Source organism: Marinomonas alcarazii (assembly GCF_003208215.1).
Lineage (GTDB): Bacteria > Pseudomonadota > Gammaproteobacteria > Pseudomonadales > Marinomonadaceae > Marinomonas > Marinomonas alcarazii.
On record NZ_QKLW01000002.1, the window covers coordinates 1 to 115,343 of the forward strand.

General features: G+C 43.1%; 109 protein-coding genes, 1 tRNA gene and 1 riboswitch (1 of these 111 running past the window's edge). Of the genes, 48 read left to right on the forward strand and 62 right to left on the reverse strand.

Annotated elements, in window-relative coordinates; genetic code table 11:
* Positions 1-274: 274 nt before the first annotated feature.
* The 3 genes from DFP75_RS04885 to DFP75_RS04895 form a co-directional block, all read right to left on the reverse strand.
* Positions 275-1,792, reverse strand: coding sequence for a fumarate hydratase (locus DFP75_RS04885; protein WP_110572865.1), 1,518 nt, complete (start codon positions 1,790-1,792; stop codon positions 275-277).
* A gap of 151 nt (positions 1,793-1,943) precedes the next feature.
* The gene (locus DFP75_RS04890; RefSeq protein WP_110572867.1) at positions 1,944-3,590 is read right to left on the reverse strand and encodes a DUF2786 domain-containing protein; all 1,647 of its coding nucleotides are present in this window, start codon (positions 3,588-3,590) and stop codon (positions 1,944-1,946) included.
* Positions 3,591-3,646: 56 nt separating this feature from the next.
* On the reverse strand, positions 3,647-4,090 hold the full coding sequence (locus DFP75_RS04895; RefSeq protein WP_110572869.1) for an HIT domain-containing protein: 444 nt from the start codon (positions 4,088-4,090) through the stop codon (positions 3,647-3,649).
* Between the two features lie 86 nt (positions 4,091-4,176).
* On the opposite strand from DFP75_RS04895, the gene DFP75_RS04900 reads away from it, so the two are divergent.
* From DFP75_RS04900 to wrbA, 4 genes are all read left to right on the forward strand, one after another.
* Positions 4,177-5,046, forward strand: coding sequence for an SMP-30/gluconolactonase/LRE family protein (locus DFP75_RS04900; protein WP_110572871.1), 870 nt, complete (start codon positions 4,177-4,179; stop codon positions 5,044-5,046).
* Positions 5,047-5,101: 55 nt separating this feature from the next.
* Entirely contained in the window at positions 5,102-6,826 is a 1,725-nt protein-coding gene (locus DFP75_RS04905) for a proline--tRNA ligase (RefSeq protein ID WP_110572873.1), read from the forward strand.
* Positions 6,827-6,898: 72 nt separating this feature from the next.
* Entirely contained in the window at positions 6,899-7,243 is a 345-nt protein-coding gene (arsC, locus tag DFP75_RS04910) for an arsenate reductase (glutaredoxin) (protein ID WP_110572875.1), read from the forward strand.
* Positions 7,244-7,271: 28 nt separating this feature from the next.
* Positions 7,272-7,874, forward strand: coding sequence for an NAD(P)H:quinone oxidoreductase (gene wrbA, locus DFP75_RS04915; RefSeq protein ID WP_110572877.1), 603 nt, complete (start codon positions 7,272-7,274; stop codon positions 7,872-7,874).
* 82 nt (positions 7,875-7,956) lie between these two features.
* Here wrbA and cysB read toward each other — a convergent pair whose 3' ends face one another.
* Entirely contained in the window at positions 7,957-8,931 is a 975-nt protein-coding gene (cysB, locus tag DFP75_RS04920) for an HTH-type transcriptional regulator CysB (protein ID WP_110572879.1), read from the reverse strand.
* A 108-nt stretch (positions 8,932-9,039) separates the two neighbouring features.
* Here cysB and DFP75_RS04925 point away from each other — a divergent pair, with 108 nt between their 5' ends.
* Both DFP75_RS04925 and DFP75_RS04930 read left to right on the forward strand, forming a co-directional pair.
* Entirely contained in the window at positions 9,040-9,801 is a 762-nt protein-coding gene (locus DFP75_RS04925) for a sulfite exporter TauE/SafE family protein (RefSeq protein WP_110572881.1), read from the forward strand.
* 97 nt (positions 9,802-9,898) lie between these two features.
* Positions 9,899-10,975: a 3-deoxy-7-phosphoheptulonate synthase gene (locus tag DFP75_RS04930; RefSeq protein WP_110572883.1), complete on the forward strand. Its 1,077-nt coding sequence runs from the start codon at positions 9,899-9,901 to the stop codon at positions 10,973-10,975.
* Positions 10,976-11,094: 119 nt separating this feature from the next.
* On the opposite strand, the gene nfuA is transcribed toward DFP75_RS04930, so the two are convergent.
* The gene (gene nfuA, locus DFP75_RS04935; protein ID WP_110572885.1) at positions 11,095-11,676 is read right to left on the reverse strand and encodes a Fe-S biogenesis protein NfuA; all 582 of its coding nucleotides are present in this window, start codon (positions 11,674-11,676) and stop codon (positions 11,095-11,097) included.
* Between the two features lie 260 nt (positions 11,677-11,936).
* Between nfuA and DFP75_RS04940 the strand changes: the two genes are divergently transcribed.
* From DFP75_RS04940 to fusA, 5 genes are all read left to right on the forward strand, one after another.
* The gene (locus DFP75_RS04940) at positions 11,937-13,598 is read left to right on the forward strand and encodes a nitrite/sulfite reductase (RefSeq protein ID WP_110572887.1); all 1,662 of its coding nucleotides are present in this window, start codon (positions 11,937-11,939) and stop codon (positions 13,596-13,598) included.
* Positions 13,582-14,058: a DUF934 domain-containing protein gene (locus DFP75_RS04945; protein ID WP_110572889.1), complete on the forward strand. Its 477-nt coding sequence runs from the start codon at positions 13,582-13,584 to the stop codon at positions 14,056-14,058. The genes DFP75_RS04940 and DFP75_RS04945 overlap by 17 nt, the downstream gene beginning before the upstream one ends.
* 123 nt (positions 14,059-14,181) lie before the next feature.
* Positions 14,182-14,847 carry a TIGR04211 family SH3 domain-containing protein gene (locus DFP75_RS04950; RefSeq protein WP_110572891.1) on the forward strand — a complete coding sequence of 222 codons (666 nt, stop codon included), beginning with the start codon at positions 14,182-14,184 and terminating at the stop codon, positions 14,845-14,847.
* A gap of 16 nt (positions 14,848-14,863) precedes the next feature.
* On the forward strand, positions 14,864-16,033 hold the full coding sequence (locus DFP75_RS04955; protein WP_110572893.1) for a cation:proton antiporter domain-containing protein: 1,170 nt from the start codon (positions 14,864-14,866) through the stop codon (positions 16,031-16,033).
* 183 nt (positions 16,034-16,216) lie between these two features.
* Positions 16,217-18,307, forward strand: coding sequence for an elongation factor G (gene fusA, locus DFP75_RS04960; RefSeq protein WP_110572894.1), 2,091 nt, complete (start codon positions 16,217-16,219; stop codon positions 18,305-18,307).
* A gap of 134 nt (positions 18,308-18,441) precedes the next feature.
* Here fusA and DFP75_RS04965 read toward each other — a convergent pair whose 3' ends face one another.
* The 10 genes from DFP75_RS04965 to gorA all read right to left on the reverse strand — a co-directional run bounded on the left by DFP75_RS04965 (position 18,442) and on the right by gorA (position 31,741).
* Positions 18,442-19,494 (reverse strand): aldo/keto reductase, encoded by a 1,053-nt coding sequence (locus DFP75_RS04965; protein ID WP_110572895.1) that lies wholly within the window; start codon positions 19,492-19,494, stop codon positions 18,442-18,444.
* Between the two features lie 216 nt (positions 19,495-19,710).
* On the reverse strand, positions 19,711-19,968 hold the full coding sequence (gene minE, locus DFP75_RS04970; RefSeq protein WP_110572897.1) for a cell division topological specificity factor MinE: 258 nt from the start codon (positions 19,966-19,968) through the stop codon (positions 19,711-19,713).
* Position 19,969: 1 nt separating this feature from the next.
* Positions 19,970-20,779, reverse strand: coding sequence for a septum site-determining protein MinD (minD, locus tag DFP75_RS04975; RefSeq protein ID WP_110574412.1), 810 nt, complete (start codon positions 20,777-20,779; stop codon positions 19,970-19,972).
* Positions 20,780-20,839: 60 nt separating this feature from the next.
* On the reverse strand, positions 20,840-21,565 hold the full coding sequence (gene minC, locus DFP75_RS04980) for a septum site-determining protein MinC (RefSeq protein ID WP_110572899.1): 726 nt from the start codon (positions 21,563-21,565) through the stop codon (positions 20,840-20,842).
* A gap of 316 nt (positions 21,566-21,881) precedes the next feature.
* Entirely contained in the window at positions 21,882-25,625 is a 3,744-nt protein-coding gene (locus DFP75_RS04985) for an AAA family ATPase (RefSeq protein ID WP_110572901.1), read from the reverse strand.
* A complete protein-coding gene (gene sbcD, locus DFP75_RS04990; RefSeq protein ID WP_110572903.1) occupies positions 25,622-26,899 on the reverse strand; it encodes an exonuclease subunit SbcD in 1,278 nt (425 codons plus the stop codon). The genes DFP75_RS04985 and sbcD overlap by 4 nt, the downstream gene beginning before the upstream one ends.
* Positions 26,900-26,967: 68 nt before the next feature.
* Positions 26,968-27,837, reverse strand: a complete 870-nt coding sequence (locus tag DFP75_RS04995) for a 2Fe-2S iron-sulfur cluster-binding protein (protein ID WP_110572905.1) — start codon at positions 27,835-27,837, stop codon at positions 26,968-26,970.
* 283 nt (positions 27,838-28,120) lie between these two features.
* Positions 28,121-28,441 carry a cupin domain-containing protein gene (locus tag DFP75_RS05000; RefSeq protein ID WP_110572907.1) on the reverse strand — a complete coding sequence of 107 codons (321 nt, stop codon included), beginning with the start codon at positions 28,439-28,441 and terminating at the stop codon, positions 28,121-28,123.
* A gap of 262 nt (positions 28,442-28,703) precedes the next feature.
* On the reverse strand, positions 28,704-30,176 hold the full coding sequence (locus tag DFP75_RS05005; protein ID WP_110572909.1) for an aminoacyl-histidine dipeptidase: 1,473 nt from the start codon (positions 30,174-30,176) through the stop codon (positions 28,704-28,706).
* A 191-nt stretch (positions 30,177-30,367) separates the two neighbouring features.
* Positions 30,368-31,741: a glutathione-disulfide reductase gene (gene gorA / locus DFP75_RS05010; RefSeq protein WP_110572911.1), complete on the reverse strand. Its 1,374-nt coding sequence runs from the start codon at positions 31,739-31,741 to the stop codon at positions 30,368-30,370.
* 229 nt (positions 31,742-31,970) lie between these two features.
* On the opposite strand from gorA, the gene DFP75_RS05015 reads away from it, so the two are divergent.
* From DFP75_RS05015 to DFP75_RS05025, 4 genes are all read left to right on the forward strand, one after another.
* Positions 31,971-32,621 (forward strand): hypothetical protein, encoded by a 651-nt coding sequence (locus tag DFP75_RS05015; protein ID WP_110572913.1) that lies wholly within the window; start codon positions 31,971-31,973, stop codon positions 32,619-32,621.
* 139 nt (positions 32,622-32,760) lie between these two features.
* The gene (gene xthA / locus DFP75_RS05020) at positions 32,761-33,576 is read left to right on the forward strand and encodes an exodeoxyribonuclease III (RefSeq protein WP_110574414.1); all 816 of its coding nucleotides are present in this window, start codon (positions 32,761-32,763) and stop codon (positions 33,574-33,576) included.
* Positions 33,577-33,598: 22 nt separating this feature from the next.
* On the forward strand, positions 33,599-33,730 hold the full coding sequence (locus DFP75_RS18670; protein WP_281270046.1) for a hypothetical protein: 132 nt from the start codon (positions 33,599-33,601) through the stop codon (positions 33,728-33,730).
* 19 nt (positions 33,731-33,749) lie between these two features.
* Positions 33,750-34,064: an ArsR/SmtB family transcription factor gene (locus tag DFP75_RS05025; RefSeq protein WP_175404924.1), complete on the forward strand. Its 315-nt coding sequence runs from the start codon at positions 33,750-33,752 to the stop codon at positions 34,062-34,064.
* A gap of 23 nt (positions 34,065-34,087) precedes the next feature.
* On the opposite strand, the gene DFP75_RS05030 is transcribed toward DFP75_RS05025, so the two are convergent.
* The 5 genes from DFP75_RS05030 to DFP75_RS05050 all read right to left on the reverse strand — a co-directional run bounded on the left by DFP75_RS05030 (position 34,088) and on the right by DFP75_RS05050 (position 39,376).
* Positions 34,088-34,777 carry an alpha/beta fold hydrolase gene (locus DFP75_RS05030; protein ID WP_245926982.1) on the reverse strand — a complete coding sequence of 230 codons (690 nt, stop codon included), beginning with the start codon at positions 34,775-34,777 and terminating at the stop codon, positions 34,088-34,090.
* A 25-nt stretch (positions 34,778-34,802) separates the two neighbouring features.
* Entirely contained in the window at positions 34,803-35,642 is an 840-nt protein-coding gene (locus tag DFP75_RS05035; protein ID WP_110572917.1) for a DNA ligase, read from the reverse strand.
* A 167-nt stretch (positions 35,643-35,809) separates the two neighbouring features.
* Entirely contained in the window at positions 35,810-37,738 is a 1,929-nt protein-coding gene (gene htpG, locus DFP75_RS05040) for a molecular chaperone HtpG (protein WP_110572919.1), read from the reverse strand.
* Positions 37,739-37,950: 212 nt separating this feature from the next.
* On the reverse strand, positions 37,951-38,655 hold the full coding sequence (locus DFP75_RS05045) for an O-methyltransferase (RefSeq protein WP_110572921.1): 705 nt from the start codon (positions 38,653-38,655) through the stop codon (positions 37,951-37,953).
* Complete coding sequence (locus tag DFP75_RS05050) at positions 38,645-39,376, reverse strand: DUF599 domain-containing protein (RefSeq protein ID WP_110572923.1); 732 nt, start codon at positions 39,374-39,376, stop codon at positions 38,645-38,647. The genes DFP75_RS05045 and DFP75_RS05050 overlap by 11 nt, the downstream gene beginning before the upstream one ends.
* 183 nt (positions 39,377-39,559) lie before the next feature.
* Here DFP75_RS05050 and DFP75_RS05055 point away from each other — a divergent pair.
* Positions 39,560-39,644: transfer RNA gene (locus DFP75_RS05055), tRNA-Leu, on the forward strand.
* A 156-nt stretch (positions 39,645-39,800) separates the two neighbouring features.
* On the opposite strand, the gene pyrC is transcribed toward DFP75_RS05055, so the two are convergent.
* The 5 genes from pyrC to sbcB all read right to left on the reverse strand — a co-directional run bounded on the left by pyrC (position 39,801) and on the right by sbcB (position 47,409).
* Positions 39,801-40,832, reverse strand: coding sequence for a dihydroorotase (pyrC, locus tag DFP75_RS05060; RefSeq protein WP_110572925.1), 1,032 nt, complete (start codon positions 40,830-40,832; stop codon positions 39,801-39,803).
* 7 nt (positions 40,833-40,839) lie between these two features.
* A complete protein-coding gene (locus DFP75_RS05065) occupies positions 40,840-42,789 on the reverse strand; it encodes an LTA synthase family protein (RefSeq protein WP_110572926.1) in 1,950 nt (649 codons plus the stop codon).
* Between the two features lie 104 nt (positions 42,790-42,893).
* On the reverse strand, positions 42,894-44,747 hold the full coding sequence (locus DFP75_RS05070; protein WP_110572928.1) for a DEAD/DEAH box helicase: 1,854 nt from the start codon (positions 44,745-44,747) through the stop codon (positions 42,894-42,896).
* A gap of 163 nt (positions 44,748-44,910) precedes the next feature.
* Entirely contained in the window at positions 44,911-45,945 is a 1,035-nt protein-coding gene (locus DFP75_RS05075) for an AI-2E family transporter (RefSeq protein ID WP_110572930.1), read from the reverse strand.
* A gap of 9 nt (positions 45,946-45,954) precedes the next feature.
* Complete coding sequence (gene sbcB, locus DFP75_RS05080) at positions 45,955-47,409, reverse strand: exodeoxyribonuclease I (RefSeq protein WP_110572932.1); 1,455 nt, start codon at positions 47,407-47,409, stop codon at positions 45,955-45,957.
* A 93-nt stretch (positions 47,410-47,502) separates the two neighbouring features.
* On the opposite strand from sbcB, the gene DFP75_RS05085 reads away from it, so the two are divergent.
* Positions 47,503-48,012, forward strand: a complete 510-nt coding sequence (locus DFP75_RS05085) for a YchJ family protein (protein ID WP_110572933.1) — start codon at positions 47,503-47,505, stop codon at positions 48,010-48,012.
* On the opposite strand, the gene DFP75_RS05090 is transcribed toward DFP75_RS05085, so the two are convergent.
* The 4 genes from DFP75_RS05090 to DFP75_RS05105 all read right to left on the reverse strand — a co-directional run bounded on the left by DFP75_RS05090 (position 48,009) and on the right by DFP75_RS05105 (position 53,104).
* Positions 48,009-49,052 (reverse strand): HD-GYP domain-containing protein, encoded by a 1,044-nt coding sequence (locus tag DFP75_RS05090; protein WP_181416996.1) that lies wholly within the window; start codon positions 49,050-49,052, stop codon positions 48,009-48,011. The genes DFP75_RS05085 and DFP75_RS05090 overlap by 4 nt on opposite strands.
* A gap of 1 nt (position 49,053) precedes the next feature.
* On the reverse strand, positions 49,054-51,462 hold the full coding sequence (locus DFP75_RS05095) for an ATP-binding protein (protein WP_110572937.1): 2,409 nt from the start codon (positions 51,460-51,462) through the stop codon (positions 49,054-49,056).
* A gap of 7 nt (positions 51,463-51,469) precedes the next feature.
* The gene (locus DFP75_RS05100; protein WP_110572939.1) at positions 51,470-51,982 is read right to left on the reverse strand and encodes a putative pterin-binding protein; all 513 of its coding nucleotides are present in this window, start codon (positions 51,980-51,982) and stop codon (positions 51,470-51,472) included.
* Positions 51,983-52,204: 222 nt separating this feature from the next.
* Positions 52,205-53,104 carry an aldo/keto reductase gene (locus tag DFP75_RS05105; RefSeq protein WP_110572941.1) on the reverse strand — a complete coding sequence of 300 codons (900 nt, stop codon included), beginning with the start codon at positions 53,102-53,104 and terminating at the stop codon, positions 52,205-52,207.
* A 292-nt stretch (positions 53,105-53,396) separates the two neighbouring features.
* Between DFP75_RS05105 and aroA the strand changes: the two genes are divergently transcribed.
* Positions 53,397-54,674 carry a 3-phosphoshikimate 1-carboxyvinyltransferase gene (aroA, locus tag DFP75_RS05110; RefSeq protein WP_110572943.1) on the forward strand — a complete coding sequence of 426 codons (1,278 nt, stop codon included), beginning with the start codon at positions 53,397-53,399 and terminating at the stop codon, positions 54,672-54,674.
* 182 nt (positions 54,675-54,856) lie between these two features.
* Here the strand turns inward: aroA and DFP75_RS05115 are convergent, their stop codons facing one another.
* The 7 genes from DFP75_RS05115 to rsmI form a co-directional block, all read right to left on the reverse strand.
* The gene (locus DFP75_RS05115) at positions 54,857-55,339 is read right to left on the reverse strand and encodes a Spy/CpxP family protein refolding chaperone (protein WP_110572945.1); all 483 of its coding nucleotides are present in this window, start codon (positions 55,337-55,339) and stop codon (positions 54,857-54,859) included.
* 208 nt (positions 55,340-55,547) lie between these two features.
* Positions 55,548-56,720, reverse strand: coding sequence for a 2-iminoacetate synthase ThiH (gene thiH, locus DFP75_RS05120; protein WP_110572947.1), 1,173 nt, complete (start codon positions 56,718-56,720; stop codon positions 55,548-55,550).
* Positions 56,717-57,493 carry a thiazole synthase gene (locus DFP75_RS05125; RefSeq protein WP_110572949.1) on the reverse strand — a complete coding sequence of 259 codons (777 nt, stop codon included), beginning with the start codon at positions 57,491-57,493 and terminating at the stop codon, positions 56,717-56,719. The genes thiH and DFP75_RS05125 overlap by 4 nt, the downstream gene beginning before the upstream one ends.
* A gap of 1 nt (position 57,494) precedes the next feature.
* Positions 57,495-57,692 carry a sulfur carrier protein ThiS gene (gene thiS, locus DFP75_RS05130; protein ID WP_110572951.1) on the reverse strand — a complete coding sequence of 66 codons (198 nt, stop codon included), beginning with the start codon at positions 57,690-57,692 and terminating at the stop codon, positions 57,495-57,497.
* Positions 57,689-59,203, reverse strand: coding sequence for a thiamine phosphate synthase (gene thiE / locus DFP75_RS05135; RefSeq protein ID WP_110572953.1), 1,515 nt, complete (start codon positions 59,201-59,203; stop codon positions 57,689-57,691). The genes thiS and thiE overlap by 4 nt, the downstream gene beginning before the upstream one ends.
* A gap of 15 nt (positions 59,204-59,218) precedes the next feature.
* The gene (thiC, locus tag DFP75_RS05140) at positions 59,219-61,240 is read right to left on the reverse strand and encodes a phosphomethylpyrimidine synthase ThiC (RefSeq protein WP_110572956.1); all 2,022 of its coding nucleotides are present in this window, start codon (positions 61,238-61,240) and stop codon (positions 59,219-59,221) included.
* A 181-nt stretch (positions 61,241-61,421) separates the two neighbouring features.
* Positions 61,422-61,526, reverse strand: a riboswitch (TPP riboswitch).
* Between the two features lie 77 nt (positions 61,527-61,603).
* Positions 61,604-62,464 (reverse strand): 16S rRNA (cytidine(1402)-2'-O)-methyltransferase, encoded by an 861-nt coding sequence (rsmI, locus tag DFP75_RS05145; RefSeq protein WP_181416997.1) that lies wholly within the window; start codon positions 62,462-62,464, stop codon positions 61,604-61,606.
* 101 nt (positions 62,465-62,565) lie between these two features.
* Between rsmI and DFP75_RS05150 the strand changes: the two genes are divergently transcribed.
* Genes DFP75_RS05150 through DFP75_RS05160 form a run of 3 tightly spaced genes read left to right on the forward strand, consistent with a single transcriptional unit; the run spans position 62,566 to position 65,283 of the window.
* Positions 62,566-64,350, forward strand: a complete 1,785-nt coding sequence (locus tag DFP75_RS05150; protein ID WP_245926983.1) for a penicillin-binding protein activator — start codon at positions 62,566-62,568, stop codon at positions 64,348-64,350.
* Entirely contained in the window at positions 64,301-64,684 is a 384-nt protein-coding gene (locus tag DFP75_RS05155; RefSeq protein ID WP_110572962.1) for a YraN family protein, read from the forward strand. Before DFP75_RS05150 ends, DFP75_RS05155 begins: the two co-directional genes overlap by 50 nt.
* A gap of 5 nt (positions 64,685-64,689) precedes the next feature.
* Positions 64,690-65,283, forward strand: coding sequence for an SIS domain-containing protein (locus DFP75_RS05160; RefSeq protein ID WP_110572964.1), 594 nt, complete (start codon positions 64,690-64,692; stop codon positions 65,281-65,283).
* An 88-nt stretch (positions 65,284-65,371) separates the two neighbouring features.
* Here the strand turns inward: DFP75_RS05160 and DFP75_RS05165 are convergent, their stop codons facing one another.
* The 5 genes from DFP75_RS05165 to zapE form a co-directional block, all read right to left on the reverse strand.
* Positions 65,372-65,752 (reverse strand): ClpXP protease specificity-enhancing factor, encoded by a 381-nt coding sequence (locus DFP75_RS05165; protein ID WP_110572966.1) that lies wholly within the window; start codon positions 65,750-65,752, stop codon positions 65,372-65,374.
* Between the two features lie 93 nt (positions 65,753-65,845).
* Positions 65,846-66,478, reverse strand: a complete 633-nt coding sequence (locus DFP75_RS05170) for a glutathione S-transferase N-terminal domain-containing protein (RefSeq protein WP_110572968.1) — start codon at positions 66,476-66,478, stop codon at positions 65,846-65,848.
* 325 nt (positions 66,479-66,803) lie between these two features.
* Positions 66,804-67,196, reverse strand: a complete 393-nt coding sequence (gene rpsI, locus DFP75_RS05175; protein ID WP_036159384.1) for a 30S ribosomal protein S9 — start codon at positions 67,194-67,196, stop codon at positions 66,804-66,806.
* Between the two features lie 14 nt (positions 67,197-67,210).
* The gene (rplM, locus tag DFP75_RS05180) at positions 67,211-67,639 is read right to left on the reverse strand and encodes a 50S ribosomal protein L13 (RefSeq protein ID WP_012070101.1); all 429 of its coding nucleotides are present in this window, start codon (positions 67,637-67,639) and stop codon (positions 67,211-67,213) included.
* 152 nt (positions 67,640-67,791) lie between these two features.
* Positions 67,792-68,892 (reverse strand): cell division protein ZapE, encoded by a 1,101-nt coding sequence (gene zapE / locus DFP75_RS05185; RefSeq protein WP_110572971.1) that lies wholly within the window; start codon positions 68,890-68,892, stop codon positions 67,792-67,794.
* 130 nt (positions 68,893-69,022) lie between these two features.
* Between zapE and DFP75_RS05190 the strand changes: the two genes are divergently transcribed.
* Positions 69,023-69,478 carry a ZapG family protein gene (locus DFP75_RS05190; RefSeq protein ID WP_110572972.1) on the forward strand — a complete coding sequence of 152 codons (456 nt, stop codon included), beginning with the start codon at positions 69,023-69,025 and terminating at the stop codon, positions 69,476-69,478.
* A gap of 46 nt (positions 69,479-69,524) precedes the next feature.
* Here DFP75_RS05190 and DFP75_RS05195 read toward each other — a convergent pair whose 3' ends face one another.
* Positions 69,525-70,286 carry a Nif3-like dinuclear metal center hexameric protein gene (locus DFP75_RS05195; RefSeq protein WP_110572974.1) on the reverse strand — a complete coding sequence of 254 codons (762 nt, stop codon included), beginning with the start codon at positions 70,284-70,286 and terminating at the stop codon, positions 69,525-69,527.
* A gap of 17 nt (positions 70,287-70,303) precedes the next feature.
* On the opposite strand from DFP75_RS05195, the gene DFP75_RS05200 reads away from it, so the two are divergent.
* Positions 70,304-71,356, forward strand: coding sequence for a S1C family serine protease (locus DFP75_RS05200; RefSeq protein WP_110572976.1), 1,053 nt, complete (start codon positions 70,304-70,306; stop codon positions 71,354-71,356).
* A 1-nt stretch (position 71,357) separates the two neighbouring features.
* On the opposite strand, the gene DFP75_RS05205 is transcribed toward DFP75_RS05200, so the two are convergent.
* The 9 genes from DFP75_RS05205 to DFP75_RS05245 form a co-directional block, all read right to left on the reverse strand.
* Positions 71,358-71,906, reverse strand: a complete 549-nt coding sequence (locus DFP75_RS05205; RefSeq protein WP_245926984.1) for an SRPBCC family protein — start codon at positions 71,904-71,906, stop codon at positions 71,358-71,360.
* A complete protein-coding gene (hisD, locus tag DFP75_RS05210; RefSeq protein ID WP_110572980.1) occupies positions 71,899-73,218 on the reverse strand; it encodes a histidinol dehydrogenase in 1,320 nt (439 codons plus the stop codon). The genes DFP75_RS05205 and hisD overlap by 8 nt, the downstream gene beginning before the upstream one ends.
* Positions 73,219-73,863 carry an ATP phosphoribosyltransferase gene (hisG, locus tag DFP75_RS05215; RefSeq protein ID WP_110572982.1) on the reverse strand — a complete coding sequence of 215 codons (645 nt, stop codon included), beginning with the start codon at positions 73,861-73,863 and terminating at the stop codon, positions 73,219-73,221.
* Position 73,864: 1 nt separating this feature from the next.
* Positions 73,865-75,127 carry a UDP-N-acetylglucosamine 1-carboxyvinyltransferase gene (murA, locus tag DFP75_RS05220; RefSeq protein ID WP_110572985.1) on the reverse strand — a complete coding sequence of 421 codons (1,263 nt, stop codon included), beginning with the start codon at positions 75,125-75,127 and terminating at the stop codon, positions 73,865-73,867.
* A gap of 26 nt (positions 75,128-75,153) precedes the next feature.
* Complete coding sequence (locus DFP75_RS05225; protein WP_110572987.1) at positions 75,154-75,390, reverse strand: BolA family protein; 237 nt, start codon at positions 75,388-75,390, stop codon at positions 75,154-75,156.
* Between the two features lie 201 nt (positions 75,391-75,591).
* A complete protein-coding gene (locus DFP75_RS05230) occupies positions 75,592-76,209 on the reverse strand; it encodes an MlaC/ttg2D family ABC transporter substrate-binding protein (RefSeq protein WP_110572989.1) in 618 nt (205 codons plus the stop codon).
* Positions 76,210-76,213: 4 nt separating this feature from the next.
* On the reverse strand, positions 76,214-76,675 hold the full coding sequence (gene mlaD, locus DFP75_RS05235) for an outer membrane lipid asymmetry maintenance protein MlaD (RefSeq protein ID WP_110572991.1): 462 nt from the start codon (positions 76,673-76,675) through the stop codon (positions 76,214-76,216).
* A 1-nt stretch (position 76,676) separates the two neighbouring features.
* The gene (gene mlaE / locus DFP75_RS05240; RefSeq protein ID WP_110572993.1) at positions 76,677-77,459 is read right to left on the reverse strand and encodes a lipid asymmetry maintenance ABC transporter permease subunit MlaE; all 783 of its coding nucleotides are present in this window, start codon (positions 77,457-77,459) and stop codon (positions 76,677-76,679) included.
* Positions 77,456-78,253, reverse strand: coding sequence for an ABC transporter ATP-binding protein (locus DFP75_RS05245; protein WP_110572995.1), 798 nt, complete (start codon positions 78,251-78,253; stop codon positions 77,456-77,458). Before DFP75_RS05245 ends, mlaE begins: the two co-directional genes overlap by 4 nt.
* A 171-nt stretch (positions 78,254-78,424) precedes the next feature.
* Between DFP75_RS05245 and DFP75_RS05250 the strand changes: the two genes are divergently transcribed.
* From DFP75_RS05250 to yjgA, 9 genes are all read left to right on the forward strand, one after another.
* The gene (locus DFP75_RS05250; RefSeq protein ID WP_110572997.1) at positions 78,425-79,387 is read left to right on the forward strand and encodes a calcium/sodium antiporter; all 963 of its coding nucleotides are present in this window, start codon (positions 78,425-78,427) and stop codon (positions 79,385-79,387) included.
* 2 nt (positions 79,388-79,389) lie between these two features.
* Complete coding sequence (lptC, locus tag DFP75_RS05255; RefSeq protein WP_110572999.1) at positions 79,390-79,965, forward strand: LPS export ABC transporter periplasmic protein LptC; 576 nt, start codon at positions 79,390-79,392, stop codon at positions 79,963-79,965.
* The gene (lptA, locus tag DFP75_RS05260) at positions 79,949-80,455 is read left to right on the forward strand and encodes a lipopolysaccharide transport periplasmic protein LptA (protein WP_110573001.1); all 507 of its coding nucleotides are present in this window, start codon (positions 79,949-79,951) and stop codon (positions 80,453-80,455) included. The genes lptC and lptA overlap by 17 nt, the downstream gene beginning before the upstream one ends.
* A 3-nt stretch (positions 80,456-80,458) precedes the next feature.
* Entirely contained in the window at positions 80,459-81,184 is a 726-nt protein-coding gene (gene lptB, locus DFP75_RS05265; protein ID WP_110573003.1) for an LPS export ABC transporter ATP-binding protein, read from the forward strand.
* Between the two features lie 75 nt (positions 81,185-81,259).
* Positions 81,260-82,729, forward strand: coding sequence for an RNA polymerase factor sigma-54 (locus DFP75_RS05270; RefSeq protein WP_110573005.1), 1,470 nt, complete (start codon positions 81,260-81,262; stop codon positions 82,727-82,729).
* Between the two features lie 17 nt (positions 82,730-82,746).
* Positions 82,747-83,196 carry a PTS IIA-like nitrogen regulatory protein PtsN gene (gene ptsN / locus DFP75_RS05275; RefSeq protein WP_110573007.1) on the forward strand — a complete coding sequence of 150 codons (450 nt, stop codon included), beginning with the start codon at positions 82,747-82,749 and terminating at the stop codon, positions 83,194-83,196.
* Between the two features lie 9 nt (positions 83,197-83,205).
* Entirely contained in the window at positions 83,206-83,475 is a 270-nt protein-coding gene (locus DFP75_RS05280) for an HPr family phosphocarrier protein (protein ID WP_110573009.1), read from the forward strand.
* An 8-nt stretch (positions 83,476-83,483) separates the two neighbouring features.
* Positions 83,484-84,836: a magnesium transporter gene (gene mgtE / locus DFP75_RS05285; protein ID WP_110573011.1), complete on the forward strand. Its 1,353-nt coding sequence runs from the start codon at positions 83,484-83,486 to the stop codon at positions 84,834-84,836.
* 6 nt (positions 84,837-84,842) lie between these two features.
* A complete protein-coding gene (gene yjgA, locus DFP75_RS05290; protein ID WP_110573013.1) occupies positions 84,843-85,379 on the forward strand; it encodes a ribosome biogenesis factor YjgA in 537 nt (178 codons plus the stop codon).
* Between the two features lie 72 nt (positions 85,380-85,451).
* On the opposite strand, the gene DFP75_RS05295 is transcribed toward yjgA, so the two are convergent.
* From DFP75_RS05295 to DFP75_RS05325, 7 genes are all read right to left on the reverse strand, one after another.
* The gene (locus tag DFP75_RS05295) at positions 85,452-86,291 is read right to left on the reverse strand and encodes a carbon-nitrogen hydrolase family protein (RefSeq protein WP_110573015.1); all 840 of its coding nucleotides are present in this window, start codon (positions 86,289-86,291) and stop codon (positions 85,452-85,454) included.
* Positions 86,281-90,099, reverse strand: coding sequence for a YhdP family protein (locus DFP75_RS05300; RefSeq protein ID WP_110573017.1), 3,819 nt, complete (start codon positions 90,097-90,099; stop codon positions 86,281-86,283). The genes DFP75_RS05295 and DFP75_RS05300 overlap by 11 nt, the downstream gene beginning before the upstream one ends.
* 16 nt (positions 90,100-90,115) lie before the next feature.
* Complete coding sequence (rng, locus tag DFP75_RS05305; protein WP_110573019.1) at positions 90,116-91,570, reverse strand: ribonuclease G; 1,455 nt, start codon at positions 91,568-91,570, stop codon at positions 90,116-90,118.
* Positions 91,563-92,174, reverse strand: a complete 612-nt coding sequence (locus tag DFP75_RS05310) for a Maf family protein (protein WP_110573021.1) — start codon at positions 92,172-92,174, stop codon at positions 91,563-91,565. Before DFP75_RS05310 ends, rng begins: the two co-directional genes overlap by 8 nt.
* Before the next feature lie 20 nt (positions 92,175-92,194).
* Positions 92,195-92,668 carry a rod shape-determining protein MreD gene (gene mreD, locus DFP75_RS05315; protein ID WP_110573023.1) on the reverse strand — a complete coding sequence of 158 codons (474 nt, stop codon included), beginning with the start codon at positions 92,666-92,668 and terminating at the stop codon, positions 92,195-92,197.
* Positions 92,665-93,450 carry a rod shape-determining protein MreC gene (gene mreC, locus DFP75_RS05320; protein ID WP_245926985.1) on the reverse strand — a complete coding sequence of 262 codons (786 nt, stop codon included), beginning with the start codon at positions 93,448-93,450 and terminating at the stop codon, positions 92,665-92,667. The genes mreD and mreC overlap by 4 nt, the downstream gene beginning before the upstream one ends.
* Before the next feature lie 67 nt (positions 93,451-93,517).
* A complete protein-coding gene (locus DFP75_RS05325) occupies positions 93,518-94,561 on the reverse strand; it encodes a rod shape-determining protein (RefSeq protein ID WP_110573027.1) in 1,044 nt (347 codons plus the stop codon).
* A 236-nt stretch (positions 94,562-94,797) separates the two neighbouring features.
* On the opposite strand from DFP75_RS05325, the gene gatC reads away from it, so the two are divergent.
* From gatC to gatB, 3 genes are read left to right on the forward strand one after another with little or no spacing between them, the layout of a single operon-like run.
* Positions 94,798-95,085, forward strand: a complete 288-nt coding sequence (gene gatC, locus DFP75_RS05330) for an Asp-tRNA(Asn)/Glu-tRNA(Gln) amidotransferase subunit GatC (RefSeq protein WP_110573030.1) — start codon at positions 94,798-94,800, stop codon at positions 95,083-95,085.
* Positions 95,086-95,096: 11 nt separating this feature from the next.
* Positions 95,097-96,557 (forward strand): Asp-tRNA(Asn)/Glu-tRNA(Gln) amidotransferase subunit GatA, encoded by a 1,461-nt coding sequence (gene gatA, locus DFP75_RS05335; RefSeq protein WP_110573032.1) that lies wholly within the window; start codon positions 95,097-95,099, stop codon positions 96,555-96,557.
* Positions 96,558-96,559: 2 nt separating this feature from the next.
* Positions 96,560-98,005, forward strand: coding sequence for an Asp-tRNA(Asn)/Glu-tRNA(Gln) amidotransferase subunit GatB (gene gatB, locus DFP75_RS05340; protein ID WP_110573034.1), 1,446 nt, complete (start codon positions 96,560-96,562; stop codon positions 98,003-98,005).
* 77 nt (positions 98,006-98,082) lie between these two features.
* Here gatB and DFP75_RS05345 read toward each other — a convergent pair whose 3' ends face one another.
* Positions 98,083-99,321 (reverse strand): response regulator, encoded by a 1,239-nt coding sequence (locus DFP75_RS05345; protein ID WP_110573036.1) that lies wholly within the window; start codon positions 99,319-99,321, stop codon positions 98,083-98,085.
* A gap of 171 nt (positions 99,322-99,492) precedes the next feature.
* On the opposite strand from DFP75_RS05345, the gene DFP75_RS18565 reads away from it, so the two are divergent.
* Both DFP75_RS18565 and DFP75_RS05350 read left to right on the forward strand, forming a co-directional pair.
* On the forward strand, positions 99,493-99,780 hold the full coding sequence (locus DFP75_RS18565) for a YkgJ family cysteine cluster protein (protein WP_245926986.1): 288 nt from the start codon (positions 99,493-99,495) through the stop codon (positions 99,778-99,780).
* Positions 99,777-101,447, forward strand: a complete 1,671-nt coding sequence (locus DFP75_RS05350) for a L,D-transpeptidase family protein (RefSeq protein ID WP_110573038.1) — start codon at positions 99,777-99,779, stop codon at positions 101,445-101,447. Before DFP75_RS18565 ends, DFP75_RS05350 begins: the two co-directional genes overlap by 4 nt.
* Positions 101,448-101,549: 102 nt before the next feature.
* On the opposite strand, the gene rlmM is transcribed toward DFP75_RS05350, so the two are convergent.
* From rlmM to DFP75_RS05365, 3 genes are all read right to left on the reverse strand, one after another.
* Positions 101,550-102,602, reverse strand: a complete 1,053-nt coding sequence (rlmM, locus tag DFP75_RS05355; RefSeq protein ID WP_110573040.1) for a 23S rRNA (cytidine(2498)-2'-O)-methyltransferase RlmM — start codon at positions 102,600-102,602, stop codon at positions 101,550-101,552.
* A 45-nt stretch (positions 102,603-102,647) separates the two neighbouring features.
* Positions 102,648-103,319 (reverse strand): TIGR01621 family pseudouridine synthase, encoded by a 672-nt coding sequence (locus tag DFP75_RS05360; RefSeq protein WP_110573042.1) that lies wholly within the window; start codon positions 103,317-103,319, stop codon positions 102,648-102,650.
* A gap of 104 nt (positions 103,320-103,423) precedes the next feature.
* Positions 103,424-104,521, reverse strand: coding sequence for a GGDEF domain-containing protein (locus tag DFP75_RS05365; protein ID WP_110573044.1), 1,098 nt, complete (start codon positions 104,519-104,521; stop codon positions 103,424-103,426).
* Positions 104,522-104,988: 467 nt separating this feature from the next.
* Between DFP75_RS05365 and DFP75_RS05370 the strand changes: the two genes are divergently transcribed.
* From DFP75_RS05370 to DFP75_RS05415, 11 genes are all read left to right on the forward strand, one after another.
* Entirely contained in the window at positions 104,989-106,545 is a 1,557-nt protein-coding gene (locus DFP75_RS05370) for an ABC transporter ATP-binding protein (protein ID WP_110573046.1), read from the forward strand.
* Entirely contained in the window at positions 106,542-107,609 is a 1,068-nt protein-coding gene (locus tag DFP75_RS05375) for an ABC transporter permease (protein ID WP_110573048.1), read from the forward strand. The genes DFP75_RS05370 and DFP75_RS05375 overlap by 4 nt, the downstream gene beginning before the upstream one ends.
* Positions 107,610-107,618: 9 nt before the next feature.
* Entirely contained in the window at positions 107,619-108,551 is a 933-nt protein-coding gene (locus tag DFP75_RS05380; protein WP_110573050.1) for an ABC transporter permease, read from the forward strand.
* Between the two features lie 55 nt (positions 108,552-108,606).
* A complete protein-coding gene (locus DFP75_RS05385; protein WP_110573051.1) occupies positions 108,607-109,674 on the forward strand; it encodes a BMP family ABC transporter substrate-binding protein in 1,068 nt (355 codons plus the stop codon).
* Positions 109,675-109,827: 153 nt separating this feature from the next.
* Entirely contained in the window at positions 109,828-110,835 is a 1,008-nt protein-coding gene (locus DFP75_RS05390; protein ID WP_110573053.1) for an adenosine deaminase, read from the forward strand.
* Between the two features lie 106 nt (positions 110,836-110,941).
* Entirely contained in the window at positions 110,942-111,310 is a 369-nt protein-coding gene (locus DFP75_RS05395; RefSeq protein WP_110573055.1) for a DUF2750 domain-containing protein, read from the forward strand.
* A 108-nt stretch (positions 111,311-111,418) separates the two neighbouring features.
* Positions 111,419-111,832, forward strand: a complete 414-nt coding sequence (locus DFP75_RS18775) for a DUF2946 domain-containing protein (RefSeq protein ID WP_368073958.1) — start codon at positions 111,419-111,421, stop codon at positions 111,830-111,832.
* A gap of 143 nt (positions 111,833-111,975) precedes the next feature.
* A complete protein-coding gene (locus DFP75_RS05405) occupies positions 111,976-113,367 on the forward strand; it encodes a PepSY-associated TM helix domain-containing protein (RefSeq protein ID WP_110573059.1) in 1,392 nt (463 codons plus the stop codon).
* 155 nt (positions 113,368-113,522) lie between these two features.
* Positions 113,523-114,479 carry a class I SAM-dependent methyltransferase gene (locus tag DFP75_RS05410; protein WP_110573061.1) on the forward strand — a complete coding sequence of 319 codons (957 nt, stop codon included), beginning with the start codon at positions 113,523-113,525 and terminating at the stop codon, positions 114,477-114,479.
* Positions 114,480-114,489: 10 nt separating this feature from the next.
* Positions 114,490-114,660 carry a hypothetical protein gene (locus tag DFP75_RS18375; protein WP_181416998.1) on the forward strand — a complete coding sequence of 57 codons (171 nt, stop codon included), beginning with the start codon at positions 114,490-114,492 and terminating at the stop codon, positions 114,658-114,660.
* A 323-nt stretch (positions 114,661-114,983) separates the two neighbouring features.
* On the forward strand, positions 114,984-115,343 hold the beginning of the coding sequence (locus DFP75_RS05415) for an alanine/glycine:cation symporter family protein (protein ID WP_110573063.1). 1,158 nt of this gene lie beyond the right edge of the window; 360 of the gene's 1,518 nt are visible here — the first part of the coding sequence; it begins with the start codon at positions 114,984-114,986; the stop codon falls past the right edge of the window.

Below are 115,343 nucleotides of genomic sequence, written 5' to 3' on the forward strand. Positions count from 1 at the left end.
CCTAAAAACAATAAGCCAACATAAAGCGAATTGACGTGTTAGACGTTTCGCAAGACTTCAATTTTTTTGATCCTAAAAGGATCTTCTGAAGCCTCTAGCGAGCGCCCACACAAATTATCTGATTATCTATTTTAAAGAGCGTAGCCACACTCTCTGTGGCTGAGGACGTGTATAATACAGATAATTCTAACCTATGCAACCACTTTTAAATAAAAAAGCCACTACATGATAAATGTAGTGGCTTATAAACTTAGTGAGAAGAACTACTCAAGTACTATTTTATTTCAAGAGCCTGAGCTTCTATTCTCGCTTTCCATTCAGCCGGCCCTGTAATATGGACAGACGTGCCTGATGAATCGACAGCAACAGTTACCGGCATATCGACAACATCAAATTCATAGATAGCTTCCATACCTAACTCAGGAAAGGCAATAACCCCAGCCTTCTTGATTGCTTTCGATACAAGGTATGCAGCACCGCCTACCGCCATTAGATACACAGCGCCAAACTCTTTAATAGCATCAATCGCAACTGGGCCACGCTCAGACTTACCAATCATGCCAAGCAAACCGGTTTTATCAAGAATAGTACGAGTAAACTTATCCATTCTTGTTGCCGTTGTTGGACCAGCAGGACCAACTGCTTCATCCCTTACTGGATCAACAGGCCCTACGTAGTAGATAAAGCGTCCCTTAAGATCCACTGGAAGCTCTTCACCATTGGCCATCATTTCGACCATTTTCTTGTGAGCAGCATCACGACCGGTTAACATTTTCCCGTTCAAGAGGATTGTTTCGCCAGGCTTCCAGTCTTTTACTTGCTCAGGAGTAATAGTATTCAAGTCAACTCGACGGACACTTTCACCTACTTCCCAAGTAATTTCTGGCCAATCATCTAAAGATGGTGGAACCAAATCCGCTGGACCTGAACCATCAAGCACAAAATGTGCGTGACGCGTAGCGGCACAATTTGGGATCATAGCAACTGGCAACGATGCGGCATGTGTTGGGTAATCCATGATTTTGACATCAAGAACCGTTGTCAAGCCACCAAGCCCCTGAGCACCAATACCGAGATTATTTACTTCTTCAAAGATTGCAAGGCGAAGCTCTTCAATGCGGTTTTGAGGGCCGCGAGCTTTCAACTCGTGAATATCGATTGGCTCCATCAAGGATTCTTTAGCCATAACCATGGCTTTTTCTGCAGTACCACCGATACCTATGCCCAACATACCTGGTGGACACCAACCAGCCCCCATGGTTGGAACCGTTTTCTTAACCCACTCAACAATATCATCAGAAGGATTAAGCATGGCTAACTTTGACTTATTCTCAGAGCCGCCACCTTTGGCAGCAACATGCACTTCAACCGTATCCCCAGGAACAACTTCCATGTGAATTACTGCAGGCGTATTGTCTTTAGTATTTTTACGTGCACCAGCAGGGTCAGCAAGAATAGAGGCGCGCAATACATTGTCTGGATGAAGATAAGCACGGCGCACGCCTTCGTTTATCATATCCGTAACGCTTTTCGCGCCTTCCCACTGAACATTCATGCCAATTTTCACAAACACAGTAACAATACCTGTATCTTGACAAATTGGGCGTTTACCTTCAGCACACATACGAGAGTTAATAAGAATCTGCGCCATGGAATCTTTTGCAGCTTTACTCTCTTCTCGCTCGTACGCTTCATGTACCGCTTTTACGAAATCCAAAGGGTGATAATAAGAGATAAACTGCAGCGCATCAGCAACGCTATCAATCAGATCATCTTCTTTAATAATACTCATGCTTCTCTCCTGCTGAGAATTACGATTCAATTAAAGATGAAATGGTAAAAGATGCGGACCCGCAAAGAAAGCGTTAAGGTGGATTTAAAGCGAATATAACCTCCATCAATTAAATGAATGAAGGCTATTTGTTTGAAAAACAACAAACTGATTAACGATTAGCCTTCTGCCCTCTATCCGTATTTGGCTTCTGTACAGAATGCTGAATATACTCTTCGAGTATTTGAGCAGTGAACTTCTCGCGCTCAGGCAAGGATGTAATTCGCTCAGCCTCCCAGTTAATTAGACGAATAAAAACCGAATACTTTTTGATAAAGCCATAGCCAATATCCCTAACCCCAACATCGTTGGCATCCATCAAATAAATCACCTGTTCAAGATTTTTTTGCGTCTCAAATTGCCCACCCTCATTTGCAGCCACCAGCAAACGCTGAATATGCTGAATCGGGTTTTCCGATGAGCGAGATTCTTTTTTAGTCGAACTGGACGTTAAAAATTTATCTAACATTTCTTCCGTGTGAGCCTCTCTTTCATGCACATCAGAAATCAGTGCAGACTCACGTTCTAACAGACGAATAAACAAGCTCTTATTCTTAATATCTGAGAATTCTAAATCTTTAAGGGAAAGACCGTTACTGGCCATAATTTCAATGACTTTTTCATAAGAAGCCGTTGCATCTTCACCAACGGAAACAGCCAATGCAAGATGAGTGCGTAACTCGTGCATAATTTTAGCCGCTCTATAATCTTCCTTACGCTGCAAATGCTGCTTGAAAGATTCTTTGTGCTTAACTAATGTATCACTAATCGCATCGTAACCCTGAACAGCCTCTTGCTCATCCCTTAATCGAGCCATTCTAATTTTAGTGCAACGCTCCTCCCAAGCTTCATAAGACTTAGCTCTAGCCTGAAAAGCACGCTCAATAGCTTCCTCAAAACTTTGCTCTATACGAGCTCGCTCAGCACGTTCTTGAACTTCACGCTGCTCTTGCTCATATCTTTCTTTCTTTTTGGCTTGCAAACTTTCTTCCGCTAAAGAAAGCTGTTTATCCAACATTTCAATCTGCGCTTGAACCTGGGCTTCATCAAAATCCGCCAACTTCTCGTACACTTTTGACCAATAAGCGTCCTCATCAAATGGCACAGCTGGATCGCTTGTTGCGTACTGATTTTTTAGAGTTTCGGTGAATTCATTACCACTTGGCCGAAAAGCGTTAGTGGCATTGATCACATTATCTGTTGATGTATAAGAAAACGACTCTTCGCTATGAACTACTTCAGCATCCTCTGCCGCTTCAGCATCACTCAAAACTTCATCTACGACCATATCGCTCTCATCCACAAAATCACAATCCAACTCGTCATCATTCTCAGCAACACAATCTTCAAAGCCTGACTCAGCAGCTGATGCGTTCTGGCTACTAAAAGAACCACTTTCAGCACCTTGAAAAGCAGTAAATTCAAGGTCATCAAGAATCGTTCTAGCTGATTCATAAGCCCTACTTGGGTCATTGGCTTTTTCGCTAAATCGACGCTGATAAACCGAACTTTCAGGCGGCGCTTTTGCAACAGGCTCTTTAACATACCTTGGTGCTGCACCACCCCAACTGACGCGATAAAGCATAGAACGGTCACACAGCTGCAAAATAGGTAGCTCTCGTTGAGCAATCTCGTATTGCCTAATTAACGATTCTGCATGACGTAAAGCCACTGTCGATTCGCTTGAATTAGTAGACGTCGCTAAATTAAGTAACTTAACAACCTTCTGTATGACCTTCTTCCTTTTTCGTATGCTCATAAAACACGCTTTCCAAAGTTGGCTTATCACTCAATTATTATGAATTTTGGACTCGTTCAATAGTAAAGCTCAGCTCCATCGCTCGGTAACGTTAATTCATCGCTCAATAATGACCGTACTTTCTGCAAGATTTCAGCCAACTTTTCTTCAGTATATGGTACAGCCTTGAATTTCCCCCAAATTGGGTCTGGCCAGCAAGGATCTGTTTTATAACGAACAATGTGATGGACGTGTAATTGCGGCACTTGATTGCCAAGCGCGGCAATGTTTAGCTTGGTTGCAGAAAAGGCATCATGCAAAACCTCAGCTAATACACAACTTTCCAAAAGTAACTGCTGTCGATCCTCCTCAACCAATTGATAGATTTCGCCAATATCATTTCGTTGAGGTACAAGAATAAACCAAGGGAATTGAGCGTCATTGATAATACGAAGCTGACATAAGGAAAAATGCCCTACCAGAATAGAGTCACGACCTAACACCGGATTTAACTCAAACATCTTTACCTCTCCCTATTTACAAAAATGGCTTTAATAAGCACTATAGCACCCTATTTTTAAAAAACCCTCAAAGACTTGGAGCCCGCATGACTGATATGCAATGTGCCGTGGATGCACAAGCAAAATTAGCCGAATGTCCTCGTTGGGACGAACGCACTCAAACGCTCTATTTTGTCGATATAGATTCCTTCATACTATACGCTTATAGCACAGAATCAAAGAGCCTTACACACCGTAAGTTTAACGAAGAGATTGGCTGTTTTTCGCTAGCCGAAAACGGCGGCTTCATTGCTGCGTTCCGTTCTGGTGTATATACATTTGAAGATTTTAACGCGGACTTACAACCCTACTGGCTCGCTGACTACGATAAAGAAACAACACGATTTAATGATGGTCGCTGTGACGCCAAAGGCCGCTTCTTGGCTGGCACTATGTACTCTCCAAAAGATGCATTCAAAGGCGCACTGCACCAATTCAGCAAAGGTCAAGAAAAGCTTATCGATCAAGCCGCATGGACATCTAACGGCTTAGCTTTTTCCCCTGACAATACCATCATGTATTATTCTGATACTCCTAACCATGTGGTCTATCAGTTCGATTACGATATTGAAACAGGTACTGCGACAAACAAACGCGTGTTCATTGAGTTTCCTCATGGCAATGGCCGACCTGATGGTGCCGCGGTGGACAGTGAAGGCAATTACTGGTCCGCCCTTTATCAAGGACAACGCATCGTTAAGATTAGCCCTGCAGGTAAAATTCTAGAAGAGATTCCGGTTCCAGCAACCTACCCAACCATGGTGGCTTTTGGTGGACCCGAAATGAAAACGCTCTTTATCAGTACTTGTCGTGGTGCACAAACAGACGACGAACTTAAAGAATTTCCGCAAGCTGGCGGAATATTTTCAATTGAAACCGATGTAAAAGGCCAGACAGAACCAAGGTTCGCTGGCTAAAACTCTGTTTTATAATTTAACTTTAATCATTCAACTTTAAAGTAACTATATTATTATGCGCGCAAGCAACTATTTATTTTCTACCCTACGCGACACACCAACAGACGCTGTCGTTACAAGCCATCAGCTAATGATTCGCGCTGGCATGATTCGCCAAATTTCAAAAGGACTATACACTTGGCTACCGACAGGCCTAAAAGTTTTTCGCAAAGTCGAAAATATAGTTCGCGATGAAATGGAAAAAGCAGGGTCTCTTGAGATCGTGATGCCAGGCGTTCAGCCAGCAGAATTATGGCAAGAAACAGGACGCTGGCAAAAATATGGGCCTGAACTTCTTCGCCTTCAGGATCGTCATGGCCGCGACTACTGCCTTGGCCCAACCCATGAAGAAGTTATCACAGACCTTGCGCGGAACGAACTAACCAGCTACAAGCAGCTGCCAATGAATTTCTTTCAGATTCAAACTAAATTCCGCGATGAAGTGCGCCCTCGCTTTGGTGTAATGCGCTCACGTGAATTTTGCATGAAAGACGCCTATTCATTCCACGTTGGTGCCGAGTCTCTGCAAGAAACATACGACATCATGCACAAAGCATACTGCAACGTATTTGATCGTATTGGTCTAGATTATCGTCCAGTGCGCGCTGATACAGGCAGTATTGGTGGCGCCTATTCACATGAATTTCACGTATTGGCAGATTCTGGTGAAGACGATATAGCGTTCAGCGATTCCTCCGACTTTGCCGCGAACATCGAGCTTGCTGAAGCAGTATGCTTAAAAGAAAAAGCGGATGCACCAACTCAAGACATCGTCGAAGTGTTCACACCAGACTGCAAAACAATCGCCAAGGTAGCAGAGTTTTTGAAGCTAGATGTCACTAGCACAGTTAAAACCATGCTAATCAAAGCCATTGATGAAAACGAACAACCAACAATCGTAGCGCTAGTGTTACGTGGTGATCACAACATCAACGAAATCAAAGTCGAAAAACTGTCTGGTGTAGTTACCCCATTTGAGTTTGCCGATGAAGCCGATATCGTGGCGAAAACTGGCTGTGCGCCTGGCTCTATCGGACCGAAAGGTCTAGCGGAAAAAGGGATACGCGTAATCGTTGACCGTTCAGCAGCCGTCATGTCTGACTTCTGCGCGGGTGCAAATAAAGACGACTACCACTTTACAGGCTTAAACTGGGAGCGTGACTGCCCTGAATTTGAAGTCGCCGATATTCGTAATGTTGTTGAAGGCGACCCATCTCCAGATGGACAGGGCACCATCATCATTAAACGCGGCATCGAAGTGGGTCATATTTTCCAACTTGGCCAACAATATGCTGAAGCACTAAAAGCCACAGTTTTAGATGAGAACGGTAAAGCTCAGGTCATGCACATGGGCTGTTACGGCATTGGTGTTTCTCGTATTGTTGCTGCTGCGATTGAGCAAAACTTCGACGACAAAGGCATCTTATGGCCGGAAAGCATTGCGCCTTTCGACGTCGCTATCGTTGCAATGAACTACGACAAATCAGAAGCGGTAAGAACCGAGTGTGATCGACTATACAACGAACTTAAAGCAAAAGGCTTAGACGTATTACTAGATGACCGCAAAGAACGCCCAGGCGTTAAATTTGCCGATTGTGAATTACTAGGCATTCCTCACCGCTTAGTTGTTGGCGATAAAGGGCTCGAAAAAGGCACGCTGGAATACAAATACCGCAAAGCAGGCGAAAACGAAGACATCGCCATTGCTGATGCTGTCGATTTCATCTTAAGCAAGAAATAATCCCACCAAGCCTAACGGAAGCCCTCACTTCCGTTAGGTTTTTTTATGCAAATCGTAAACAGGAGTGCGTACATGACCACCATCTACCACAACCCTCGCTGCTCAAAATCACGACAGACTCTACAACTTCTAAAAGAAAACAACATTCATCCTGAGATCCGCTTATATTTACAAGATGCACCTAGCATTGAAGAAATTAAAACACTGCTTAGCCAACTCTCTATTACACCACTTGCGCTTATGCGCACCAAAGAAGCCATTTATAAAGAGCTTGGCTTGAACAAAGACTCAACAGATGAAGAACGCCTGCAAGCAATGCATGCAAATCCAAGCTTAATTGAGCGCCCTATTGTCATTCATAATGACAAGGCAAAAATTGGTCGCCCTCCAGAAGATGTCTTGGCCTTATTTGAATAAATAAGTCCAACTGTATAGGAATACCCCAATGCCCCAAACACCTTACGTACTTGTTTTATTCTACAGCCGACACGGCTCCGTTTCTGAAATGGCAAAGCACATTGCGCGGGGCATCAATAAAATAGGAAACGTGGAAGCTAAGATACGTCAAGTACCTGATGTATCAGATACAACCAAGGTCGCTTCTCCAGCTCTGCCTGAAGATGGCGCACCATACTGCACATTAGAAGAACTGGCTGATTGCTCTGGACTTGCCATTGGCTCACCCTCTTATTTTGGCAGTATGGCAGCACCACTCAAACACTTTATTGACCAAACTTCGACACTTTGGCTAACAGGTCAGTTGATTGACAAGCCTGCATGTGGTTTTACCAGTGCAAGCACTATGCACGGCGGTCAAGAGCAATGCCTTCATAGCATGATGACACCATTACTGCATCACGGAATGATTTGGCTTGGCTTACCATACAAGAATAAAGAGCTTATTAGCACCACAGCAGGCGGAACACCTTACGGCGCAAGCCACCTCGCAAACAGCACAAGCGAATCATCACTTACTGAAGATGAAAAGGCACTTTGTGAAGCACAAGGAAAACGCATTGCTGAAATGGTCGTGAAACTGAAAAAATAACCAAAAAGAACAGTCAAAAAAAAAGCCGTAACATAATGAGCTGGCCTCACATGCTACGGCTTTTTAATTGATCTCGAAAAGATTAATGCCTAGGTAGCTCAATATCCTTAAACAATAGCTCAACATCCTGTCGATTTCCGGCTTCCATTGCAGCCATTACTACATCTTTTGTTAGATGTGGCGCAAAAGACTCTATAAATTTGTACATATAACCACGAATAAATGTATTACTGCGGATGCCGATTTTCGTACAGCTATCCTCAAATAAGTGCGATGCATCCAACGCAACCAAATCCATGTCTTGCAATTCATCATAAGCCATTGAAGCCACAATCCCTACCCCCAAACCTAAACGAACATAGGTTTTAATGACATCAGAATCTGCCGCTGTAAACACCACGTTAGGCTCTAACTCAGCGTCCTGAAACGCTTGATCCAATTGTGACCGCCCAGTAAAGCCAAACACATAGGTAACAATAGGATAGTCCGCCAATGCCTGCAGAGTAAGTTTATCCACCTTAGCCAATGGGTGGTCTTTAGGCACAACGACCGACCGGTTCCAAGTGTAACAAGGCAACATCACCAAATTACCAAACAACTCCAATGCCTCTGTAGCAATGGCAAAATCCACAACACCGTCATTCGCCATTTCAGCAATTTGCATTGGCGTCCCTTGATGCATATGCAGAGTCACTTCGGGATAACCATCAATAAATTGGTTAATTACTTTAGGCAAAGCATATCGGGCCTGCGTATGCGTAGTAGCAATATCAAGAGACCCTTTTCGCTCATCACTGAACTCTTTCGCAACACGCTTAATATTTAAAGTCTGATTGAGCACTTCCCCTGCCAAGGCAATAATTTTCTCGCCAGCAGGCGTCACGTGCGTTAGATGCTTGCCGCTGCGCGCAAACACCTCTACGCCTAACTCATCTTCTAAGAGACGAATCTGCTTACTGACGCCTGGCTGTGACGTATACAAACTTTGTGCGGTCGCAGAAACATTTAAGTCGTGACGCGCCACTTCCCATATATACCTAAGCTGCTGTAACTTCATCGTCGCCCTTATTCGAAAAAGAGTTAAAAACATAATAAAATATTACTTTATAGAATAGTAAAAAAGCTCTAGTGTTGCCAGCTTAAATCAACTTAATATGGCTTTCTAATGGATTTTATTTGGTACATTTGTGCTGGCGCAGCAGTTGGCTTAGCTGTAGGAATAACCGGCGTCGGTGGCGGATCTCTTATGACGCCTCTTTTATTAATGTTTGGTTTCCCGCCTCACATAGCCATTGGCACAGACTTAATGTACGCAGGTATTGCCAAAAGTACTGGCGTAGTAATGCACGCTAAAAGAGGCCATGTAAATTGGAAGATCGTTTTTGCGATGGCTGCAGGCAGCATTCCCGCCTCATTTATCACGGTATGGGCATTATCACGTTTTGACAAACCTGACCATTACCAAGAAATCCTTACTAGCACACTGGGGATCATGCTAGTCCTCACAGCGGCTGTGATTGTGTTCCGAGCCAAACTAACCAATAAGTTGAATTTCAATTTATCCGAACAGCAAAGCACAAAAATTGTGTTTTTATGCGGTTTTGCTCTTGGTGTCCTTGTTACCCTTACTTCTGTAGGCGCTGGCGCTCTAGGCACGGCCATCATGATGATTTTATTTCCTGCAATGAGAGCGAAAAACATAGTAGGAACAGACCTAGCGCACGCAGTTCCCCTCACCCTTGTTGCCGGCACGGGACACATTTTTTTGGGGAATGTTGACTACACACTCCTCGCAGCGCTTTTGATCGGTTCCATCCCAACAATATATCTTGGAACACGCATCGCTAGTCATGTACCTAACCATGTATTACAGCCCGTTTTAGCTACCGCCTTGCTGTCATTTGGCGTGAAGTATCTTTTCTTTTAAAAAACCAAAAAATGATGGCGCAGCGGTTCATTCACAACGAAAAACACGATATTGTAAGCAGCTATAACCAAAAGCAAAAAAAGCAGGAAACCCCGCAATGAGTAACAAGCGTCTTGAAGACTTAAATATTGCCTCTTTTACCTCTTTGGTAACACCGAGCCAATTGAAAAAAGAGCTGCCAGTAAGCGAAAGCATTAGCAGCCATGTAGCGGAATCCCGCGACACCATTAAAAACATCATGGATGGCAAAGACCATCGTCTTGCGATCGTAATCGGTCCTTGCTCCATTCACGATCCACAAGCCGCACTAGATTATGCCGCTCGATTAAAAGCACTGGCTGAAAAACTAGACGACACTCTGTATATCATTATGCGCGCCTATTTTGAAAAGCCACGCACAACTGTAGGCTGGAAAGGACTAATTAACGACCCGAATCTAGACGGTACATTCGACATCAATAAAGGTCTACGTATTGGTCGAAAATTACTAATTGACCTTGCAGAACTTGGCTTACCACTTGCCACTGAAGCACTGGACCCTATTTCACCACAATATATTCAAGATCTTATTAGCTGGTCGGCAATTGGGGCGCGCACAACAGAGTCACAAACTCACCGTGAAATGGCATCAGGCCTATCTGGCCCAGTTGGTTTCAAAAACGGTACAGATGGCGGCTTAACAGTCGCTGTCAACGCCATGCAATCTGTGTCTCATCCACATTCTTTCTTGGGCATCAACGAAGAAGGCCAAGTGACTGTGGTAAACACCAAAGGCAACGATTACGGTCACGTAGTTCTCCGTGGCGGCGGCGGCAAACCAAACTATGAAGCAGAATTTGTCACAGAAGCCGAGCAAGAACTCACTAAAGCCAAGCTTAAATTGAACATTATGATCGACACATCTCACGAAAACTCAAGTAAAAAGCCTGAGCGACAAGTGACTGTAGCTGAAAGCGCGACTCAGCAAATTCTAGATGGCAATCAATCTATCATGGGCCTAATGATCGAAAGTAACATTGGCTGGGGCAATCAAAAAGTACCAACCGATATTAGTGAATTAGAATACGGTGTATCCATCACTGATGCCTGCATTGATTGGGAAACAACAGAAAAAGCACTGACAGAAATGGCGGACGCATTGCGCGATGCACTACCAAAGCGTCAACGCGGTTAAGCAACGCTGGATGCACTACCAAAGCGTCAACGCGGTTAAGCAACGCTGATTGTAGCGCCAAAAAAAGGGAGTCTCTATTTAGCGACTCCCTTTTTTATTCTGATGGTTGTAAGACCAGATTACATGAAAGCGTTATCTGTCACACTATGGTCAGTTGAATCTCTGACTGCCGTTAATGTAGGCACTTTCTCTATCAAGGTTTTTTCAACACCTTCTTTTAGTGTTAAGTCGACAGCACTGCATCCTTGGCAACCACCACCAAATTTCAACACTGCAATCGTTCCATCAACAACCTCAAGCAAGCTTACTTCACCACCATGGGCGGCTAGACCTGGATTGATATCCGAATAAAGCACGTAGTTAATTTGATCTTCGATAGGACTGTCTGCCGTTACTTTAGGCATTTTAGCGTTCGGCGCTTTAATTGTTAACTGGCCACCCATTTTTTCAGTAGCGTAATCAACAAAAGCCTCATCCAAAAAGTTTACCGAATTCTTTTCGATATACACTTTTAGTTTAGGTAGATTTAAAATTTCGTCGGTCTCATTTACTTCGTCTGGACGACAGTAAGCGAGACAAGTCTCAGCATAAGGCGTACCTGGTTGCTGGATAAAAATTCGCACAGCAATACCTTCAACCCCTTGTTTTTCAAGCAAAGAAGCAAGATATTCTTGGGCACCATCCGTAATTGTAATATTCATAAAAACCCTTTCTAAATCTATACAACGATCAATACTCGCCATATTACAGCAGATAACGCCCAAAGCCAAAGACCAAGTAAAAAAGTAGGGTATTTTTCCTTTATATTCTACTGAATTCTAAAGAGCCTCTTGCCTCAACGAATTCTAATAAGCCTTATTAGCAAAACCGCTAAAGATATAGATAAATATTCATTTTTAGAATAAAGGATCTTTGCTAACATGATCCAAACTAAAACTTATTAACCATGGTTCACTTCACTATGTATCAATACGACGCCATTGACCAACAGCTTGTTGAAGAACGCGTAGCACAATTTCGCGACCAAACACGCCGCTATTTAAATAAAGAGCTAAGCGAACAAGAATTCCTACCTTTACGCTTACAAAACGGCCTTTATGTTCAGCGCTATGCGCCTATGCTACGCATCGCAATTCCATACGGAATGCTTTCTAGTCCTCAATTACGTAAATTAGCTGATATTAGTTGCCGTTATGACAGATCATATGGGCACTTCAGTACTCGCCAGAACCTACAATTGAACTGGCCAAAAATTGAAGATGTGCCAGATATTTTGGCTGAGCTAGCAGAAGTTCAAATGCACGCTGTGCAAACCAGTGGTAATTGCATTCGCAACACGACAACCGACCAATATGCTGGTGTGATTTCTGACGAGATAGTCGATCCACGCCCGTACTGTGAATTAATTCGCCAATGGTCGACCTTCCACCCTGAATTTGCCTTCTTGCCTCGCAAATTCAAAATTGCCGTAAACGCCACCGAGTCTGCTGATCGTGCAGCAACACAAGTTCACGATATCGGTTTGCATATTAAAAAGAACGAAGCAGGCGAAATTGGTTTCAAAGTCATCGTTGGTGGCGGCCTAGGTCGAACGCCAATGGTTGGCGTGACTATTAGTGAATTTATTCCACGTGCGGACCTATTGACCTACTTAGATGCCATTATCCGCGTCTATAACCAACAAGGCCGTCGCGACAATAAATACAAAGCTCGAATCAAGATACTGGTTAAAGCATTGGGTATCGAAGAGTTTCGCAAGCGTGTTGATAACGAATGGGGTCATTTGAAAGGCAAAGAAAGTACCGTTCCAATGAGCGAATTTGATCGCCTTGCTGGTTTCTTTTCTGCCCCTGCATACGATGACTTGACCGACCAACCAGAAGTACTAACTAGCAAACTCGCAAGCAGTGCAGGATTTGCTCGCTGGTTCGAACGCAATACATTCGAACACAAAATACCAGGTTACCGCATCGTTACCCTAACGTTGAAAAAAGCAGGACAAGCTCCTGGAGACGCAACAGCAGAGCAAATGCAAAAAGCGGCCGATCTAGCTGATCAATTCAGCTTCGGAGAATTACGCGTAAGTCATGAACAAAACTTAGTACTTGCTGATGTTCGCCAAGAGCAATTAGTTGACCTTTGGGAAGCAGCAAAAGAAGCAGGCTTCGCTACACCAACACTCGGCCTATTAACCGATATGATATGCTGCCCAGGCGGTGATTTTTGTGCCTTAGCTAACGCTAAATCCATCCCAATTGCAGCACAAATCCAAGAGACATTTAACGATCTAGACTACCTATATGACCTTGGCAATATTGACTTAAATATATCGGGTTGTATGAATGCCTGCGGACACCACCATGTCGGTAACATCGGCATTCTGGGCGTAGATAAAAAAGGCGAAGAGTTCTACCAGATCTCAATTGGCGGTGCTTCCGGCCACGATGCGAGCATTGGTAAAATTCTTGGCCCTTCATTCGCTCAAGAAGAAATCAGTGGTGTTATACAAAAATTAATGACTGTCTACGTCGAAAACCGTTCTGAAGAAGAACGCTTTATTGATACTTATCGCCGCGTTGGCATCACACCATTCAAAGAGGCCGCTTATGCCAAAGCTAATTAAAAACGGCGAAATCGTCGAAAATATCTACCACTGGCAACAAGGTACAGAGGAAGCAGCGACAACAAATAGCATTGTTCCTGCGCAAAAATGGCTTGCTGAAAAAGAATCCATTGGCAGCGTTGCTGGTATCTGGCTTGAGGCTGGTGATGGTGTTGAATTTCTGCAAGATGTTGATTTAAACCAATTCCAAGTAATTGGTATCAACTTCCCAGCATTTACTGACGGAAGAGGCTTTAGTTACGCACGCCTATTGAAAGAAAGACTGAATTACCAAGGAGAAATTAGAGCCCTTGGCAACTTCATTCCAGATCAACTTGGCTACCTTCTTAGAGTGGGTTTTAATAGTTTCCAGTTCAATGAAGAGGTTGATCTTGAGAAAGCATTAAAACTGCATAAACCTTTCAGTATTGCCTATCAGGGCGATGTTTCAGACCCTAGACCTCTGTTCATGCGTCGCTAAACAAAACATTTTCAATAAAATCACGATAAAAGGCCATTACGATGGCCTTTTCTATTGCGCAATCCTCCACTCATCATTATCGTATAAACAAGATAAAGTAATTGATTGTTAAAGGAACTTAACGTGTCTAAGAAACGCATCATGAGCCTAATTGTTGGTTCACTACTCTCTGCCACTGTGCACTCTGCCACGGTATACATTTCTGACATTCAATTTGTCGCTATCCGAGAAGGGTTAGATAACAGCACAAGAGCGGTTGAAAGAGGGCTAAAAAGCGGTACACCACTAGAAGTTCTTGAACAAAACGATGGCTATACAAAGGTTCGCACACCATCTGGCAATGAAGGCTGGGTTGCCGATTACTTTCTAAGTGAAGACATGGTAAGCCGGGATCAACTCGACAACCTGCAGTCACGACTTGATAGAAGCATTGAAACCCGGACAGAATTAGCAAATGCTTTAAAAGCCAACCAACAAAAGACTCAAAGCCTCATTAACGCCAATTCCGCATTAAAAAATGAAAACCAAGAATTAAAACAACAACTCGAAGACACAGAGGCCTTGTCTGAGAAAGCTCAATCTATCGTTGCTCAAAATGAAGATGTCACTTATCAGATCGAAAGTCTGAAACAACAAACCAACATTGCCGTTGCAAAAGCCGAAGCACTGCAAGACACCACCGAACAAAAGTGGTTCATGATTGGCGGAGCAACATTATTTGGCGGCTTATTACTTGGTATTCTAGCTCCTATGCTAAGACGCAAAAAAACCGGCACAGGTTCTTGGTAAGAACGGAGCCATACATATGGAATCATCGATAGTACACTCCTTCTTTTTAATATTTGCTGGAGCCGCTGTCGTTGCTTCCATTGCCTTGTACACAAGGCAGCCAATGATCATTGCCTACATTGCATTGGGGGTCTTACTAGGCCCTTCTGCACTTTCCCTCATCAATGAACCTAAGTTGATGGATGAGATGAGTCACATTGGCATCATCTTCTTGCTTTTCTTACTTGGCCTCGACATGCAGCCAAGCCACTTGATCAATATGCTAAAAAAAGCATCATGGATTGCCCTACTTAGCTCAGTCGCCTTTGCCCTACTAGGGTTTGGTGTTTCCATTCTCTACGGCTATAGCCAAATTGAAAGCATTATTATCGGCATCGCCATGATGTTTTCGAGCACCATTGTGTGTATAAAACTGCTTCCTACAACAGCCCTACACCATAAGCATACAGGCGAACTCGTAGTCGGTTTATTACTATTACAGGATATGATTGCCATCGCGGTTTTACTCGTGCTTTACAGCACTTCGAGCACAGAAGACAGCACAATCATGCAATACTTAAAGCCTTTAATCGCTCTACCTGTTCTGGTTACAGGTGCTTTCTTATTTGTTAAGTATATTTTATTAAAGCTGATAGCACGATTTGACCGCTTTCATGAATACATATTTTTAGTATCCATTGGCTGGTGTCTATCCATGGCTGTTCTTGCTGAAATAGCGGGTCTGTCTGCTGAAATGGGGGCTTTCATTGCTGGCGTTGCCTTAGCAACCAGTCCAATTTCACAATATATAGCCACCCACTTAAAGCCACTAAGGGATTTTTTCTTAATACTCTTCTTCTTTTCTATTGGTGCAAGCTTTAATCTCGACCTACTAGGTCTGGTTATCTTACCGGCGTTAATTCTCGCTGTTGGCTCAATGCTGATAAAACCTGTCGTCTTCCGCTACCTATTAAAAGGGATAAAAGAAGACGCAAGCACCTCATGGGAGGTCGGCTTTCGACTTGGCCAAGTAAGTGAATTTTCTCTACTGATCGCTTATTTAGCCGCAAATATAGGTCTAATAGGGCAAGAGGCCTCGCACGTCATACAAGCCACCGCTATTTTGAGTTTCGCCATGTCAACGTATATAGTGATACTGAACTACCCTAGCCCAATCGCAATCTCAGATAAATTACGTCGAGATTAACCGTTAAAGCCCATTTTTATTCTCCTTAAGCGGGCTTTAGCCACATTTATAAAATGCTTTCCTATTGCCCCTTTCTTTAATCACATAAAATATAATAGAATAGCGCGAAATACTTGGCTATCAATGCAAAAAGTCTTGTATACTAACGCGCAAATTTCGTCCTCACTTATTTAGAGTAATGTAATGGCTGACTTATCAAAATACAGAAACATCGGTATTTTTGCTCACGTTGATGCGGGTAAAACTACTACTACAGAACGTATTCTTAAACTTACGGGTATGATCCACAAGCTTGGTGAAGTTCACGAAGGTGAATCTACAACAGACTTCATGGAACAAGAAGCTGAGCGCGGTATTACTATCCAGTCAGCGGCTGTAACTTGTTTCTGGAAAGATCACCGTTTTAACGTTATCGACACACCTGGACACGTTGACTTCACTGTAGAAGTATATCGTTCTCTTAAAGTTCTTGACGGTGGTATCGGTGTATTCTGTGGCTCTGGTGGTGTTGAACCACAATCAGAAACTAACTGGCGTTATGCTAACGAATCTGAAGTTGCACGTTTGATCTTCGTAAACAAGCTAGACCGTCTAGGTGCAAGCTTCTACCGTGTAACTGAACAAGTTAAAAAAGTACTAGGTGCAACACCACTAATCATGGTTCTACCTATCGGCACTGAAGATGAGTTCTCTGGTGTTGTTGATCTTCTTTCCCGTAAAGCGTACATCTGGGATGAATCTGGCCAACCAGAAAACTACAGCATTGAAGATGTTCCTGCTGACATGGTTGATCAAGTTGAAGAGTACCGTGAAAAACTAATTGAAACAGCAGTTGAGCAAGACGACGACCTAATGATGGCGTACATGGACGGTGAAGAGCCATCTATCGAAGACATCAAGCGTTGTATCCGTACTGGTACTCGTGACCTTGCGTTCTTCCCAACTTACTGTGGTTCTGCTTTCAAAAACAAAGGCATGCAGCTTCTTCTTGATGCTGTTGTTGATTACCTACCAAGCCCAACTGACGTAATCCCTCAGGATCTTACTGATGAAGAAGGTAATCCAAATGGCGAAAAAGCAATCGTTGATGCTAAAGAGCCATTAAAAGCACTTGCATTCAAAATCATGGATGACCGTTTCGGTGCTCTTACTTTCGTACGTATCTACTCTGGCGTACTTAACAAAGGCGACACTATCCTTAACAGCTTCACGGGCAAAACTGAACGTGTAGGCCGCATGGTAGAAATGCAAGCAGATGACCGTAAAGAAATCAGCTCAGCTCAAGCTGGTGATATCTTAGCGATCGTTGGTATGAAGAACGTACAAACTGGTCACACTCTATGTGATCCTAAGCACCCTTGTACTCTTGAAGCAATGGTATTCCCTGAGCCAGTTATCTCTATCTCTGTTACTCCAAAAGATAAAGGTGGCAACGAGAAAATGGGTATCGCAATCGGTAAAATGGTTGCAGAAGATCCAACATTCCGCGTTGAAACTGACCAAGACTCTGGCGAAACCATCCTTAAAGGTATGGGTGAGCTTCACCTAGATATCAAAGTAGATATATTGAAGCGTACTTACGGCGTTGATCTTATTGTTGGTCAACCACAGGTTGCTTACCGTGAAACAATCACTAAATCGGTTGAAGACACTTACACGCATAAGAAACAATCTGGTGGTTCTGGTCAGTTTGGTAAGATCGATTACCGCATCAAACCAGGTGAAGTAGGTTCTGGCTTCAAGTTCACTTCAACTGTTGTTGGTGGTAACGTACCAAAAGAATTCTTCCCAGCAGTAGAAAAAGGCTTCAAGTCTATGATGGAAGAAGGCGTTCTAGCTGGCTTCCCTGTACTAGACGTTGAGATTGAATTGTTCGACGGTGGTTTCCACGCAGTTGACTCCTCTGCAATTGCCTTCGAAATCGCTGCAAAAGGCGCTTTCCGTCAGTCAATTCCAAAAGCGGGTCCTCAATTGATCGAGCCTATCATGAAAGTTGACGTGTTCACTCCAGATGACCACGTTGGTGACGTTATCGGTGACTTGAACCGTCGTCGCGGCATGATCAAAGACCAAGAGAAAGGTTTGACTGGTGTTCGTATTAAGGCAGACGTACCTCTTTCTGAAATGTTCGGTTACATCAGCTCTCTACGTACAATGACATCTGGTCGTGGTCAGTTCTCTATGGAGTTCTCTCACTACCTACCATGTCCTTCTAACGTTGCTGAAACCGTAATCGCAGCAGTTAAAGAGAAGAAAGAAAAAGAAAAGAACTAATTACTAGTTTTTTCTAATTTCTGTAAAAACCCGATGTATCCTGTACATCGGGTTTTTTATTATCCAAACAAAAGCAGTATCTAGGCAAAAAAAAAAGCGCCCTGAAGGGCGCTTTTAAAAACACGAACCAATGATTAAAACGGCACTGGATACTCTTTATAAACAGCCATAATGTCTTTTAACACCTCCTCTGACAAAGTCATGTCAAAGGCAGCCATATCTTCCTTAAGCTGATCCATAGATGTCGCCCCAATAATTGTGGAGCTAACCCCATCCACTTGATTACACCAAGCCAAAGCAAGCTGTGCAGGAGTAAAACCATGTTTCTTAGCAACCTCCAAATAAGCAGAAACAGCCTTCTCCACCAAAGCGGTATCGCGGAAAATACCATTGCGTTGAGCATACGTCCAACGACTGCCTTCAGGACGGGCCCCACCAAGATACTTACCAGTCAAAGCACCTGCCGCCAAAGCTGACCAAGGTAAATACGCGACATCTTCATGCACACAATTTTCAATCAAGTAAGGCCAATCTTTTGTATGCAGTAGGCTAAATTCATTTTGGATAGATGCCACTCGAGGCAAGCCATGCTTATCACTTAGGCGAATAAATTCATTAATTCCCCAAGTCGTATCATCTGACAAACCAAAATGACGAATTTTACCTGCCTTAATACAAGTCTCTAACCCTTGAAGAATATCAAGCATTTGCGCAGACTGATCAGCACGATCAACATCTGTAAAACTAATTACGCCAGGGAAATGCTTCGCAAAATGAGGGGTTGTTCGGTTCGGCCAATGGAGCTGATAAAGGTCAATATAGTCTGTTTGCAAACGTTTAAGAGAAGCATCAACAGCCTCAATAACCGTTTTACCAGATATATTGCTGCCATCACGAACATATTTAAGTCCAGGCCCAGCAATTTTGGTAGCAAGAATGAACTCTTTACGACGTTCAGGGTGACGAGACAGCCAATCACCAATAATCGTTTCTGTTTTACCGTAAGTCTCCGCTGACGGTGGAACGGAGTACATCTCTGCAGTATCAATAAAATTCACACCATTTTCTAATGCATATTCAATTTGTGCATCAGCATCGGCTTGATTATTTTGAGTCCCCCAAGTCATAGTACCCAAACATACACGTGAAACTTCTAAGCCAGTTCGGCCAAGTGGAACATACTTCATTAGATCTACCCTTAAAATTCAAACAACACATATTAAGTGCGAAAAAGTGACGAAACATTCAATGTAATAAAATTTTGACTTACAGGCCAGTTTTATCAAAGAAAACAATGAGGACTTAAAGCTTTAAACAAAAAAAAAGCGCCAAACAGGACACACATTAGTGATTTTGTTTGGCGCTTTATTTATAACGAAAAATAGCGACTACAATGCTTTACGCTAATTCTGTTCTGGCAAAGTGACATTTAACTCTAATACTGAACAGTCATCCGTATTATCCAGCTGAATCTGAACATCTTCGCTGCCAATGTTCACATACTTACGTATCACATCAATAATCTCTTGCTGCATCTGCGGCAAATAATCAGGTTGATGGCGCTTGCTTCGTTCATGCGCAACAATAATCTGCAAACGATCCTTTGCTACTGACGCCGAGCTAGGAGCACTTTTACTTTTAAAATAATCGAAAATTCCCACTCTAACCCCCTAACAAACGTTTGATGAAGCCTTTCTTCTGAATTTCTAGGAAGCGCAATGGACGCTCTTCACCCATCAAACGATCAACCGCATCCATATAAGCTAAACCAGCCTCAGATTCCGTATCCAAAATCACTGGTGTGCCTTGGTTAGACGCCTTCAATACAGCCTCTGATTCGGGAATGACACCTAATAGTGGAATTGCCAAGATATCTTCAACATCAGACACACTTAACATTTCACCCGATGCAACACGCCCAGGATGATAACGAGTTAAAAGAAGATGCTCCTCAATCGGCGCTTTACTCTCTTCCGCTCGTTTAGACTTACTTTGCAAAATCCCTAAGATACGATCTGAATCTCGTACAGAAGAGACTTCTGGGTTTGTCACCACAATGGCAGCGTCAGCAAAATACAGCGCCATTTGGGCACCCTTTTCAATGCCTGCTGGCGAATCACAAATAATGTACTCAAATTCTTTAGCAAGCTCTTCTAGGACTTCCTGCACACCTTCAATCGTCAGCGCATCTTTATCGCGAGTTTGCGAGGCTGGTAAAATAAACAAGTTCTTCGTACGCTTGTCTTTAATCAGCGCCTGAGATAAGGTCGCTTCTTTGTTGATCACATTCACAAAGTCATAAACGACGCGGCGCTCACAGCCCATAATCAAATCTAGGTTACGTAAACCTACATCAAAATCGATAATAACCGTTTTATGACCCTTTAACGCAATACCAGTCCCAATAGCAGCACTGGATGTTGTTTTACCAACACCACCCTTGCCTGAGGTGACTACTATGATTTTTGCCAATGCAATATCCCCCGATAAATTCACCTGAATTTATCCAAATAATAAAATGAATAATAAACTTTAAAGCGGTACGATTTCTAAACTATCGTCAACTAATAACACTTGCGCGCTGTCTTTCCAAACGATATTTTGCAGCGCATCACTCAACATAAAATTCCCAGCAATTGAAACCAGTTCGGCCTCCATACTTTTACAAAAAATTCGCGCCTCTACATCGCCTTTCACACCGGCTAATGCTCGACCTCTTAAGGCACCATAAACATGAATATTGCCGTCAGCCAGCACTTCAGCACCCGCACTGACTTGCGTTAACACAATCAGATCCCCTTCAGCGTATACCTGCTGACCAGAGCGAATAGGCTTAGTAATCACCTTGGTTGATTGAGGAACAAGACGCTCCTCCACAACGGTTTTCACCACCACATCAGGGCTTGATTCTTCTTTCACGGTCGGTGCAATATTAATTGGGCGCGCTTTGCTTGCTGGCAGCAATGGAATTGTTACAGACGCGCTCCAAACAGGTAAATTATCCGGATCACAACGCCAACCAATCACCCCAAGTCCCAGCGCACTCACAGACTGAATTAATGCCTCAAATTCATCCACAGTAATGCCCCGTTTCATTTTCGATATATCGATAATGATTGGTGCTTGATTAAAAAAATGCGGAACTTGATCAATCTTTTCCTTTAAATGGAAAACAATGCCATCTAATGAAAATGTCTGAATTTCCAGCAAAACCGTCGTAACGACACTTCCTTTGAGTCGGAAGCCTGAGTCTGTCATGCAAACTGTCCTTTTTTAATACCTTAAATGGCTATAAATACTTTCTAGCCGCACTGAAATTTAATCATCAGCTTGTATAGTTCATTCTATCAAGCTGAACAATTAAAGAAAGTCAGCACAACACTGTCTTTACATTAGGGAAAAACACCTAACTGCTCCCTTATAGTGCTAAGGATAACGCAAAATGAACAATAATGAACGCAAGATTAAGCATTTGATTTAATTAATATTTTACAACTTACTTACATACTTGTTCCCATAAAACTGGGGAAAACTTTTGCACCATGAAGGCTCAGCAAATAACCAGACACTTCACTCACTCGTCTATTGTATCAACTGCAAATTCAGCAGAAAGGCGGCTGACGCCCAAACCACTCTGCTTAGTGAGCTTAATTTGCACCGGGATACGCTCTTTCAACGCGCTAATATGACTAATGATTCCAATGGTTTTACCCGAAGAATGCAAGTTATCCAAAGCATCAAGGGCAGACTCCAGCGTCTCGCTGTCCAAAGTTCCAAAGCCTTCATCCAAAAACAAAGAATCAATACTGGTTTTATGAGATACCAGATCAGACAATGCTAAAGCCAAAGCCAGACTCACCAAGAAAGATTCGCCACCCGACAGCGTTTTAGTGTCTCGTGAAGCGTTTGCTTGCCAAGTATCCACCACCAACAAAGATAAAGCGTCTTCATTGCGCACCAATTGATAACGACGATGCAAAATATCCAAATGCTGGTTGGCCAAATAGACCAAATGATCCAAGGTTAAGCTTTGCGCAAAGCGTCGGAACTTCGCACCGTCTGCTGAACCTATCAAATGATTCAAGCGCTCCAGATGTATGAAAGCGTCTCGGCGATCTTGTAAGTCTTGTTTAGACTTCGCCACCTGCTCCCTACGAAGCTCTTCTTCTTTGACCTGCTGAGTTACCACACCCCATTGACGCTGTAAGGCTTGACGCTCTGCATCAAGCTGAGCGCATTGTTCTTCTAGAGCATCAAGAGATACAGTCTCAAATGTTTGTTCTCCAAACTCATTGTCTTCAAAAGCACCTAACTCGTCTTTTTTCTCAAGATGCTTAGCCAAAGATTCTTCCGATTGGTTAAGCAAAGTTTGCAGTTTAGCAACGGCTTCCTGAAGATGCTTAAGTGTTGTTTGGCGCTGCGCTATTTCTTCCGAAGATAAACGTGCTTGCAACCAAGCAGATTCAGTTTCGAAGCCTTTTTCGACCAGTGATTTTTGCCACTTAGCAAACGCAGTCTCATATTCTTCTACTAACACTAGATACGTCTTATTAAGCGCTTCTAACGTTGCCTTGCTTGATGCCAAGGCTTGAGCTAGCTGCTGTCGCTCTGCTTCTACTTTTTCCAGCGCCTGTTGAGCCACTGCAACCTGCGCTTGAGTTTCTTGACGCAGTTCAACAATACTTTTATCACCTAACAACTCATGCAACTGCTTAGAAATATCGGCTAAATGAGCATCAAGCTCCGCGACTTTCTCTTTAGCCTCATCACGTACTTGCTGACTCTCTTTGAGTGTATTTTCTACGCTTTTCGCTTCATAACCAAGCTGTTCACCTTGCTGCACCAAGGCATCATAACCAGTTTTGCTACCTCGCCATTGCTGCATTGCTTCTTGTAACTGGGATATTGCTTCAGACAAAGACAATTCAAAGTAGCTTGCAGGTACACCCGCTTGCTGCATTTCATTGCGTAACTGCTCAATGCTTTGCTTTTGTTCTGCGTTTTTATTGACTAAATTCTGTTGATACGTTTCTAAGGTTTGCCATAACAACTGACATTGCGATTGCTCCTGAGAAACCTGCTGCTGAATAGACTGTTGCTGAACGGTTAAACTCTGCAACTCTGCCTCTAGCGCCAAACGAGACTGATGTAATTCCTCAAGTTGAGATGCTTTGCTTTGCTGAATTTGCCAATCCTGATCAACCATCTGAACAAATGTCGAAACAGAATCTTTATCAGACAAATTAACGTCAGCGAGTTGGGGATTCATATAATGACTTAACGACGCCAACCATTCGTGCAGATCATTTTCTGTTGCCAGTAAACCGTCGACTAATTGCTGTCGTCGAGTTTGACCAGAGGCTAATTCTCTCTGCATGGATTCTAAGTCAGCGGCTAGCTGCATACCTTTGCCTTTGAGACTGTCTAACTCTTTGCCCAAACGAATAAACTCTTCTTGGCTTCCAGAATCCGTCTGATACACAGCATTAGCAAGATTATGCTCTGTGGCACCACATAAAGGACAAGCATCATGTTCACCAAGCTCATTACGTAATTGGCTTAAAGCCAAAATATGGCGTTCCGCCTCAGCGAGTTTCTCGACCGACTTCTGATGACGAAGCTTGTCTTTGTAAGCTTGCCTTTGTTGCTCTAACTGACTTTGCTGATGCTGAATATTACCCGCCGTTGCATGCAAACTCTTATCCAGCTCTGCCAATAGCGATTGCTGATCTTGGTATTGATGAAACTGTTTCCACAGAGATTGCGCATTGTGCTGAGCACGTTCAACTTGGTGATAAACTTTCTGCCAATCGGCATACTCAACTTGCGACGATAGCTGCATGAAAGCATCAATCGTGCCTTGCAATGCTTGCTGACGCTCGCCCAAAGTCGTTTGCCCTTGCTCTAATTTAGCTTGGTTAATGCCATAAACAGAGCGAGCTTCCTCATATTTATTCGTCGTTTGCGTGATATTAGCCTCAAGCTCCGTAATCGCTTGAGCATTCACCGCGATGCCTTGCGCTTGATATTGCCAGCTAGATAACTGATTTTCGATTTTCTCAGGTGACGTCCAACGGTTCAAAATAGCGCTATTTTCTTGGCAAGCTTGATCAATTTCTGCGCGTTTGTCTGTTATGCTTTTTAACTGCGACTGCTGATTGCCAACTTTTTCTACCGCTTGTTTTAAACGATAAGACATGTCTTGGTGCTGTATTTTCACGCTTTCTTGGCGGGACAAGATGGGCTGAATTTCATCGTTGATCTTGTTGTTCAACGCTTCCGATTCAATATGCGTATTCGCTAATGTCGCCTTCGCCTGTTCCAGCGATTCAGTAAGCGTCTGACTTTGTATCAGCTGTGTTTGCTGCGTCTCAGTATGTTGCGCAATATCAGCGTGATTCTGATCCAAGCGAGATTTTAAGCCCTGCTGCTTTTCATAATCGGCTTGAAGAACTTGCGCAGTCAGTGCCTGTTCTAATTGCTGTTGCTGAGGGCCAAAATCCATCAACGCCTGATTCGCATCGGTGACTTGTTGTTGATATTCAGCAACTTGCTCTTGAAGATTTTGCTCTGTACGTCGCCACTCCAAAACCGTTTGATGCTGCTTAAGGGCCTTCGCATTGGCTTTTTCATTAACCTCAAAGCTCGACTCTGTTTGTTTCAGCTCAGCAAAAGCATCATCCGATAACAATTGAGTCTGCTCATTAAACTTTTCTAGAGAAGCAATAGCTTGTTTTTCGAGTTTGTGCTTATCAAACACCCACTTCGACACATCACCGTAAATTTCAGTGCCTGTTAATTCTTCTAACAATTCCGCTCTATCATTAGCGGTTGCATTCAAAAACGCTGAAAATCCACCTTGGGCCAGTAACATAGACTTAGTAAAGCGGGAAAAATCCAACCCCGTGATTTCCGCGATTTTGTCTATTTTTTCACTGATTTTAGTGGTGATAATTGTGCCATCACGTTCGCACAGTTCGCAGGTCATTGGCTGCAATTTGCCATCACTTTGACCACGGGCGCGCCGTTGTCCCCAAAAAGCACGATATCCTTTGCCTTTTATCTCAAATTCTACTTCCGCTAGACATTCAGAAGTATGGCGCGTCATCACATCGTTCTGGCTAGGTGACACTTTTAAACGCGGCGTCTCATGATATAAAGCCAAACAAATCGCATCCAACAAGGTCGATTTACCTGCCCCTGTCGGTCCGACAATGGCAAACACTCCAGCGTCATCAAAAGGCGCTTTGGTAAAATCAATTTCCCACTCGCCTTTTAGGGAATTCAAATTCTTTAGGCGCAGTTTGCAAATTTTCATGATTGCTTCTCCTCGCCTTCTTGTTGATGCTCTTCTAGCTCAAGCAAACAAGTATGAAACAACTCAGTCAACGTTTTGTTTTCTTCTTCATCTAACTCTAAATTCGACGTAAGGCTCTGCTGAAAGACATCTTCCACAGTTAATTCCGACAAGGTTTTGCGAGCTTCAAAGTCTTCATTCTTTTTCTCTACAGCACTGCGACGCATCACTCGAAGTAACTCAATAGGTTTACCCTCAATAACTTCCAATAAGCGTTTGTGAACATCGCTCAAATACTCATCTGCAATGACCGTCACTTCTAGCCAAAGGGTTTTGTCGTCTACTAAATCGAGCGCTGAAATCTGTTTAATCACCTCTTTCAAGCTGCCCTTCAAACTCGCCATAGGTTGAAAATTAGGAATCGTGATTAATTGCACAGGATCCGTTGGCTCGGCAAACAAGTCGTCCACAAACGTATCTTCACCTAGTAAATCGGTATCAAAGATAACGAGGGTTTTGTCACGCCCTAATTCATCGAAACTCAATGGAATCGGCGAGCCACTGTAACGGAATCGGCCACTTTTACTGATCGGCTGAGCACGGTGAATGTGCCCAAGAGCCAAATAATCAAATGCAGGAAATACCGATGTCGGCAAAGCTTCTAACGTGCCCACATAAAGATCTCGTACCGATTCACTCACTTGCCCGCCCACTGCCGTCAAATGACCTGTACCAATAATCGGCACTGGGGTTTTCATTGCTTTATTCTTCTCACAGGCAGCGTCATAAACTTGCTGGTAAAAATCCCCAATCATTTGCAACAAGCTGAGTTTTTTATCTTGCTCAGATTGCCCAGCTATACTTTTCATCACGTCTTTAGGACGCAAATACGGTACAGCACAAACCCAAGCCGCGATCTCTCCGGCTTTGTCTTTAAGAGAAATAACATGAGAATCAATGTCTTCGAGGTTTGCCTGACTCGACACTTGTGTATCCAGATAGGTCAGCAAACTTTTGGATTCATTCAGCATACTAACCGAATCGTGATTACCCGCGACGATGACTAACTGACATTGACGCGCTTTCATATCCAACACAAGTTGATGGTACATTTCACGGGCATAACTTGGTGGCGAGCCTGTGTCAAACACATCACCAGCAATAATCACCGCATCGATAGATTCTTTGTCTACCAGCGCCAATAGCCAATCAATAAAGGCTCTGTGCTCATCACGGCGGGATTTCCCCATGAAATGCTGACCAAGGTGCCAGTCAGAAGTGTGTATGATTTTCATTTATAGATCCAAGCCATAAAAACATAAAAGTAAATATATAAAGATAAAAATATAGATAGATAGTCAAGTTACCGAACAAAATGCAATTGATTGGGATGGATTCTTAATGGGCGTAATAACATAGCCCAATCTTTCGCAGACACGTTTTGCCCATGATAAATGATGTGTAACGGAGCCCCCTCGGAATCTACCAACGCCCCTTGTAGAAAAGTAATTAGCGCATCGTCCGCTAAACTAAGCGTCAGATCATCATTATCAAACAGTATAAAATGCCCAAGAAACCTTGGTGTAAAGTCGCGCACAGCATCACGCCAATACGACTCAAAAATAGTATTATCTGGAGAAGAAATAACCACCACTGGCGCATCGGCAAGATCCATCTCAAATAAGAGACGCCCTTTTCTTATACCTGTCGATAACTGTACTTCCAGCTTGTCATCCGCAGAAAGTGCCAAGGCCCGCAACCAGTCCTCGGTGGAAACATGTTCTTTCTGTAACACCACTTTTAAAGGCCCACCAGCAGAATTTAACGCCATGCATTCATGAAAGTGAGCTTGCCTATCAGATGATTTTTCAGACGGCTCATTAGAGGATAAGGACACAAAAACACGGTCGCCAAAAGAATCGTCGCTTGGGCCTAAAAGCGTCAATTCAATTGAAGCATCATCGAGGGAATTATGGCTTATAATAGAGAAAGAAGAAGATTCAGCAGGCGTATACCGAGTCAAAGACATAGCAGATGTAATTGTCGTCTGACATGAAAGAATTGACTCACAGTTACTGGCATCATAAAGACGACACGCTCCGCAAGCGCCAGCACGACAGCCGTAACGAACATCCGCACCTTGATAAAGCAACGACGACAATAGGTTTTCACCCAAAACTGTCTCAAACTGCTCATCATCCAATTCTATCGTCAGCGTCTGTGAAACCATCATCCAACCTCCTCTTTTGTTTGACTATTATGACATATTCTCACACACAGACCTTGCACCAATCCTAAAAAAGAAAAGGCAAAGCGTAATGGAACCATTACCTTGGGCAAAATATTTAAAATGGAGGCTGTACCTTCACTTGAGGTAGGCGGTAGTTTCGAAGGGGGTGTCACTCGATTCGAGTTATGTGTGCGGAGTCATATTACAAACAGACGCAACCAAAACCTTTGGCAAACGCCATGGCAATGGCGCTACCATTATTAATCTAATTGAACAAGAAGGCAGTTTATAGGAAGTCTTTTCGTACTGGCGTGAAGTTGTCTAGCAAGACGCCCGGCTCTAAACAGCGGCAGCCATGCATAACATTTGGCTCTTTATAAAGCGTATCGCCAGGGCCTACAATTTTAGTTTCATCCCCTATGGTGAACTCAAACCTACCAGACAGCACGTAGGTTAACTGCTCATGTGGGTGATTATGCAGCGGGCCGATGGCATCTTTTTCAAAATGCACTTCTACTGCCATGATGTTATCTGAATAAGCCATAATTTTGCGTGAAACGCCCGCACCAAGATCTTCCAAAGGGACTTCATTATTGTAAACAAACATAGGATAACTCTTTGCATTATTGTTTTAGACTCTCCTACTATAGCAGTGATAAAACATTATTCAATATTTTTTGAAAAGCTGTTTCATTCCAGCGGCGCGTAGGGATTCTGATTAACGAGGATAAGAGTGACATTCACCTGAGGTAGGCGTAGTTTCGAAGAGAATGTCACTCGGTTCGAGTTATGTGTGCGGCTGCAACAAGTTCAAAAAATGAAAGAACCACCCCATCTTCCGTCTTCCCTTTGAAGAAAGGGGAAGAGACTTAAGCCCTCGGTGTGGACGCCAACAACGCAACAAGTAATCGCCAAAAATCCCCAACGGAGTCTATCTCCATGCGCTCGGTCGGTGAATGCGCACCACGGATATTGGGGCCGAATGACACCATTTCCATACCTGGGTATTTCGCGCCGATAATGCCGCATTCTAAGCCCGCATGAATCACTTTAACATTGGCGTCGTGACCCATAACCTCAGTGTGAACCGTTAAGAAATGTTTGAGCAAGCCGGCATTTGGGTCCGGACGCCATCCTGGATAACCATTTTCTAATTTCACGCTAGCTTGAATCAATGAAAATCCTGATTTTGCGACATAAGCCAAGTGTTCCACAGCGGAATCCACAAGAGAACGAACCAACAAGCAAGCGTCAAAAGCCTTTTTGCCATCAGCCGTATTTCGAAGATTAATCACACCAAAATTACAGGAAGTTTCTGTTACACCTTCCAAATCAGCACTCATGCGATGAACACCATGAGGCGCACAGTACATGGCGTTTAACAACGCATCTTTATCGTTTGTTTCCAGTTCCGAGTCCAGTTCGGCGGTTTCTATAGTCACGATAAGATTTGTTTCTGTAGTGCTAAATTCTGCCTTGGTGTTTTTCTCAAACTCTTCAACAAACGCAAACAGTTTAGCTTGGTCTTGGCTACTAACGTTTATCGTCGCTTCTGCATCTCGGGAGATGGCATTTCGAAGCGTGCCCCCTGTGAAGGCACTTAAACCAAAGTCGCAACGCTCTTTCAGTAGATTCAATAAACGCACAATCAGCACATTAGCACTAGCACGCCCTTTATGAATGTCTAAGCCTGAGTGCCCACCACGTAAACCAGACACAGTAATTTTAAAGGCTTTTTTGTCTTTGTCAGTCGTGACTGATGAATAGTGCTTTTCAACATTTATATCCATGCCACCAGCACAACCTATATAAACATCACCGCGATCTTCAGAGTCCAAGTTCAATAAGATCTTGCCCTTTAGAATCCCTTCTTCAAGCTGCAATGCGCCACGTAAGCTGGTTTCTTCTTCAATGGTAAATAATGCTTCTATAGGTCCGTGAGCTAGCTCTGTTGACTCCAAAACCGCCATTGCAGCCGCCACACCAATACCGTTATCAGCCCCAAGAGTGGTTCCTGTTGCATGAACCCAACCATCAATGATTTGCGTAACAATAGGGTCTTTAGTGAAGTCATGATCAATATCGGCATTCTTTTGTGCCACCATGTCCAAGTGACCTTGCAAAACAACGGTTTCTCTGTCCTCCATACCTTTACTTGCCGCTTTGCGAATTAATAGGTTCCCAACTGAATCAACATAGGTCTCATGCCCTAGTTCTGTTGCCCATTTAATTAGATGCTCTCTTAATGCGGCTTCATGGAAGGATGGGCGCGGTGTATTGCATAATGTTTGAAAGTGGCGCCAGATTGCGCTGGGTTGTAACGTCGTGAGTACTTCGTTCATCTTGCTCTCTTGGATTGGTAATGACATGTTGCGAATGTTAGCAACACTAAAGAAGCGCACCAATTGTGGCAATCGAAATAAAGACTACGCTGATAGAGAAAACGTATGTGAATGATGTGCAAATAAAAAAAGACGCGACGATAAAATACCGACGCGTCTTTTTTTATTTGTTGGCTAAGCCGTATCCAAACTTATTTTTTCTTAAGTGATGCCGCCGAGAAGGTCACAAACTCTTCCGCACTGGTTGGGTGAACACCTACCGTGTCGTCAAAGTCCGCTTTGGTAGCGCCAGCTTTAATAGCGATGCCCAAGCCTTGGATAATTTCACCAGAGTAATCACCCACCATATGGGCACCAATCACTTTGTCGTCTGCATTGTTTACCAATAGTTTCATCAAAGAGCGCGAAGTCGCACCACTTAGCGTGTGTTTCATTGGACGGAAGTCGGTTTGATAAACACGGAAGTCTAGGCCCCGCTTTTCCGCTTCTTGCTCGGTTAAGCCAACAGTACCAATGGCTGGCTGACTAAAGACAGCGGTTGGGATGTTGTCGTAGTCAAAGTCCACTTCTTTGCCATCAAACCAGTAAGCAATAAGCGCCATGGCTTCTTTAATGGCTACAGGTGTTAACTGAATATTGTCGGTGACGTCCCCAAGTGCAAAAACGCTTTTTGCGGAGGTAGTGAAGTTCTTATCAATAATCACAGCGCCATTTTTGCCTGTTTTAATACCCGCTTTATCAAGCCCTAAAGAAGCAACATTTGGCACACGACCCGTTGCGTACAGGATGAGACCAAACTCTTCTGAATGACCGTCTTTGAAGTGAACGGTTCGAGCACCATTTGGATTTTCCGCATCGGCAAGTTCAATGCGCTCAACGTCTGTATTCAAGCGCACATCAATGCCAGATTTTTTGTATTCTTCACTTGCGAAATCACGAACATCTTGATCGAAACCGCGCAGCAGCTGATCGCCACGATAAGCAAGGCTAGTTTCAACACCCAAGCCATTTAGAATGCCAGCAAATTCCACTGCGATATAACCGCCACCCACAACAAGGGCTTTTTTCGGCAATTCTTCTAAGAAAAACATTTCATTAGAACTAACTACTAAATCACTGCCTTGGAATTCAGGAATGAAAGGCTTAGCACCAACAGCAATCAAAATGCGTTCTGCTGTATAGGTTTTGCCATCCACCATGACCGTGTGCTCATCAACAAAGCTTGCATAGCCAGTAATAAGTTCAACACCAGCATTACCAAGCAAGTTTCCATAAATGCCGTTTAAACGCTGAATTTCTTTGGTTTTATTATCACGCAATACAGACCAGTTGAATTCCACACCTTGATGAGACCAACCAAAGCCTGCCGCTTCATCAAAACCATGACCAAATTCAGAGCCATAAACAAATAATTTCTTTGGCACACAACCAATGTTAACGCAGGTTCCGCCTAGGGCACTGCCCTCAGCAACCGCTACTTTATAACCTTTGGATGCCGCAACACGGCTAGCACGAACACCACCTGAACCGGCGCCAATAACAAATAAATCGTACTGATAAGACATTCTTAGTCTCCAAAATCATTCATGATGTAATATGAGAAGCAGTTTAACAGCCCCACTCTCTTAGAAGAAGGCTGAACAGAAAATAGCGATGCTGTAGATAGTCATTTCTTAATAGAAATAGGTATAAAGCCTAAAAAAATGTATCGTTAAAGGCTGCTACGATATCATTAAATAGACGATAATCGTTACCAACAAAACCCACAAAAAGATCATAATACAAGGAAGTTACATGCCCGATTTCATCATCCTAGCTTACATTGCCATCATGGCGTTTTATTTTTTTCAAAAAGATGATGGCAAGACATTCTTCATTATCATGGCATTGCCTTTCATTGCGCTTTTTAGTGACGATTATTGGCTTTGGCTACCAGTCAGCGCGGCATTAAGCGTGGTGCTCTTAATTATTGAAGGCTATAAAGCAGGGCCGACCGCTGGCGGTGCTGTGGTTGCTTTTTTCTTTTTCTCAGTCGGTGCTTTTATTGTCAGCGTGATAATCAAAACAGCGTGGGCATTTCTTTCCGACTTCCGTTTTTCGACTTTCCATCTAGACAGCCCACTGAGTTATGAGTGGCCAACCTATGTCATGGTCTTGTATGGGCTGGCTTTTGTTCTTACTCTTATAACTATTTTCCGCAGTAACAAGGAAACGTTAGAGTTAGCACGCATCCACATTACGGCATTTGCCTTTGCAGCTCTTCCGCACTTTTGCGGATCTTTTCTCTACGGCATGGCATTAAGTTTCGGGTTATTTGCTGTATTGTTTTTGCTCGCCATCATCAAAAAAATAAACCGAGAGCAACGTTTCCTTTTTGCCTACACCACATTGAGCCTTATCCCTGGTAGCTTTCTGTTAAAAGGAATCATCATCGCCTTTTTTTAAAGGATTTACATGAGCACGAACGGATCAAAGATTTAATTTTATAAAAGAGCAAATAATCTAAAGCAATGGATCTGTAAATCACTTTATGCGAACAGCGCAACTGGGTATCATTAAGAAAATTCGCTATGGAACCATTTACATGAAATTTGTCTCTTTTAATATCAATGGCTTGCGAGCTCGTCCACATCAAATCGAAGCCCTAGTAGAAAAGCACGCGCCAGATGTCATTGGCTTGCAGGAAATAAAAGTCCACGATGACGCCTTCCCGCACGAGATTCCTCAGTCCGTTGGCTATCACGCTTATTATTATGGACAAAAGTCTCACTACGGAGTGGCCATTTTCAGTAAACAAGAAGCCACCAGCGTGGAATATGGCTTTCCCGGTGACGAGGAAGATGCGCAACGCCGCATGATCATTGCCACATTTGATACGCCACAAGGCCCAATAAAGGTGCTGAATGGCTATTTCCCTCAAGGTGAAAACCGTGACCATGAAACCAAGTTTCCAGCAAAGCGAAAGTTCTACGCTGACTTAATGGCATACCTAGCATCGCACTCACCTGATGAAAAAATCATCGTAATGGGCGATATCAATATTTCCCCTACCGATTTAGACATCGGTATCGGCGAGCAAAATGCAAAACGCTGGTTAAAAACCGGTAAATGCAGCTTCTTGCCAGAAGAAAGAGAGTGGTTTAAAACATTATCAGACTGGGGCTTGAAAGATACTTACCGTCAGCTTAACCCAACTAAGAATGATCGTTTTAGCTGGTTTGATTATCGCTCAAAAGGCTTCGAAGACACGCCAAAACGTGGCTTAAGAATTGATGTGATTATGGCGTCAAATGGACTCGCGCCGTACTTGGAAGATTCTGATGTGGATTATGATTTACGCGCGCTTGAAAAGCCATCCGATCACGCCCCAATTTGGACCAGCTTTAACCTAAACCAATAAGCAATTTAGTTGCGGTCATTGTATGAATAACGTACAAAACTATATAATGACCGCCCTACTTGATAAGAGCCGCTATCAAACAGCAGTACTACCCTATTTATCCACAGACAATGTGGATGAATTTAGTCATATCGCACCAAATCCAATGCGATAACTCTACCGAGAACACGATCATGAACAATGAATCACTCACTATGGCAGACATGGTCAAGCAATCCGCCCAAGCTGCTACTTTTTTGAAAGCGCTGAGCAATGAAAATCGCCTAATGATCTTGTGCCATATTCTTGACCAAGAACTCTCTGTTACGGCATTAAACGAACGCCTTCCCTTGAGCCAATCGGCACTTTCTCAACACCTTGCGGTGTTAAGAAAAGATGGCCTTGTTAGTACTCGTCGCGAATCTCAAACTATTTTCTATAGCATTGGAGACAGCCGAGTCAAAGAACTGATTCTGACATTACATCAACTATTTTGTCCGACTCTCTAAGACCATTCTAGGCAGTGGCAAAGTTAATCTGCCGAATAAAACTCGGTAACCAAATTCGCCAGCCAATCTGGTTGTTCTAAAGGCAACATATGACCACAAGCAGCCATTCGAACCTCAATACCAGCCGTATTTTTAATTTGATCTATCGCTTCTTTTGACACCAGACCATCTTCTTGACCTAAGGCGAAGCACACTGGAAAACGCACCTTATCAAGATTCGACAAGACATCTGGGCGATCTAGGCTACTTTTTAGTTGCTGCACTAATACCGGTTCGCCCAATGCTTTGTCCATGTCCTGAATTAAGCGAACCAATACTTCATTGCTTTGATTGTGGGCACCCAGCATAGCCATTGCCTTTTTTCGAGGGATACCACGATAACCCTGTGTAGAAACCCAATTTAAGGCTACCTCACGCTGTTTGCGCTCACTGTCTAAAAGCCCCGTTGCTGTATTTGAAAAAACCATAAGACGATTGATGCGCTCGGGGTATTTAACCGAAAAACGACTGGCGAGATATCCCCCCATAGAAAAGCCCAAAAGATCTATTGGTTTATCAGGCAATATTTTCGCTAAGGCATCAACCATCGACTCAAGAGTATTCTCCATCGGCAGAACAATATGATGCAATGTAGCAAATCTGCCTAAAGCTTTTTGCGTAAAGCCCCAGAGCCGATGATCACACATAGTGCCCGGTAAACAATAAATTTCCACTAATGCCTCTACTCCAAATCAGAAATTAAAAACCCTTATCGCGGATGCGCATAAAACTGGCAAACCTTGGAACACCACGATCAGTAAAGCCATGATATTTATAAGTGATGACTTGTCCAACCTTTGGTGGGTTTTCACGTTCTTTATCGGTAAAACCTGTACCAATTTTAAAACGCAGTCCGGACGGCATCTCCACAATTAAAGAGCCCATCATGTCTTGGTATTTTCCCGAACCTTTTAATATCCCGACCACCTCTGCCTCGGCATCCATATGTGGCTTCAGCTTCAAGAGATTATCAGTACGCCCGGATTCAAAACGGGCAAGCTTGCGATGTAGCATCAAACCTTCCGCCCCTTTGCCTACATAAGACGTTAGCAAATGATTCAGCTCATCAGTCGTGTTTACCGAAAACTGCTCTACAGGTAAAACATGGGGAAGATTAAGGCTGGTAACTATGGTCGTGTAGCGTTGATAGCGCTCATAAAAAGTAAGTGAGCGCGCCTTATCAGGGGCATCAAACACCATGTAATAAATATTTTGCCATTCGCTGTCTACTGGCACTTGTTTGCTCACAGTCGACATGATGTAAGCAAAATCATTGTGCTTTGACCATAGCTCACCATCCAACCAAACGGGTGGTAAATTTTCGGTAAACCATGCGGGCGCATTAATAATGTTACCTTGGCGGGTTAATAACTCAGTGCCTGTCCAGATTCCACGAATCCCATCGTACTTTTCACTGACTAAGTAATCTTGAATCTGCGTGTCATCCGAGTATACCTTTGCCAACTGAACATCTGGCTGAGCGAACACAAACAGGGGAAATAAAAATAAACAGACTAACCAATTTTTAAATAAATACATGACTCACTCCATTGATAATAAAAGCGCTATTCCTTAGCACTCTTTAACGCTATACGATTTTATTTCTACGCGCAAACTTAAGACTTTCATTCATGCTCAAAGCCCATAAAAAAGCCCATATTTGCGAGCAAATATGGGCTTATATTTTAGCTATTTACAGCGTGATCTTACTTGCTTAGCTGCACGATCAATTTGTTCATACGGCTAACAAACGTCGCAGGGTCTTCCAGCTGGCCACCTTCAGATAGCGTCGCTTGCTCAAACAGCAACCACGCCATATCTGCAAAACGTTCTTCATCCGTTTCAGCATCCATCTTAGCAACGATTGGATGATCAGGGTTAACTTCAAGAGTTGGTTTAGACTCTGGAAGCTTCTGGCCCGCTTGCTCAAGTAAACGACGCATCTGAAGACCCATATCATATTCACCCACTACCAAACACGCAGGAGAGTTAGTCAAGCGATCCGTGGAGTTTACACCAGCGACTTTTTCGTCTAACACCACTTTCATACGATCAAGAAGTGGCTTAATTTGCTCAGCCTTTTCTTCCTTCTCTTTCTTCTCTTCTTCGTTCTCTTGGTCAGCTAAGTCTAACTTGCCTTTGGTAACGTCTTGGAAAGATTTGCCTTCAAACTCTTGTAGAGAAGACATCATCCATTCGTCGATACGATCACTTAATAGCAAGACTTCGAAACCTTTCTTACGCAAGATTTCTAAGTGTGGGCTGTTTTTCGCAGTATTATGGCTTTCGGCATAGATGTAATAAATTTTATCTTGGCCTTCGCTCATACGCTCGATGTAGTCTGCCAAAGACACAGTTTGCGCTGCTGCATCTGTGTGAGTTGAACTGAAACGCAACAAGCTTGCAATCTTGTCTTTATTGCCCATGTCATCAGCTGGACCTTCTTTGATGACGTTACCGAATTCATCCCAGAATTTTTGGTAATCTTCTGGCTCGTTTTTCGCCATCTTAGCTAACATGTCCAATACACGTTTCGTCAACGCGGAACGCATAGAGTCAACCGCATTATCGTTTTGCAGAATTTCACGAGACACGTTCAAAGACAAGTCGTTAGAATCAACTACACCCTTAACGAAGCGCATGTAAGGCGGAAGGAAAGCTTCAGCTTCATCCATAATAAAGACGCGCTGAACATAGAGTTTCAGACCACGTTGCATATCGCGATTCCAAAGGTCATAAGGCGCTTTAGAAGGAATATACAACAAGCTTGTGTATTCTAATTTACCTTCAACCTTGTTGTGTGACCACTTCAAAGGCTCTTGGTAATCATGAGAGATATGCTTGTAAAACTCTTGATATTCTTCGTCCGTCACTTCGTTACGTGGACGAGTCCAAAGCGCTTTAGCTGAGTTAACGGCTTCATATTCTGGCGCTTTGTTTTCATCTACCGGCTTAGGGTTGCCCTCTTCATCCATTTCTGGATAAACAGGCTTTTCCATTTCAACTGGAATAGAAATATGATCGGAGTACTTAGTAACCAAATGACGTAGACGGAAATTGTCGGCGAATTCTTTCTCATCTGCTTTTAGGTGAAGAATAATACGCGTACCACGAGATTCTTTATCAATGTTCTCGATCGTAAATTCACCAGAACCATCCGATACCCAACGAACGCCTTCATTTTGCGCAGCACCTGCACGACGCGATTCCACAGTGACCTTATCCGCCACGATGAAAGCAGAATAAAAGCCGACACCAAATTGACCAATCAATTGGCTGTCTTTCTTCTGGTCACCACTCAATTGCTCTAAGAAAGAGGACGTACCGGATTTTGCAATCGTTCCAAGGTTAGTTATGGCTTCTTCACGAGACATACCAACACCGTTATCATCGATAACAACCGTATTCGCTTCTTTATCAAATTCAATACGAACACGTAGGTTTGGATCTTCTGCCAGAAGGTCTGCGTTAGCGACAGACTCAAAACGTAGCTTATCCACTGCATCAGATGCGTTTGAAATCAGCTCTCGTAGAAAGATCTCTTTGTTGGAGTACAAAGAGTGGATCATCAAATGAAGTAGTTGCTTAACTTCCGTTTGAAACCCTAACGTTTCTTTTTGAGTATCAGTTGCCATGTTATGACTTGCTCCTATTTGAATGAACCCTCGGATAAAACCAAAGGCGTATTACGTTTCACTTGTGACTCATAGATAAAGCCTCTTGAAGCGATTTCAAGAGGCTAACCCACTAAAAGGAGCAAAAAAGTCACAATATATTTATGGATATAAAAAGTGAAAGGGATTCAAAAGGGAATAAAAAAAAGTCCTGTTCATTTTACGAACAGACTTTAGGTGTTTTTTCGAACCAATGTCAGTCCATCGCCAATAGGAATCAGTGACAACTCCACATCCGTATCTTGATGGATAGTTTTATTTAACTCACGAACTATTCTGGTGTCTTTATCGGTAAACTCCTCATCGGCAACATTACCCCACCACAAGGTATTATCTATCACCAAACACCCACCTGGGCGCAGCAATTGTTTGGCTAATTGATAGTAAGCCAGCAGATTTTGCTTATCCGCATCGATAAAGATGAAGTCGAAGGTTTCACGTTCAGCTTGGAGAAAAGACTCCATGACTGGCAAAGCTTTGTCACAATAAGTCGTAACACGATCTATCACGCCCGCTTGCTCTAAATAGCGGGTCGCAATGTCCAACCACATCTGCTTTTTCTCAATCGCCACTAGCTTTGACTCTTTTGGCATTGCCATTGCCATGGATAAGGTGCTGTATCCGGTAAACACACCTATTTCAAGAATCTTTTTAGGTGCTTGCAGCTTGATAAGCAAGGCTAACAACTGACCCACTTCGGGTGATAACTGCATACGCGCCATATGGTATTGAGCTGTCTCACGACGCAAAGCTCTTAATAAGTCGTCTTCACGTACGGAAACATCGACTAAATACTGATAAAGCCTGTCATCCACAGTAACGGTACGATTAACAGGTTTATCATCTTCAGGTAACGGCTTGGGAAAATTAGGAAGCATGGGATTTCATCACGAGTCCACGGCTCAAAGTTTTAAATGTTTTAGAACGAAATTCACGACGGTAAAGCACGGCAACCACCATGACGCTGGCAGCCATACAAAAATATGGACCAAGAAACCAACCACAAAAGGCCATAGCAAAATAGAAAGCACGAAGGCCATAATTAAATTGATTCGCTGCTAAACTGCAAATTTTCGCCATGTGCATGGCATATAGCTCGCGCTCACTTTCTTCAATACCACGCTCAGTGGCCAATGGCGCACTGCCAACCAACACGGAACAAAAGTTATACTGCCTAACAGACCAAGTGAAAGTAAAAAATGCATAAGAGAAAATCGCCACTAGTACGATAATTTTTAACTCCCATTCTTGCTGACTCATCGGCGCCAATAGATAAAAGTCAGACAAAATACCAATCGCTTTTTCTGAATAATTAAAAGCAGTAAACAGACCAGCAATAATCAATAAGCTACTTGAAGCAAAAAACAAACTGCTTCTTTCTAAATTCGCCATTACGGAAGCATCAGCAATTCGGTTGTCTCGTCTAAGTAATCGTGACATCCAAGCTAAACGAAACTGATGCAGCACACTCACCAAACAAGAGCGACGCTTTGAATTGTACAAAGCATAAAATGCATATCCCCACCAGCATGCAAAAAAGACAAAAAATGTTGCAAGATCAAGGGGATTTAACAGTAATGACACAGAATGCTTATCCATATTTTAACTCTGCTGAAGTAACGATTTAGGGTAACAATATTAGACCACTTTTCACTTTGCATGTCTTAATTTCCTGCTAGAAAATTCCGCAAACCCGTTCAAGAAAATAAATATAAACACTCCATCAAAAAACACTTGCATCGACTGAAAATATCGGTAAGATCTCGCCCGTCAACACGACATGCGGATGTGGTGGAATTGGTAGACACGCTGGATTTAGGTTCCAGTGCTTCACGGCGTGAGAGTTCGAGTCTCTCCATCCGCACCATCTTATTTATACCTCCCCTGCAATGAATTCAAAAACTTCTCTTAACACTCTCTATTTCAAATAGCTCATTAACCATTACCATATTAAAAATTATCACCATAAAAAAAACCGAACCCATTACTGAATTCGGCTTTCTTGCGCTAACCAAAAATCGAACTACTTCAATTTCCAAGCCACCTGCTTGCCCGCAAAGAAAGGCACTATTGGCTCACCATTTGGCAAAATGATATTACTAGGCACTTCCCAAGACTCACGCACCAAAGTGACTGTTTCTGTATTACGTGGCAAACCATAAAAATCAGCACCGTAAATACTCGCAAAACCTTCTAGTTTATCTAGTGCATCTAACTCATCAAACACTTGCGTATAAAGCTCAAGCGCAGACCAAGCACTGTAACAGCCCGCACAACCACAATCGGACTCTTTGCGGTGCTTGGCGTGAGGAGCTGAATCCGTACCTAGGAAGAACTTAGGTGAACCACTCTTAACCACTGCTCTTAGCGCTTCTTGGTGGGTACTGCGCTTTAGCACAGGTAAACAATAGTTATGTGGGCGCACACCACCATCCAGCATGTCGTTGCGGTTTAACAACAAATGCTGAGGGGTAATCGTCGCCGCCACACCATCGCGAGCCGACAAAACAAAATCAGCAGCCTCTTTGGTCGTAATGTGTTCAAACACAACTTTTAGGTGAGGTACACGTTCAACAATCTTCACCATATGCTGATCGATAAATTCTTTTTCACGATCAAAAATATCAATGTGTTTTTGCGTCACTTCGCCATGGATCAGTAACAATATATCGTTGTCAGCCAAGGCTTCAAAGACTGGATACAAAGACTCCAAAGAATTCACGCCAGAATCTGAATTAGTCGTCGCACCAGCAGGATACATTTTAGCCGCTAACACACCCGCATTTTTGGCGTCTTTAATATCTTGAACGCTGGTTTTATCCGTTAGATAGATAGTCATAATGGGGGTAAAAGAACTACCTTCAGGACGCGCAGCTAAAATTCGCTCCTTGTAGCTCAATGCAAGCTCAGCCGTGGTAACAGGCGGAACCAAATTAGGCATCACCACCGCACGCTCAAAACAACGCGCTGTTGCTGGAACCGTTTCAAGCAACATATCTTGATCGCGAAAATGTAAATGCCAATCATCTGGCTTAATTATAGTAATTTCGTTCATTGTTTACCTACTGAGTGTTTTTAGGTGAAAAACTGTATAGAGAATTATCAATTAATCCATTGGTATAAATTTGTATATAAGCCTTCAATCTACGCTCCAGCTGGACCAGATCGACGGACTTAGCTTGGTGCTCAGGCTTAATAAAAGTATCTGGTAAATCGCCTGTTTTGACAGGGACACTTTCATCCATAGATAATTTTACATACTTGCCTTGAGAAATTAACCAATAGGCATCTTCTTCTTTTATAACAGCATCAGCTTGGTTATTTCTAGTTAGCAAAGATCGACCAAAGGGTAATATTTTGTCCTTTTCAGGTAGATTTAAGTAATCAATTATTGTGGCAGGAATATCTATTTGTTGAGCGACCTCATCAAGAACGCCCTGCTCAATATTGTTATCAGGTTGATATAAAATAATAGGGATCTGATGACGACCTAAAGAAGATGCAAACCTAGGATCAAAGTTATCGGATGTGTGATCAGCAGTCAGCACAAATAAAGTGTCTTTATACCAATCTTTCCTAGCAGCTGACTCAAAAAATTTACGCAATGCCATATCAGAATAACGTACGACTCTATGCATAGGAATCTCACCATCAGGAATAGCGTCTTGGTATTGCTCTGGCAGTGTATAGGGCGGATGTGAGCTAATAGTGAAAATTCCAGACATAAATGGTTTTGGTAATTTATCTAACTCATCAACAGCAAACTGCAAAAATGGCTCATCAAATATCCCCCACTGCCCATCAAATTGAGATTGGTCTGGGTATTGATCTTGTCCAAAATATTTATCAAAACCAAATCGGTACGTCGTGCTATCAAAATACATACTGCCATTTTTTGCGCCGTGAAAAAAAGCCGTACTGTAGCCATACTGCTTTACAATTTCACCTAGCCCATATGCCGTATTAGATTGGTATGGTGATCTCATATAAGCCTCAGGCATTAATGACGGTATGCCAGCAAGAATCGAAGGTACCGCTTCTATTGAACGCCTTCCATTTGCAATACCATTGGGAAAAAAGCGTCCTTTTTCTGCAAGCTCTTGAATAAATGGTGTATAAGGTTTTAATCCATACGGCGGACCAAAATATTCAAGACCAAAACTTTCTAGAATTAAAATAACGACATTTTGTTTAGTAATTGGAGAGCTGTCTTTATTTACTGTTACATCTGCTGACTTTGAATTATCAAGCACTTTTTTAATGTCATCTTCAGACTCAAAGTAATGAACTCTCTCTAATTTCTCTGCATCTTCTTTCAATATACTAAATGGCGTATTGAGCACCAAGCTACCCAAACTACTAGAAGGGTAGCTGTAAGCATTTAATGCGCGAATCGGCTTAGACTGAAATCCCCCTCGACCAGCCAAGATTAATAAAAAAGCCAAAATGATAAGCACTAAAACAACAACAAACCAGTTTAGACAAACAGCTGGCAGTCGACGTATAACTTTTCTAAAAATGGCAAAATAGATCCAGTAAATCAACACTGTTCCAAGCAGGTACCACCAATACACAAAAATCAATTCAGGCAACTGAGAGACAACATCATTTGCCATAGAAAAAACCTCTGGACCACTTCGGCGACCAGTGTATGGAAAATAAACAGTGTCAATAAAATTGATTACAACAGCAGACACATTGACCACAAATAAGTAGCAAAATATCAACTTCATATTCGTGGCCAATAATACTCGAAACCATATTGAAACGAATAAAAGCAATAAAAGCGGAGCATTCAACAGAGCAATGGCAGACAAATCGAACCGTAAACCATGAATTAAGGCTAAAATAACATCGCCAGCTGGTTCACTGACATAATAACCAGAGTTAGCAGCTAAAAAATAAAACCTTGTAAGAATATATCCTATGAAGGTACAAAATAATCCCAAAATCAAAAAGAGCAACGGATTGATATTAATTTTTTTTCTATTCAGATGACTAGCTATGTCCATTTTTGTCCTTGACTAACTTTTTATTAACTTTTGTAACTTATAATACAAAAAAACCGAATCCATCACTAGATTCGGTTTTTTGAAGTAACACTTAAATCATTAAATTAACCGTCTTTACGCGGCGCTCTAGGGCGACGCTCTGAACGACTATTATCACGATCACGGCCACCAGAAGAACGACGACGCTCACCACCATTAGATGGGCGACGATCGCCAGACGGACGCTTACGAGTAGAAGGAGACGCTGCGCGCTTATTTAGCTCATCAGCATTTTCTAGTTTCGCAATGTCTGTACGCTGACCACAAATACGTGTTTTGCTTAATTTACCTAAAACATCTGAATTTAAGTTAGTTGGCAAATCAACAGTAGAGAAATCTTCGTAAATTTCGATATGGCCAATGTAACGGCTTTCGATTTCTGCTTCATTTGCAATGGCACCTACGATGTTGCCTGGTTTAACGCCCGCGTTATAACCAACCTGAACAACGTAACGCGTCATAGACGTGCTTGGGTCATCTTTCAATGGCATCGCTTCGGCAGTAACCGGACGAACTTTACGCTCGCGAGGTGCACGGTCGCTGCGATTATTTTCACGGTCATCACGGCGTTCACGACGCTCTTGGCGAACTTCCATTTCAGACAGTAGCAATGGTGTTTTGCCTTGAGCCATATGAGCTAAAGCCGCTGCCATTTTCAATGGATCCACTTCGTTTTCTTTCTGGTAGCTTTGAACAAGCTCTAGGAAGAAATCAAGATCTTCATTATCCATCGTATCTGAAATGCTTTGCTTGAAGCGATTAACACGGTGCGCGTTAATGTCTGAAGCTGTCGGCAAAGTCATACTTTCGATTGGCTGACGAGTTGCACGCTCAATCGCTTGCAGCATGCGACGCTCACGGTGAGCAACAAATAGAATCGCAGTACCTGAACGACCAGCACGACCAGTACGACCAATACGGTGAACATAAGATTCTGTATCGTATGGAATATCGTAGTTTACAACGTGACTTACACGCTCAACATCCAGACCACGCGCCACAACGTCTGTCGCAACAAGAATGTCAATTTGACCTTTCTTAATACGATCAACAGTACGTTCACGCAAATTCTGGCTGATGTCACCGTTCAAGGCTTCACAAGCATGACCACGAGCCGTTAGCTTTTCAGCCAATTCAACCGTTGCCGCTTTTGTACGAACGAAGATGATCATGCCATCGTGTTCGTTCATCTCAAGAATACGAGTCAAAGCGTCTAGCTTGTGCAGACCGCTTACTGGCCAATATTTCTGAGTAATAGTCATTGCCGTAGAAGTTTTGGTAACAATCTTAACTTCTTTTGGATTATTCAAATGACGATTAGCCACCTGACGAATCACGGCTGGCATAGTTGCAGAGAACAATGCGATTTGGCGAGTAGATGGTGTTTGCTCAAGAATCCACTCAACATCATCGATGAAGCCCATGCGCAACATTTCATCAGCTTCATCAAGAACTAGGGCTTTAAGGCCGTCTAGCTTTAATGTTTTACGACGAATGTGGTCCATAACACGACCAGGTGTGCCAACAACAACTTGAACACCACGTTTTAGTTGACGAAGTTGCGTGTCGTATGACATGCCGCCGTAAATTGGCAGAACATGGAAATCAGGCAAATTGCGAGCGTAACTTTGAAATGCTTCAGAAACCTGAATAGCAAGTTCACGAGTTGGAGCCAAGACAAGTAATTGTGTCGTTTTATCTGTAACGTCAATGCGAGACAACAACGGAAGCGCGAACGCTGCTGTCTTACCAGTACCCGTCTGCGCTTGCCCCAAAAGGTCTCGACCTTCTAATAAATATGGAATACTTTGCGCTTGGATAGCAGATGGTTGCTCGTAACCTAGGTCAGCAACCGCTTTAAGAACAGGGGCGATTAGGCCCAACGAATCAAATGTAGGCTGAGTATCAGCGTCAGACATGTAAATTAGTACCTTTTTTTGGTGAGGATAAGGCCTGTAACCATTTACATGCCTTAAAGAAATTCTCGGAGGAAAAACTGATCGCGAAGTATATACAAAAAAAGCAAAATAAGCTAGCAGAATTTCAAAATAGATTCTTCCCTACCAAATACACCACTCACCTCTAAAGCTTAGTTTTACTCGTTTCAGAGTCTATTAGAATCGCCAACCAATGCATTTTAGGGTTAGCCTCGAAAGCCAACTTCATAATGATTGTTAACGGAATCGAAAGCAGCATACCTACCGGACCAAAAACCCAACCCCACAAGAGCAAAGATAAAAAGACCACCAAAGTCGATAACCCTAACCCACGTCCCATATAACGAGGCTCGATCATGTTGCCGACAATCAAGTTCACCACTAAAAACGCCCCCGCAACTAGCCCTGCAGACAAACTACCCAACTGCACAAAAGCAAGCAGGACAGCAGGAACTGCCGCGATAATCGAACCGATATTAGGTACAAAGTTCAGAAGAAAAGCACAGACACCCCACAAAATCGGGAAATCCACACCCAACACCCACATTAGCAAAGTAATTAAAACGCCTGTAAACATGCTAACTAAGGTTTTTATCACCAAGTAACGGTTAACCGATTTTATAAAAGAGTCAAATTTATCTAAGGATTTGGACGTATCACTAAATGCCAAAGCCAACTTCTTAGGCAACTCAACCGCCTCGAAAAGAATAAAGATTACAATCATCACCACTAAGACAAAATTAGTCAGTGCACTACCAAGCCCTCTTAAGGCATTCGCCACCATCTGCATTAAAGCCGAAGGATCTATATAGCCTTTAACCTGATCATAAGAGACATTTAAACCAAAGTTATTGAGTACCTGAATGACGCTGGAGGCCTCTTCAGCAAAGCGCTTTTTATAGTTGGGCAACTGATTAGAAAAATCATCCAAAGAGGCACCTACGAGAACGGCAAGAGAACTAATACCAACCAGTATCACCAACACAACTAATAGAATAGAGAGCCAAGTTGGCACACCGCGACGGCGTAAACTAGACATTGCTGGCGCGCAAACGATTGCGATAAACACGGACAGCATAAAAGGCACAACAATCTGGGATGCGGCTTTTAACGCGGCAATAATAACAACAAAGGCAGCAAAGCCAACCAGCCAATGGATTCCTTTATGCTGTTCGTTCATAGATATTCCTTACAAAGGTATTGGGTAAATACTTTGGGCATAATCCGCCAAGTCTTGCAGCATTATCTGCTTAGTCGGCGATAGGTCAGGCGTTTGAGCTATCTGATTTAAGCGTTCAAAATACTGTTCCATATTTATAGAGCCACCACCATCTTTTTCAAGTAAGCGCACTTGGCGATACTCTTCCCACTCGATTCTTTGCTGCTCATTGAGTTGTTCTGGATAATTTCGTCCGATATAACGCATTAACATCTCAGGTAAGCGCCGATCATCAAACGACATTGTTAATTCAGACAATTGGTTAGCCGGTGTGTTACGAATCGTTTCCATCCTAACCTTATCTTCACGAGAGAAGAAGCCACCAGAATACAACATGACATCTGGATCCTTATGGATTGGGCGCTCTTCTTGAATAAAGACATCACTTAGTTTCGCAGCCAACCCATTATGGCTTTTTATGATGGCAAGATTATGACGACAAATAGCGCCATCCAATGCCAAACGTTTAACGACGTCAGCATCTTTTAGGAAAGTCGCTGGTGCAACAGCAGGAGACTTATTGTAATGGATGACTTTTAAGGGGAGTCTTTCCACCTCACCCAACTCTTCTTGTCGCGTAAACACACGACGGCGAATTTCATCCACACTCAAATCGATTAACAGCTGAGCATCCGCCATTAAGTCAAACACAATAACACCGTTTTTATTGGTTGGATGCGGAGCAATAGGCACAACAAAAGACGAGTAATGCTTTGCTTGACCAAACATGCCAGAGATATGCAAAAAAGGCTTTAAACGAGCAACATCAATGAATTGCTGCAACTCATGCTTTTGTCGCATTTTTAAATAATAATTAAACAACTTAGGTTGTTTTTGACGAATGAGCTTAGCGATTTCAATTGTGCCATAGACATCCGACAAAGCGTCATGCGCTTGCTCATGAGCAATATCATTCGCCTTAGTTAGAGCTTCAAGTTTCATTGAAACTTGACCGTCCTCCCCTTTTGGCCAAACAATGCCTTCTGGGCGCATCGCGTAAGTCATGCGAACCAAATCAATAATATCCCAGCGTGAACAGTTGTTTTGCCACTCTCTTGCGTAAGGATCAATAAAGTTACGATAAAAGCCGTAACGCACAACTTCATCATCAAATCGAATCGTATTATAACCAAGAGCGCAAGTCCCAGGGACTGACAATTCTGCTTCGACAGCTTGCATGAATTCTGCTTCACACATGCCCTCGCGGTTAGCATCTTGCGGACTAATACCCGTTAACAAACAAGCTTCAGGTTGGGGTAAAACATCCTCTGCTAAACGGCAGTAAAACATGATCGGCTCACCGATCGGGTTAAAATCAAGATCTGTTCTAATTCCCGCAAATTGCATAGGACGATCTCGCGCTGGGTCCGTTCCGGTCGTTTCAAAATCAAACCAAAAAAATGAGGTTGGGCCCGATGAAGTCACAAATAATTCCTGTTAGCCATTAAATAAAAAGGTATTATACGCACCTTAAAGTTCATTTGTTAAAGTGTATTTGGCGAAGAGAGGAGTTGATCAATGCCAGTCCCAGTACTTTGTCCCTGCGGAACAGGAAGTCCATACGAAATGTGTTGTGGTATGTACCATAACAATCCAGGTACAGCCCCTACTGCTGAAACACTGATGCGCTCTCGCTACACAGCTTTTGCTATTGGAAACTTTGAGTACATCGCTCAAACTCAAAAACTTGAAGATGAGCCCGACCAAGCGTCAGCAGACATTCGAGACAGCAACGAAAATACACAATGGATAAAATTGGAAATAAATGACACAAAAGATGGTTTGGAGAAAGACAAATCAGGTGTCGTTGCGTTCTCTGCACACTTCAAAGAAGGCAAACACATTGGACGGTTGAGCGAGCGTTCTATTTTTAAAAAGATCAAAGGTAAATGGTTTTATATTTCTGGTGAACATGATGTAAAGAAAAACACACCTTTGATCAACTCTGCGGCAATGAATATCGGTCGTAATGATCCTTGTTTGTGCGGCTCAGGCAAAAAATATAAAAAATGTTGTGCTGTCACTTAGTGAACAGCACTCCATTTATCTTGGATTTTCTTTAGCTCATCTTCTATAGATAAAAAGCATTCAACTAACATAGGATCAAAGTGCGTATAAGCGCCTTTGCGGATATAATCTAATGCCTCTTCCATGGACCAGTTTCTCTTATAAGGACGAGCCATAGTAAGAGCATCAAACACATCAGCCAAACTAACAATGCGAGCCGATAAAGGAATTTCTTCGCCAGATAAACCAAACGGATAGCCTGACCCATCCCATTTTTCATGATGTCCTAGCGCAACTTCAGCCGCTAATTTGAATAGTGGAGCCTCACTTTTAATGAGTATCTGATGCCCAATTACTGTGTGCTGACGCATAATATCCCATTGTTCATCAGTGAGTTTATTTGGCGATTTCAATATTTCATGCGGTATACCCACTTTACCAGTATCATGAAGAGGCGCAGCGAGCTTTAACAACTCGACCTGATCGTCGTCCCAACCAATAGCTTTGGCCAAAGCCGCAGAGTAATCAGCCATACGCCACATATGCACACCGGTATCCGTGTCATTTAGCTGACTCACCTCTCCTAGCATGCCAATTGCCGATTCCAGCGCATCATCCAACTCACGCGTTCTATTTTCGATGATTTTTTTATTGAGTAAATTGTCAGCCGCTAATTTCAAGTGAGTAGCCACTCGCGACAAAGTGGTTAAAGGCGTAATTGGCTTGGTTATAAAGTCAACACACCCTAAAGCAAAGCCTTCTTGCTCAATCTGGGCATCGTTAACTGCCGTTAAAAAAATAATGGGGATATCTGCCGTTTCTGGTTTGGATTTGATTTTTTTACATACCTCAAAACCATTCATATCTGGCATCATAATATCAAGCAATATAAGGTCTGGCAGGGTGCGACTAATGATATCCAGCGCCAGCGCCCCACTTTTCGCAATTTGCACTTGATAATACTCAGATAAAATTTCTTTTAATAAATCAATATTTGTCGGAACATCGTCAACGATAAGAATACGCTTATTTTTGTCATTATTTTCTACTATAGAGATCATATTATTTCTCGCAAGACCTAGTGGATACATTCTGTTTGAATCTAACAATTTTATTTATTGCATCTTGATAATCGTATGATGAGATATCATCGATTACGGCCTTAAGAGCGTCCAAGTCAATAATTCCATTGTATTTTTTAATAAAATCATCAATACAATTTTCCGACTTCAAACTACCTTCCATTAAAAGTAATTCAAGCTGATCAAGCTCGGCTACAATGTCGTTTAGCGTATCTTCCGATATGTATGAACTCTTATATTCTATCTCGACAGACTTAGCATTTGGCGCGGAAGTCCACCTTTCTATCTTCTCTATCAATAAATGAGGATCCAAAGGCTTAAATAAAAAATCATCTATGCCGAACTCTAAGTTAGTTTTCCTTTCCATCTCAAACGTGTCCGCAGTCAGAACAACAATAGGAGGTTTGGTGTCTTTCAATGACTGGGAGATTTCTTTGCTCGCTTGATAGCCATCCATTATTGGCATTCGAATATCCATTAATATCAAATCGTAGAAATGCTCTTGGGCTTTTTTAAAAGCTAAATCACCATTCTCTACCCAATCTACTTTTGCCCCGACCTTATTCAGAACAGCCACAACAATATTAGCGTTAATCTTATTATCTTCCGCTAGCAATATTGTTTTTCCATTCAGCAAGCCTGCTTCATATTTCACCTTCCCTGGATCTAATGGAAAATTATCCTGTGATGTTAAAATGGCGGCTTTATTATTAATGTTTGATGGAGTCAATAACCCAGTTACCAGAGCATCTTGTACAGACTCATTATCCCTAGAAATAAAAAGGGCTCTTCCTTTCAAAGCAGCAAAAACATCATTGGATAAATCATCTTGATGATTAAACCAACTGCTATCTACTACTAGCACCGAATCATTGGAAAGTGCATTAGTTATGTCCAAAGCAACATATTCGACACTTAGGCGAGAGAGTAATTCTTGTATGGATTTGTCTTGATCTATCACACCAACACGCTCCATCGCAGTTGCTTGCGCATTGAGGTCTGGTCTGTAGGGAAGCCTGACTTTGAACGTACTTCCCTGCCCCAGCGTACTTTCAAAGGAAATTTTTCCGCCCAATAGCTCGACCAATTTATCCGTGATACTTAAACCAAGTCCTGTACCACCATACAAACGTGTAGTTGAACTGTCAGCCTGTTGAAATACATCAAATACATTAACGCCTTCAGGTATGCCCACACCTGTATCTTTTACTTCAAAAACAAGTTCTTGGGCAGAATTTTGATACAGATTAACGTCAACTAATCCAGAGTGAGTGAATTTAATCGCATTCCCAACAATATTAATTAAAATTTGCTGAAGCCGGGTTTTATCACCGACTAATTGATCGGCAAGAGAGAAATCGCGACTAACATTAAAGGCGATATTTTTTGTATTAGCTGAAACTTCACAGCTAGAATAAACATAATCTAATACATCATCTATACTATAAGCCTTTTCTTCTAATACAACTTTCCCAGACTCAATTTTAGAAAAGTCAAGGATACTATTAATAATCGAAAGTAAATTATCTGCAGACTTCTGAATTTTATTAACTTTTTCCTGCTGTTTTTTATTTAGATCATCATCCTGCAATAGATGGCTAAAGCCAATAATCGCATTCATAGGAGTGCGTATCTCATGACTCATTGTTGCTAAAAAATCCGTTTTAATCTTTAATGCTTTTTTAGTGGAATGAACAGCAAGCTCCAAATCACGGGTAAGCTTGCGTGATTTCCCATAGGACTTTTGCGTTATTTTCAACTGTTTAAACAGCATTGCTATGATGAAAACCATAGTAATAGTCAACAAAGCAATTAACGAACCAAGCTCAATAAACAGCTTCAAGGCGTCCTTTCGCTGTTGTACTTTTTCAACTGAACGAGAGGCCAATGTCTTATGAACAATTTCCCCTGTTTCTTTTAACATCTCATCACTTTTTTCCAGTATCTCCGGCACTATCAAGGCTTCCTTTTCTACATAAAGAAGCGTCTCAATTTCCAGCATTTTTTGTTTTAGAAAAAGCAAAAGGTTTTCGTAATCAGGTAGGCGCTTAAACAACACATGAAGTTCGCCAGCTTCTAATACATTTATGCGACTAAAAAGTATGTCAAAACGTAATTTAGCTTCCTCGAGGCGTTCTTCAGTATACCCATCCTCCAATAGCTTTAATGTACTTTTTAGCTTCAATGACTCCCTATCTAATTGATAGGCCGCCCATAATGCATCTTCTTCGACAGCCGACATGATCACCTTTTGTCGGTCAACCAACTCAAAGAAAATCAGTGCAGAGCCACCCATAAAGACACACGCTGCCATCACTAACAAAAGGATAGGTGAAGTTGTTTTATTAACCCCAAATCTACGAAGTAAAGGAGAGATATGTCGAGGCATGTTAGCTTTACTCAACGTGAATAGATTTGATTTGCCAAACAGACCTATTGTGGATCACTTCATTATTTAAACTAGGATAATCACTGAAAGGATAGACAAGAAATAACGGCCCTTTATTTCTTACAGACATCGGTACACCATTCAATTCCATTGCTAAAATAACATTATATTCCTCACCATCCTGGCTTGGGACGACGGAACTAAAATCATTCAACGCGGTTACTGTTAAGTCTCCTCCCTCGGCTCCCACAGTGGCTATTAAAGAGCGCAATAAAGGACCGCGATAAGAATCAACACCTTCACTCCAAGGTGTCTCTGTTTTTAATTCAATAACCTCTAAATTCATCAGCATTTCACGATCGAATTGAGCGGTGCCGTCTGGCGTGTTGGTATTCTTTATACTGCCGCTCACGGTTAAAATCACCTTGCTTGACGGCTTAGATAATTCATGAGCGTGAATATTAGCTAAAGGTAACGCAGCGACTAAAGTCATCAAACCCAAAACAAAATACTGCTTCATTATAGACACCATTATAAATTGATTAATTTTGGGAGAGTATAAAGAATAAAGCTGTCGTTTCCGTCACTCCCTTACGAAACAACACACTTTCTACACCAACTAGAACAAAGGAAAAATAAAGGAACACAATAGACGTAAAAAACCGCTTTGCAAAGCAGCTATCTAACCTAGACACCTTACAAGCGGTTTTCTGAATAGTATTCAAAAGTAATGGCTACAAATCTAGGGTACAGGCTGACCCTGAGATGCAATCCAAACTCTAAACCAATCATCATCGCTAAGTTGTATGGACATTGCCTCTACCGCGGTAGCCAACCGAGCAATCTTACCAGAGCCCATAACAGGACAAATACCCGCCGGATGACGCAACAACCAGGCGATAACAGCTTGATCAACCGTGCAGTTTTTTTCCTGAGCTATCTCAGCCAACACAGCTTGAACACGTTTTGCTTTATCACTTACCCCTGAAAAAAGGTCACCACCAGCAAAAGGAGACCAAGCCATTGGCGTTACCGCATGCTGCTGAGCATGGTCCAATGTACCGTCTTCAAAATGCTGCAAAGCCAACGGTGACAATTCCACCTGATTAATAATCAAAGGAGCATCTAGCCTAGATTGTAATAAATCGAACTGTCGTGTTGTAAAATTCGATACACCAAAATGCTTCACCTTGCCCAAAGTAAAAAGCAAATCAAAAGCTTGTGCGATTTCATCTGCATCCATTAAAGGGCTTGGGCGATGTAACAATAAGGTATCAATATACTCGCACTGCAAATTCGCCAATGATTGATCCACACTCGCCAATATATGCTCAGCACGATAATCATAACGGTGCACCTGAATATCAGGACGACTCTCCGAAGGCAGCAATATTCCGCACTTAGTGACAATCTCCATTTTATCTCGCAGCGCTGGTTTTTGCTTTAGCGCTTCACCAAACAAGGATTCACACTGATATCCCCCATAAATATCAGCGTGATCAAATGTTGTCACGCCAAGATCAAGGCAGTCCTCTATAAAACTTAACGTATCCGCAGACGTCATATTCCATTCTTGCAATCTCCAGAAACCCTGAGCGATACGCGACCCTTCAAAACCAAGGGGATGATATTGATATCTCATGAATACTTTCCTTTTTCCTATTATTGTCATGTTGATCCGCATTCTAAAGACTGTTGAGATGAAAAAACAGCAACCTCATCGTTTAGCATAACTGACATAAAAGACCATCAAATGTATACTATGCCTCATTCAAGACTGACCTCTCCTGAAAGAGCGACGCGACCACCTACAACGGACAAACTATAACGAGCAAATTGCGGCAATATCGAACACTTATAATTTACACGCAGCGACACATCAGCAAGCATAAAAGCGAAACAATAAACACAACACCACTGTGATGGACTTAATAATGAATTCAATGACGCTAGGCCCTCTTTCCAAAGCGAATGGAGAGATCCAAATTCCGGGCTCGAAAAGCCTTTCAAACCGTATTTTATTGTTAGCGACACTAGCAAAAGGCACCACAAAAATTACCAATCTTCTAGACAGCGACGACATTCGTCGCATGCTAGAAAGCCTTACCAAACTTGGTGTGAACTATTCCCTAGAAGACAATGGTACAACCTGTGTACTCGAAGGCCTTGCTGGACCAATCAAGGCGGATTTCGGCGACCTATTTCTTGGTAACGCAGGTACGGCCATGCGCCCTTTGACTGCGGCACTTTGTCTAGGCCAAGGCGAGTTCCACCTCCACGGCGAGCCACGTATGCATGAGCGCCCTATAGGTGATTTAGTTGATGCCTTGCAAGCGCTTGGTGTTGATATCGATTACGAAGGCGAAAAAAATTACCCGCCACTTCACATCAAAGCAAACGGCTTATCTGGTGGCGAAGTGTCTATTAAAGGCAATATCTCAAGCCAGTTCCTGACAGCTATCTTGATGAGTGCACCATTAGCAAAAGACGATTTAACCATCAAAGTTGATGGCGAGCTGGTGTCTAAACCTTATATCGACATTACACTTCATGCCATGAAGCAATTTGGCGTCGAAGTAGAAAACCAGAACTACCAAGCGTTTGTGGTAAAAGGTCAACAAACTTACCAAAGCCCCGGTGAAATAATGGTAGAAGGCGACGCTTCTTCTGCGTCTTACTTCCTAGCCGCTGCTGCCATTGCTGGCGGAAAAATTAAAGTCCACGGCGTTGGCACTGACAGCGTACAAGGGGATGTGAAATTCGCGGATGTATTAGCTCAAATGGGTGCAAAAATAACGTATGGCCCAACATGGATTGAAGCGGAACACAACGAACTTAATGGCATTGATATGGACATGAACCACATTCCAGATGCCGCGATGACCATAGCAACGACCGCCCTATTCGCCAAAGGTCCAACCACGATCCGCAACATCTATAACTGGCGCGTAAAAGAAACCGACCGTTTATACGCCATGGCAACAGAGCTGAAAAAGCTCGGCGCTGACGTTATTGAAGGCGAAGACTTCATTACCGTCACACCCGTTGAGCAACTACAACATGCGGCTATCGATACATACAATGATCATCGCATTGCCATGTGTTTTTCACTCGTTGCTTTCTCTGATACGCCTGTGACAATAAATGACCCTGGCTGCACATCCAAAACCTTCCCAACCTATTTTGAATTATTCAATTCTATAGCGAGCTAATAGATAATACTCTTTTATAGGCAGTTAATTCGGACCACCTTAAACAGATCTGATCCCGTTAACTAAAACACTAAAAGCCAAATCCATAATATGGATTTGGCTTTTTTTTAACATAAAAAAGCCCCAGCGATTATGTCTGGGGCAAAGGCTCTCAATACAAAGGGAAATGCATTAATGAAATATTACGACTGTGGCTGTACTGGCGTTTCCAGTTTTTGAATTTGCTCTGGCGTCAGCAGCTCATAAAGACCTGCGCGGTTCTTAGCAAAAGCCACGGTAAGTTCTTTGGTTAGCTCACCACTCTCTTCTGCAAGATCCTCTACCTTATCCATGTAATTTTTCGAGCTAGGGGACAAGCCACTCAGCTCAACCTGTGTGGTATGAAGCTCATCTTGAATCTCACGAATGGCTTTACCGTCTTTTTCAAAAAGATCAGATACTTTTGATTGCGTCTTCTCGTCCAGACCTAGCTGTTGCGCCATACGGCTTGCTAGTTGCTCATGGGTTGGTGCTGAATTCATTGGAGCATTTTGCACTGCTTCACCTTTTGACACGTCACTCTGAGGCACTTTGGTGTCTGCAAATGCACTGACGGCTATGCCAGTAATAATCGCGGCACTCAAACCAATCGCACCCATCATTCCTGCTTTTTTACGATTAAACATAGTTAGCTCCTTACGCTTTGTTTCCTGTTTGAATGAAATCCATTATGTCGATTTATCTGTCAAACAGTGCCAAAGAGAGTGAATCGAGATGCACAACTTGTCATGACTCTGTAAGGAAAAGGGCGCAACCGCCCTGTTTCCCTAGCAACCGCGCAAACACAGACATATTCTTAGAAGTGGAAACGAATGGCTTGACGATTCGCCACATTTAAACGTGAGAAAGGGCTGGATCCCAATCTTTCCAAACTACCTCACGGCCCTGCTGACGAATCATTGCCATGATTTCTTCCACTGGTCTTTCGTCGCTAATCTCAAATTGCTCAAGCGCTTCTTGAGAATCATCTGCGTAACCACCAGGTTGCGTTTTGGATTCCGCACTCATCGTAGTAAACCCCATTCGCACAGCATGATGACGGAATTCTGGTGACTCACGGGTAGACAAACTTAACTCCAAGTCACCATCAAACAAACGCCAGGCCGCAATCAACTGAACCAACTGACGATCAGAAATGACCGACTTGGGTACTATGCCTCCCTCGCAAGGACGAATACGCGGAAACGCCACGCTAAAACGACTACGCCAATACTGCTTCTGCAAATGGCGCAAATGATACGCCATCATTAAAGAATCGGTTCGCCAATCTTCCAAGCCAAGCAAAACACCCAAGCCAATTTTATGAATGCCCGCCTGTCCAATTCGATCGGGTGCATCTAAGCGATAATTAAAATTGGACTTATTACCTCGTAAATGATGCTCAAGATACGTTTTGCGGCGGTAGGTTTCCTGATAGACCAACACACCATCTAAGCCAATGTCTTGCAGGTGTTTATAGTCGCTAGCGTCTAACGGCTGCACTTCCATCGAAAGCTGACTAAAGTGCGGCTTAATCAAAGGAATCATACGTTCAAAATATGGCATTGAAACTTTGTTGGTTTCCCCAGTCACCAAGAGAATATGGTCAAAGCCTTTGCGTTTAATTGCCAGCACTTCTTTTTCCAACTGAGTTTCATTTAACGTAAGACGCTTAATGGCGTTACTCATGGAAAAACCACAGTAGCTACATTCATTCGCACAAGTATTAGACAAATACAAAGGAGCAAATAAGCTCACCGTATTTCCAAAACGCTGTAAGGTAAGTTGCTCGCTTTTGACGACCATCTCAAACAAATAAGGCTCTGCGGCTGGTGAAATTAGAGCAGCGAAGTCGTCAATATCGCGCTTGGTTTTACTCAGAGCTCGCTGAACATCCTGTTCAGATTTATTTTGATGCAAAGCCGTCAATGCCTGCCAATCCGCCTGTTCAACAAAGCCGCTAAATTGCCCTGCTACTGCAGGACTTTGCTCTAGCATACGAATTTTCTGACTGGTTTCTGCCATCATGACAAAGCCCCAATAAAATCCGTCAAAGGGCTTGTGGCATTCGCCTGAACACCTTTTTCTGCCAAACCTGATTCATAGGCCATTCGCCCTGCTTCAACGGCAAGACGAAAGGCTTTACCCATTTGTTTTGGTTGTTTAGCAACAGCCATAGCGGTATTAACCAACACCGCATCCGCACCAATCTCTAATGCCAACGCAGCATCCGATGGCGCACCAATTCCGGCATCAACAATAACTGGCACTCGACTTTGCTCGATAATAATTTCCAAAAATGGGCGACTCGCCAAGCCCATATTCGAACCAATTGGCGAACCAAGCGGCATCACACACTGACAACCCACTTCCTCTAATCGTTTACAGAGCACAGGATCCGCATGAACATATGGCATTACTACAAACCCCTTTTTAATTAGCTGCTCTGCCGCCAATAAAGTTTCCATGCCATCGGGCATTAAGTAACGTGGATCGGGGTGAATTTCCAACTTTACCCAGTTGGTTTCTAATGCTTCTCTGGCGAGCTCTGCCGCGAAAATGGCTTCTTTTGCGGTACGCGCGCCTGACGTATTTGGTAAAAGCTTCATTCCTTGTTGTTGCAATGGTTGCAGAATATTATCCGTTTGGTTCTTAAGATCCATTCGTCGCAACGACAAGGTTACTAATTCACTTTCACTGCTCGTCAAAGACTCTATCATGGCCGCTGAACTGGCGTATTTCCCCGTACCCGTGAAAAGTCGAGAGTGAAATTCATGCCCAGCAATAAAAAAAGACGACATCCTAGCCTCCTGCAATCGATTCAAAAATAAAAACCTGAGTTTGCTCACTCAACTCCGTGGTAGACCACAGGCTTTTTGGCACAACTTGCTGATTTATAGCGATGGCAATACCTTGCTGACTTTTATCTAGCGAAGTAAGTAAGTCTGCGACGGTTTTCCCATCGAATTCATGACAAACATCGTTCAACATAATCCTCATGATTTACCTCGTATACTTTGCTCAAATGACAATATCAAAGATCGGGTCGCTAGCTTGGGTTGATCGGCCTTGGTAATAGCCGTCACCAAGGCAACACTGTCCACTCCCGCTTTAACCACAGAAGACAGACGCTCCGCATTGATGCCGCCAATCGCCACTGTAGGAAAGTGGCCTTTTAATAAAGTCGCATAATGTGTAAGGCGAGTTATACCTTGCGGTTGAGATGGCATGTCTTTCGTTTGTGTAGGGAAAATGTGCCCCAAAGCGATGTAGCTTGGCTGGATGGATTGCGCTCGAGCAATTTCATAATAACCATGAGTACTAATACCAAGTCGCAAGCCAGCTGCTTGGATTTGCTCTAAATCAGCCACATCCAAATCTTCCTGCCCCAGATGTACGCCGTAAGCGCCTAAAGCAATTGCTTGTTGCCAATAGTCATTGATAAACACTTGCGCATCGTACTTTCTACCTAAGTGAATGGCTTGCTGAATCTTGCTATCCAGATGTTCATCTGGATCTTTAATTCTAAGCTGCGCGATTTTCACACCTTCTTTCAAGACCAACTCTAACCAAGCAATCGAATCCACCACTGGATACAAGCCCATTTTTTCTAGATCCATCTTAGGGAAAGGCTGGGAAATGGGCGTGATTGCGCTGTTTGGCGAAACGATCGTTGGCAGATTTTCAAATTGCAAAGGCCATCCTGGGCACCCCAAAGGGCCAGCACCGCCACCGATTTGTACGCCACTTTTCAACGCACCAGTAATGTAAGCTTTGGCCATAGTCAACGCATCTAAAAGGTCATAGCCGTGCGCGATAAAGCTCGCCAGTGCCGTCGACAAGGTACAACCTGTACCGCGTGTATTGTGGACTGACAGCCTATTGAATGTGAAACCGACAATGGCATTGCGATCAACCAACCAGTCCGTTGCTTTATCTCCAAGACCGCAATGCCCTCCTTTAATTAACCAACGGCTGTCTGAATCATCAAAATACCGCATCATTTTCGACTGTAATTTCTCAATCGAAATATCACCAGATAAGCCCGTCAGCGCAGAAAACTCCATCAAGTTGGGCGTAATAACATCCGCATAAGGCAAAATATTCTCTAATAAACTGGCGCCCGCATCGGTTTGCTGCAATTGATTCCCCGACTCACTACTCGCCGCCATAACAGGATCAAAGACCACCAACAGATTTGGAAAATCCGCTTTCATACGCGTTAACCAAGCGGAACAGGCTTTCACTATCTGTATGGATGGTAACAAACTCACTTTAATCGCATCAGGTGGTACATCATCCAATAAGGTTTGCCATTGCGCATCGAACATAGCCAACGACACAGGCTCCACCGAGCGGACCTCTTTAGAGTTTTGCGCTGTGATGCAAGTGACGATAGTTTGCACATGGCAATTTAAATCTTGCCCTGTGCGTAAATCCGCTTGAAGTCCTGCGTGGGCGGACGAATCCGACCCACCCACGCACCAGACAACAGGAGGTTTTATAGACATAAATCCTCCTTTCACTTACAGGGATTTTTCTTTTGATTTGTCTGAGGCGTGCTTGTCTGTGGTTAACTTATCCGTGGTTAAGTAAACATCACTACCTAGCTCACGAAATTGCTCAGACATTTTCTGCATGCCACTTTCTGCTTCGCTTAGTTCTAAAGCACTCACATCGATTTTTTGCGCCTCAAGCTCTAATCCTTTCGCATAGTCGCGAACTTCTTGAGTGATTTTCATCGAGCAGAATTTTGGTCCACACATAGAACAGAAATGCGCCACTTTGCCCGAAGCTTGTGGCAATGTTTCATCATGATAAGAACGCGCTGTTTCAGGGTCTAAAGACAAGTTAAATTGATCTTCCCAACGGAATTCAAAACGCGCTTTAGATAAGGCATTGTCACGAATTTGTGCTCCTGGGTGGCCTTTGGCCAAATCCGCAGCATGAGCGGCAATTTTGTAGGTAATCAAACCTTGCTTAACATCTTCTTTGTTTGGCAAGCCAAGATGCTCTTTTGGCGTCACATAACACAGCATCGCACAGCCGTACCAACCAATTTGTGCTGCGCCAATGCCAGATGTAATGTGATCGTAGCCCGGTGCGATGTCTTGTGTTAATGGCCCTAAGGTGTAAAACGGTGCCTCATGACAATGCTTCAACTGTTCTGTCATGTTCTCTTCGATCAGCTGCATCGGCACGTGCCCAGGACCTTCGATCATCACTTGCACATCGTATTCCCAAGCGATTTTCGTTAGCTCACCCAAAGTACGTAGCTCCGACATTTGCGCTTCATCATTGGCATCCATAATTGACCCCGGACGCAGACCGTCCCCAAGTGACAAAGCCACATCGTAGGCCGCACACAATTCACAAATTTCACGAAAACGCTCATACAAGAAGCTTTCTTTATGATGCGCTAAGCACCACTTCGCCATAATGGAACCGCCACGAGAAACGATGCCAGTTAAACGCTTGGCCGTCATAGGGACATAGCGCAACAAAACGCCGGCGTGAATGGTAAAATAATCCACACCTTGCTCTGCTTGTTCGATCAAGGTGTCGCGGAAAACTTCCCAGTTCAGATCTTCAGCCACACCCTCCACTTTTTCCAACGCCTGATAAATCGGTACAGTTCCAATAGGCACAGGCGAGTTTCGCAGTATCCACTCGCGGGTTTCGTGAATGTTTTTTCCTGTCGACAAATCCATCACCGTATCCGCGCCCCAACGAGTCGACCAAACAAGTTTCTCTACTTCTTCCTCAATGGATGACGTTACCGCCGAGTTACCGATATTGGCGTTCACCTTAACCAAAAAGTTACGACCAATGATCATAGGTTCAGATTCAGGGTGGTTGATGTTGTTAGGAATAATAGCGCGCCCCCTTGCGACTTCATCCCGAACAAATTCTGGTGTGATACGTGTTTGCAAATTCGCCCCAAAGCTTTGCCCTGGATGCTGCTTCAATAGTAATTCGCTCTTAATGGCATCGATATTTTGATTTTCACGTAAAGCAATGTATTCCATTTCTGGTGTCACAATACCTTGACGAGCGTAGTGCATTTGCGTCACGCACTTACCTTGGCGCGCTTTACGTACTTTAGGCAACGCCTTAAAACGCAGTTCATCAAGTGCCGAGTTTTCTAAACGTGATTGGGCAAATTCAGACGACACGCCAGACAGTATCTCGGTGTCTTCACGCTTATCAATCCAAGCAGCTCGCATTGGTGCCAAGCCGCGATACACATCGATATTTTCCTCCGGATCAGCATAAGGTCCAGAACAGTCGTAAACGTAAATAGCCTCATTAGGTTCAAAGGTTAGGTTGTCTGGATCTGAGCCAATGGGCGTATCAGTCAAATTGATTTTACGCATTGGAACGCGAATAGAGTCATCCGAACTGGTTAGATATATGCGCTCGGACGCGGGAAAAGGTTTGGCTTGCAAGGACTCAATAAAAGATTTGGCAGCTTGACGCGTTTCTTCTCGAGACTGCTTTTTTGAAAGTTTGGTTGGTTTTTCTTGTGGTTCGTTAGTAGCCGACATAAGCATTTCCCTTATTATTAAAATGGAGAATTGCTTGTCTGGGGTGCTGTTTTACAGGCAAACGCAATGCTGGCGTTAATTTGCAAAACATGAACCCTGAATTTTATTTGAAAAGAATGCTTAGAAATAAGACAGCATCGATTCCATAAAAATCAGGAGTTCATTCGATGCAGAAAAGAAAAATTGAGACTTTCTTGTTTCCTACGCGGGTTTTAACCCGATCAGGTTCTGCGGATCCCGCACTTAATTATGCGATCTCAGCCAAATGGCACTCCGACAAGTAGGGCTGAGTATACTCAGTCTTATCGGAATGTAAACACCCACGTTTTAAGTGGGTGTTTAACAAAAACAAACGTTGTGAATCTATTCGCCTTGCATTTCCAACGCCATTTTATAGAGGTAATTTTTCTTCTCACCCGTCAATTTGGCTGCCATAGCCGCGGCTTGCTTAACCGGCAGATCTTCTAACAAAATGGTCAGAATACGTTTCGCTTCTAGCTCTGCTTCATTACCGCTTTCTTGGGTAAAACTCAGCATAACAACAAATTCACCACGCATTTGGTTGGCATCTTCGTCGAATTTGGCAAGAATCTCAGCTGCCGTGCCTGATAGAAACGTCTCGAATGTTTTGGTAACTTCACGAGCCAAAACAAGCTGCGCGTCCTCACCATACACTTTTTGCACATCCGTTATAGAGTCATAGACCCGATGAGTAGATTCATAAAAAACCACTGTGCCAGTTTGCTTTTTCCAAGATTCAAATAAGTCACAGCGTCCTTTCGATTTAGCGGGCACAAAGCCTGCAAAAAAGAACTGATCGGTAGGCAAACCAGAGGCACACAATGCTGAAATCAATGCACAAGCGCCAGGAATTGGCACAACTTTATGACCTAACTCACGTAAAGCATGCACCACATGATAGCCAGGATCTGAAATCAAAGGCGTTCCAGCGTCCGATACCAAAGCCACACTTTTTCCTTCATCAAGCAAGCTGGCAACATAGTTCGCTTTATCTTTTTCATTATGGTCGTGAATAGAAAATAATTTTGCTTCAATGTCAAAATGATTCAGCAAACGTCGTGTGTGCCGAGTATCTTCTGCAGCGATATAGTCTACATCGCGTAAAGTTTGTTCAGCTCGTTTACTGAAATCGTCTAGATTACCAATTGGGGTCGCAACTATGTACAGCGACCCTCTCGCATCATCAGAACTATGTGGTAACATGTTGCCTCTTTTATTTGTCATTTTATAAGCTTATGAGCCTAATTAATTACCGCATCATATCATTAACTCTTTGCAGTGTGCTGTTAAGTGCCTGTAATTCCATGAATTTAAACATGGAGCAACAAACTGCAGCTCAAAAAGCCAACATGAAGGCAAAGCAAGAAAACACTTTGCCAGCAAGCATTTATCATCCAAGAAAAACATCAGATGTTTCTGAAGAACTTGCCAACAGCTTCTCGTCAGCAAGAAGTCTTTATGAACAAGGTGAATTCCAACAAGCTTTAGATGTACTTGAGAGTGACGTTCTCACTAAGACCTCTTCACTTCGTTTTTCTGGCTATTTGTTAGCAGCACAGGCCGCCGCGCAATTAGACAGCGCCATCGATGCCATGAATTATCTAGCTCAAGCTGATACCTTGGCCGCTGCTCGTCACCCAGATAATCAAAACAACCTAAAAGAAACCAAAGCCAGCATTCTCGCACACTTTGGTAACTGGTTAGACGTCGTTAAACTTCGTATGGATTTGTCTTTTAACCTTCCTCTAAATGAAGGCGAAAGCAATCAAACTAAGTTATGGCTTGCTATCCAAAACCTCACTCAAAATGAGGTTGATGAGCTGTATCAACAACAAATCCCTCTCTTGAATGGCTGGCTAACAATCAGTGGGATTTTACGCAATCAATCCCTCTCAATCGAACAACAGCTAAAAGTATTCGAAAATTGGAAAGCGGAAAACCCAAACCATCCAGCCGCTGTATCACCGCCACAAGACTTTAAAATTATGGCGACTGTTGGCCAGATGGCACCTAAAAAAATCGTTTTATTACTGCCAATGAGCGGCCCCCTAGAGCGAGCGTCTCAAGCGATTGTGGATGGTTTTTTTGTTAGCTATTATAAACAAAAAGAAGACAAGCCTAAGGTCGTCATTGTCAATGTCGAAGACTACTCAAATATATCTGATGCTCTGGACGCTGCAAACGAGTTACAGCCAGACGTCATCATCGGGCCTCTTCAAAAAAATAACGTGGCTCAAATTAGCCGTTTAAATCTGCCTATCCCAGTGATCGCACTAAATCAGTTAGATGTGAATCAGCACCCAAAAAATTTATACCATTTTTCTCTAAACCCTGAAGATGAAATTCACGAAATCATTGCCTTCGCCAAAAAAGAAGGGGCTAATAAAGCCGCCATTTTAAGCATTCAAGATACATGGGCACTAAAACAAGGAGATGATTTTAGGGCCGCTGCAGAAAAAGAAAATGTGGACCTGATCTCAAATCAAACCTACGCCAACACCCCCAAGGGCAGACAAGACGCAATACAAAAACTGCTCTTAATAAACGAGAGTTATGCTCGTCGAAGACTGATTGAGAGATGGACCGGAACCTCTGTCGATAGCATCGCCAGATCACGAGAAGACCTTGATTACGTATACTATGTTGGCAAGTTAAATGACGCGAAACAAATTAGACCTTTATTAGATTTCTACTTTGCAGAAAAAATCCCAATGCTGGCCAGCAGCACACTCAATGATAGCGCTCCAGAAAGATCAACTAAGCCTGAGGACATAGAGCGCATACTCTTTACCGAGCTTCCAGCCCTTACACCTCAAGATACGGCGCTGAATGAATTACCAAAAAATCAAAGCTCAAACATTTTACGTCGCTTACAAGCCTTAGGAGCAGATTCGTACCTATTGGCTAACAAGTATACATTGTTCACCCTACTGCCAAGCACCAAAGTATCTGCAAATACTGGCATTATTACGATCGATGAAAATGGTATCTTTCATAAGAGACCTGAAATCATGACTTACCGAAAAGGAAATTTGGTATATGCAAACAGTCAGCAGTTTTTTGAACAGAAGGAAAGCATCGAAAAATAACGGCAAAAAAGCAGAGCAATTTGCTGAGGCCTTTCTAAAAAAAGAAGGGCTTCGCTTTGTTGAAAGAAATTTTTTCTGCCGTATGGGTGAAATAGATTTAATATTTTTAGACAATAACGTTTATGTCTTTGTAGAAGTTCGTTATAGGACAAACCTACAACATGGTAGCGCTGCCGAAAGTCTAAGCACGTCTAAATTACAAAAAGTCCGCAACAGTGCGGCACTATGGTTACAAAAAAACCATAAAGAACACCACGCAAGTCGTTTTGATGCAATCTTATTTGACGCAGAAATAAACCGACAACACTTAACTTGGCTGAAAGCAGTATTTTAATAACTATGGATTTTCAAGAAGCAATTTATACACAATTTGCCCAGAGTTTTGAAGCACAACAACAAGCTCTGGAAAGTTTACCCCCTTACATTGAACACGCTGCTAAAGTCATTTTTTCCAGCATTGCTTCGGGCGGCAAGGTAATTTGTATTGGTAATGGTACGGGCTCTCACCTATCACAATACTTCAGTACCTTGATGCTAGATCGCATGGATAGAGAACGCCCTGGACTGCCTGCTATTTGCCTAAGTGGCGAAGGCGCTTCTTTACTAGCCATAACACATAACGACAGTTACCACGACGTGTTCTCAAAACAGATCACCGCCTTAGGTAATCCTGGAGACATACTGTTCGTTGTTGCTAATCGCGGCAACACCTCCCCTATCATTCAAGCCATTCAGGCAGCACATGAACGCAAAATGGGAATAGTCGCCTTGACGAGCCCCGAAGCTAAAAATGTGTCATCTCTTACGTCTCAGGACGATACAGAAATAAAGATCAATCTACTTGGCACAGCACGAGTGCATGAGTGCCAATTGAATGTTATCCATATATTAATAGACTTACTTGAACGACAACTTTTTGGCTACGAAGACTAAAAATTGTAGAACAGCACTCAATTCCAGACACAAAAAACCGCTACATAAATAGCGGTTTTTTGCATTACTAAAGTAGCAAAAAAATCTCTTACTTAACCACTTTTAACTGAAAACCTTTTTTAGGTTCTGGTGGTGTCGGTGGAGTTGGCTCATCTAGAAATTCTTCGTCTGGGAAGACAAAACCGTCACCATTTTCTTTGGCGTACAAAGCGAGGGCCGCCGATATAGGAACATAAACCTGCATTGGCTTACCACTAAATCGCGCTTCAAAAGAAACAGCTTCTTTATCCATTATCAAATGACGTACAGCACTCATACTGATGTTAAGTACAATTTGGCCATCTTTAACAAACTCTGTAGGAATAACAACGCCTTTTTGCTCAGCATCAACCAAAAGATAAGGCGTCATATCATTATCAGCAACCCAAGAATACGCTGCATTCAATAAATAAGATCGTTTCGGTAACATTTTCACTCCTACTACATATAAATCTTTGTAAAAAAAAGGAGCTATAAGAAGCTCCTCTTTTGTTACTGAACAAAGCTCAATAAGTCTCTCAACTTAGTCTAAGCGCATTTCCTGTTCAGCTTCGGACAAGCTTTCTTGGAAAGATTCACGAGCAAAAACAAGGTCCATATATTTATACAGAGCTCTTGCCTGTTCTTTAGGAATCTCTACGCCCAATACAGGCAAACGCCATAAAATCGGAGCTAAGCAGCAATCAACAATAGTAAACTCATCGCTCATAAAATAAGGCTTTTCTTCAAAGATTGGCGCAACATTCAATAGACCTTCGCGCAATTCTTTTTGAGCCTGAGCAACCGCTTCTTTGTCTTTACTAGTCAAAATCAAATCAACTAACTTTGCCCAGTCACGCTGAATACGATACATAAATAAGCGACTTTCAGCACGAGCAACAGGGTAGACAGGTAGTAATGGCGGATGCGGGAAACGCTCATCCAAATACTCCATCATTACATTTGGCTCGTATAAAACCAAATCACGATCAACCAATGCTGGAAGCTCATTGTATGGATTAACATCAGCCAGTTCATCCGGCTTGTTAAATGGGTCTACGTCTATGATGTCCACTGTGACGGCTTTTTCAGCCAATACAATACGAACTCTATGGCTGTAATGATCTTCTCCATCTGAGAAGAACGTCATTGAGGAGCGCTTTGCAATAACACCCATGTCTAACCCCTATATTGAAAACATCAACGCCCTTTTCGAAGAAAAGGACAAACTATAATATGGAAACGAAGTCACAAAAATATCACCCAACTTCGTCACGCTAAAAGTATTTCTACGGTTTAATAACCACGCAGCTTCAGAAAACAAGAGATTTGCAACACCAAGAAAACCTTTTGTTTTATAGAGCCGCTATTCTAACATTTTTTGAAACAATTTTTCTTAGAAAAATCATCATGCTGAACGATAGTAACACTGTATTTATTTCAAACAAAAAAAACGCTTGGCGAATACACCAAGCGTTTTGATAATAATTCCAAAGCGAAAATTAACGCTTAGAGAACTGAGGACGACGACGTGCTTTGCGTAGACCAACTTTCTTACGTTCAACTTCACGAGAGTCGCGTGTAACGAATCCAGCAGAACGTAGAGTACGACGTAGAGTCTCATCGTATTGCATCAATGCACGTGTGATACCATGACGGATCGCACCAGCTTGACCAGAGATACCACCACCTTTAACAGTGATGTAAACGTCAAATTTTTCAGTTGCATCAACAAGTTCAAGAGGCTGACGAACAACCATTTGAGCAGTTTCACGACCAAAGTACTGAGAAAGAGTACGGTTATTGATAACTAAGTTACCAGAACCCGCTTTAAGGAAAACACGAGCGGTAGACGTTTTGCGACGACCTGTACCGTAGTATTGAGTAGCTGACATAATGATCTTCCGTATTAAATGTTAAGGGCTTGAGGCTGTTGAGCAGCATGTGGATGCTCAGTACCAGCGTACACTTTCATTTTCTTGTGCATTGCACGGCCCAAAGGACCTTTTGGCAACATACCTTTTACGGCGATTTCAAGAACGCGCTCAGGAGCGTGATCAATCAACTTCTCGAAATTCATAGAACGCAAGCCGCCTGGGTAACCAGTATGGCGGTAGTATTGTTTAGCAGCTGCTTTGTTACCTGTAACGTGAATTTTCTCAGCATTGATAACAACGATGTAATCACCAGTGTCAACATGAGGAGTATATTCCGCTTTATGCTTACCGCGAAGACGGCGAGCAATTTCAGTAGCCAAGCGACCTAGAGTTTTGCCTTCAGCATCAACCACGAACCAGTCGCGGCGTACTTCAGCAGGTTTAGCTGTAAAAGTTTTCATGAAAAAACCCTATCAATATGCGTGCTCAATGACACGCTATACCTATTATTATTGGTTGGCCGAAAGCAAAGCTTTCGATCAACGTACACTTACCTTTAAAAAGGCGAGCGAAGTATATAATAAAATTAGCGATTATGAAAGTCGAAAGACACTTATGGGCGGTGCTCTAAGGACAAATATTCCTCAGACTGCATCTCTAACAATCGGCTTACTGTACGATCGTACTCAAAGGCCAATCGTGTCCCAATGTATATATCAGGAATCGCCACCTCCGCCGAAAATATCACCTTAACATGACGATCATAAAACTCATCAACCAAGTTGATAAAGCGTCTTGCCAAATCATCACGAGCGGCATCCATCTGAGGCAAATTAGAGATAATCACCGTAGTATAAAGGCGCGCGATTTCAATATAGTCAATTTGACTTCTTGGCCCATCACAAAGGGCTTTAATGTCAAACCATGCAAGGTCTTCACAACTTCTCAACAAAGGAATTGCACGTCCCTCTATCTCGACATTACCTCCCTCAACAATGTGGGAAGCATCTGAAATAAGGCTCATAAATCGGTCATTCAGTTCCTTATCTGCCGCTTCACTCAAAGGGTAGTGATACAGTTTAGCTTGCTTCAAAGTACGCAATCGGTAGTCAACACCACCATCAACGTTCATCACTTTGGTGTGCTGCTTAACCAAATCAATAGCAGGCAAAAAGCGCGCTCGTTGTAAGCCATTCTTATATAAGCCATCTGGTTCAATGTTAGAAGTCGCCACTAAGGTTGTGCCATTTTTAAATAACACATCTAGCAAGCCTGCCAAAATCATGGCATCAGTAATATCGGTCACAAAAAACTCATCAAAGCACAAAACCTGTGCTTTGGAAGATATCTGCTTACCTACTATCTCTAAAGGGTTTTTAACGTCATTCAATTTACGCAGTTCTTGGTGAACCATTTGCATAAAGCGATGAAAATGCAAACGCATTTTCTTCTCTGTCGGCAAACAATCAAAAAACGTATCCATTAGGTAGGTCTTGCCTCTACCCACGCCACCCCAAAAATAGAGCCCTTGTTCTACAGTAGATGTTTTCTTCTTTAAAAGCCTTCCCAAAAAGCCATCGGAAGACTTGTTGGCCTGATTTGCGACTAAACGATCAAATAAATCTTGAAGAGCCTCTACCGCTTCTTCTTGAGCTGGATCATAATGAAAGTCTTCTCTGGTCAAATCTTGTTTGTAACGTGTAATGGGTGTCATCGCCGCTCTTATTCGCTCAATTAGGTGAATTGCAATTATTCTAACAAATTGCGTCTTAAACAACACCTATCAAGCTGTTATCGTAGAAGTGATTTCGCTATAATAGATCATCTGTTTTTTGGAGAAAGTCATGAACTTGGAAGAATTCAACATCATCATCTTTATTACGGGCATCATTATTGGCTGTGTTGCCACGCTTTTTGTTAAAAGCCTTAATACAAGACAAAACAAACAAGCAACCTCTAACTCAAGCATCATCACTATTAAATCGCTACAACAGGAGTTAGACAGCAAACAAGTTATCATTGATAACTTCTTCACTGACAGCAATGAACAACTTAACGCTGCCGAGAAGCGCCTAGCAGAATTAAGAAACGTCCTTGCCAACAATGCGTCTCAATTAAGTAATGTTAAAATTGAAAAACACCAAGCTAGCACTACCGTAACCACTGATGATTCTGAAATAACAGAACCACCTAGAGATTACGCGCTCAAAAAAGATAAAGAGCCAGGTATGCTAAGTGAAAGCTTTGGCCTTGATGATCGAAACCGTGACTTAGACCTAGAACCAAAACGCACCATATAAAAAAAAGGGCTTTTTAAAAGCCCTTTTTTTGTGCTTAACTTCAAGTTTAGGCAGGGTTATCCACATCAATAAACGTCGCATCCAAGCCACACTCATTCGCTAAATAAGCCGCCATTGATCTAGCTCCAAAGCGTTCAGTAGAATGGTGTCCGGCCGCAATAAAATGAATCCCCATCTCACGAGCAATATGAATAGTCTGCTCAGACACTTCACCCGTAATGAAAACATCCGCCCCAATAGCCACAGCCTGCTCTATATAACCTTGCGCACCTCCAGTACACAAAGCCACTCGACGTATAGGCTGATCACTAACACGCTCAAACAACACACTTCGACTGACCGCTGATTCAACTCGTTGCTGAAAAGCATCAAGTGACATAGCTTCCTCTAACTCACCCACAATACCGATGGACTCCTCGATGGGAACCCCAGCCTGTAGAGCAGATCGACAAGACAAACCAATAGCATCAGCCAAGCCCGCATTATTGCCCAGAGTTGGATGCGCATCCAACGGCAAGTGATAACCATACAAATTGATGTCATGCTTTATTAATGCAGCGATACGGCGATACTTCATACCTACAATACGAGGATCTTCGTTTTTCCAAAAATACCCATGATGAACAAAGATTGCATCGGCCTTTAGCTCAATAGCAGCATCAATTAACGCCTGACTTGCTGTAACACCTGTCACAACACGGTTAATCTCTTTTTTTCCTTCCACCTGCAAACCATTGGGCGCATAATCTTTGAAACGACTTGGACTTAATGTTTCATTAAGCAATAACTCAAATTCACTGCGTAGCAAAGTAACCTCTCACATCTATGAATCAAAAAACTTACTGGGTTTCGGCCATTATCTCTATTCTCACCGGCACTTGTATAGGCCTAGCCGTCTTACTTATTCAAGAGAAACAAAAAACACCTATTACAAGCTACTCTTCACCTGTAAAAGCTGCGACTCCTTCCGTTGTAAACATCTACACTCAAATTGCAGAACCAAAAGCGTTTAACGATACAAATGAAGTGAAACACAGCATAAATTTAGGCTCTGGCGTTATAGCGACTAAAGATGGTTTCATTCTAACCAATCATCACGTCATCCAAAATGCCCATAGCATTGTTGTCGCCCTACATGATGACAGGCGTGTCGAAGCTAAAATTATTGGCTCAGATCCATCTACCGACTTAGCGGTTTTAAAAATAGGCCTGCCCAATTTACCAAGTATTAAAATGGGTAAAAGTGATGATGTCTTTGTAGGCGACCAAATTCTCGCTATTGGCAATCCTTTTGGCATAGGCCAAACAGTAACAGCTGGGATAATCAGCGCCAAAGGCCGCAATAGCATAGGACTTAACACTTATGAAAACTTCTTACAGACAGACGCAGCCATAAACCCTGGCAACTCAGGCGGCGCACTCATCAACTTAAAAGGTGAGCTTATTGGCATTAGCTCGGCTATTTATTCAAGCACGGGAGGCTCACAAGGCATTGGATTTGCTACACCTGTTGATGATGCACTTGAGGTTATGGCAGACATAATCAAACACGGTGAAGTGATCAGAGGCTACTTAGGAATGGACGCGAAAAAAATCACCAAAGCACTAGCAGAAAACCTATTACTGCCGTCAGAGAGTGGGCTACTAGTGAGTGATATTACAAAAGAAAGTCCAGCCGACAAAGCGGGCATAGAAATTGGAGACATTATCCTTGAAATCAATAACACCCCAAGCAAAGATCCATTTCAGATTAGACACTTAATTGCATCACTAAAGCCTGGCACAAATATTTCTTTGCGTGGTATTCGTGGGCAGCAGTCCTATCAAACCAATATCATGCTAGAAAAACAGCCCACAATGCAGCGAATTACCTATTGAACTAACGCATAAGCTCTACTTGCTCTTTTAGGTTTTGCAAACTGTGCTCGAAATTACGCCCAGCAATATCGTTAGCAAAAAAAGCAAGATAAGGACTCAACCAACCAGCATTCAGGTCACCTTCTATTGTCCAGGTAACCAAGGTTTCACTACCATTATCCTGAAGTTCGATCTGATTTCGAACCAAATTAACCCCAGGCTTAGGGCGAACATCGAAACGGATAACGGATGATGAGGATTCAATAACAGACAGCAAACCCTGCTCAGTTTCGCCATTGTAAACTAAAGCAACGGAGTCCCCTTCTCCTAAAACCCCTTCAAAGTCATCCACCTTACCATCCTGAATAAACATCCAATTTGGTAAACTGTCCCCTTGCAGAATGTGTTGGTAAATTGCATCCCGTGACGCTTTAACCACAACGCTGCGCTCCACTCGATAGTCAGTCGGCATGAAAAAGCCAACAACTACCAAAAGCAAAATAACCAACGCGGAAATACGCGTTACTTTTCGCAGCGCATAAAGAGCCGACGGGTGAGACAAATTACTCACCCTTCTCATCCTGCAAAATACGATATTCCGCAGACAAAGCGTGCGCCTCTAGAGATTCGCCACGCGCCAAAGGCGAAGCAATTTTCGCCAACTCACTTGCCCCTTCAGGAGAACAATAAATCAAGGAGCTGCGTTTTTGGAAATCGTATACACCTAAAGGCGATGAAAAACGTGCCGTGCCTGACGTCGGTAAAACGTGATTTGGTCCAGCACAATAATCACCAAGCGCTTCTGGCGTATGACGCCCCATAAAAATAGCACCTGCGTGACGAATTTTTTCAACCCACTTTTCAGGCTCATCCATAGACAACTCTAGATGCTCCGCAGCAACGATATTAGCAATATCCATTGCCTCATCCATGTTTTCAACATGAATAAATGCGCCACGGCCTTCCAATGATGCCTTAATAATATCTTTGCGACTTTGTGTTTGAAGCAACTTATCCATCGAGCTCTTCACCGCTTTCAGGAAAGCAGAATCCGGTGAAATCAAAATCGATTGAGCGTCTTCATCATGTTCAGCCTGTGAAAATAAATCCATCGCAATCCAATCAGGATCGGTTTTACCATCACACACAACCAATATCTCAGAAGGGCCGGCAATCATATCGATACCAACCACACCAAACACCATCTTTTTAGCGGTAGCTACGTAGATATTTCCTGGCCCAACAATTTTATCGACCTTAGGAACACTTTCTGTTCCGTAGGCCAGAGCCGCAACGGCTTGAGCACCACCAATAGTAAAGACACGATCAACACCCGCGATGTAAGCCGCTGCTAAAACGATGTCATTAACAACCCCATCAGGTGTTGGAACTACCATGATGATTTCACTAACACCTGCCACTTTAGCAGGCATAACGTTCATCAACACAGATGAAGGATACGCCGCTTTACCACCAGGAACGTAAACACCCACTCGATCTAATGGCGTTATTTTTTGACCCAAAACAGTGCCGTTGTCTTCCTGATACTGCCAAGAAGGCTGTATCTGACGCTCATGATAATTATGCACTCGCTTAGCCGCTGCTTCCAAACTAGCAACTAACTCCGCACTCACACGGCCTTTCGCCAATGCCAACTCGTCACGAGTGATTTCCAGCTCAGAAGAGGACGCAACGTTTCGACGGTCAAATTTATTGGTAAACTCGATAAGCGCAGTGTCACCTTGTAGACGAACTTGCTCAACGATATTAGCTACGGCTTGCTGAACGCCAGCATCAGACACTGAATCCCATGCAAGTAAAGATTCTAGCTCTGAACGAAACCCTTCAGCACTAGAAGAAAACTCTCGAATATTCAGACTCAATTACTTACCCTCGTTATCTTCAACTGCACTTCTTATCATTTCTAAAATAGGCTCAATTTCTGAGTATTTAGTCTTGTAAGCGGCTTTATTGACCACCAAACGTGTACTAATAGGCGCAATCAAATCTCGCGCTTCTAGACCATTCGCTTTTAAGGTGTTGCCCGTATCCACTATATCGACGATAAGGTCAGCAAGCCCCATAATTGGAGCCAGCTCCATCGCGCCATACAGCTTGACCACATCCGCTTGTACACCTTGTTCAGCGAAGTACGCTTTCGCAGTTTTAATAAACTTAGAAGCCACTTTTAAGCGTCTGTTTGGTAACGCTTGACCAACAACACCGGCTGTCATCAAGCGACACTTCGCTATTTTAAGGTCTAATAACTCATACAAGTTTTTAGTAGAGGCTTCCATTAATACGTCTTTGCCCGCCACACCAAAGTCTGCCACACCGTGATCAACATAAGTAGGCACATCGGTTGCACGCAAGATAACTAACTTTATATGCTCGTGATTGGTATCAAAAATTAGCTTTCGACTTTTGCTTATATCTTCAACAGGAACAATATTCGCCTTCTCTAAAAGCGGCAAGGTTTCACCGAGAATACGCCCTTTCGACAGCGCAATCGTTAATGTCTTACTCATATCAATTTAGAACCCGTGAAATTTTCGCACCCAATGCACCGAATTTTTCTTCAATACACTCGTAACCGCGATCGATGTGGTAAATGCGATCAATTTTAGTATCGCCCTCAGCAACTAACGCAGACAGAACCAAGCTTGCGGATGCACGTAAATCCGTTGCCATGACAGGCGCACCTTTAAGGCGATCACAACCGCGCACAATAGCCGTATTACCATTTACTTCGATATCGGCACCCATACGTAACATTTCGTCTACGTGCATAAAGCGATTTTCAAAAATATTCTCAATTACTCGACCAACACCGGTAGCAACAGAGTTTAATGCAACAAACTGAGCCTGCATGTCGGTAGGGAAAGCTGGGTAAGGGGCTGTACTAATATTAACAGCCTGAGGTCGACGGCCTTCCATATCTACCTCAATCCAATCCTCTCCGCACGTCACTTTCGCGCCCGCTTCTTCTAATTTAGCGAGTACCGCTTCCAGTGATTTAACATCGGTATCAATCACTTTCACTTTACCACCAGTAATGGCAGCAGCGACTAAGAAAGTACCAGTCTCAATACGGTCTGGCATTACTGGGTAGCTAGTGCCATGTAGAGCTTCAACACCATCCACAACGATTGTATCGGTACCATGACCCGTAATTTTGGCCCCCATTGCAATGAGGCATTCAGCCAAATCCACCACTTCCGGCTCACGTGCAGCGTTTTCTAAAATAGTCTGCCCATCCGCTAACGTCGCAGCCATGAGTAGATTTTCCGTTCCTGTTACAGTCACTTTATCAAAGAAAATGCGCGCACCTTTAAGGCGACCGTCAACACTAGCAATAATGTCACCGCCTTCTACACTAATAGTTGCGCCCATCGCTTCTAAACCACGTAGGTGCAAATCAACTGGTCGACTACCGATAGCACAGCCACCAGGCAGAGATACAATCGCCTTACCAAAATGGCTTACCAACGGACCAAGGACCAAAATAGAAGCGCGCATGGTTTTCACCAGCTCATAAGGTGCTTCGCAATTATTAAGTGTTGAAACGTCAAGCTGAACACTCATCTTTTCATCAACCACGACACCACAGCCCATGGAACCTAACAATTCCAACATGGTGGTAATATCGTGCAAATGAGGAAGGTTTTTAATCGTAATTAATTCTTTTGTTAACAAAGTGGCTGCAAGAATTGGCAGTGCAGCATTTTTCGCGCCAGACGCACGAACAACGCCATTAAGCCGAGCACCACCGGTAATCAGAAGCTTATCCATATTTTTAATCTCTTATAATCGCTTAATTACAGCTTATTTATTTGTTCTGGCGTGTAGGTTTTCATCGTAACGGCATGAATGGCGCCACTGGAAATAGCTTCCTGAAGATGAGAGTAGACAAGCTGCTGTCTTTTAACAGTCGATAATCCTTCAAATTCGCTTGTTACTACTACTACTTGAAAATTGCATCCTTCCCCTTCAGCGATTACTTCGCAATTAGGGATAGAGGATTCTAAAAGTGCTTTAACTTCACCTGCGTTCACAGTCGCTCCAATAGATTAAATATACATAATTGCCTTTATTCTACATTAGTACAGCCAACTACTTAACACCTCAAAGCCCAACTCTGAATAAAAAACTAGCTGTTTTCTAACATTTTAATCTAGGCTGACAATTGGGCAGACAAAAAAATCCGAACCCACAGAGTGAATTCGGATTTTTAAGGTGTTCTGTTGCCGTAAAAATTATGACTTTTTAGCTAACGACTCTTTCCATGCCGAAATAGCAGACTCAATATCGTTTCTATTTTGCTGCATCATCACACCGAACTGCTTGCGAAAAGTCAGACCAAAGTTAATGTTATTAATAACGACGTTACTCAACATCCAATTACCTTGCTCTGCCTGCTCCATATAAAAAGAAATATTTAGAACACCACCCGCTTCCATTTGAAAATTGACATCCACTTTGGTTTCGTTACCGCGACCTTGAGGCCCTAAAGGCAGAACGTTAATTCGGTCCGCATCCAGCTCTAAAAGAGATGCGCCATAAGTTTTGAGCAAGGTATCCTTGGTGACATTGGCGAAACGAATTCTTTGTTCTGGGGAAGCTCTACGGTAATACTTACCCATTACCTTTTTAGAGAAGTCATCAAAATCAACCACATCCTTCAAAATATCATTAACTCGCTGCTCAAGTAGCGCAGGATCTTTCGCTAAAACAGCCTTATCAGCAACAATATTAGTTCGAAACGCCTCAACAACATTAACCACAGTGTTTCTAGCATCATCCACGTTAGACCACGCGAAATTTGCACCGACTAGGGAAAGAAATAAAAACACACCTGAGAAAAATCTAGTCATAATATTACTCCGAATCACCTGCTTTGAATAAAAATTGACTAATTAAGGTTTCCAAAACGAGAGCTGACTGCGTATCAAATATCTCGCCACCATCTTTCAGCATTTCATCCTCTGCACCGATTGATATCCCTAAATACTTTTCACCCAACAAGCCACTGGTCAAAATAGCAACAGAGCTATCCGTGGGGATATTATCAACATCCGAATCTATGTTCATGGTAACTAGCCCCATGTATAAATCCTTATCAAAGGTAATGGATTCAACACTACCGACATTAACACCAGCAATCGTCACTTTAGCTCGATTACTTAACCCACCAATATCATCAAACCTTGCCACTATCTGATATGTGTCTTTTTTATCGGAAAACGCCAATCCACTGACCTGAACGGCTAGGTAAACAAAGGCCATAATACCAACAACAATAAAGGCCCCTACAGCCAATTCAATACGCTTACTTCTCATCTTAAAAATCTCCAAACATGGCGGCAGTTAATACAAAGTCCAACGCCAAAATAGCCAATGAACCTAAAACAACAGTGCGAGTAGTTGCTTTACCAATCCCCTCAGAGGTTGGTACACACTCATATCCTTGATAGACAGCAATCCAAGTAACAGCAACAGAGAAAAAGACCGCTTTAATAAAGCCGTTAAGAATATCAGTATCAAAATAGACTGACTGCTGCATCAAGGACCAAAAAGCGCCATCATGGACGCCCAACCAATTAACGGAAACCACAAGCCCCCCGATAATCCCAGTCGCTGAAAATATCAAACTCAACAAGGGCAAACAAATGACACCTGCAATAAATCTAGGCGCAATCACTCGACGAAGCGGATCAACGCCCATCATTTCAAAGCTAGACAACTGCTCCGTTGCTTTCATCAAGCCGATTTCAGCAGTTAACGATGATCCGGCACGGCCAGCGAACAATAGAGCCGTTACCACAGGCCCCAATTCTCGTAGCAGAGCCAGTGCCAACAACTGACCAACCGCTTCTTCTGAGCCAAATTTTGCCAGTATGCTATAACCCTGTAGCGCCAACACCATCCCTATAAAAGCACCAGAAACAACGACAATAACAAGAGATAAAACACCCACAGAATACAACTGTTTGACCAGCAGATTTAAAGACTCTTTCGGTCTAACTGGCAACCTCACGATACTCTGCACCAAGAAAATACCTGCACGTCCTACTGACTCTAGCCAGTTCAGTAATGCGGCTCCAAGCTCTGCAATCATCTTCATAAAACACCCTTACCAGCATCAGCGCGGTTTTCTGGATAATGAAATGGCACTGGCCCATCTGGCTCACCGTTTAAAAACTGTTGAACCTCAGCATTATCTGATGCCCTTATCTCATCGGCAGAGCCTTCAGCGATAACTCGACCGCCCGCTAAAATGCACACATGATCCGCAATTGAAAGAGACTCTTCAACATCATGAGACACAAGCACTGAAGTGATGTTCGCCGTATCATTTAACTGGCGTATTAATTTAACCAGAACGCCTTTTGAAATAGGATCTTGGCCTGTAAATGGCTCGTCATACATGACTAATTCAGGGTCCAACGCAATCGCCCTAGCCAATGCCACGCGTCGAGCCATACCACCAGAAAGTTCAGAAGGCATTAATTTCGCTGCGCCACGCAAACCGACACTGTATAGCTTATCCAAAACTCTTTTAGAGATGGTTTCTGCATCAAGCTTGGTGTGCTCCTCCATAGGAAAAGCGATATTTTCAGCTACACTCATATCACTGAACAAAGCACCACTCTGAAAAAGCATGCCCATTTTTTTCCTCGCCTTATACAGGTTCGACCTAGACAAAGCGTGGATGTTTTTACCGTCCACCAACAACTCACCGGAGTCTGGTGCTAACTGAGCAGCAATAAGGCGTAACAACGTTGTTTTACCTGTCCCGCTTGGCCCCATGACAGCAGTAATCTTCCCGCGAGGAATGGTCAGGGAAACGTTTTCGTAAATAACCCTATCCCCCCTCGAAAAACTCACATTTCGGACTTCAATATAAGCATCAGTCACTAGTACACCCTTACCATCCTTCCTAAATATGGATTGATACTATCACTGCCCCCCAACAATTAGAATCGTGGCAAAGGCAAAACTACTTTGTTTGCAAGATCAAGCCTTGAATTTAGTTGCTAAACCTCATTAAATGGTGCCTTCTAATTTCAATGAGTCTTACTACCCATTATGCTGCTATTTTCCGTTGCTCTCATCGCTGGACTAATTCTACTCGTCATTAGCTCTGACAAATTCATTGAGCATGCCGCATTGGTGGCTGAAAAGCTTAATGTAAGCCCTATGGTCATTGGTATCACACTGGTGGCGTTTGGTACTTCTGCTCCTGAAATGGTGGTTTCTGCTATCGCCGCACTGGATAATGCACCTGAAATAGCAATCGGTAATGTTTTAGGCTCCAACATTGCCAACATCGCTCTAGTGTTGGGTGTCACTTTATTATTCTCTGCCATCCCTATCGCAAAAGGGCTTTCGACGAAAGAAGTACCTCTGGTGTTAGCCATCACAGTACTGACTGGTTTTTTACTCTATGACCAAGCACTAGGGTTATGGGATGGTGTAATACTCATCATTGCATTTGTCGCCGTGCTGATAATCCTATTACGCGGTAACAAAGATCTGGAAAGCGAACTAAAAGAAGAGCTTCCCGCAGATGATGGCTCATCAACATTAAAATCCTTAATCATTGCGTTAATTGGACTGATTGTACTCATAGGTAGCTCTAAACTTCTAGTTTGGGGCGCCATTGGCATAGCGACTGCTTTGGGAGTGAGCGAGCTAGTTATCGGCCTAACTATCGTTGCAGTTGGAACCAGCCTTCCTGAGTTAGCAGCTTCTGTTAGTAGTGTGAGAAAAGGACATCATGATATCGCCATAGGCAACGTACTAGGCTCAAACGTATTTAACCTTGCCACCGTATTACCTTTACCAGCACTGATTGCCCCCGGCATAATCGACCCAAGCGTCGTGCAGCGTGATTTCCCTTGGGTACTAGGATTAACGGTCGCACTTGCTATTGCCATCTTTATATTCAAAAAATCTAAGAGCAATGCAATCCCTAGATGGATAGGCCTGCCTTTCATTGCATCATATGGCATATATATATTTGCAATCAGTACAAATGGCGCGCCATAACAATGAATTTAGCAAAGACACTTAAAACCAGAAACATTCTACTATTAGCTGTAGTAACTGTGGTTATTGCTTCGATTAGCTGGTACAGCACAAAGCCATCAAGAAACTTAGTCGAAAGCGATGCACTTCGTGGCTCGCCCGATTATTTCATCACCGATGTGCAGGTAAAAGAGTTTGATGAAAATGGAGGGCTAATCGAAACACTGAACGCCAAACAAACCTCTCACTATGACCTTAAAGAGAAAACCTTGCTCGAACAGCCTAGTGTTGCCCGATATTCAGAATCGGGACAATGGCATGGAAAAGCAGATAAAGGGGTTATTGAAGACGGAAGTAATGATATTCTATTAACAGACAACGTAAGAGCAACGAAAAAATATCAGCAGTCTGAAGACATCCAGCTTAGCTCGGACAACATGCACTACGTAGACAAAGACAAATCATTGACCAGCTACGGAGCTGCTACCTTGATATCAACCCAAGGAAAAACCTCCGCGAATAAGATTACAACCTTTATAAACTCAGAAGAAGTCGTGATGACAGGATCTGTACGAGGAAACTATGAAACAACTCATTAACGCCAGCATGTTGCTCACTTCTGCCCTTATTGGACAATACACTTACGCTTTACCAGATGACCTTAACAAGCCATTAGAAATTCAAGCTGATGAAGCCTCTTTCGACCAGAATTCAGGCGAAGCCATCTATAAAGGCAACGTCTTTGTAAAACAAGGCTCCATAGAAATCCAAGCACAGTATTTAAAAGTCACAACAGACCCAAGCACCCGCAGATTTAACAGCCTAGAAGCCACAGGGTCGCCAGCAAAATTCAGTCAACAAATAGATTGGAATGGCAACATAGTTATCAGTAGAGGGAATGAAATCCACTACCAAACCGACGAATCCAAACTTGAAATCACTGGAGATGGATACCTAAGCCGTATGCAGAATTCTATCTCCGCTGATTACATTCTATACATGATCCAAGATGGCACCTTTAGCGCAGAGAAAAAAGATTCTGGTCGCGTCAATATGACCTTACAGCCACAAACTACTGAGGCAAAATAATAGATGGCCTTACTAGAAGCAAAACACCTTGCAAAAAGCTATAAAAAACGCAAAGTAGTAAAAGACGTCTCAATTTCCGTTGAATCAGGCCAAGCCGTTGGTTTATTAGGACCAAACGGAGCAGGAAAAACCACCTGTTTCTATATGATAGTTGGTATGGTCGCCAATGACGCTGGCGGCATATTTATTGACGGCATAGACATCACCCATGACGCCATGCACACTCGCGCCCAAAAAGGTGTTGGCTATCTTCCTCAAGAGGCATCTATTTTTAGAAAAATGTCTGTAGAAGACAATATTTTAGCGATTTTAGAAACACGCAAAAATCTCACTAAAGCACAACAACATGAAAGATTAGAAGAGCTCTTAGAAGAGTTCCATATCACCCATATTCGCACCAACTTAGGAATGGCATTATCAGGGGGTGAAAGACGCCGGGTAGAAATAGCAAGAGCGGTTGCAATGAATCCAAAATTCATTCTGCTTGATGAGCCATTTGCTGGAGTAGACCCAATTTCCGTTGGTGACATAAAACAAATAATTAAACACCTCCAAGAAAGTGGAATCGGTGTCCTAATTACCGATCATAACGTCAGAGAAACCCTCGACATCTGCGATAAAGCTTACATTGTTGGTAATGGTTATATCATCGCATCAGGCGATGCCAGTACAGTCATCAACAATGAACAAGTAAAAAAGGTCTATTTAGGCGACGACTTCCGCCTATAACCCCTTATCATTGCTGTAGAAAGGGAGTAGTATGCACAACTCGTTCCAATTCACTCAAACAAAAAGAGTTGCTCCATGAAGCAGTCTTTACAATTAAAGCTAGGTCAACAGCTAACCATGACCCCACAACTGCAGCAAGCTATACGCTTACTGCAGCTTTCTACGTTGGATTTGAAGCAAGAGATTCATGAGTTCCTAGAGTCGAACCCACTGCTTGAGCTTGATGATGACGAGCAAACTCATAATGAGTTACCTGCTAGCATAGAGTCAAAAAGTGCAACGGAAACACCTCTAGATAACGGTGAAGAAGCACGCCTAGAGTCCGAATGGACAGAAAGCATTCCAGAAGAGCTATCCATAGACAGCAATTGGGATGATACTTACCAAAGTTCCGCAGCAGTCAGTGACAACCTTAGCTTTGAAGGCGATAGCGATTTTGAAAGCCGTAACGCACCTGCTGAAAGCATTCAAGACCATCTTATCTGGCAACTAAACCTTACTCACATGTCTGATCGAGACCTTGAGATTGCCTATGCCATCATTGAATGTGTCCAGCCTGATGGATACTTAAGCATTACACCTGACGACATCTGCGAATCACTAAGCATTGAACTTGAAGACCTAGAAATGGAAGAAGTCATTGCGGTTCAACATAGACTGCAGCGCTTCGACCCAGTCGGCGTCTGCTCTATTGATTTACGTGATTGTCTATTGGTGCAATTAGAAGCTTTCCAGACTCACCCTCTATACAAAAGCACCTATAACCTTATTGACCATTATTTACCCCTATTGGGCAATAGAGATTTTGCGCAACTAAGCCGCAAAACAAAATTAAAAGACGAAGCGCTAAAAGAAGTCATTAGCTTAATTCAACAACTAAACCCGCGCCCAGGCTCGGTTATTGATGCCGATGATACCGATTACGTTATTCCTGACGTGTCAGTCAAAAAACGTAATGACGTTTGGCAAGTTGAATTAAACAACGACGCTCTTCCGCCAATAAAAATCAATGAAACCTATTCTGCCATGGCCAGCACCGCTGCCACATCCGAAGATGCTTCTTACATCAAAAACTCACTACAAGAAGCTAAATGGTTCATGAAAAGTTTACAAAGCCGAAATGAGACGTTACTAAAAGTAGCCAGTTGCATTGTCAGCAGACAAATCGATTTTTTTGAGCTTGGTGAAGAAGCCATGAAACCAATGGTGCTTCATGACGTAGCTGAAGAAGTAGGCATGCATGAGTCAACCATTTCCAGGGTAACCACTCAAAAATACATGCATACACCAAAAGGGATATTTGAATTAAAATATTTCTTTTCGAGCCATGTTAATACAGCCTCTGGTGGTGAGTGCTCTTCGACAGCAATTAGGGCCATGATCAAAAAACTCGTTGCTGACGAACCTGCTAAAAAACCTTTGAGTGATAATAAGTTAGCTGCCATTTTGGCAGATCAAGGCATACAAGTTGCTCGACGGACTGTAGCCAAATACCGTGAGGCGATGAACATCCCTCCTTCCAATGAACGCAAACGACTGATCTAAACGGAAAGCATTTTATCATGTCCTTGAAATCATTATTAAAAGCAGACCTCGTTCTCGCAAAACAAGATATAATTAGCAAGAAACGCGTATTAGAAAACCTCGCGGAAGTAGCGTCAAACCGACTTCACTGTGATAACGAAGCCGTCTATGATGCACTGCTAGGTCGAGAAAAACTTGGAAGTACTGGTATAGGCAATGGAATAGCCATTCCGCATTGTCGACTAGAGTCCGCAAATCACACTGCTGTAGTGGTAATGTCACTACAGACGCCTATCGATTTTGACTCTATAGACAAACAAGCTGTCGATCTTATATTTGCGTTAATTGTTCCGCCACATGAATGTGACCAACATCTATCAACACTGGCTCAAATTGCAGAATTAGCACAGTCTCCAGAATCATTGGACAAGCTGCGTACTGCTCAAAGCAACGAAGAGCTATTCAGTATTTTCAACTCATTAATATAGGTATAAAGCATGCTGGAAGAGTCTATTGTTATTATAAACAAACTTGGCTTGCATGCCCGTGCAGCAGGCAAACTCATAGAAACAACCACACGCTTTTCTTGTGATATCACCATCGAAAAAGATGGGCGTAATGTGGATGGAAAAAGCATCATGGCAATGATGATGCTTGCTGCAGGAAAAGGCACCGAAATCAAAATCAAAGCGAATGGTGAAGATGAGCAAGAAGCCATTAACGCGATCGTTGAATTAATCAACAATCGTTTCGGTGAAGATGAGTAAAGAGCATCATGTCGGAGCAAAACACCCTTAATCATTTGCAAACGGTAACCGAGTCCCTTGAGACCGGTGCCACAATGCAAATTCGCTACCTACTTAATGGTGCCCTACCTGCACAAGATGTTGCTCGACTATTAGAATCGTCTCCGCCAAAAGAGCGTAAGCTTTTATGGGAACTCATCGAAGACAAAAACGAAGGCGAAGTATTACAGTATCTGACTGAAGATATTGGCGTTCAATTCATGAAAAACATGAATACAGAACGCCTTATCGCCGTATCAGAACACTTTGAAAGTGATGACTTAGCCGACTTATTACAGCACCTGCCAGAAAAGATCGTGAAAGAAGTGCTTGCGTCGATGACGGCGCAAGACAGAAAAAGAGTTGAAGACCTATTAAGCTACTCAGAAGACTCTGCTGGCGGCTTAATGAATACGGATACGATAACAATTCGTCCAAATATCAATGTGGACATTGTTTTTCGCTATCTTCGCAGGCACGCAAAGATTCCAGACATGACTGACAGTTTATTAGTCGTCAGTCGCTCAGATAAACTTCTCGGTGTACTCCCCCTTACTAAATTGCTGGTTTCCAACCCTAATGCCACCGTGCGTGACATTATGGAAACCGAGTTTACTGTGATCAATGCAGAGACACCTGCAAGTGAAGTTGCGCAGTTATTTGAAAAAATGGACCTTGTCTCCGCTCCCGTTATTGATGGTGAAAACAGAAAATTACTAGGTCGTATCACTATCGATGACGTTGTCGATGTTATTCGTGACGAAGCTGAACACTCCATGCTAAGCATGGCAGGTCTCGATGACGACGAAGACACCTTCTCCCCAATTATGAAAACCACCAAACGACGTGCAGTTTGGCTTGGCATAAACCTTATTACAGCCTTTATCGCCTCTTATGTGATTGGACTATTTCAAAACACACTCGATCAAGTGGTTGCATTGGCAATATTAATGCCTATTGTTGCCAGTATGGGCGGTATCGCTGGCTCACAGGTACTGACACTGGTAATTCGAGGCATCGCACTGAACCAGATTGGCGCAACCAATACACGCTGGCTTTTAAATAGAGAACTTGTTGTCGGACTTCTTAATGGCATATTGTGGGCAACCGTTATTGCCGCACTCACCGCTCTTTGGTTTGACAACATAAAGATTGCCTATATCATTGCAGGCGCCACTATAATAAACCTGCTATTTGCAGCAACCACTGGTACACTTCTGCCAATTTTCTTAAAAAAGATTGGCATCGACCCTGCCCTTGCTGGCAGCGTAATTTTGACTACTGTGACCGACGTAATTGGATTCCTTTCCTTCCTAGGTCTCGCTACTATTTTTTTAATATAGGTTCCCATGACAGACTTTGATCAATTTGAAAACGAAGAAGACATTCCTAAAAGTAAAACCCAGATCAAGCGTGAAATGGAAGCCTTGCAAGATCTTGGTAAAAAAATGCTCGGCTTAAGCAAAAACCAGCTTAAGAAAGTTGAAATGTCGGACACTTTACGCGAAGCCTTCGTTGAAGCTGGACGCATAAAACAACACGAAGCCATGAGAAGACACCTTCAATACATCGGCAAGATCATGCGCACAGAAGACCATGAGGCCATTGCTAATCGAGTGGCTATGTTTGATTCAACATCGGCTGCGTACAACAAGCTTTTTCATCAGCTTGAAATTAAGCGTGATGCACTAATTGGCGAAAACAGCAAAGAAGTATTGTCCCAATACCTAGATGAAAACCCTCAGATCGAAGACATTCAGCTGCTTAGACAACTTATCCGACTCTCCCAAAAAGAAGTGTCTCAAGGATCAAACACAACAAACCGTAAGAAATTATTCCGTTTTTTGCGTGAAGCCGAAGAGAAACGTTTAGGCTTAAAAGACTAATACAGAAAAGTAAAATCTACTGCGATTTACTTCGACAAAAGCCCTGACTCAGAAAAAACTGACCAGGGCTTTTTACTGAAATCTACGATGGGATAAACAAGGCATTTTTTGCCGACATTGATCCAGTCTTTGCTTTTCTACCTCAAAGATAAAATACCCCGGCTCTTCTTGCAAATCCGCCAAGCATTCTCCAAAAGGAGAATACAAAACACTATTACCATAAGTTTGCCTGATTGAATTATGCCAACCACATTGGCCAACGCCTAAGACATAACATTGATTTTCAATAGCACGGGCGGACAACAAGGTACGCCAGTGAGCTTTACCTGTCACATAAGTAAAGGCGGCAGGCACCAATAAAATTTCAGCCCCCATATTAACAAGTTGTCGATATAACTCAGGAAACCTCAGGTCATAGCAAATGCTTAAACCCACTTTAAAGCCATCCACATCCACCACTTTTAATGACAACTCACCCGCCTCTATAAAATCAGACTCCTTATAAGAGGCTGCTTTATCATCCACAGCAACGTCAAACAGATGAATTTTGTCATAGCGTTCAAGTATGGCGCCATCAGGACCAATCACCCAACAAGACTGCCTTACCCGCCCATTCGGCACTAATTGGCCATCAAACCGAATATGAGAAGGGTGAGAGCCGATCACGATATAAACAGAGTAACGCTTGGCGAGCGTCGCGATCTCAGCAAAAATAATCGCTTGATCCTCAGACTCCGCCAAAGGTCGCATATTTTTACCATCAAACAAAAACACATTTTCCGGCAAAACAATAAGGCGCGCTCCTTCTTGCTGAGCAGCAGAAACGACCATACGTTTGACTTCTTCCAGATTACTTCGCCAATCTTTCGTGCTGGTAAGTTGAATAGCCGCGACACGCAATCTATTTGTCATTGGATTTACCCACTGGTTGATATCGAACAGGGGTTATAACAGGATCGTTAAAGGAACCTTCAACTTTATACTGCACACTCGTTACCTTAGATAACTGATCCCCGATTAGCTTATCAGTGATAAATAGCAGACCCGCCAACTGAGGAGTTCCCCATATCAACCCGGCCAAAGGCAGCGTTCCTGATATAGGAAAAGTGGCCGTTAGCCTTTCATTCAATTTTTCATTTACGATATCAGCTTCACCAGCAACAACAAGCTCAGCGGTTGGGGACTTGATGGTGATTGGGGAGATTGTTTTCAAAATACCATTAGAAAGAGAAAGAACACCGTTAAAGTCGTCGTAAGTTAAGCCTGGTTCATAAACATCAGAAAAATCCAACAACAAACGTCGACTCAACGCCCCAACATTAAAGATCCCCAGCACCTTCAAAAATGGCGGTAACTCATCTACTTGACTGAAATTACCATTCGATGAAGAAAAAGCAATCCGCCCAGAAACCGACTCTCGATCAAAATAAAATGGGTGTCCTTTCCAACTTAAACCCACGTCAATTTTGTACTTTTTAGAGGTAACAATCGGCTTATTGGAAAACTTTTGCGTCAATTCAGCCAGATCCGCACCGTCAGCAGCCACAACCAGCTCAACACTAGAAGACTCCCCTCTATCTTGCCAGAATAAAGACCCTGTAAAATGACCTGTCTTTAATTTAGATGAAATAGGGTCAACCCTTAGAACATCACCCTCTCTGGTAATATTAAGCTGCCAATCGCCGTAAGGCTTTTCATTAAAATAAAGCTGATCCACAGACAATTTCATATTTGGAATTTGCCTAGCAGAAAAAGGCGCTTCTTTACTACTGCCGGCTTCCTCTGAAGGATCTGAATTCCAGCTCAAGAAACCAAAATTGAGATTGATCACACCATCTTTCTTTATGAAAGCAAAATTCATTTCATCCGAATTCACAAAAAGGGGCTTATTAGTCGAGGCGTTATAAGCCACCTTAAAGTTATGCCAAGTGTTATTTGGATTAACCACCACTCTATCGACTATAAGATCAACTCGACTCAACCAAGCGGGTAATGCAGGAATATCGTCCGCATCAGTTTGAGTACTTCCGCCTGAAAAATCCGCCATTACAGACTGCCACTCAGGCACAAGAAGCTGCTTCAAGTTTCCACTAATCACCAAGCCATTCGGTATTGTTGAACTGAATTCTTCCCCTTGAACCGTACTAACAATCAACTCACCGCCAATAAACTCATTGCGTTGAAGCAGCATTCTCGCCTTTGCAAGGCTGTCATAACTCGCATCAATAACAAGATCAGATTCATGCTGCCTCACTTTGACTTGCAGCGGTTTTGTTTCATCCGATTCCTTTCCTATTGGTTCTGGCAGATCTATTTTCACCCCTACCAGCTCACTATCAATGGTAAAATCGACCTGCCCCATTTGAGACTGATTAACCAACAACTTTCCTGCGTAACCAGTCAGACCAGACGCTCTATTGATTGCCAAATCACTAACATCACGCCATTTAAGAACGTCTTTAATATCCACTTCACCTGAAAAATCACCAATCACAGCCAGCCCACCAGCCTCTCCTGTAGCCTTAGATGAAAGTGTAAGGTGTGACTTTCCTCCCAATGCTTGAATATCAAAAGCGGAATCCGTTATGCCTTCACTAGAACTATAATTCAGTCTTCCTTCTTGAACATAGCCAGCTAAATCAAGGTCATTAATTCTCAATGGGTTATTTTTAAAATCAAGCGCTAGCTGAACTTTGGGCTCCGTATCTGGAACAAATGGCACAGCAACATCAAATTTACCCTTTACTCGCCCCTCCAATTGCCAGTTAGCAAAAGGTGACAAAACAGAGTCGGCCAACGGCGTTGATTGCAACGTAGAAATAACTAAGGGGGCCTCTTCATCAACAGCACCCGAAATATTCAGCCAATCTGCTTTCTCATTTATGATCGGCACTGTCACCAAAAGATTACTTACGGGCAAATCTGCTAACTTAGCTGAGTCCACATGAACACTGATACCTGTCGCATCATATGAAAAATTGCCTTTGACATCCGTCGCTGTAGGCCAGTTTTCATCAAACGCCACATCCGTATCATTTAGCCCCATTTGCATTCTTACGTGAGGCTTAGCACCGTCTGACAACTCGCTCTGCACCAATACATCAACATCCGTGATTTCACCAGAATTAGGAAATGCCTTCTGAATCCAAGACATAACCGCTTCATCAAGCACTTTAGGCGGAATATAATCCAGTCGATCTGCAACAGATAAATTTTGACCATGCAAATCTAAAGCAAGCCAATCAGGTTCATCACTTCTAACTTCTAAACGAAAGCCGCCATTAACATCAGCACCACGGCGTTGCACCAACAAATCACGACCGCTCACTAAAAATATATCTTGTTGTTTTTGCCAGCTCACGTAGCCCAAAACTTTATCAACCTGCCAAGGCGATTCGTACACCGTATCAAACCACAGCTTGCTGTCATTACCCCGAAAATCGATATAGCCACTGTCTTCAGACAAACTAAAAACAGCATTAATTTTATCGGCCTGAGGAATGCCATTGTAGGCATTAACGGATGCGGCTTGCAGATTACTTAAAAACTCAAATGACAACTCACCGTCTTCTCGCCACACCTGAACGCTACCATTCTTAGCAACACCCAATGGGTGTAAGCCGTTCAAAATACTGAATGCGTTAGAATCTTTTGGCAAAAAATGCGCTAATATTTCATGACCCAAGCCCAAATCAGCTTGGTTAAAGCGGACTGTCGAACGGTCCGTTAAAGACGACCAATCAAATACAGCATCAATAGCAGGATAACTAACATCACTGCTATCACTTATTACCAAATCCTTTAGATCGAGACGAATCGCTGGCTGCCGCTGTGAATAGTGAAGTTTTACAGAGGAAGTCGCATCAAAATTCCGCCCATCCTCAAAACCAATGTTGACGTTCGTAGACTCTGCACGAACTTCGTATTCCTTACCGACAACAGCGTCTAGCCAAAGCTCACCAGCAAAATCGGCGGACGCAATAGAATAGGCATTATTCGCTAATACACTATCAATAGGCAAAGATATCTTAGGGGCCACAAGCGACGCTTTTACTCGATAATCACCCAGCAAACCGCGCGTTTGCGCAATACGAGCATTAAGTACGAATGGCGACTGATAATCATCTAAAAAGATCTTTGATGTCAGCAAAGACTCAAATGATTTCTGGAAAAGGTACAAATGTGGGAAGCGAACTTTATGCTCACCCAATTGCTCACTGTTAATGTCTATTTGACCATCATAAATAGAAAAGTTTTTCTGAGCAGACAAGTAATCTAACGCACGCTCAACACCCACATCATTGCGAACATTACGCGAAGTAGCCCCAGCCAGATGCCAAACACCCTTATTTTCCTGCATCTGCACATAGGGGCGGACAAATCGAATATAGGTAAACTGAGGGCTTAAACTAAGTAGAGATTTAACGGTATCTAAGCGAATCCGCATTTCATCAACACGAACAGAGGCCTTTCCGTTAGCCAAAATATTAAAGCCGCTAATTGATACAGTTGGATCAACGCCTTCTAAACCGCCATCAATCCTTTCCAGCGTCACTGGGTAGCCAATGATTTGCTGTAAATTATTCTCGATTTGTGGGCGATAGCGATCCATATAAGGAAGCAGTTGCCCAACACTGACCGCAAAGATAGCCAGCAGTGCTGTTAAAACAACAGCCGCCCAAAAAGAAAAAAGGATCAGCTTACGCAATACCCAACGCATCTTACGTCCTTTTTAGTTAACGCAAAACAACATCATATTGATCTTGCGTATAAACAGAATCCACTTGAAAACGGATAGTTTTGCCGATGAATGCTTCCAATTCAGCAACAGCAACACTTTCTTCATCAAGAAACCTTTCCACTACAGCGCTCGCAGCCAACACAGTGTATGTCTGAGAGTTATATGCTCGGTCCGCTCTTAAAATTTCTCGGAACACCTCATAACATACGGTTTCCGGTGTCTTAACAAGCCCACTCCCCCGACAAGAACGACAAGGCTCACACAAGGTTTGCCCCAGACTCTCACGCGTTCTTTTTCTTGTCATTTCTACCAGACCAAGCTCAGAAACCCCGGTAATTTTGGTTTTAGCATGGTCTGCATCTAATACTTTCTCGAGCATACGTAGAACTTGACGCTTATGCTCTTCATCTTCCATATCAATAAAGTCTATGATGATGATACCACCAAGATTTCGCAACCTCAGTTGTCGACCTATTGCCGTAGCAGCCTCAAGGTTCGTCTTGTAGATAGTCTCTTCAAGGTTTCGACTCCCGACAAAGGCCCCCGTATTAACATCGATAGTGGTCATAGATTCCGTTTGCTCAACCAACAAATAGCCACCCGACTTCAACTGTACCTTACGGTCTAAAGCCTTATGAATCTCATCCTCAACACTGTATAAATCAAAGATTGGACGCTCACCAGGATAATACTCAATACGGTCTCTAAGATCTGGAATGAAATCTTCAGCAAAAGAGCGCAACTTAGCGTAATTCTCTTTCGAATCAATACGAATTTTTTCTGTCGAAAGCCCTACCAAATCACGCATGGTACGCAAATGCAGCGGAAGGTCTTCATAAATAATAGAGGGCGCCTTCGCATTTTGCATACGACGCTTAACGGATTGCCATAGACGGGTTAGGAATTTGATATCTGAAAGAATTTCTTCTTCACCAGCCCGCTCTGCTGCTGTTCTTAGAATATAGCCACTGTTTTCATCCGCATCAGTAAGAGCTTCAGATACGAGCGTTTTAAGACGCTCACGCTCAACCTCATCTTCAATACGTTGACTCACCCCTACGTGTGCTTGATCTGGCATATAAACCAAGTAACGAGAAGGAATAGAAAGATGAGTTGTTAACCGTGCCCCTTTTGAACTAATAGGGTCTTTTGTCACTTGAACCACTAACGATTGCCCTTCACGCAAATAATCACCAATCTGATCACTTGGGTTAACAGCATCACGGCTCACGACTTCTGACACATGGATAAAAGCCGCCCTCTCTAAGCCAATATCAACAAATGCCGCTTGCATACCTGGAAGAACACGTACAACCTTGCCTTGGTAAATATTGCCAACAATCCCTTTACGACTTGAGCGCTCTATATAGACTTCTTGCAACACGCCGTTCTCAACTAGAGCAACGCGAATCTCCATAGGAGTAACATTAATGAGTACATCTTCACTCATGTGACATTTCCTCTAGCGAATGAATTCCGAATTGGGCTAACAATTCAGCCGTTTCATACAGGGGCAGCCCAACAACAGCAGAATATGATCCTGACATAGTGCGTACGAAAATAGAACCCAAACCTTGAATACCGTATGAGCCAGCCTTGTCTTTAGGCTCATTCGTCTTCCAATACAAGTCTATTTCTACGTCTGAGATATCACGAAAAACCACATCACTTACAACACATTTAGTAGCAACATGCTCAAGGTCAATATTACATAAACAAAGAGAGGTAATGACTTGGTGGGAACGGCCCGATAGCCGCCTTAACATGGATCTTGAATCTTCAAGAGAATCTGGCTTACCAAGAATGCAGCCATCTACGACCACACTGGTATCGGACGCAAGAAAAACAACGGAAGAGTCAAACTGAAGATTTTGCTGTGTATACATCTTTGATGCCGCACGCGCTTTTTCTACTGCCATGCGCACAACATATTCTTTCGCCTCCTCCCGCTCTCTTGGCGTCTCATCGATGTCGGCAGGCAACACCTCAAAATCGTTAACCAAAAGACTAAGCAGCTCTTTCCTTCTCGGCGAAGCTGAAGCCAAAACAAGCATAATGTTTCCCTAAAATAAACCTAGCGAATAGCATAAATACGTCGCACACTGCGAAGTATGACGAAAGACCAAGGCCATAACGCCCCAGTAATAACCGCAGGCATAAATATCATTAATGTTGGTTCAGCATTACCAAGGTAATGATCAACCCAGAAATCGATAAGTTGATTCACACTAACCAACATACATATAAAAAACCCTTGCTGCCAACGGTGGTACATCCGCAAACGTTTATAAAATACAGCACAGGTATAGGCAATAATGACATAGGTTAATGAGTGCTGACCGATTATACCGCCCTGTAATAGATCAACCATTAAGCCCAAAAACCAAGCCAAGCCGACACCAACACGGAAAGGCAAGGCAATCACCCAATACAAAATAACCAGCAAAGCCCACTCAGGACGGAACCAGACAAGGTCTCCGGGGAAAGGCACCGCTTCAAGCATCAAGGCGGTTAGCAAGGTAATACAGAATACAAAGATAGGCTTCATGATCGTCCCGCCTTAGGCTTTTCTATTAGCATAACGTGGCGACTTCGCCCCAATTGAGCTAAAGGCACAACTTCCACATCAGCATAGGCTTTGCCCTGTGTATATTTCACACTGCGAACCACACCGACAGGATAACCACTAGGGAATCGATTATCTAAACCAGAAGTAGTAAGCACATCACCTTTTCTAATGTCGACAGAACGTGGCACGCTCATCAGCTCCATTACGGTGACACTTCCAGTGCCTCGTAAAATACCTCTAAAGCCAGTACGAGATAACTGCACGGGCACAAAGTGATTGGCGTCTGCAATCAATAGCACTCGGCTACTGTAAGCGGAAGTTTCAACGACTTGACCCAACACACCGGTGGCATCTAAAACAGGCTGACCAACATAAGCACCAGAGGAAAACCCTTTATCGATCATCAATCTATGGCTGTAGGCATTTTGGTCAAAACCGATTACTTCAGCCATAACGACTTTTTCATCAACCCGCTGGGATGCATCCAACAACTCGCGCAAGCGCACATTTTCGGCCTGCAGAGATTCAAGACGCTGCTGCCGGCTACGTAGAAGTAAAATTTCAGCCTGCAAAGATTTATTCTCTCTAACCAAGCCTTCCCTACTCGCTAGATGCTCACCAGCCCAGTTGAACATTTTTTGAGGAGTATTAACCACAACTTGAATAGGAGTCACAAGCAAAGTCAGATATGGCCTTACTTGTGAAAACGCAGAATAACGCACATCAGCAACGATCATTGCAACAGACAAAATAACCAACACAACAAAACGCGCGCTGGATACTTTGCCACTGAAAAGAAGCGAATTATTAATGGTACGCTCCTAACGCTTATTCGTTATCAGCTGTAAACAACTCAGAAGCATGTTTGTCCATCAACTCCAAGGCCATGCCGCCGCCACGGGCAACACAAGTTAATGGATCATCAGCGATAATCACTGGCAAACCAGTTTCTTCGCTAATTAAACGGTCGATTTCACGCAGCAAAGCGCCACCGCCAGTCAACACTAAACCCGTTTCGCCAATATCAGCGGCCAATTCAGGTGGGGATTGCTCTAAAACGCCTTTGATGGCTTGTACAATTTGAGCCAATGGTTCTTGAAGAGCTTCTAGAATTTCTGTACTACTAAGAGTGAAAGAACGAGGAATACCTTCAGCTAAGTTGCGACCACGCACATCAATTTGCAACTCTTCACCGGTATGGTAAGCCATACCAATCTCTGTTTTTATGCGTTCAGCTGTTGCATCACCAATCAAGCTACCGTATTGGCGACGAACATATGTCGTAATAGCTTCATCAAAACGGTCACCACCCACTCGAATCGATTCAGATGTAACGATACCGTTCAAGGAAATGATTGCGATCTCTGTTGTACCACCACCGATATCGATAACCATGGAACCTGACGCCTCAGCAACAGGCAGGCCTGCACCAATAGCCGCCGCCATAGGTTCTTCAATAATATATACTTCGCGTGCGCCAGCGCCCAAAGCGGATTCTTTAATCGCACGTCGTTCTACTTGGGTAGATTTACAAGGCACACAAACCAAAACTCGAGGGCTTGGCTTTAACAAACTATTTTCATGAACCTTGGAGATAAAATATTGCAGCATCTTTTCTGTAACATGAAAGTCAGCAATAACACCGTCTTTCATCGGTCGGATAGCGGTAATATTACCCGGCGTACGACCCAACATGCGCTTCGCATCTGTACCAACAGACGCAACTGTTTTTTGGTTTCCATTATGACGTATAGCAACAACAGACGGCTCATCTAGCACAATTCCGCGGTCACGAACGTAAATAAGGGTATTTGCCGTTCCTAAGTCAATTGACAAATCACTTGAAAACATTCCCCTGATTTTCTTAAACATGAATTCTTACACCCTGATAATACGATACGAACAGCGTCAAAATGTAACAATGACGGGGCCAATGGGCAAGTTGATTCCGCGTAAATGTTAAAAAAGTTCCAAGGTATTTCATTGTTTAGCAAAAAAAATTAATAAATCTAAAATATGCCTTCTTTTTCGCCCGCTTTGCTTTATAGCAATACCACTAAGAGATACAATGGCGGGCATTTACGATAATCAAAACATTTAGGTGGAACATGTCCATAGACAAACAAGACGTGCAAAAGATTGCACACTTGGCACGCCTCGCTCTTACTGAGGCAGACGCCGATCAATACCAACACTCTCTTTCAAGCGTTTTATCACTCGTTGAGCAAATGCAATCTGTTGATACCGATGGTGTTGAACCTCTTTCTAATCCACTTGAGATGACGCAACGCTTAAGAGAAGACATAGTCACCGAAGAAAACCGTCGTGACGCATTCTTAGCAAACGCACCTCAGACCGAAGCTGGCCTTTTCCTAGTACCGAAAGTGATCGATTAAGAGAGACAAGCATGTTCGAACAAAGCATCTCGACATTGGCGCAAAAGCTGCGCAATAAAGACATTTCAAGCGTTGAGCTAACGCGCCTATTTTTAGCGCGTATCGCTAAGCTTGATCCGCAATTAAATAGTTACATTACTGTTAGCGAGCAGCGCGCTCTTGAACAAGCAGCCGCAGCTGATGCGCTTATTCAAAATGGCCAAGGCACTAGCCTGACCGGCATCCCTATTGCCCACAAAGATTTATTCTGCACGGAAGGCACATTAACCACATGTGGCTCAAAAATGCTGAACAACTTTATTCCGCCCTATGAATCCACCGTAACCAGTCGCATCCAACAAGCTGGCGCAGTAATGCTAGGCAAAACCAACATGGATGAGTTCGCGATGGGTTCTTCCAATGAGAACAGCTTCTACGGTGCTGTGAAAAACCCATGGAACCTAGACATGGTTCCAGGTGGATCTTCTGGTGGCTCCGCTGCTGCCATTGCGGCCGGTCTAGCCGTAGCAGCAACCGGCACAGATACAGGCGGCTCCATTCGACAACCGGCTTCTTTCTGCGGCATTACTGGTCTTAAACCGACCTACGGCCGTGTATCTCGTTTCGGCATGATTGCTTATGCATCCAGCCTTGACCAAGGTGGCCCAATGGCGAAAAGCGCAGAAGATTGCGCGCACTTAATGCAAGCCATGGCAGGTTTTGATGAAAAGGACTCAACGTCAGCAGAAACACCCGTTGAAGACTATTTAGCCAACCTAAACGCGCCATTAACGGGTCTAAAAATTGGCTTACCAAAAGAGTACTTTGGTGAAGGCCTAGACCCACAAGTTGCCGATATCATTATGGCCGCCGTAAAAGAGTTTGAGAAACTAGGCGCAACAGTAAAAGAGATTTCACTGCCTAACTTGCAGCTTAGCATTCCTTCGTACTACGTAATTGCACCTTCTGAGGCATCTTCAAACCTATCTCGTTTTGACGGTGTTCGTTTCGGTCATCGCTGCGACGATCCAAAAGACTTGCTGGATATGTACAAACGCTCACGCGCTGAAGGTTTTGGCAGTGAAGTACAAAAACGCATCATGGTTGGCACCTATGCGCTTTCTGAAGGCTACTACGACGCCTATTACCTAAAAGCACAAAAAATTCGCCGTCTTATCAAAGAAGACTTCGTTAAAGCGCTTAATGAAGTGGATGTGATCATGGGCCCTGTTGCACCAACGACAGCATTCGGTCTTGGCAGTAAAACCAGCGACCCAGTTGCCATGTATCTAGAAGATATTTATACGCTATCCGTCAACCTTGCTGGTATCCCAGCGATGTCTGTTCCAGCTGGCTTTGCCAATGGCATGCCTGTCGGCCTACAAGTAATGGGTAATTATTTTGCCGAAGCCAAGCTATTAAACGTAGCGCATCAGTATCAGCAACACACTGATTGGCATTTACAAACACCAACTATGGCAAAAGGAGCATAAGCATGAACTGGGAAGTTGTTATCGGCCTTGAGATTCATACTCAGCTCTCTACAAAATCAAAATTGTTTTCTGGCGCTGCCGTTGGCTTTGGCGCAGAACCAAACACACAAACCACACTGGTTGATCTAGGTATGCCTGGTGCATTACCTGTATTCAACAAGGAAGCCTTGCGTATGGCGGTTATGTTTGGCCATGCAATTAATGCCGAAATCGGCATGTCATCCGTTTTTGCTCGTAAAAATTACTTTTACCCAGACCTTCCAAAAGGCTATCAAACCAGCCAAATGGATCACCCTATTGTGGGCAAAGGCTATCTAGATGTAATGCTTGACGACGGAACCACTTCTCGTATCGGCATCACTCGCGCGCACCTTGAGGAAGATGCAGGGAAATCCTTGCATGAAGACTTCCAAGGAATGACAGGCATCGACCTAAATCGCTCTAGCACACCTTTATTGGAAATCGTATCTGAGCCAGATATTCGCTCTGCAAAAGAAGCGGTTGCTTACGTTAAGATGATTCACTCTATTGTGACTTACCTAGGCATTTGTGATGGCAACATGGCAGAAGGCTCTATGCGTTGCGACATCAACTTATCGCTACGACCAAAAGGACAGCAAGAATACGGTACACGCACCGAGATTAAGAACGTCAACTCGTTCCGTTTTATCGAAAAAGCCATTTACACTGAAATCGAGCGTCAAGCAGACATTTTAGAAGACGGCGGTCGCATCATTCAGGAAACACGCCTGTATGACCCAGAAAAAAACGAAACTCGCAGCATGCGTTCAAAAGAAGACGCGAACGATTACCGCTACTTCCCATGCCCAGATCTACTTCCAGTAGTACTGACGCAAGAATACGTAGACGGCATTAAAGCAACGCTACCAGAACTGCCAAGCCAAAAAGCGGCACGCTTCCAAAGCGAGTATGGACTAAGCGAATACGATGCCAACGTCCTATCCTCTTCGCGCGCCATGGCGGACTTTTTTGAAACAGCCAATACCATTGTGGCAGACGCTAAACTGACGGCAAACTGGGTAATGGGCGAACTAAGCAAGCTTCTTAACCAAGAACAGCTAGAAATTGAAAACGCACCAGTTAGCGCTAAAGCATTTGGCGAGTTGCTCGTTCGAATTAAAGACAACACCATCAATGGCAAAACAGCAAAAGATGTGTTGCAAGCCATATGGAACGGCGAAGGCTCTGCCGATGAAATCATCGAAGCCAAAGGCCTAAAACAAGTGACAGATACTGGCGCGATCGAAGCCATGATCCAAACTATTTTAGACGCTAATGCCGCTCAAGTTGAGCAATACCGCGCAGCAGACGAAGACAAGCAGAAGAAAATGATCGGCTTCTTTGTTGGGCAAGTTATGAAAGCATCGCAAGGCAAAGCCAATCCAGGTTTGGTGAACCCTATATTGACCAAGATGCTGAAAGGCTAAAATCGCTCATTTACAATGCAAAAAGCCGCACCATGAGTGCGGCTTTTTTTATTGCGCTTGAGTTACGTAATCACACATCAAAAACTGGCGACAATTCGATCTCGACCAGAACATTTCGCTTCGTGCAAATTCTGCTCTGCTATTCGAATCAACTCCTCGAACGTATCGACTTTATCGCTGCAAATACCAACACTGAAAGCCAAACGAATTTTACCTTCCGTAAACTCCTTTAAACGTAAAGTTTCCAAGAAAGCATTCACTTTATCCTGTAGTTCTTGGCCTGCTACTTTTGCAACAACACAAAACTCTTCTCCACCAAAACGACCAAGCAACACACCAGGAAACGCGTCGATAAATTCTCGACCAACCGACTCAAGCAAGCTGTCCCCAACCTGATGACCGTATGTATCATTAACTTGCTTAAAATGGTCGATATCAAACATCGCTAGGGAAACATCCGAAGCATTGTCACTGAGCAGCAACTCCCCTTCTTCAAACAAGCAGCGACGATTTTTTAATTTGGTCAAAGGGTCGATATTCGCCAGATTTCGTATAGTCTCAAGCATCTCCTGCGCTTCTAAACTATGTATAACCCGACAATGAAACTCTTCGTGATAAAAAGGCTTCTTGAGAAAATCATTGGCACCTGCCTTAATAAATTTGGCCGATAACGTATTATCTCCTTCTGCTGACAAACCAATAATCACCAGATCTTGAAAGCGGGAGTTATAACGAAGCATACGAACAAGATCATAACCATTAACCAAAGGCATATTATAATCTGCAATCAACATGCGAATATCAGAATCTTCCTCAAGCTTAGCCAGAGCAGCCTGACCATTCTCGGCCTCAACGACATTAAAGCAATATTGCTCCAACAATATTCTGATAAACAACCGACTGGTAGAGGAGTCTTCAGCAACCAACACTTTAACACCTTGGTTACGATTCAAGCGTTCAATCACCTTGATCACATGATTAAAAGAGTAACGGCTGTCTTTGGTAATATAGTCCAAAACCCCTTTATTAAGCAGTCTTAGCCGCAAGTTATCATCAAAGTTCCCAGTCAGCACCACACAGGGAATTCTACGAGATAAAATCAGATCAACAATCTCGCCATTTGGCGCATCAGGCAAGTTAAGATCAACAATCGCTGCAAAATATTCTTCACCAGAATGCGCCAATTTATCTTCAGCTTCTTTGTAACAAGTACACAAAATCGGTGTAAACAAAGCCGTTTGGGAAAGCAAATGATGGAGAACCTTCAAATCGACAGGACCGTCCTCAACGACTAATATTTTTCTTTCCTTTACCATGCTCAATTCCCAATATAAAAAGTAAGGCCATACTTTTTGAATATTTTTAAATTATCCCCTATGACCCACGATTCCGATACTCTAAAATACTTACTCTACATCATGGTTTTGTAAAAATCAGACAATACTTAACATTAACTTAATCTAACTAAATGCAAGGCGGTTCTATATATGCAATGCAGAGAAAATTGCGGAGCATGCTGTACAGCCCCATCCATAAGCTCTCCTATACCAGGTATGCCAAATGGAAAAGCCGCTGGAGAGCCTTGCATACAGCTACTTGCAGATTATCGCTGCGCTATATTTGGCGACCCCTCAAGACCAGAGGTATGCGACAAATTTAGTGCCGAAGAATACATATGCGGAACTAACCGCGAAGAAGCACTCTATATATTGACCCATTTGGAAGATGAAACTAGCCCAATCAACACTGGCTTATTAAAAAGGAAATATCAATGATACCAGCGAAGCACCTTCTACCTTTACTCTGTGTTAGCTTATTGCTCGGAGCCTGTTCCACCTCAAATACAAGCAAACAATTCATTGTTGTTCCTCCAAGTGAATCACAAATAGAAAGCAGCGTAAAAGAGCAAGTATCACTCGCCCTTAATGCTTTCACCCCTGTGGCTGGGCAAGCACTACCCAACAACACAGTCCTTGAAGCCTATGAAGCTCGCGGCTACGATCCAATTTGGATTCAAGACAAAAAAATCAACATGTCGATTTATAAGCTCGTTGATATTCTAGAGCAATCTCAAAGCCAAGGTCTAAATCCCATTCATTACCATGCTGGGATTATCAAAGAATATTTAGCCCTAAAAAGCCCAACACCTCAGCAACTAGCAGAGATGGATGTCATTTCGACTATTGCCTTAACCAGCTACGCCCATGACATTAGCAATGGCCGCTACGAACCTCAGCTGATAGACCCAAATTGGCAACTTGATGCGCCAAGCAACACCTGGAAAGATTTACTGTATCTCGACTCTGCAACCGACATGGTAAATTCACTGCAACTTCTGTCACCACGCAGCCCACAATATCAAGTTTTACAAAAATGGCTGGTTTATTACCAAGACCTAGCTGCAAAAGAAAGTGATATTTTCGTTAGCGCTGGTGTACCTTTATCCCTTGGCGATACAGGACCAAGAGTCGCTCAATTAAGAGCAAGGCTAGTACAACTTGGCGACATTCGCTTTTCTACCCGCAAAGTTAACGAAGAGCAATTTGATGCACGTCTGCGAGAAGCATTGATGCGCTTTCAGCGTCGCCACCACCTAACAGCGGATGGCGCTGCAGGCTCTCGGACAATTGAAATGCTAAACGTTCCACTTGAAACCAGAGCCAAGCAAATCGCTTATAACTTAGAGAGATGGCGCTGGCTACCAAGCGAATTAGAAGCAAACCGTATCTGGGTAGACCTGACCAACTACACGGTTGATATGCACCTAAATGGCGAACTCACCTCAATGAAAGCCGTTATTGGTAAACCTGACAGGAAAACCCCTGTGTTTAAAGGCTTAATGACCTATATGGTCACTAATCCAACATGGCGTGTACCGCATCGTATCGCCAGAGAAAACCTTTTACCAAAACTGCAAGCAGACCCAAATTATCTCGTAAAACATGGCTATAAAGTTTTCTCTAGCTGGAGCATTGGTGCAAAAGAACTTGATTCAACCAAAATCAATTGGCAAGCAATCAGCGAAGACAAGCTAGCCTTCCGCTTTGAACAAGAACCAGATGAAGGCAACGCCCTAGGCCAATATAAATTTATGTTTCCGAACAAAAATGAAATTTATTTGCACGACACACCCGCTAAACACTTATTTCGTGAAAGCGACAGAGCATTTAGTTCAGGTTGCGTGCGCCTAGAAAACCCAGTTGAGTTTGCCAGAGAAATCACCAAAGGCAGCAAGCAATACAATGCCATGAACAACTCACTAAAAAATCAAAGCAATACTGTTATCTCACTGCCTACCTATATCCCAGTGTATTTGGTGTACTTCACAGTCGTTCCTAATGCAAACGGTATGCTGGAGTTTCGTAACGATGTATACGAAAGAGATGCTCTAATGGAAGAAGCGATGGGCTACTCACCCTTCCGATCAAGAGACTCCATTTAAAACCTTAACACCACCATAAAAATGCCCGATAAGTATCATCTACTTATCGGGCATTTTTACATCAACCACGTTCAGGCTTTCAGCTTCAAAGAACAAGCTACTTTATCGAACCATAATACATACCGTGACTTCTTCACGATCATGATAAAGGTGCTTTATTTGATATTGATAACCGACGCCAGCTTTTCTTAGCATTGCCTCTATCGTCTGCAAGCACAAAGACACTTCTTGGTAACGTTTTTTCATTGGCAGCTTTAAGTTAAAAATAGCACGTCTTGTCCAACCACTTGCCAACCAGTGTGCCATCAACTCTGCCACTTTAATTGGTCGCTCCACCATATCACACACCAACCAATCAACAGTGTATGGCGGTTCGTACTTGAAGCCATCTGCTTTCTCATGCTGAACCAAACCTGTCGACATCAATTCTTTTTGCATTGGGCCGTTATCAATTGCAATAACATGAATGCCTTTTTTAACGAATTGATAAGTCCAACCACCAGGAGCAGCACCAAGATCTACAGCTGTCATACCTTCGGTTAGATCAGACTCAAGCGTTTGCTCCGGCACAAACTGTAAAAAAGCCTCTTCCAATTTAAGCGTAGAACGACTTGGGCCAGCCGCTGGAAAACGCAACCGGCGAATCCCCATCGGAAATTCACTACGACAAGCCGCGTATGACACACCTAAGTAAGCCGCTTCACCGTCCAACATAAACACATGGTGACGCACACCTACTGCCTTGTTGCGCAAAACGCCTGACTTTTTCCATCCTTCGCGCAACGGCTTCTCTAGTTTTTTAATCAGACCAGACAAAGACTTTGCTTCATTCGTATCTGCTGTTTCAATCCAGATTTCTTCTGCGAGCGGCAATTCACGAGCGGCTTCTAGCAAAGACTCAACTCGGCCACCCTGCTCTAATTCAATCACATCATTCACTGCGATAATCTGACGAGCAAATATAAGACGATTAAAGTTCAATTGCTGGATCAAAGTTTCGCCAGCATCAGGCTGATCAAAATTATACACAACATAACCAGCGTCCGGCACGACCTTAGCGTAGCCGTAAAAACCTTTACTACTCGCTACTTCGGACAACTCAGCCGCACAATCTTTTTCAAAACCCTGACGGCAATAAACCAACACATTTTTCATTCAAATTCCTTCTTAGCGAGCATTCAAGCTGACTAAGTTAATCAATTATTTTTTAGAGGGCCATTTCAATAAAGACTCATCAAACTGAGCAGTCACAAAATCCCCTAAATCTGGCGAAAACAACGCCCCTGTATTTGGCTTACAAACATAAACCTTATCTTCTCCATGCCAATCAAATTGCAATCTATAAGCATGAAGATAACCCCTATCCGACGATTCCCCACCGTATCTATCGTCGCCTAAAATTGGTGAACCAATACTTTTCAATGCTACACGAATTTGGTGAGTTTTCCCCGTTAAAGGCCGTACTATAAAAACCCTAACACCTTGATAAAATGAAGAAAAAAACTGAGTAACAGCCATATTTTCTCCATCTTTAGTCAGCTTCCACTGACCTCTTCTACTGGGTGACATACCACCAGCGATCATACCTTGTTTTTTTCTAGGCTTACGATTTGATAACGCTAAGTAGCGCTTCTCAACTTCATGCTTCTCAAACATCCTACCGAACTCGGCCGCCGCTTTTGCATGACACGCCACAATCAACAGACCTGAGGTCATTTTATCCAATCGATGTACAGGATAAAACGTTTGCTCAGGGTACGAAGCAGACAAAGAACGCATAACGCCCATCTCTTCGGACTCAGAATGAAAACTCATACCAGCGGGCTTATCTATCACCCAATAATCATCACAACGAAACAATATAGGAAGCAAATGAGCCTCATCACGAAAAAATAAAGAAAAAATTGATTAGCCAACAAGTTTATCCACAGAGAAAGTGGACAACTCATATGTCAATACAGAGAAGTAAATTTAATCTAATGTTGATAGTCTGATTGTACCGAAAGACGATTTCGACCACTACGCTTAGCGACATAAAGACCTTTATCAGCTTGTGCCAAAATCTCCTCATAGCGAGAAACACTAGGATCTATTCCAGCCAAACCAATACTAATTGTAACAGGAATAACAATGCCGTTTTCCGTTTCGATGAGCATATCTTCTACTGACTGCCTCATATGCTCCATCATTTCAGTTGCTTCTTTTATACCAGTGGAACGCATAATAACAATGAACTCTTCACCGCCGTAACGACCAATTTCATCTTGGAGGCGGATCACTGAGGCCATCATTGCCGACACTTTCGCCAGCACAAGATCACCCGCTTCATGACCAAAGGTGTCATTTATCTTTTTAAAGTGATCCAAATCCACGATACAGAATACACAAGATTCTCTATTGATCACTGAGTCCGCAAAAATATTAACGGCATCAGCCAGCACCTTGCGACGGTTAGACAAGCCCGTCAGTTCATCTTTTTCAGCAAGAATACGTAAATGGTGATTAACCGACTTCAAACGACTGATGACAAGGTTGATCACCATGGCAAAATTAAAGGTGACCGCAAAGAATACCAAAACAATAGATAACTCTTGGTCTGCTGAACTAAGATACAAGCCATTAGTGTGAGTCAATTCACAAACTAAAAATAACGCCAATGAGATACCAACAACCCAATATTTAACGGCTTGCCGATCTGTTCTAAAAACAACAAATGCATAAGCAATCACACTGATAAAGAACCAATGAAAACCACTGGCTGTACCAAAATAAAATAAACTGAGAATGGCTGTTTGGGCGATCTTAATAATAGGCATCAAGATTTGCGCTTTGAAAAAATGCCCAATTAAATTATACCTAAGACCGACTAAGGCCATCAGTAAACTTAAACTAGAAAGGATGGTAACAGAGTACATCTGGCGAAAGGTAAATACAGCAATCAATAACAAACAGCCCACACAAAAGATCATGTAAGAGAAGTTTACTACGTGCTTTTGATTGAGGTCATTTTCAAACTCATCCTCAAAATTAATATGCAAAAGCGCATTTATGAATTGCTTTACCGATGAAAACACAACTCTCCGTATCTATTTGTCTGCAATAATTAAAATTACGATTAAACCGCGGTATTCATCACCCAATACGTACAAAAAAAACAGATTTCTATAATGTGCAGGCTAAAAAGCGTACTTTACAGAAAAGCGTTCGTTTTTTCTATAAATTAAGCCAAGTAAGAAGCTTATCGCTTGAGTTTAACAGCGTATTTTAAGATGATGTCAAAAACAGCACGAATGACCCTCTATTATTTTACGCCCCCCAAGCACAGTACCAAACAACACATTCATTGGCATGAAACTTGATAGCTATTAATAGCAAAAAGGCAAAACATTAACTGATCGGTCAAACATTACTAAAAAAGCCAAACAATGCCCCAAAATAAAGCAGATAAAGAGCAAAAACAGTGCACTCCACCCCTAATATCATTATTGGTTACGACCACTTTAATGTTTTTTAATCATTCAAAAAATAAGGTGTTAGTACATTGAAAAAATACAATTTGGTATCACGCCTTGAGTTAACAAACATCACCAAGCAATACCCTGGTTGCCTTGCTAACGACAATGTAAGCCTCACCCTCATGCCAGGAGAAATTCACGCTCTACTGGGAGAAAATGGAGCAGGGAAAAGCACCTTGGTCAAAACCATTTATGGTGTTGTCGCCCCAGACAAAGGAGACATCATTTGGAATGGAAAAGAAGTATCTATCAAATCACCCTCCGTTGCTCGTGACCTCGGCATTGGGATGGTGTTTCAGCATTTCTCATTGTTCGAAACCTTAACCGTTAGTCAAAATATCGAATTATGCTTAAGCAAGGCGCAATTAAATGAAATCGGAGATTTAGGGGAAAGAATCACCAAACTCTCTGAAGAATATGGTTTAAACGTAAAACCAAGCCGTTATGTACATTCACTCTCAATAGGCGAAAGACAACGTGTTGAAATAATGCGCTGCCTAGTTCAATCCGTAAAACTACTCATCCTGGACGAACCAACCTCCGTACTAACCCCCCAAGAAGTATCAGGCCTATTTGACGTTCTACGTACACTTTCTAATGAAGGTTGCAGCATTTTGTTTATCAGCCACAAACTTCATGAAGTCACAGAAATTTGCCATAAAGCCACCATTTTACGAGGCGGTAAAGTCGTTGATACCTGCATACCACAAGATGAAACACCGGCCTCTATCGCAAAAATGATGGTAGGCGACCTTGCCGAACAAGATGCGGGCTATGCAAAAAAAGAAGGCACGGTAAGCATTTTTAATATTGAAGACTTATCTCTACCAGCCAAACAGCCTTTTGGCACGGCGCTTAAAAACCTTAGTTTCGAATTAAAGTCAGGTGAAATTCTCGGCATTGCTGGCGTTGCAGGCAATGGTCAAGACGAATTGATGGCCATTATTAGCGGCGAAGATGAACGCACAGTGAACAACAGCATCTCACTTGATGGCGCAGACATTAGTCACTTACATGCTGGCGAGCGTCGAAAGCTTGGCATGGCATACGTTCCAGAAGAACGTTTAGGTCGAGGCGCAGTTCCAGACATGAGCTTAACTGAAAACACCCTGCTAACTCACAGCGAAGGCTTCATCAAAAATGGTCTAGTCGACTGGCCAAGCATCAAAGACTACACCAGCAAACTGATCGCAAAATATAAAGTGAAATGCCACGGTGAATTTTCAGAAGCAAAAAGCCTGAGTGGCGGCAACTTACAAAAATTCATTATGGGACGAGAAATTGGACAGAACCCTAAAGTATTGATCTGTGCCCACCCTACTTGGGGCGTCGATGTAGGCGCAGCTCTCGCCATTCACCAAGCCCTATTAGAACTGCGAGATAAAGGCGCAGCCATCTTGCTGATTTCAGAAGACATAGACGAATTATTTTTACTGGCCGACCGAATGGCAGCGGTATGCGACGGGTATTTATCCCCTGTTGTGAAAACCGAAAACACCAACATAGATCAAATAGGACAATGGATGGCAGGCACCTTTATAGGCAATGCGTCAGTCTCTAACAAACAGGAGACAACAGCATGATTCATATCCAAGCTCGTACTGAGCCAAGCTCACTAATGAAGATTGCTTCACCGCTCCTTGCTATTGCACTAACCTTGGTGTTCGGTTGCGTTCTTTTCTCTGCCATCGGCAAATCACCGACACAAGCATTGCATGTCTTGTTAATCGCACCACTGGCGGACAGTTACAATATAGGTGAAATGTTTGTCAAAATGGGGCCTCTTCTGCTCTGTGCTGTCGGCCTATCTTTATGTTATCGAGCTAATTTATGGAACATTGGTGCAGAAGGACAGTTATTAGCAGGCGCACTCGGTGGCTCAGCAATGGCGCTTTACTTTGGCGATTCCAACTCCCTCTTTGCCCTACCAGTAACTTTATTAGCAGGGATAGTATCCGGCATGCTCTGGGCAGCCATTCCCACCTACCTAAAGCTGCGCTTTAACTCAAACTTAATATTAACCACCATCATGTTTAACTACATTGGCCTGTATCTTCTTATTTGGGCGGTCCATGGTCCATTGCGTGACCCGCAAGGCTTTGGCTTTCCCGAATCAGCAATGTTTGCCGATGCCACGCTTTTACCAACGCTATTTGAAAGCAGCCGTATACACCTTGGTGTCGCGTTTGCCGTCATATCCGCGTTTATCGCTTGGTTTATTTTGAGTAAATCTCATCTTGGCTTTCAGATACGAGTTTTTGGCTCCGATGAACCGGCAGCCAAATACGCAGGCTTTAGTGGTAAAAAATTAAGCTGGATGGTGATGTTATTTGCTGGTGCGTTAGCGGGTTTAGCGGGTGTCAGTGAAACCACAGGCCCCATTGGCCAGCTAGTGCCTAACGTCTCCCCTGGCTACGGCTATTCCGCCATCATTGTGGCGTATCTAGGACGGTTACACCCACTTGGCGCTATTTTAGCCGCCGTGTTCATGGCGGTTCTTTACATGGGTGGAGATTTAGCACAAATCGAAATGGGCATTCCCGTTGCCGTAGTAAGCATGTTCCAAGGCGTTTTATTGTTTTTCCTTTTAGCGTGTGACTTTTTTATTAACAACCGACTCGCCTTTTCCAATCAAGCGACAAACTAGGAGACTATTTTGGACTCAGATCTAATCGTACAAATATTGTTTGCCGCTGTAAAAACCGGCACCCCGTTGCTTTTTATTGCTCTAGGCGAGGTCATTTGTGAAAAATCAGGTATCTTAAATCTAGGCCAAGAAGGCATGATGCTAATGGGCGCCGTGGTTGGCTTTCTAGCGGCCTATGGCACTGGAAGTGCTGGTTTAGGCGTTCTCGCAGCCATGATAATGGGTTGCATAATGAGCTTAATTTTCGCCGTCCTTGTTCTGCACCTAGGCGCAAATCAAGTCGCGACAGGACTGGCTTTAACCATTTTCGGTACGGGATTAAGTGCTTTCATTGGCTCTGGCGTGGTAGGTCAAACCATTCAAGGCTTTCAACCCATTGCCATCCCACTGCTATCAGACATTCCGTTTATAGGTCGCATTCTCTTTAGCCATGACATATTGGTTTACACCTCTTTTGCCATGACCTTTATTCTTATGTTTGTGGTCTACAAAACACGCATTGGCCTAACCTTAACCGCGGTCGGTGAAAACCCGCACGCAGCCAATGCCATTGGCATAAAAGTGCTAAGAGTGCGTTATCTAGCGGTTATGTTTGGCGGTGTAATGGCGGGCATTTCTGGCGCCTATATGTCGCTTGTTTATACACCTATGTGGGTAGAAAACATGACAGCAGGACGCGGCTGGATAGCGCTTGCCTTAGTCGTCTTTGCATCGTGGCGTATCGGCAGAATCATGCTGGGTGCCTACCTCTTCGGTGTGGCAAGCATTATGCATTTAGTACTTCAAGGGTTAGGTTGGTCAATTTCGCCAAACCTACTGGCAATGCTGCCTTATGTCGCCACCGTAATCGTCATGGTGATCATAAGCGCGGATAAGTTTAAAGAAAAATTATTGGCCCCTAGGTCCTTAGGGAAAACCTTCGACCCAAGACAAATGGCTTAAGCGAAAAGAGTTAATACCATAAATAAAATGCCTTCGGGCACAAAAGGAGCAAGCAATGAAACTTAAAAGTATCTTAGTAAGTTTAGGGCTTTTAGCGGGAGCAAGCTTTGTCCAAGCTGATGATCCACTAAAAGTAGGTTTTGTCTATGTTGGTCCCGTAGGTGACTTAGGTTGGAGTTACGAACACGATAGAGGACGTAAAGGCATAGAAGAATATTTTGGCGATAAAGTAAAAACCACTTACGTTGAAAACGTGCCTGAAGGGGCTGATGCCGAGCGTGTTATCACGCAACTAGCAAAAGCCGGCAATGACCTTATCTTCACAACGTCTTTTGGTTTCATGAACCCAACCGTGAAAGTGGCCAAACGCTTCCCTAACGTGAAGTTTGAACACGCGACTGGCTACAAACTTTCTAAAAACTTAGGGACTTACGTTCTTCGCACTTACGAAGGCCGTTATGTTTCAGGTGTTGCTGCGGGCATGATGACCAAAACCAATACCATTGGTTATATCGGATCCTTCCCAATCCCTGAAGTTATCCGCGATATCAACGCGGCTTACATGGGCGCCAAAAGTGTTAACCCTGATGTGAAGATGAAAATTGTTTGGGCGAATACTTGGTATGATCCAGGTAAAGAAACGGACGCTGCTAACGCGTTAATGGACCAAGGTGTAGATGTCATGCTACAACACACCGACAGCCCTGCACCGCTGATTGCGGCAGAAAAACGTGGCTTGCGTGCCATTGGCCAAGCTTCAGATCAGAGTAAATTTGCGCCAAACGCACACATTTTCTCTGTTCGTGATGACTGGGCTCCATACTACATTAAACGAGTACAAGCCGTTATGGATGGCACATGGGACTCTAAAGATTTCTGGGGCGGCTTCCATGAAGACATGTTGTCTCTAGCCTCTATTAACCCAAATCTTCCTGCCGCGGTACGCACTAAAATTGATGAAACTTACTCGGCTATCAAATCCGGTGAATTTAAACCCTTCACAGGACCAATTAAAGATAACAAAGGCAACATCGCTGTACCTGCCAATCACTCTTTAACAGATGTCGAGCTTGCCCAAGTAAATTGGTACGTTGAGGGCATTACTGACGAAATTCCTCGTTAAGACCTACCATGCTTATATACAGCCAGCCCCGCTGGCTGTATATTCTGCCGTTTTTTTCTAATCGCTATTCTTAAACACAGCCAACCATTCTTTTTCAACTCAGGTTTTATCGCTATATTTAAGAATCAAAGGCAAAGCAACGAAAGGTAATCTATGGACAATCTAATCGAACTATCAAAGAAAATGCCCAAAACAGAACTTCATCTCCACATTGAAGGCACCTTTGAGCCAGAACAGATGTTTGCCATAGCTCAACGAAATAATGTCAAACTAAAGTACAGTACAGTAGATGCTTTAAAGGCGGCCTACCAATTCACTAACCTACAAGATTTTTTAGACCTTTATTACCAAGGCATGTCTGTCCTGCTTCACGAAGCCGACTTTTATGACCTTACCATGGCCTATTTGGAAAAAGTAAACAGTGAAAACGTCGTACACGTAGAGATTTTCTTTGATCCACAAGGCCACTTATCTCGAGGAGTCAGTTTTGACGTCCAAATTCGAGGCATTTACAACGCCTTGCAAGATGCAGAGAAAAAATGGGGAATGACATCCAAACTCATTATGTCCTTCCTACGACACCTCAGTGAAGAAAGTGCTTTTGACACTCTTGAACAAGCAAAACCTTACCTTAGTTGGATTGATGGTGTTGGATTAGACAGCTCTGAAGTCGGACATCCACCAGAAAAATTCTTACGCGTTTTTGAAGCCTGCAAAAAACTCGGCTTAAAAGTAACCGCGCATGCAGGTGAAGAAGGTCCACCAGAATACGTTTGGCAGGCCATAGATCAAATTGGCGTTGACAGAATTGATCACGGCAATAGAGCGTTAGAAGACGATAAGCTTATCGATACGATAAAAGAGCGTAATTTAACTCTGACGGTTTGCCCACTTTCTAATTTAAAACTGTGCGTCGTCAATGACATGAAAGATCACCCTATTAGAAGCATGCTGAAACTTGGGCTAAACGCTACCGTCAATTCTGATGATCCAGCTTATTTCGGCGGTTACATGAACGATAACTACACATCTTTGATTAATGACACTGGCATTAGTAAAGAGGAACTATTTCAACTCGCTAAAAATGGCATTACCGGCAGCTGGATGGAAGAACATCACAAAGAACAGCATTTAAAGCAATTAAACAGCCTATTTGCATAAAGCATTTTATCCACCACATTGATGACAATAAGTGTTCGAATTAGTCACTCTTTTTAGTCAATGTGGTAAGATGCCATTTTTTATATTACCTAACTGAGCCGCCTCCATGTCAAACACAATCCTTCTTGATGATACCTTCTATCGTTTACCTAGCAGCGACCGCTATGAGCACGTTTTAAACCTCGTGAAGAAAGGTGCATCTGTATGGACGCTGGCGGACGCAGAAGGCTGTTTAATCATTGATCTTGGTAGCGATAAAGTACTACCGATTTGGCCTGCGGAAACCCTAGCAACCGCTTGGGGCGAGAAAGATTACCAAGGATTCAATAGCCTAGAAATTAACGCTGCCGACTGGGCTGAGAAGTGGCTGCCAGGCATGCAAAATGATGGCTTCTCTGTTGGTGTCGCTCCAAACCTAGCTGGCGAATGCATCGTTTCTTCCGCTGAAGAACATGCTGCAGACCTACAAGGTTAAGCCAGAACGCCAACTTAAGACAAACACGCTTTGCACTTTCAATTAAAAACCCCAGTTAAAAAGGGTCGACTATTAAAAGGCCACCGAAACAAACGCACACAACTTGCTGTGTGCGCTTCTTTGCTTGCTGTTTTTCTTATTTACTTTGGCCCTCTCTTCTCCCAAATAAGCAACGCCCTTTCACCCCAACCAACCACGATACAAATGTCGATGGAAAGTATGGCTATGTCAGGGCACAACCATGCAAAAATGCTTTCAGAGCAAGCAAGCAACACACAGGTAAGCTCAGCACATATTAGCCACCATGGTCATCACGGACACGGCGAAAGCGCCAACTTACTAGAAGCCTGTGGCTATTGCTCTCTACTCTTCCACTTAAACTGGATAGACGCAAAAAACGTTGAGCTAATCCCCCTAGAACACATTCGCTACCCACACATCACAACAAAGACCCTTTCGCACAAGCATCATCTAACTTTTCCTTCCCTCCTGCCTAGGGCACCACCGGCCCTTATGAGCTAACACAACCAACAACAAAACAATGACACGCCAAATCGGACTCGACTTAAGCCGATCATTTTGCGTGCGCCTTTTATATTTCAGAAAAGTGAGATTTCACGCTCAGAGGCGTTACCTAGTCCTTTTCTATGAAACGAGTAATCAACATGTCGATCAAACCAAATAAGACCTCAGAGTCTTCTTCTAATGCTATGTTGCTACTAATTACGCGACTGCATTTTTACATCGGCCTTTTTATTGGGCCATTTATCTTTGTAGCCGCCCTCACTGGCACTATTTATGTCATCACTCCACAACTTGAGAACGTCCTTTATAAAGACGTCCTGACAACGCAAAGTAAGGGAGAAAGCAAACCTCTTGCCGAGCAAATTGCCGCTGCAAAATCACAGTTAACAAGTGACCTGACCTTATTCGCTGTTCGACCCGCACCTGAACAAGGCGACACCACACGCGTTATGTTTCTTGATAAAGAAGCTCAGCTTTCCGGTGCAAGAGCACTGTTTGTAGACCCCGTAACACTAGAGATAAAAGGCAATCTGCCTGTCTATGGCACAAGCGGCATACTGCCCTTTAGAACAACCCTAGACTTTATGCATCGTCAGCTACTTTTGGGCGAAGCGGGACGCTACTACAGCGAACTGGCAGCCTCTTGGCTTTGGATAGCGGCACTGGGAGGGCTTTTCTTGTGGTACAAAGGTGGTAAGAAAAATAAAGCTGAATTTGCCAACAGAACCAGCCATCTACGCAAACGCCGCAAACATTACCAAGTGGGCTTGTGCCTTTTTATTGGTCTTGTGTTTGTTTCAATTACTGGCTTAACTTGGTCAAAATGGGCTGGCGCAAACATTAGCACATTGCGCTCAAGCATCGGCTGGGTAACACCATCGGTTAACCAAGATCTTACCGCCAACGTGAACCACCATGCTGGCTCCAATATGCACGAAGATCACCCAAATCATGCAAGCCATCATCCTATGACGGCAAAGAAACACATCACTGAAAAGTTTGAAAATGTCGACATACTGTTTGATGGTGTTCTAAAAGCAGCAAGAGATGCTGGCATTGATGCGAATAAGTTGGAAATCAGACCCTCATCCACAAAAGACAAAGCATGGCGAGTCAGTGAAATAGATCGCTCATGGCCGACTCAGGTAGACAGTGTGGCAGTAGATGCCAGCACCATGACAGTAACGAGTCGTGCAGACTTTGCCAACTTCCCTCTTGTTGCTAAGCTGATTCGCTGGGGCATCGATGCGCATATGGGCGTTTTGTTTGGGGTAATTAACCAGATCATTCTTACCCTTTTTGGGCTCTCCCTTTGCTTTATGATCATCTTAGGCTACAAGATGTGGTGGATTCGTCGCCCACAGGCTGGGTCGACTTCTAAACCACTGCTACAGACCTGGTCTAAACTGTCTACTTTACAGAAGACACTGACCCTAATTATCGCTATTGCTCTGGGCATCAGCATGCCGGTGATGGGCGTCAGCTTATTAGTTTTCTTACTAATTGATGTCGTTCGCTGGAAGTACCAATAACAATTAAAACTTCACCGGGCTGTTTTCTCAGCTCGGTGAACCCTTCAATTTCATATCACCTCTCTAATTCCTTCATTCTTTTGGCTTTCTTCTGGCCTCTCGCCCTGTAATCGGTAAAATATGCCACTCATTTCATTACCATCAAATACTATCTTATGACCCCACAAGCTCTCACCGTGTTAACTGATCACGTTTTTAACCAGCTCGCGCAGCAACCAAGTGGCGCTAAGAGGCTTTTCCATGGACGAGGTCGCTGCTTTCCTAACCTAGAGCAAATCACGGCAGACTGGCTGGAAGGGCAAATACTCGTATCTCTTTTTAAAGAACCGTCTGTAGAAGAATTAGATAAATTAAATAAAGAAATTATCAATTGGACTGTTCGAACAGAATGGAACGACCATAAGGTGCAATCTATCCTACTCCAACACCGCAGCCGAGAGCGCAGTCCAACAGAATGTCTGTGGGGAAATTATCAAGAACAGCAAGTGGTCAATGAAGAAGGCCTTCTCTTTCAATTAGACCTTGGAAAAAACCAAAACTCTGGCCTTTTCTTAGACATGAGATACGGTCGCCGTTGGGTGAAAGAAAACAGCCAAGACAAACGGGTTCTCAACCTGTTTGCTTACACCTGTGGCTTTTCTGTCGCCGCAATAAGCGGTGGTGCCGATTTTGTCGTTAACTTAGACATGGCTAAGGCCGTGTTAAGCCGAGGTCGAGAAAACCACCGCTTAAACCAGCATGACTTGAACAGGGTTAAATTCTTCGCCCATGATATTTTTAAATCCTGGGGTAAAATTAAAAAATATGGTCAATATGATCTCATTGTTATTGATCCACCCACCTTTCAGCGCGGTAGCTTTGCTCTAACGAAAGATTACCAAAAGATTCTGCGTCGCTTGCCTGAGTTACTAACAGAAAATGGTCAAGTGCTGGCTTGCGTCAATGACCCAAGTATCCCGGCGCAATTTTTGATTGATGGCATGCGTGAAGAGGCCCCCACACTTGAATTTCAATATCGGCTGGATAATCCACCTGAATTTATGGATATTGATCTCGAAAGCGGCCTAAAGGCGCTCATATTTCAAAAAACACCTGATAATGCAATAAATTAAGGAAGCTAAGATGTCAAAAACCATCGTCACGTTTGAATACGAAAAAGAAACCAAGAACAGTGTGCGCTATCAAGAAATACCTGAAGAAGGAAAAGCGCCTATCATGGGCACACTTTACGTCCAAAAATGGTTTGCTGGCGGCAGCAAAACATTAGAAGTCACCATCGAAAAGAAAGACTAATCTAAAGACAAGGCAGCTATGTCTGGCTGCCTTTCTCTAGCAAAAGCCCATTACCTTTCCTAGAAAAGCAGCATAAGGCTGTAAAGCAACAAATCCGCCATTATTTTTTATCAATTCGCTCTCTTATTACAAACATACAAATAGATCTCATTTCTTTTTCATGCTAAATTTGCCCCACTACGGTGCACTTTTTATGCGCAATTTACATTTCAATTAGTAACATTCTGCAAAGTAATCGCGGCCATATCTACTACCGCTGCACTTTAGTACCAATAAAACAACTAATAAGGCTCTAGGAGCCATTCTTATCGAGGACACTATCTATGCAAGCATTCATTGATTTCTTAAATGGAGTCATTTGGAGCCCTGCCTTAATATACCTATGTTTAGGTGCTGGCTTGTTCTACTCAATACTGACACGTTTTGCTCAAGTACGTCATTTCAAAGAAATGTGCTCACTATTGTTCAATTCAAACGATTCAGACAAAGGTATTTCGTCTTTCCAAGCATTGGCCGTATCACTATCCGGTCGCGTTGGTACTGGTAATATTGCAGGTGTCGCTGCTGCCATTGGTTTTGGTGGTCCAGGTGCTGTTTTCTGGATGTGGGTTGTTGCCTTCTTGGGCGCAAGCACAGCTTATGCAGAATCCACTTTAGGCCAACTTTATAAAGTCAGCGAAAAC

Excerpts from the sequence above, each read along its gene's own strand:
- DFP75_RS04885 (WP_110572865.1), bottom strand. The coding sequence starts at position 1,792 with ATGAGTATTATTAAAGAAGATGATCTGATTGATAGCGTTGCTGATGCG.
- DFP75_RS04890 (WP_110572867.1), bottom strand. The coding sequence starts at position 3,590 with ATGAGCATACGAAAAAGGAAGAAGGTCATACAGAAGGTTGTTAAGTTA.
- DFP75_RS04895 (WP_110572869.1), bottom strand. The coding sequence starts at position 4,090 with ATGTTTGAGTTAAATCCGGTGTTAGGTCGTGACTCTATTCTGGTAGGG.
- DFP75_RS04900 (WP_110572871.1), top strand. The coding sequence starts at position 4,177 with ATGACTGATATGCAATGTGCCGTGGATGCACAAGCAAAATTAGCCGAA.
- DFP75_RS04905 (WP_110572873.1), top strand. The coding sequence starts at position 5,102 with ATGCGCGCAAGCAACTATTTATTTTCTACCCTACGCGACACACCAACA.
- arsC (WP_110572875.1), top strand. The coding sequence starts at position 6,899 with ATGACCACCATCTACCACAACCCTCGCTGCTCAAAATCACGACAGACT.
- wrbA (WP_110572877.1), top strand. The coding sequence starts at position 7,272 with ATGCCCCAAACACCTTACGTACTTGTTTTATTCTACAGCCGACACGGC.
- cysB (WP_110572879.1), bottom strand. The coding sequence starts at position 8,931 with ATGAAGTTACAGCAGCTTAGGTATATATGGGAAGTGGCGCGTCACGAC.
- DFP75_RS04925 (WP_110572881.1), top strand. The coding sequence starts at position 9,040 with ATGGATTTTATTTGGTACATTTGTGCTGGCGCAGCAGTTGGCTTAGCT.
- DFP75_RS04930 (WP_110572883.1), top strand. The coding sequence starts at position 9,899 with ATGAGTAACAAGCGTCTTGAAGACTTAAATATTGCCTCTTTTACCTCT.
- nfuA (WP_110572885.1), bottom strand. The coding sequence starts at position 11,676 with ATGAATATTACAATTACGGATGGTGCCCAAGAATATCTTGCTTCTTTG.
- DFP75_RS04940 (WP_110572887.1), top strand. The coding sequence starts at position 11,937 with ATGTATCAATACGACGCCATTGACCAACAGCTTGTTGAAGAACGCGTA.
- DFP75_RS04945 (WP_110572889.1), top strand. The coding sequence starts at position 13,582 with ATGCCAAAGCTAATTAAAAACGGCGAAATCGTCGAAAATATCTACCAC.
- DFP75_RS04955 (WP_110572893.1), top strand. The coding sequence starts at position 14,864 with ATGGAATCATCGATAGTACACTCCTTCTTTTTAATATTTGCTGGAGCC.
- fusA (WP_110572894.1), top strand. The coding sequence starts at position 16,217 with ATGGCTGACTTATCAAAATACAGAAACATCGGTATTTTTGCTCACGTT.
- DFP75_RS04965 (WP_110572895.1), bottom strand. The coding sequence starts at position 19,494 with ATGAAGTATGTTCCACTTGGCCGAACTGGCTTAGAAGTTTCACGTGTA.
- minC (WP_110572899.1), bottom strand. The coding sequence starts at position 21,565 with ATGACAGACTCAGGCTTCCGACTCAAAGGAAGTGTCGTTACGACGGTT.
- DFP75_RS04985 (WP_110572901.1), bottom strand. The coding sequence starts at position 25,625 with ATGAAAATTTGCAAACTGCGCCTAAAGAATTTGAATTCCCTAAAAGGC.
- sbcD (WP_110572903.1), bottom strand. The coding sequence starts at position 26,899 with ATGAAAATCATACACACTTCTGACTGGCACCTTGGTCAGCATTTCATG.
- DFP75_RS04995 (WP_110572905.1), bottom strand. The coding sequence starts at position 27,837 with ATGATGGTTTCACAGACGCTGACGATAGAATTGGATGATGAGCAGTTT.
- DFP75_RS05000 (WP_110572907.1), bottom strand. The coding sequence starts at position 28,441 with ATGTTTGTTTACAATAATGAAGTCCCTTTGGAAGATCTTGGTGCGGGC.
- DFP75_RS05005 (WP_110572909.1), bottom strand. The coding sequence starts at position 30,176 with ATGAACGAAGTACTCACGACGTTACAACCCAGCGCAATCTGGCGCCAC.
- gorA (WP_110572911.1), bottom strand. The coding sequence starts at position 31,741 with ATGTCTTATCAGTACGATTTATTTGTTATTGGCGCCGGTTCAGGTGGT.
- DFP75_RS05015 (WP_110572913.1), top strand. The coding sequence starts at position 31,971 with ATGCCCGATTTCATCATCCTAGCTTACATTGCCATCATGGCGTTTTAT.
- xthA (WP_110574414.1), top strand. The coding sequence starts at position 32,761 with ATGAAATTTGTCTCTTTTAATATCAATGGCTTGCGAGCTCGTCCACAT.
- DFP75_RS18670 (WP_281270046.1), top strand. The coding sequence starts at position 33,599 with ATGAATAACGTACAAAACTATATAATGACCGCCCTACTTGATAAGAGC.
- DFP75_RS05025 (WP_175404924.1), top strand. The coding sequence starts at position 33,750 with ATGAACAATGAATCACTCACTATGGCAGACATGGTCAAGCAATCCGCC.
- DFP75_RS05035 (WP_110572917.1), bottom strand. The coding sequence starts at position 35,642 with ATGTATTTATTTAAAAATTGGTTAGTCTGTTTATTTTTATTTCCCCTG.
- htpG (WP_110572919.1), bottom strand. The coding sequence starts at position 37,738 with ATGGCAACTGATACTCAAAAAGAAACGTTAGGGTTTCAAACGGAAGTT.
- DFP75_RS05045 (WP_110572921.1), bottom strand. The coding sequence starts at position 38,655 with ATGCTTCCTAATTTTCCCAAGCCGTTACCTGAAGATGATAAACCTGTT.
- DFP75_RS05050 (WP_110572923.1), bottom strand. The coding sequence starts at position 39,376 with ATGGATAAGCATTCTGTGTCATTACTGTTAAATCCCCTTGATCTTGCA.
- pyrC (WP_110572925.1), bottom strand. The coding sequence starts at position 40,832 with ATGAACGAAATTACTATAATTAAGCCAGATGATTGGCATTTACATTTT.
- DFP75_RS05065 (WP_110572926.1), bottom strand. The coding sequence starts at position 42,789 with ATGGACATAGCTAGTCATCTGAATAGAAAAAAAATTAATATCAATCCG.
- DFP75_RS05070 (WP_110572928.1), bottom strand. The coding sequence starts at position 44,747 with ATGTCTGACGCTGATACTCAGCCTACATTTGATTCGTTGGGCCTAATC.
- DFP75_RS05075 (WP_110572930.1), bottom strand. The coding sequence starts at position 45,945 with ATGAACGAACAGCATAAAGGAATCCATTGGCTGGTTGGCTTTGCTGCC.
- DFP75_RS05085 (WP_110572933.1), top strand. The coding sequence starts at position 47,503 with ATGCCAGTCCCAGTACTTTGTCCCTGCGGAACAGGAAGTCCATACGAA.
- DFP75_RS05090 (WP_181416996.1), bottom strand. The coding sequence starts at position 49,052 with ATGATCTCTATAGTAGAAAATAATGACAAAAATAAGCGTATTCTTATC.
- DFP75_RS05095 (WP_110572937.1), bottom strand. The coding sequence starts at position 51,462 with ATGCCTCGACATATCTCTCCTTTACTTCGTAGATTTGGGGTTAATAAA.
- DFP75_RS05100 (WP_110572939.1), bottom strand. The coding sequence starts at position 51,982 with ATGAAGCAGTATTTTGTTTTGGGTTTGATGACTTTAGTCGCTGCGTTA.
- DFP75_RS05105 (WP_110572941.1), bottom strand. The coding sequence starts at position 53,104 with ATGAGATATCAATATCATCCCCTTGGTTTTGAAGGGTCGCGTATCGCT.
- aroA (WP_110572943.1), top strand. The coding sequence starts at position 53,397 with ATGAATTCAATGACGCTAGGCCCTCTTTCCAAAGCGAATGGAGAGATC.
- DFP75_RS05115 (WP_110572945.1), bottom strand. The coding sequence starts at position 55,339 with ATGTTTAATCGTAAAAAAGCAGGAATGATGGGTGCGATTGGTTTGAGT.
- thiH (WP_110572947.1), bottom strand. The coding sequence starts at position 56,720 with ATGATGGCAGAAACCAGTCAGAAAATTCGTATGCTAGAGCAAAGTCCT.
- DFP75_RS05125 (WP_110572949.1), bottom strand. The coding sequence starts at position 57,493 with ATGTCGTCTTTTTTTATTGCTGGGCATGAATTTCACTCTCGACTTTTC.
- thiS (WP_110572951.1), bottom strand. The coding sequence starts at position 57,692 with ATGAGGATTATGTTGAACGATGTTTGTCATGAATTCGATGGGAAAACC.
- thiE (WP_110572953.1), bottom strand. The coding sequence starts at position 59,203 with ATGTCTATAAAACCTCCTGTTGTCTGGTGCGTGGGTGGGTCGGATTCG.
- thiC (WP_110572956.1), bottom strand. The coding sequence starts at position 61,240 with ATGTCGGCTACTAACGAACCACAAGAAAAACCAACCAAACTTTCAAAA.
- rsmI (WP_181416997.1), bottom strand. The coding sequence starts at position 62,464 with ATGTTACCACATAGTTCTGATGATGCGAGAGGGTCGCTGTACATAGTT.
- DFP75_RS05150 (WP_245926983.1), top strand. The coding sequence starts at position 62,566 with ATGAATTTAAACATGGAGCAACAAACTGCAGCTCAAAAAGCCAACATG.
- DFP75_RS05155 (WP_110572962.1), top strand. The coding sequence starts at position 64,301 with ATGCAAACAGTCAGCAGTTTTTTGAACAGAAGGAAAGCATCGAAAAAT.
- DFP75_RS05160 (WP_110572964.1), top strand. The coding sequence starts at position 64,690 with ATGGATTTTCAAGAAGCAATTTATACACAATTTGCCCAGAGTTTTGAA.
- DFP75_RS05165 (WP_110572966.1), bottom strand. The coding sequence starts at position 65,752 with ATGTTACCGAAACGATCTTATTTATTGAATGCAGCGTATTCTTGGGTT.
- DFP75_RS05170 (WP_110572968.1), bottom strand. The coding sequence starts at position 66,478 with ATGGGTGTTATTGCAAAGCGCTCCTCAATGACGTTCTTCTCAGATGGA.
- rpsI (WP_036159384.1), bottom strand. The coding sequence starts at position 67,196 with ATGTCAGCTACTCAATACTACGGTACAGGTCGTCGCAAAACGTCTACC.
- rplM (WP_012070101.1), bottom strand. The coding sequence starts at position 67,639 with ATGAAAACTTTTACAGCTAAACCTGCTGAAGTACGCCGCGACTGGTTC.
- zapE (WP_110572971.1), bottom strand. The coding sequence starts at position 68,892 with ATGACACCCATTACACGTTACAAACAAGATTTGACCAGAGAAGACTTT.
- DFP75_RS05190 (WP_110572972.1), top strand. The coding sequence starts at position 69,023 with ATGAACTTGGAAGAATTCAACATCATCATCTTTATTACGGGCATCATT.
- DFP75_RS05200 (WP_110572976.1), top strand. The coding sequence starts at position 70,304 with ATGAATCAAAAAACTTACTGGGTTTCGGCCATTATCTCTATTCTCACC.
- hisG (WP_110572982.1), bottom strand. The coding sequence starts at position 73,863 with ATGAGTAAGACATTAACGATTGCGCTGTCGAAAGGGCGTATTCTCGGT.
- murA (WP_110572985.1), bottom strand. The coding sequence starts at position 75,127 with ATGGATAAGCTTCTGATTACCGGTGGTGCTCGGCTTAATGGCGTTGTT.
- DFP75_RS05230 (WP_110572989.1), bottom strand. The coding sequence starts at position 76,209 with ATGACTAGATTTTTCTCAGGTGTGTTTTTATTTCTTTCCCTAGTCGGT.
- mlaD (WP_110572991.1), bottom strand. The coding sequence starts at position 76,675 with ATGAGAAGTAAGCGTATTGAATTGGCTGTAGGGGCCTTTATTGTTGTT.
- mlaE (WP_110572993.1), bottom strand. The coding sequence starts at position 77,459 with ATGAAGATGATTGCAGAGCTTGGAGCCGCATTACTGAACTGGCTAGAG.
- DFP75_RS05250 (WP_110572997.1), top strand. The coding sequence starts at position 78,425 with ATGCTGCTATTTTCCGTTGCTCTCATCGCTGGACTAATTCTACTCGTC.
- lptC (WP_110572999.1), top strand. The coding sequence starts at position 79,390 with ATGAATTTAGCAAAGACACTTAAAACCAGAAACATTCTACTATTAGCT.
- lptA (WP_110573001.1), top strand. The coding sequence starts at position 79,949 with ATGAAACAACTCATTAACGCCAGCATGTTGCTCACTTCTGCCCTTATT.
- lptB (WP_110573003.1), top strand. The coding sequence starts at position 80,459 with ATGGCCTTACTAGAAGCAAAACACCTTGCAAAAAGCTATAAAAAACGC.
- DFP75_RS05270 (WP_110573005.1), top strand. The coding sequence starts at position 81,260 with ATGAAGCAGTCTTTACAATTAAAGCTAGGTCAACAGCTAACCATGACC.
- ptsN (WP_110573007.1), top strand. The coding sequence starts at position 82,747 with ATGTCCTTGAAATCATTATTAAAAGCAGACCTCGTTCTCGCAAAACAA.
- DFP75_RS05280 (WP_110573009.1), top strand. The coding sequence starts at position 83,206 with ATGCTGGAAGAGTCTATTGTTATTATAAACAAACTTGGCTTGCATGCC.
- mgtE (WP_110573011.1), top strand. The coding sequence starts at position 83,484 with ATGTCGGAGCAAAACACCCTTAATCATTTGCAAACGGTAACCGAGTCC.
- yjgA (WP_110573013.1), top strand. The coding sequence starts at position 84,843 with ATGACAGACTTTGATCAATTTGAAAACGAAGAAGACATTCCTAAAAGT.
- DFP75_RS05295 (WP_110573015.1), bottom strand. The coding sequence starts at position 86,291 with ATGACAAATAGATTGCGTGTCGCGGCTATTCAACTTACCAGCACGAAA.
- DFP75_RS05300 (WP_110573017.1), bottom strand. The coding sequence starts at position 90,099 with ATGCGTTGGGTATTGCGTAAGCTGATCCTTTTTTCTTTTTGGGCGGCT.
- rng (WP_110573019.1), bottom strand. The coding sequence starts at position 91,570 with ATGAGTGAAGATGTACTCATTAATGTTACTCCTATGGAGATTCGCGTT.
- DFP75_RS05310 (WP_110573021.1), bottom strand. The coding sequence starts at position 92,174 with ATGCTTGTTTTGGCTTCAGCTTCGCCGAGAAGGAAAGAGCTGCTTAGT.
- mreD (WP_110573023.1), bottom strand. The coding sequence starts at position 92,668 with ATGAAGCCTATCTTTGTATTCTGTATTACCTTGCTAACCGCCTTGATG.
- DFP75_RS05325 (WP_110573027.1), bottom strand. The coding sequence starts at position 94,561 with ATGTTTAAGAAAATCAGGGGAATGTTTTCAAGTGATTTGTCAATTGAC.
- gatC (WP_110573030.1), top strand. The coding sequence starts at position 94,798 with ATGTCCATAGACAAACAAGACGTGCAAAAGATTGCACACTTGGCACGC.
- gatA (WP_110573032.1), top strand. The coding sequence starts at position 95,097 with ATGTTCGAACAAAGCATCTCGACATTGGCGCAAAAGCTGCGCAATAAA.
- gatB (WP_110573034.1), top strand. The coding sequence starts at position 96,560 with ATGAACTGGGAAGTTGTTATCGGCCTTGAGATTCATACTCAGCTCTCT.
- DFP75_RS05345 (WP_110573036.1), bottom strand. The coding sequence starts at position 99,321 with ATGGTAAAGGAAAGAAAAATATTAGTCGTTGAGGACGGTCCTGTCGAT.
- DFP75_RS18565 (WP_245926986.1), top strand. The coding sequence starts at position 99,493 with ATGCAATGCAGAGAAAATTGCGGAGCATGCTGTACAGCCCCATCCATA.
- DFP75_RS05350 (WP_110573038.1), top strand. The coding sequence starts at position 99,777 with ATGATACCAGCGAAGCACCTTCTACCTTTACTCTGTGTTAGCTTATTG.
- rlmM (WP_110573040.1), bottom strand. The coding sequence starts at position 102,602 with ATGAAAAATGTGTTGGTTTATTGCCGTCAGGGTTTTGAAAAAGATTGT.
- DFP75_RS05375 (WP_110573048.1), top strand. The coding sequence starts at position 106,542 with ATGATTCATATCCAAGCTCGTACTGAGCCAAGCTCACTAATGAAGATT.
- DFP75_RS05385 (WP_110573051.1), top strand. The coding sequence starts at position 108,607 with ATGAAACTTAAAAGTATCTTAGTAAGTTTAGGGCTTTTAGCGGGAGCA.
- DFP75_RS05390 (WP_110573053.1), top strand. The coding sequence starts at position 109,828 with ATGGACAATCTAATCGAACTATCAAAGAAAATGCCCAAAACAGAACTT.
- DFP75_RS05395 (WP_110573055.1), top strand. The coding sequence starts at position 110,942 with ATGTCAAACACAATCCTTCTTGATGATACCTTCTATCGTTTACCTAGC.
- DFP75_RS05405 (WP_110573059.1), top strand. The coding sequence starts at position 111,976 with ATGTCGATCAAACCAAATAAGACCTCAGAGTCTTCTTCTAATGCTATG.
- DFP75_RS05410 (WP_110573061.1), top strand. The coding sequence starts at position 113,523 with ATGACCCCACAAGCTCTCACCGTGTTAACTGATCACGTTTTTAACCAG.
- DFP75_RS18375 (WP_181416998.1), top strand. The coding sequence starts at position 114,490 with ATGTCAAAAACCATCGTCACGTTTGAATACGAAAAAGAAACCAAGAAC.